Annotated in this window: 109 protein-coding genes (1 of these 109 running past the window's edge); 48 read left to right on the top strand and 61 right to left on the bottom strand. The window is 32.2% G+C overall.

Translation table 11 applies throughout. The features are described from left to right. The first annotated feature begins 134 nt into the window (after positions 1 to 134). The 10 genes from AX016_RS03320 (at position 135) to AX016_RS03360 (ending at position 8,332) form a co-directional block, all read left to right on the top strand. Positions 135 to 701, top strand: coding sequence for a hypothetical protein (locus AX016_RS03320; protein ID WP_157811076.1), 567 nt, complete (start codon positions 135 to 137; stop codon positions 699 to 701). A 215-nt stretch (positions 702 to 916) separates the two neighbouring features. Beyond that, positions 917 to 1,510 carry a hypothetical protein gene (locus AX016_RS03325; protein WP_100894261.1) on the top strand — a complete coding sequence of 198 codons (594 nt, stop codon included), beginning with the start codon at positions 917 to 919 and terminating at the stop codon, positions 1,508 to 1,510. A 155-nt stretch (positions 1,511 to 1,665) separates the two neighbouring features. Beyond that, a complete protein-coding gene (locus AX016_RS03330; protein WP_100894262.1) occupies positions 1,666 to 2,403 on the top strand; it encodes a hypothetical protein in 738 nt (245 codons plus the stop codon). Between the two features lie 318 nt (positions 2,404 to 2,721). Then, the gene (locus AX016_RS03335; RefSeq protein ID WP_232732590.1) at positions 2,722 to 3,129 is read left to right on the top strand and encodes a hypothetical protein; all 408 of its coding nucleotides are present in this window, start codon (positions 2,722 to 2,724) and stop codon (positions 3,127 to 3,129) included. 149 nt (positions 3,130 to 3,278) lie between these two features. Continuing rightward, a complete protein-coding gene (locus AX016_RS03340; protein WP_100896791.1) occupies positions 3,279 to 3,851 on the top strand; it encodes a CHAP domain-containing protein in 573 nt (190 codons plus the stop codon). Between the two features lie 181 nt (positions 3,852 to 4,032). Further along, positions 4,033 to 4,299 (top strand): hypothetical protein, encoded by a 267-nt coding sequence (locus AX016_RS03345; RefSeq protein ID WP_232732591.1) that lies wholly within the window; start codon positions 4,033 to 4,035, stop codon positions 4,297 to 4,299. Beyond that, entirely contained in the window at positions 4,283 to 4,426 is a 144-nt protein-coding gene (locus AX016_RS17330; RefSeq protein WP_232732592.1) for a DUF4844 domain-containing protein, read from the top strand. Before AX016_RS03345 ends, AX016_RS17330 begins: the two co-directional genes overlap by 17 nt. A 431-nt stretch (positions 4,427 to 4,857) precedes the next feature. Beyond that, complete coding sequence (locus AX016_RS03350; protein ID WP_232732593.1) at positions 4,858 to 5,679, top strand: helix-turn-helix domain-containing protein; 822 nt, start codon at positions 4,858 to 4,860, stop codon at positions 5,677 to 5,679. 107 nt (positions 5,680 to 5,786) lie between these two features. After that, a complete protein-coding gene (locus AX016_RS03355) occupies positions 5,787 to 7,424 on the top strand; it encodes a serine hydrolase domain-containing protein (RefSeq protein ID WP_100894265.1) in 1,638 nt (545 codons plus the stop codon). Between the two features lie 266 nt (positions 7,425 to 7,690). Continuing rightward, the gene (locus AX016_RS03360; RefSeq protein WP_100894266.1) at positions 7,691 to 8,332 is read left to right on the top strand and encodes a DUF2306 domain-containing protein; all 642 of its coding nucleotides are present in this window, start codon (positions 7,691 to 7,693) and stop codon (positions 8,330 to 8,332) included. A gap of 159 nt (positions 8,333 to 8,491) precedes the next feature. Here the strand turns inward: AX016_RS03360 and AX016_RS03365 are convergent, their stop codons facing one another. Beyond that, positions 8,492 to 9,091, bottom strand: a complete 600-nt coding sequence (locus AX016_RS03365; protein ID WP_100894267.1) for a leucine-rich repeat domain-containing protein — start codon at positions 9,089 to 9,091, stop codon at positions 8,492 to 8,494. A 195-nt stretch (positions 9,092 to 9,286) separates the two neighbouring features. Between AX016_RS03365 and AX016_RS03370 the strand changes: the two genes are divergently transcribed. The 6 genes from AX016_RS03370 (at position 9,287) to AX016_RS03395 (ending at position 15,852) form a co-directional block, all read left to right on the top strand. After that, positions 9,287 to 10,171, top strand: coding sequence for a DUF2608 domain-containing protein (locus tag AX016_RS03370; RefSeq protein WP_100894268.1), 885 nt, complete (start codon positions 9,287 to 9,289; stop codon positions 10,169 to 10,171). 134 nt (positions 10,172 to 10,305) lie between these two features. After that, positions 10,306 to 12,696, top strand: a complete 2,391-nt coding sequence (locus AX016_RS03375) for a T9SS type B sorting domain-containing protein (RefSeq protein ID WP_100894269.1) — start codon at positions 10,306 to 10,308, stop codon at positions 12,694 to 12,696. A gap of 106 nt (positions 12,697 to 12,802) precedes the next feature. Beyond that, positions 12,803 to 13,234 (top strand): hypothetical protein, encoded by a 432-nt coding sequence (locus AX016_RS03380; RefSeq protein ID WP_100894270.1) that lies wholly within the window; start codon positions 12,803 to 12,805, stop codon positions 13,232 to 13,234. A gap of 141 nt (positions 13,235 to 13,375) precedes the next feature. Then, entirely contained in the window at positions 13,376 to 14,470 is a 1,095-nt protein-coding gene (locus tag AX016_RS03385) for a DUF695 domain-containing protein (protein ID WP_100894271.1), read from the top strand. A gap of 77 nt (positions 14,471 to 14,547) precedes the next feature. Continuing rightward, entirely contained in the window at positions 14,548 to 15,153 is a 606-nt protein-coding gene (locus tag AX016_RS03390; RefSeq protein ID WP_100894272.1) for a MarC family protein, read from the top strand. Positions 15,154 to 15,198: 45 nt separating this feature from the next. Beyond that, positions 15,199 to 15,852, top strand: a complete 654-nt coding sequence (locus tag AX016_RS03395) for a sterol desaturase family protein (protein ID WP_100894273.1) — start codon at positions 15,199 to 15,201, stop codon at positions 15,850 to 15,852. Here AX016_RS03395 and AX016_RS03400 read toward each other — a convergent pair. Next, on the bottom strand, positions 15,849 to 16,226 hold the full coding sequence (locus AX016_RS03400; RefSeq protein ID WP_100894274.1) for a Fur family transcriptional regulator: 378 nt from the start codon (positions 16,224 to 16,226) through the stop codon (positions 15,849 to 15,851). The genes AX016_RS03395 and AX016_RS03400 overlap by 4 nt on opposite strands. Before the next feature lie 106 nt (positions 16,227 to 16,332). Between AX016_RS03400 and AX016_RS03405 the strand changes: the two genes are divergently transcribed. The 3 genes from AX016_RS03405 to AX016_RS03415 all read left to right on the top strand — a co-directional run bounded on the left by AX016_RS03405 (position 16,333) and on the right by AX016_RS03415 (position 18,848). After that, positions 16,333 to 17,334, top strand: a complete 1,002-nt coding sequence (locus tag AX016_RS03405) for an NAD(P)/FAD-dependent oxidoreductase (protein WP_330400295.1) — start codon at positions 16,333 to 16,335, stop codon at positions 17,332 to 17,334. A 130-nt stretch (positions 17,335 to 17,464) separates the two neighbouring features. Continuing rightward, positions 17,465 to 18,277 carry a VanW family protein gene (locus AX016_RS03410; protein ID WP_100894275.1) on the top strand — a complete coding sequence of 271 codons (813 nt, stop codon included), beginning with the start codon at positions 17,465 to 17,467 and terminating at the stop codon, positions 18,275 to 18,277. A 64-nt stretch (positions 18,278 to 18,341) separates the two neighbouring features. Next, a complete protein-coding gene (locus tag AX016_RS03415; RefSeq protein ID WP_100894276.1) occupies positions 18,342 to 18,848 on the top strand; it encodes a GNAT family N-acetyltransferase in 507 nt (168 codons plus the stop codon). 11 nt (positions 18,849 to 18,859) lie between these two features. Here AX016_RS03415 and AX016_RS03420 read toward each other — a convergent pair whose 3' ends face one another. The 5 genes from AX016_RS03420 to AX016_RS03440 form a co-directional block, all read right to left on the bottom strand. Then, positions 18,860 to 19,615 carry a LytR/AlgR family response regulator transcription factor gene (locus AX016_RS03420; protein WP_100894277.1) on the bottom strand — a complete coding sequence of 252 codons (756 nt, stop codon included), beginning with the start codon at positions 19,613 to 19,615 and terminating at the stop codon, positions 18,860 to 18,862. 85 nt (positions 19,616 to 19,700) lie between these two features. Further along, positions 19,701 to 21,017, bottom strand: coding sequence for a RagB/SusD family nutrient uptake outer membrane protein (locus AX016_RS03425; protein WP_100894278.1), 1,317 nt, complete (start codon positions 21,015 to 21,017; stop codon positions 19,701 to 19,703). Between the two features lie 11 nt (positions 21,018 to 21,028). Further along, on the bottom strand, positions 21,029 to 24,370 hold the full coding sequence (locus AX016_RS03430; protein ID WP_100894279.1) for a SusC/RagA family TonB-linked outer membrane protein: 3,342 nt from the start codon (positions 24,368 to 24,370) through the stop codon (positions 21,029 to 21,031). 27 nt (positions 24,371 to 24,397) lie between these two features. Beyond that, positions 24,398 to 26,971 (bottom strand): zinc-dependent metalloprotease, encoded by a 2,574-nt coding sequence (locus AX016_RS03435; RefSeq protein WP_100894280.1) that lies wholly within the window; start codon positions 26,969 to 26,971, stop codon positions 24,398 to 24,400. Positions 26,972 to 27,062: 91 nt separating this feature from the next. Further along, on the bottom strand, positions 27,063 to 28,634 hold the full coding sequence (locus AX016_RS03440; RefSeq protein WP_100894281.1) for a histidine kinase: 1,572 nt from the start codon (positions 28,632 to 28,634) through the stop codon (positions 27,063 to 27,065). 216 nt (positions 28,635 to 28,850) lie between these two features. Here AX016_RS03440 and AX016_RS03445 point away from each other — a divergent pair, with 216 nt between their 5' ends. The 6 genes from AX016_RS03445 (at position 28,851) to AX016_RS03475 (ending at position 34,394) form a co-directional block, all read left to right on the top strand. After that, entirely contained in the window at positions 28,851 to 30,593 is a 1,743-nt protein-coding gene (locus tag AX016_RS03445) for a hypothetical protein (protein ID WP_100894282.1), read from the top strand. A 191-nt stretch (positions 30,594 to 30,784) separates the two neighbouring features. Next, positions 30,785 to 31,504: a 3-ketoacyl-ACP reductase gene (locus AX016_RS03450; RefSeq protein ID WP_100894283.1), complete on the top strand. Its 720-nt coding sequence runs from the start codon at positions 30,785 to 30,787 to the stop codon at positions 31,502 to 31,504. 83 nt (positions 31,505 to 31,587) lie between these two features. After that, the gene (locus AX016_RS03455) at positions 31,588 to 31,959 is read left to right on the top strand and encodes a hypothetical protein (protein WP_100894284.1); all 372 of its coding nucleotides are present in this window, start codon (positions 31,588 to 31,590) and stop codon (positions 31,957 to 31,959) included. 3 nt (positions 31,960 to 31,962) lie between these two features. Then, positions 31,963 to 32,355 (top strand): VOC family protein, encoded by a 393-nt coding sequence (locus AX016_RS03460; protein WP_100894285.1) that lies wholly within the window; start codon positions 31,963 to 31,965, stop codon positions 32,353 to 32,355. Between the two features lie 150 nt (positions 32,356 to 32,505). Further along, entirely contained in the window at positions 32,506 to 33,390 is an 885-nt protein-coding gene (locus AX016_RS03470; RefSeq protein ID WP_100894286.1) for a LysR family transcriptional regulator, read from the top strand. Positions 33,391 to 33,467: 77 nt separating this feature from the next. Continuing rightward, the gene (locus tag AX016_RS03475) at positions 33,468 to 34,394 is read left to right on the top strand and encodes a YeiH family protein (protein WP_100894287.1); all 927 of its coding nucleotides are present in this window, start codon (positions 33,468 to 33,470) and stop codon (positions 34,392 to 34,394) included. A 23-nt stretch (positions 34,395 to 34,417) separates the two neighbouring features. On the opposite strand, the gene AX016_RS03480 is transcribed toward AX016_RS03475, so the two are convergent. After that, positions 34,418 to 35,314, bottom strand: coding sequence for a LysR family transcriptional regulator (locus tag AX016_RS03480; RefSeq protein WP_100894288.1), 897 nt, complete (start codon positions 35,312 to 35,314; stop codon positions 34,418 to 34,420). Positions 35,315 to 35,414: 100 nt separating this feature from the next. Here AX016_RS03480 and AX016_RS03485 point away from each other — a divergent pair, with 100 nt between their 5' ends. The 4 genes from AX016_RS03485 (at position 35,415) to AX016_RS03500 (ending at position 37,853) form a co-directional block, all read left to right on the top strand. Beyond that, positions 35,415 to 36,008 carry an NAD(P)H-dependent oxidoreductase gene (locus AX016_RS03485; protein WP_100894289.1) on the top strand — a complete coding sequence of 198 codons (594 nt, stop codon included), beginning with the start codon at positions 35,415 to 35,417 and terminating at the stop codon, positions 36,006 to 36,008. Between the two features lie 4 nt (positions 36,009 to 36,012). Further along, positions 36,013 to 36,300: a putative quinol monooxygenase gene (locus AX016_RS03490; protein WP_100894290.1), complete on the top strand. Its 288-nt coding sequence runs from the start codon at positions 36,013 to 36,015 to the stop codon at positions 36,298 to 36,300. A gap of 82 nt (positions 36,301 to 36,382) precedes the next feature. After that, positions 36,383 to 36,934, top strand: coding sequence for a TetR/AcrR family transcriptional regulator (locus AX016_RS03495; RefSeq protein ID WP_100894291.1), 552 nt, complete (start codon positions 36,383 to 36,385; stop codon positions 36,932 to 36,934). A 58-nt stretch (positions 36,935 to 36,992) separates the two neighbouring features. Then, a complete protein-coding gene (locus tag AX016_RS03500; RefSeq protein ID WP_100894292.1) occupies positions 36,993 to 37,853 on the top strand; it encodes an SDR family oxidoreductase in 861 nt (286 codons plus the stop codon). 111 nt (positions 37,854 to 37,964) lie between these two features. Here AX016_RS03500 and AX016_RS03505 read toward each other — a convergent pair whose 3' ends face one another. Both AX016_RS03505 and AX016_RS03510 read right to left on the bottom strand, forming a co-directional pair. Beyond that, complete coding sequence (locus AX016_RS03505) at positions 37,965 to 38,474, bottom strand: acyl-CoA thioesterase (protein WP_100894293.1); 510 nt, start codon at positions 38,472 to 38,474, stop codon at positions 37,965 to 37,967. 60 nt (positions 38,475 to 38,534) lie between these two features. Then, positions 38,535 to 39,482: an SPOR domain-containing protein gene (locus AX016_RS03510; RefSeq protein ID WP_100894294.1), complete on the bottom strand. Its 948-nt coding sequence runs from the start codon at positions 39,480 to 39,482 to the stop codon at positions 38,535 to 38,537. A 104-nt stretch (positions 39,483 to 39,586) separates the two neighbouring features. On the opposite strand from AX016_RS03510, the gene dprA reads away from it, so the two are divergent. Both dprA and AX016_RS03520 read left to right on the top strand, forming a co-directional pair. After that, positions 39,587 to 40,690, top strand: a complete 1,104-nt coding sequence (dprA, locus tag AX016_RS03515; RefSeq protein ID WP_100894295.1) for a DNA-processing protein DprA — start codon at positions 39,587 to 39,589, stop codon at positions 40,688 to 40,690. A 275-nt stretch (positions 40,691 to 40,965) separates the two neighbouring features. Next, the gene (locus AX016_RS03520) at positions 40,966 to 41,718 is read left to right on the top strand and encodes an FKBP-type peptidyl-prolyl cis-trans isomerase (protein WP_100894296.1); all 753 of its coding nucleotides are present in this window, start codon (positions 40,966 to 40,968) and stop codon (positions 41,716 to 41,718) included. Between the two features lie 28 nt (positions 41,719 to 41,746). Here the strand turns inward: AX016_RS03520 and trpS are convergent, their stop codons facing one another. Next, positions 41,747 to 42,715 (bottom strand): tryptophan--tRNA ligase, encoded by a 969-nt coding sequence (gene trpS, locus AX016_RS03525; RefSeq protein WP_100894297.1) that lies wholly within the window; start codon positions 42,713 to 42,715, stop codon positions 41,747 to 41,749. 144 nt (positions 42,716 to 42,859) lie between these two features. On the opposite strand from trpS, the gene AX016_RS03530 reads away from it, so the two are divergent. Then, positions 42,860 to 43,618 (top strand): lysophospholipid acyltransferase family protein, encoded by a 759-nt coding sequence (locus tag AX016_RS03530; protein ID WP_100894298.1) that lies wholly within the window; start codon positions 42,860 to 42,862, stop codon positions 43,616 to 43,618. Here AX016_RS03530 and AX016_RS03535 read toward each other — a convergent pair. The 4 genes from AX016_RS03535 to recA form a co-directional block, all read right to left on the bottom strand. Beyond that, positions 43,615 to 45,105, bottom strand: coding sequence for an outer membrane beta-barrel protein (locus tag AX016_RS03535; RefSeq protein WP_100894299.1), 1,491 nt, complete (start codon positions 45,103 to 45,105; stop codon positions 43,615 to 43,617). The two genes, AX016_RS03530 and AX016_RS03535, sit on opposite strands and share 4 nt — an antisense overlap. Positions 45,106 to 45,130: 25 nt before the next feature. Then, positions 45,131 to 45,697: an RNA polymerase sigma factor gene (locus AX016_RS03540; protein WP_100894300.1), complete on the bottom strand. Its 567-nt coding sequence runs from the start codon at positions 45,695 to 45,697 to the stop codon at positions 45,131 to 45,133. A 29-nt stretch (positions 45,698 to 45,726) separates the two neighbouring features. After that, positions 45,727 to 46,152 carry a hypothetical protein gene (locus tag AX016_RS03545; protein ID WP_100894301.1) on the bottom strand — a complete coding sequence of 142 codons (426 nt, stop codon included), beginning with the start codon at positions 46,150 to 46,152 and terminating at the stop codon, positions 45,727 to 45,729. Between the two features lie 139 nt (positions 46,153 to 46,291). Then, positions 46,292 to 47,299 carry a recombinase RecA gene (recA, locus tag AX016_RS03550; RefSeq protein ID WP_100896793.1) on the bottom strand — a complete coding sequence of 336 codons (1,008 nt, stop codon included), beginning with the start codon at positions 47,297 to 47,299 and terminating at the stop codon, positions 46,292 to 46,294. A gap of 292 nt (positions 47,300 to 47,591) precedes the next feature. Between recA and trhO the strand changes: the two genes are divergently transcribed. The 8 genes from trhO to AX016_RS03590 all read left to right on the top strand — a co-directional run bounded on the left by trhO (position 47,592) and on the right by AX016_RS03590 (position 55,857). Then, positions 47,592 to 48,623 (top strand): oxygen-dependent tRNA uridine(34) hydroxylase TrhO, encoded by a 1,032-nt coding sequence (gene trhO, locus AX016_RS03555; protein WP_100894302.1) that lies wholly within the window; start codon positions 47,592 to 47,594, stop codon positions 48,621 to 48,623. A gap of 247 nt (positions 48,624 to 48,870) precedes the next feature. After that, positions 48,871 to 50,250 carry a PSP1 domain-containing protein gene (locus AX016_RS03560; protein WP_100894303.1) on the top strand — a complete coding sequence of 460 codons (1,380 nt, stop codon included), beginning with the start codon at positions 48,871 to 48,873 and terminating at the stop codon, positions 50,248 to 50,250. Continuing rightward, positions 50,237 to 50,722, top strand: coding sequence for a gliding motility lipoprotein GldH (locus AX016_RS03565; protein ID WP_100896794.1), 486 nt, complete (start codon positions 50,237 to 50,239; stop codon positions 50,720 to 50,722). The genes AX016_RS03560 and AX016_RS03565 overlap by 14 nt, the downstream gene beginning before the upstream one ends. A gap of 2 nt (positions 50,723 to 50,724) precedes the next feature. Next, positions 50,725 to 53,070 carry a penicillin-binding protein 1A gene (locus AX016_RS03570; RefSeq protein WP_100894304.1) on the top strand — a complete coding sequence of 782 codons (2,346 nt, stop codon included), beginning with the start codon at positions 50,725 to 50,727 and terminating at the stop codon, positions 53,068 to 53,070. A 16-nt stretch (positions 53,071 to 53,086) separates the two neighbouring features. Next, positions 53,087 to 53,788, top strand: coding sequence for a CoA transferase subunit A (locus tag AX016_RS03575; RefSeq protein WP_100894305.1), 702 nt, complete (start codon positions 53,087 to 53,089; stop codon positions 53,786 to 53,788). 14 nt (positions 53,789 to 53,802) lie between these two features. Further along, positions 53,803 to 54,141, top strand: a complete 339-nt coding sequence (locus AX016_RS03580) for a hypothetical protein (RefSeq protein ID WP_100894306.1) — start codon at positions 53,803 to 53,805, stop codon at positions 54,139 to 54,141. A gap of 40 nt (positions 54,142 to 54,181) precedes the next feature. Then, positions 54,182 to 54,835 (top strand): 3-oxoacid CoA-transferase subunit B, encoded by a 654-nt coding sequence (locus AX016_RS03585; RefSeq protein WP_100894307.1) that lies wholly within the window; start codon positions 54,182 to 54,184, stop codon positions 54,833 to 54,835. 479 nt (positions 54,836 to 55,314) lie between these two features. Next, a complete protein-coding gene (locus AX016_RS03590; RefSeq protein WP_100894308.1) occupies positions 55,315 to 55,857 on the top strand; it encodes a thioredoxin family protein in 543 nt (180 codons plus the stop codon). Positions 55,858 to 55,944: 87 nt separating this feature from the next. Here the strand turns inward: AX016_RS03590 and AX016_RS03595 are convergent, their stop codons facing one another. The 3 genes from AX016_RS03595 to AX016_RS03605 are packed head-to-tail and all read right to left on the bottom strand — an operon-like array spanning position 55,945 to position 59,409. Further along, on the bottom strand, positions 55,945 to 56,691 hold the full coding sequence (locus tag AX016_RS03595; RefSeq protein WP_100894309.1) for a succinate dehydrogenase/fumarate reductase iron-sulfur subunit: 747 nt from the start codon (positions 56,689 to 56,691) through the stop codon (positions 55,945 to 55,947). A 10-nt stretch (positions 56,692 to 56,701) separates the two neighbouring features. Then, the gene (locus AX016_RS03600) at positions 56,702 to 58,717 is read right to left on the bottom strand and encodes a fumarate reductase/succinate dehydrogenase flavoprotein subunit (RefSeq protein ID WP_100894310.1); all 2,016 of its coding nucleotides are present in this window, start codon (positions 58,715 to 58,717) and stop codon (positions 56,702 to 56,704) included. A 14-nt stretch (positions 58,718 to 58,731) separates the two neighbouring features. After that, complete coding sequence (locus AX016_RS03605) at positions 58,732 to 59,409, bottom strand: succinate dehydrogenase cytochrome b subunit (protein ID WP_100894311.1); 678 nt, start codon at positions 59,407 to 59,409, stop codon at positions 58,732 to 58,734. 166 nt (positions 59,410 to 59,575) lie between these two features. On the opposite strand from AX016_RS03605, the gene AX016_RS03610 reads away from it, so the two are divergent. The 4 genes from AX016_RS03610 to AX016_RS03625 all read left to right on the top strand — a co-directional run bounded on the left by AX016_RS03610 (position 59,576) and on the right by AX016_RS03625 (position 65,257). Further along, positions 59,576 to 60,466: a RimK family alpha-L-glutamate ligase gene (locus AX016_RS03610; RefSeq protein WP_100894312.1), complete on the top strand. Its 891-nt coding sequence runs from the start codon at positions 59,576 to 59,578 to the stop codon at positions 60,464 to 60,466. After that, positions 60,444 to 61,415 carry a succinylglutamate desuccinylase/aspartoacylase family protein gene (locus AX016_RS03615; RefSeq protein WP_100894313.1) on the top strand — a complete coding sequence of 324 codons (972 nt, stop codon included), beginning with the start codon at positions 60,444 to 60,446 and terminating at the stop codon, positions 61,413 to 61,415. The genes AX016_RS03610 and AX016_RS03615 overlap by 23 nt, the downstream gene beginning before the upstream one ends. Before the next feature lie 365 nt (positions 61,416 to 61,780). Beyond that, on the top strand, positions 61,781 to 63,355 hold the full coding sequence (locus tag AX016_RS03620; RefSeq protein ID WP_100894314.1) for a hypothetical protein: 1,575 nt from the start codon (positions 61,781 to 61,783) through the stop codon (positions 63,353 to 63,355). A gap of 75 nt (positions 63,356 to 63,430) precedes the next feature. Next, positions 63,431 to 65,257: a cytochrome-c peroxidase gene (locus tag AX016_RS03625; RefSeq protein ID WP_100894315.1), complete on the top strand. Its 1,827-nt coding sequence runs from the start codon at positions 63,431 to 63,433 to the stop codon at positions 65,255 to 65,257. Positions 65,258 to 65,276: 19 nt separating this feature from the next. Here the strand turns inward: AX016_RS03625 and AX016_RS03630 are convergent, their stop codons facing one another. Both AX016_RS03630 and AX016_RS03635 read right to left on the bottom strand, forming a co-directional pair. Next, positions 65,277 to 66,122: a hypothetical protein gene (locus tag AX016_RS03630; protein WP_100894316.1), complete on the bottom strand. Its 846-nt coding sequence runs from the start codon at positions 66,120 to 66,122 to the stop codon at positions 65,277 to 65,279. 138 nt (positions 66,123 to 66,260) lie between these two features. Then, the gene (locus tag AX016_RS03635) at positions 66,261 to 69,113 is read right to left on the bottom strand and encodes a VPS10 domain-containing protein (protein WP_100894317.1); all 2,853 of its coding nucleotides are present in this window, start codon (positions 69,111 to 69,113) and stop codon (positions 66,261 to 66,263) included. A gap of 277 nt (positions 69,114 to 69,390) precedes the next feature. On the opposite strand from AX016_RS03635, the gene AX016_RS03640 reads away from it, so the two are divergent. Then, entirely contained in the window at positions 69,391 to 70,686 is a 1,296-nt protein-coding gene (locus AX016_RS03640) for an aminopeptidase P family protein (protein WP_100894318.1), read from the top strand. Between the two features lie 60 nt (positions 70,687 to 70,746). Here the strand turns inward: AX016_RS03640 and AX016_RS03645 are convergent, their stop codons facing one another. From AX016_RS03645 to AX016_RS03745, 21 genes are all read right to left on the bottom strand, one after another. Further along, complete coding sequence (locus AX016_RS03645) at positions 70,747 to 71,865, bottom strand: OmpA family protein (RefSeq protein WP_100894319.1); 1,119 nt, start codon at positions 71,863 to 71,865, stop codon at positions 70,747 to 70,749. A 198-nt stretch (positions 71,866 to 72,063) separates the two neighbouring features. Then, positions 72,064 to 73,080, bottom strand: a complete 1,017-nt coding sequence (locus tag AX016_RS03650) for a sugar phosphate nucleotidyltransferase (RefSeq protein ID WP_100894320.1) — start codon at positions 73,078 to 73,080, stop codon at positions 72,064 to 72,066. Positions 73,081 to 73,152: 72 nt separating this feature from the next. Then, the gene (gene dut, locus AX016_RS03655) at positions 73,153 to 73,587 is read right to left on the bottom strand and encodes a dUTP diphosphatase (RefSeq protein WP_100894321.1); all 435 of its coding nucleotides are present in this window, start codon (positions 73,585 to 73,587) and stop codon (positions 73,153 to 73,155) included. Next, on the bottom strand, positions 73,584 to 75,044 hold the full coding sequence (locus AX016_RS03660) for an oligosaccharide flippase family protein (RefSeq protein ID WP_100894322.1): 1,461 nt from the start codon (positions 75,042 to 75,044) through the stop codon (positions 73,584 to 73,586). The genes dut and AX016_RS03660 overlap by 4 nt, the downstream gene beginning before the upstream one ends. 53 nt (positions 75,045 to 75,097) lie before the next feature. Beyond that, positions 75,098 to 75,601 carry a hypothetical protein gene (locus AX016_RS03665; protein ID WP_100894323.1) on the bottom strand — a complete coding sequence of 168 codons (504 nt, stop codon included), beginning with the start codon at positions 75,599 to 75,601 and terminating at the stop codon, positions 75,098 to 75,100. 193 nt (positions 75,602 to 75,794) lie between these two features. After that, positions 75,795 to 76,664, bottom strand: coding sequence for an ATP synthase F1 subunit gamma (atpG, locus tag AX016_RS03670; protein WP_100896795.1), 870 nt, complete (start codon positions 76,662 to 76,664; stop codon positions 75,795 to 75,797). A gap of 92 nt (positions 76,665 to 76,756) precedes the next feature. Then, the gene (gene atpA / locus AX016_RS03675; protein ID WP_100894324.1) at positions 76,757 to 78,337 is read right to left on the bottom strand and encodes a F0F1 ATP synthase subunit alpha; all 1,581 of its coding nucleotides are present in this window, start codon (positions 78,335 to 78,337) and stop codon (positions 76,757 to 76,759) included. A gap of 45 nt (positions 78,338 to 78,382) precedes the next feature. Continuing rightward, a complete protein-coding gene (gene atpH / locus AX016_RS03680) occupies positions 78,383 to 78,922 on the bottom strand; it encodes an ATP synthase F1 subunit delta (protein WP_100894325.1) in 540 nt (179 codons plus the stop codon). A gap of 9 nt (positions 78,923 to 78,931) precedes the next feature. Continuing rightward, entirely contained in the window at positions 78,932 to 79,432 is a 501-nt protein-coding gene (locus AX016_RS03685) for a F0F1 ATP synthase subunit B (RefSeq protein ID WP_100894326.1), read from the bottom strand. Between the two features lie 95 nt (positions 79,433 to 79,527). After that, positions 79,528 to 79,719, bottom strand: coding sequence for an ATP synthase F0 subunit C (gene atpE, locus AX016_RS03690; RefSeq protein ID WP_013620961.1), 192 nt, complete (start codon positions 79,717 to 79,719; stop codon positions 79,528 to 79,530). 49 nt (positions 79,720 to 79,768) lie between these two features. Beyond that, positions 79,769 to 80,884, bottom strand: a complete 1,116-nt coding sequence (gene atpB, locus AX016_RS03695) for a F0F1 ATP synthase subunit A (protein ID WP_100894327.1) — start codon at positions 80,882 to 80,884, stop codon at positions 79,769 to 79,771. 119 nt (positions 80,885 to 81,003) lie between these two features. Continuing rightward, on the bottom strand, positions 81,004 to 81,396 hold the full coding sequence (locus AX016_RS03700; protein ID WP_100894328.1) for a DUF6168 family protein: 393 nt from the start codon (positions 81,394 to 81,396) through the stop codon (positions 81,004 to 81,006). Beyond that, positions 81,396 to 81,632 (bottom strand): AtpZ/AtpI family protein, encoded by a 237-nt coding sequence (locus AX016_RS03705; protein ID WP_232732594.1) that lies wholly within the window; start codon positions 81,630 to 81,632, stop codon positions 81,396 to 81,398. The genes AX016_RS03700 and AX016_RS03705 overlap by 1 nt, the downstream gene beginning before the upstream one ends. Next, entirely contained in the window at positions 81,610 to 82,029 is a 420-nt protein-coding gene (locus AX016_RS03710; protein WP_100894329.1) for a bactofilin family protein, read from the bottom strand. The genes AX016_RS03705 and AX016_RS03710 overlap by 23 nt, the downstream gene beginning before the upstream one ends. 7 nt (positions 82,030 to 82,036) lie before the next feature. Then, entirely contained in the window at positions 82,037 to 84,580 is a 2,544-nt protein-coding gene (gene porW / locus AX016_RS03715; RefSeq protein ID WP_100894330.1) for a type IX secretion system periplasmic lipoprotein PorW/SprE, read from the bottom strand. 190 nt (positions 84,581 to 84,770) lie between these two features. Beyond that, complete coding sequence (locus AX016_RS03720) at positions 84,771 to 85,511, bottom strand: ABC transporter ATP-binding protein (protein ID WP_100894331.1); 741 nt, start codon at positions 85,509 to 85,511, stop codon at positions 84,771 to 84,773. A gap of 44 nt (positions 85,512 to 85,555) precedes the next feature. Beyond that, entirely contained in the window at positions 85,556 to 87,028 is a 1,473-nt protein-coding gene (locus AX016_RS03725) for a DUF5687 family protein (protein ID WP_100894332.1), read from the bottom strand. A 61-nt stretch (positions 87,029 to 87,089) separates the two neighbouring features. Next, complete coding sequence (locus AX016_RS03730) at positions 87,090 to 87,788, bottom strand: hypothetical protein (RefSeq protein ID WP_100894333.1); 699 nt, start codon at positions 87,786 to 87,788, stop codon at positions 87,090 to 87,092. Positions 87,789 to 87,790: 2 nt separating this feature from the next. After that, on the bottom strand, positions 87,791 to 88,480 hold the full coding sequence (locus tag AX016_RS03735; protein ID WP_100894334.1) for a hypothetical protein: 690 nt from the start codon (positions 88,478 to 88,480) through the stop codon (positions 87,791 to 87,793). Position 88,481: 1 nt separating this feature from the next. After that, positions 88,482 to 89,114, bottom strand: coding sequence for a hypothetical protein (locus AX016_RS03740; protein WP_100894335.1), 633 nt, complete (start codon positions 89,112 to 89,114; stop codon positions 88,482 to 88,484). Positions 89,115 to 89,118: 4 nt separating this feature from the next. Further along, positions 89,119 to 89,457: a PadR family transcriptional regulator gene (locus AX016_RS03745; protein ID WP_038505492.1), complete on the bottom strand. Its 339-nt coding sequence runs from the start codon at positions 89,455 to 89,457 to the stop codon at positions 89,119 to 89,121. A 188-nt stretch (positions 89,458 to 89,645) separates the two neighbouring features. Here AX016_RS03745 and AX016_RS03750 point away from each other — a divergent pair, with 188 nt between their 5' ends. After that, positions 89,646 to 90,701, top strand: a complete 1,056-nt coding sequence (locus AX016_RS03750; RefSeq protein WP_100894336.1) for a ferredoxin--NADP reductase — start codon at positions 89,646 to 89,648, stop codon at positions 90,699 to 90,701. 55 nt (positions 90,702 to 90,756) lie between these two features. Here AX016_RS03750 and AX016_RS03755 read toward each other — a convergent pair whose 3' ends face one another. The 6 genes from AX016_RS03755 to AX016_RS03780 form a co-directional block, all read right to left on the bottom strand. Further along, positions 90,757 to 91,545 carry a patatin-like phospholipase family protein gene (locus tag AX016_RS03755; protein WP_100894337.1) on the bottom strand — a complete coding sequence of 263 codons (789 nt, stop codon included), beginning with the start codon at positions 91,543 to 91,545 and terminating at the stop codon, positions 90,757 to 90,759. 231 nt (positions 91,546 to 91,776) lie between these two features. Continuing rightward, positions 91,777 to 92,763 carry a phosphotransferase gene (locus AX016_RS03760; RefSeq protein ID WP_100894338.1) on the bottom strand — a complete coding sequence of 329 codons (987 nt, stop codon included), beginning with the start codon at positions 92,761 to 92,763 and terminating at the stop codon, positions 91,777 to 91,779. Between the two features lie 4 nt (positions 92,764 to 92,767). After that, complete coding sequence (locus tag AX016_RS03765) at positions 92,768 to 93,835, bottom strand: nucleoside hydrolase (protein WP_100894339.1); 1,068 nt, start codon at positions 93,833 to 93,835, stop codon at positions 92,768 to 92,770. A gap of 10 nt (positions 93,836 to 93,845) precedes the next feature. After that, positions 93,846 to 95,294, bottom strand: coding sequence for a SusD/RagB family nutrient-binding outer membrane lipoprotein (locus AX016_RS03770; protein ID WP_100894340.1), 1,449 nt, complete (start codon positions 95,292 to 95,294; stop codon positions 93,846 to 93,848). A gap of 12 nt (positions 95,295 to 95,306) precedes the next feature. Further along, entirely contained in the window at positions 95,307 to 98,525 is a 3,219-nt protein-coding gene (locus tag AX016_RS03775; RefSeq protein ID WP_100894341.1) for a SusC/RagA family TonB-linked outer membrane protein, read from the bottom strand. 98 nt (positions 98,526 to 98,623) lie between these two features. Further along, a complete protein-coding gene (locus AX016_RS03780; RefSeq protein ID WP_100894342.1) occupies positions 98,624 to 99,322 on the bottom strand; it encodes a TIGR04282 family arsenosugar biosynthesis glycosyltransferase in 699 nt (232 codons plus the stop codon). A 321-nt stretch (positions 99,323 to 99,643) separates the two neighbouring features. On the opposite strand from AX016_RS03780, the gene AX016_RS03785 reads away from it, so the two are divergent. Continuing rightward, on the top strand, positions 99,644 to 100,252 hold the full coding sequence (locus AX016_RS03785; protein WP_100894343.1) for a TetR/AcrR family transcriptional regulator: 609 nt from the start codon (positions 99,644 to 99,646) through the stop codon (positions 100,250 to 100,252). A gap of 4 nt (positions 100,253 to 100,256) precedes the next feature. Here AX016_RS03785 and AX016_RS03790 read toward each other — a convergent pair whose 3' ends face one another. The 4 genes from AX016_RS03790 to AX016_RS17335 all read right to left on the bottom strand — a co-directional run bounded on the left by AX016_RS03790 (position 100,257) and on the right by AX016_RS17335 (position 103,311). Beyond that, positions 100,257 to 100,805 carry a CPBP family intramembrane glutamic endopeptidase gene (locus tag AX016_RS03790; protein WP_157811077.1) on the bottom strand — a complete coding sequence of 183 codons (549 nt, stop codon included), beginning with the start codon at positions 100,803 to 100,805 and terminating at the stop codon, positions 100,257 to 100,259. Positions 100,806 to 101,087: 282 nt separating this feature from the next. Then, positions 101,088 to 102,083: a glycosyltransferase family 9 protein gene (locus AX016_RS03795; RefSeq protein WP_100894345.1), complete on the bottom strand. Its 996-nt coding sequence runs from the start codon at positions 102,081 to 102,083 to the stop codon at positions 101,088 to 101,090. A 37-nt stretch (positions 102,084 to 102,120) separates the two neighbouring features. Then, a complete protein-coding gene (locus AX016_RS03800; RefSeq protein WP_100894346.1) occupies positions 102,121 to 102,720 on the bottom strand; it encodes a DUF4254 domain-containing protein in 600 nt (199 codons plus the stop codon). 30 nt (positions 102,721 to 102,750) lie between these two features. Continuing rightward, positions 102,751 to 103,311 (bottom strand): hypothetical protein, encoded by a 561-nt coding sequence (locus tag AX016_RS17335; protein ID WP_232732595.1) that lies wholly within the window; start codon positions 103,309 to 103,311, stop codon positions 102,751 to 102,753. A 419-nt stretch (positions 103,312 to 103,730) separates the two neighbouring features. Here AX016_RS17335 and AX016_RS03810 point away from each other — a divergent pair, with 419 nt between their 5' ends. Continuing rightward, positions 103,731 to 103,964, top strand: coding sequence for a DUF6341 family protein (locus tag AX016_RS03810; RefSeq protein ID WP_100894348.1), 234 nt, complete (start codon positions 103,731 to 103,733; stop codon positions 103,962 to 103,964). Between the two features lie 110 nt (positions 103,965 to 104,074). Here the strand turns inward: AX016_RS03810 and purD are convergent, their stop codons facing one another. The 10 genes from purD to AX016_RS03860 form a co-directional block, all read right to left on the bottom strand. Beyond that, positions 104,075 to 105,346: a phosphoribosylamine--glycine ligase gene (gene purD / locus AX016_RS03815; RefSeq protein WP_100894349.1), complete on the bottom strand. Its 1,272-nt coding sequence runs from the start codon at positions 105,344 to 105,346 to the stop codon at positions 104,075 to 104,077. 153 nt (positions 105,347 to 105,499) lie between these two features. Further along, complete coding sequence (locus AX016_RS03820; protein WP_100894350.1) at positions 105,500 to 106,474, bottom strand: UDP-glucuronic acid decarboxylase family protein; 975 nt, start codon at positions 106,472 to 106,474, stop codon at positions 105,500 to 105,502. An 8-nt stretch (positions 106,475 to 106,482) separates the two neighbouring features. Then, positions 106,483 to 107,835 carry an undecaprenyl-phosphate glucose phosphotransferase gene (locus AX016_RS03825; protein WP_100894351.1) on the bottom strand — a complete coding sequence of 451 codons (1,353 nt, stop codon included), beginning with the start codon at positions 107,833 to 107,835 and terminating at the stop codon, positions 106,483 to 106,485. A 30-nt stretch (positions 107,836 to 107,865) separates the two neighbouring features. Then, positions 107,866 to 108,954 carry a DUF1972 domain-containing protein gene (locus AX016_RS03830; RefSeq protein WP_100894352.1) on the bottom strand — a complete coding sequence of 363 codons (1,089 nt, stop codon included), beginning with the start codon at positions 108,952 to 108,954 and terminating at the stop codon, positions 107,866 to 107,868. After that, complete coding sequence (locus AX016_RS03835) at positions 108,929 to 110,671, bottom strand: O-antigen ligase family protein (protein WP_100894353.1); 1,743 nt, start codon at positions 110,669 to 110,671, stop codon at positions 108,929 to 108,931. Before AX016_RS03835 ends, AX016_RS03830 begins: the two co-directional genes overlap by 26 nt. Before the next feature lie 23 nt (positions 110,672 to 110,694). Further along, on the bottom strand, positions 110,695 to 111,381 hold the full coding sequence (locus AX016_RS03840; protein WP_100894354.1) for an acyltransferase: 687 nt from the start codon (positions 111,379 to 111,381) through the stop codon (positions 110,695 to 110,697). Next, positions 111,371 to 112,468: a glycosyltransferase family 4 protein gene (locus AX016_RS03845; RefSeq protein ID WP_100894355.1), complete on the bottom strand. Its 1,098-nt coding sequence runs from the start codon at positions 112,466 to 112,468 to the stop codon at positions 111,371 to 111,373. Before AX016_RS03845 ends, AX016_RS03840 begins: the two co-directional genes overlap by 11 nt. Position 112,469: 1 nt before the next feature. Then, on the bottom strand, positions 112,470 to 113,855 hold the full coding sequence (locus AX016_RS03850; protein WP_157811078.1) for an O-antigen ligase family protein: 1,386 nt from the start codon (positions 113,853 to 113,855) through the stop codon (positions 112,470 to 112,472). Between the two features lie 5 nt (positions 113,856 to 113,860). Then, positions 113,861 to 115,207 carry a hypothetical protein gene (locus AX016_RS03855; protein WP_100894357.1) on the bottom strand — a complete coding sequence of 449 codons (1,347 nt, stop codon included), beginning with the start codon at positions 115,205 to 115,207 and terminating at the stop codon, positions 113,861 to 113,863. 24 nt (positions 115,208 to 115,231) lie between these two features. Continuing rightward, positions 115,232 to 115,343 carry the 3' end of a hypothetical protein gene (locus AX016_RS03860; RefSeq protein ID WP_157811079.1) on the bottom strand. Its footprint extends 1,124 nt past the window's final position, so only the last 112 of its 1,236 coding nucleotides appear in the window; its start codon lies beyond the right edge, outside the window; its stop codon occupies positions 115,232 to 115,234.

Genomic DNA, 115,343 nt, shown 5'->3' on the forward strand with positions numbered 1-115,343 from the left:
TTGACGTTTATTGAAATAAAAATTAAAAGTAAAAATGTTTGTTTTGGCTTGGTGGTAAACCGAAAGTGAAGTACTTTAAACCTGACCTACTGTCCATATACAGAACGTTACAAGCAAGCTCAAAAAAAATAAGAATGAACGAAAGTATTTTATTTGATATTTTAAAAAAGTCAAAAGAGAACAAAGAAATTATCGGGATTTGGAAATATAATGATGATGACGGATTTTGGGCAGGTTATGTAAAAAATTATAATGAGGAATTAGTAACTATTCAACACTTCACTAAATACGGAAAATCCGATGGAATCATAATTGAAAGGATTGAAAACATAAAAAGTGTGGACTTTGATGATGACTACGCAAAAGCAATGCAATGCTTAATTGATTACTCATCTGAATTAGATAAAGATGAAGGTTTCGAGATTGAGTTAAATGACAATGAAGAGTGGCAATTAGGAGTTTTAAAACAATTAGAAGGCTCTAAACGAATTGCAAGATTGGAAATTAACGCAACGGACTATTTTTCGGGATTTATCACCAAACTATCTGAAACGGACCTAATTCTGCATTGTGTAGGGAAAATGGGAGAAGATGAAGGAACTGTATTTTATAGAATTGAAGACGTTACTACAGTTAGAGTCAATGACATTGAAAATCGAAAACGAGTTATGCTATTTAACTGGAGAAAAGCCAGCTTGTAACAATGCCTATAATTAATACGGATTTCGGTCTTTACGCCAAGGTCTGTATAAATTTATGAGGTCGCAAAATCTTTGGGATTTTGCTTCGTGCAAGAAAAAAACAAAACAAAACCCAAAGCTGTTGCTTAGCGCGTAGCTGGAAATTCGCTTAATTTCTGCGCCGCACTAATCATAGCCGAACCGTTGCCCACAATTAACGAAAAACCCGAATTGAATTGAAAAACCTGAACTTTGAAACGATATTAAAAGATGCGGAAAAATTTATCCTAACTGAAAACGACTCTTATATCCAAACTTATACAGAATTCATAAAATATTTTGACAAAATAAACGCTGGAGATATAAATGAACATAATTTGGTAATCGCAAGTCATTTCGTTTATGGTTGGATGCCAACAATAATCCACCTGAATTTGGAACAAAAAGACAAAGTTTTGTTTTTATTAAATGCTGTAAAAAGCGGACACATTTTGACTGAAAACGAAATCGGAATTTTAAAAAAATCAATAAACAATTCTTTGGTTGGACTTTCTAAACTATTGCATTTTATCAATCCGAGAGATTATGCGATTTGGGACAGTCGAATTTTTAGATATTTAACAGAAAAGAAAAGTAGTTACGGAATTGATAGACCACAACTCTACCTTGACTATCTAAACGGAATTAAAAATATTGCGGAAAATAAAGATTACGGAAAGTTGCACGATTTGATTTCTCGAAATTTTGAATATGACATTTATCCAACAAGAGCAATTGAAATCACAATGTTTGAGACTGACCGAAATAGACAAAGCCGAATAAAAAAATAACTGGTGGTAACACCATATATAATTTATTGCTGGCTCTAGCCTACTTGCGAAAATTCCTTCGGAATTTTCACGGGTTCGTTAAAGTTTGCTAAATTAGTTGCTTAACCACGCAACTAACCATACACAAGACCGTTGTAGCACATTTGACCAAATCAATGAACAAAGTACTAATCACAATAATCACATTTATATTTTTAATCAGTTGTAACAAAAAATCGTTTCAGGTAGAATCAAAATTTGATAATGGAAATTCTGAAATAATATATCTTACTCTTTCAGAAACAACGATTTACGGAAAAAATTATAGCAGAAAATTTAAGGTAAAGTTTAACGAAAAAGAAGACACTTTACGCAAAGGAATTTACATTAATAAAATGGCTTTAGGAGAACATTTGTTTTACGAAAACAATAAGATAATTTGTAAACGGAATTACATTATTCCAAACCCTTTTTTTATTGATAACAAAAATGAAACGGTTGATTTTAGTGCATTCAAAATTCGACCAGATTCTACCTATTTGAATACTGCCATTTTTTTTGACATAAACGGAGATTCAATTATTGAAAAAAGCCACTTTTACAAAACCAATTTTCATAAGAATAAATGGAATGTAAATGACTCTTTAAAAGTAGATTTTGAGTTTTACTATCCTGATTACGAAGTTGTAAAATCGGACTTATATTTTATGGTTCCACAAGACACATCAATGATTACATTAGCCTTCGACGCTGATAAGGACTATACGTTTAAAAGAAAGATTTTTGACAAAAAGCACAACCAAATTAAAGGACTAGTTGAATTTATTGCGTTTGACAAAAACAAAAAAGCAGAAGATTCGACTGCATATGCAAAAAGAATAATGTTTATCAATGAAAAATTTAGAACGGAATAAAAACGTGCTACAACAATGTATAAAAATAATGCTAAATTAGGTGCTTAATCAAAGGTTAGTGCATTTTTGTTACGTCTGATTTTCCTGCGGAAAATCCTCGCACACAAAACCGCACTATTCTTATACGAGACCGTTAGCCACAAGCTGAAAAAAACCCATATTGAAAAATAAAAAGGAATATCCGTCTTTATAGTTTCGTTACTTGTCATCGGAATTACAATTCTGACTGTTTATCTGACTGGCGAAAATTATAACCGAAATGTAACGTCGAATTTATATTTATCGTTATCCATAATTGGAACAGCACTTTTCTTGTTTATGACTTATGGCCTTTACAAAGGAATTGGATTAAAAGACAATTTTCCTAAATTTAGAGAATTTAAGACTGGAGATTTTATTGCACAATCTGGAACTGCACCTGATTTGCCAAGTATAGAAGTTGGAGACGGAATTGGTGGATTAATAATGTCGATTCTACTCTGGATTGGAATGACTATTATAATCTTCCTTCTTCTGATTTTGCTGGAGGCATTTTTTTGGATTTCGATTTTTATAATTTTAGCAATGCTTTATTGGGTGTTTTTTCGAGCTTTAAAATTTGTGTTTTCAAAATCAACAGAAACGAAAGGAGATATCGGAATTTCTGCAATTTATTCGTTGACTTATACTATATTGTATTTAGGTTGGATATTTGGAATTGTTTATCTGACTGAAATATTCAGATGAAAAGCCTGATGGCTAACAATGCATATATTTTATTGCTTGGTTCTAGCCTGCTTACGAAAGTCCTCGCGGACTTTCTATCTGTGTTTTATTTGCTAGCTTTAGTGCTTAATACACGCAACGAAATCATACACAAAAACACTACTAACGAATTGAAAAAACGATTTTTACTAATACTCGGAGTCCTGATTATACTAGTTATTGGGTTTTTCCTATCTAAAAAAATCAATCTGAATCCGAATTATGAAGTCGGACAAAAAATTGATAGTCTGAACGGAGTTGCTGTTTATTATAATGGCGGAGTTGGAAATGTGGACGGAAGAGCCTTAGCAGAAGATGGTTATAATATTGGACTGAAATACCAATGTGTAGAATTCGTAAAAAGATATTATTACGAGGAACTAAATCACAAAATGCCTGACAGTTATGGACACGCAAAAGACTTTTTCAACTCACGAATTAAGGACGGAGAATTAAACAAACAGCGCAATTTAAAGCAGTATACAAATCCAAGTAAATCCAAACCGAAAAAAAATGATTTAATAATTTACTCAGGAACTGCTCTGAACAAATATGGACACGTTTCTATAGTATCTAAAGTAACCGAAAACGAAATTGAGATTATTCAACAAAATCCAGGACCATTCGGAAAATCAAGAGAAGCATATGGCTTGATAAATGAGGACGGAGAATGGAAAATAAAAAATGACCGGATTTTAGGTTGATTAAGAAAATAAGGAAAAGTGCTATTTACAACTACATATATAATTTATTCCTAGTTCTAGCTTATTTACGAATCCCCAAGCGTCGGGACTAGCGGACTTTCTATCTGTGATTTATTTGCTAACTTTAGTGCATTAAACACACAACTATTCTTATACAAAAACGTTAGCACACATTTAAGAAATGATGAAATACATCAAAATATTAGTTCTGCTTTTAACTTTATCTGTTTATGGACAAAATGCAACCGAAATAAAAACACCTGAAAATGCGAATGAGAAGTTTATAGAATTTATTGTAAAGAAAAAATTCTATGCGGAAAATCATTCACCAAATATATCTGATGAAAAATTGAGACCAATATTGACCGAAAAAATCAACCGACAAGAAATATCAAGAAGCAATAAGAATTGGACTTTTAAAATTTCCGGAAATGGAATTAGGATATGATTCTGAAGACAGAGAAAGGATTTTACTTTATTTTCAGGAAATAATGGACATAGTTGGACTTCAAAGTTCGAAAGGAAAGTTAAATAACTTTTATTATGGATTTGAACTAAATGAATTGAAAAAATAAAACTGCTATACAGTCTAATACATTAGAAAATTACTGAACACATAAAATAGATTGACTTTACCACTAAAATTTATGCCAACAATAAATAGCCTTATAATAGGAGTATAAAATCTATGTGTGAATTTAACTTAACCTTTTTTAACTTTATTATAATAGTATCTGTATTCATAGGTACTACGTTTGGGCTGTTATTAATATTTACAAAACGGATAAATAGAAAAGCGAACGTATTACTTGGTTTGGCAATGTTTATTATTATTTTTTGGAATGTTTGGGTATTGAGTTTAGATTTTGAAATAAGTAATTATTTCCCGTACTTTTATTTAATACCATTAAATTATTCTTTGGCGCTTGGTCCTTTATTATATTTTTATGTCAAAAAAATAACTAATTCAAGCTATCGTATTACTAAGAAAGATAGTATTCACTTTTTGCCATTATTATTTGAGCTAATTATACATTCCATCATAAGTAGAGAAGCACTTGCAAATAATATTATTAGTGTTGAAACAGGTTCTTTTATAAAATTAATACCTATAGTTCAGTTTTTAGCAATTATTTCTATCATAACTTATAGTATTTATGCATTAAAATCAATAAAAAAATATCACTCTTGGTTAAACAAAAATTATAGTAATAGTGATGCATATAGCTTAAGGTGGTTATATAGGTTACTTGTACTATTTGCCATACTTTGGTTTTTATGGACACCTTACACAATTATAGATTATTTAGTATTTAATTTTCAATTAGGCATAAGTGATTATTACCCAATTTATATATTACTGTCTATTGTAACTATTTGGATTAGTGCAGAGGCTTTTTTAAGACCAGAAATTATATTTCTTGAATCTAACAAACAAGAAAAAGGTAATCTTGAAAAAGAAGCCCAACCTGAAGAGATTATTGAAAAAGCACTTTGGTTAAAAGAACAAATGAAGACTAATCTTTTTTATATTAATTCAGAATTAACATTAAAATCTCTGGCAGATAATCTTAACATTCATCCAAATGTTTTGTCTAAAATAATAAACAATGGTTTGGGTAAAAACTTTTCCGATTTTGTAAATGAGTACCGTGTAAATGCTTTTATTGATAAATTAAATAGCGGCAATTATGATAATATAACACTATTGGGTATCTCTTTTGAATGTGGCTTTAATTCAAAAACAACTTTTAACCGAGTTTTTAAGAACATTAAGGGTATAACTCCTTTAGACTACAAAAAGTCAATAAAAAACACCTCTGCATAGCTTAAAATAAGTCCCATATTATAATATGGGGCTTTTGATACTTTTCTTTAGTAGTATTTTTGTTGAATCATTCAATCAAACATTCAATCAAACATACAATCAAATTTATGAAATCAAATTATTACCTAATGCTTTTTGCTTGCTTAATACTATCTTGTAAGAATATAAAAAGCACAACATCTAAAAATTATCAAGTAAAAGAAATCGAGAGCTTGTATTTTTCAAAAATTGATGTTGAAAAAATTAAACTTACACCAGATAATTATACAAATAACTTTACATTAAATAAAGATGAATTTCTAAGCATTCATTTTGCTCTAGACAAGCCTCTAATTAAAAGTCTACAATTACTAGCACCAAACCTTACACAAGAACAATTATTAGATATAGGAAATTTTCAATTTTCATTTCTAATTGATGGGGAAATAATTTATGTAGAAAACCTAAATAAAGGAGCAGGGTTAAAAGCCTCTAAAACCGAAAAGCTAAACCATACAATACGTCTTGCTGCACCAAAACAACTAGATTATTGGGGTTGGTTTATGTGGATAAAATTTATGAAACTAAATGGTGCAGAAGATTTGCTTAGTAAAAACAGTAATACTTTAAGTATAGAAGTGAGACCCTATATTAAACAGGATGACTTAAAAATAGGACCTATTTTGGCTAAGGGTAGTATTAATATAAATGCTGCTAAGGTACCAATAGATAAAAGTCTAATTTCAGTACAAAAAATACAACCTAATAGTGGCTGGGAATTATCAAAAGACAATTTTAATAATACAAAAATTAAAGATTTAAATAGAAAAATAGCTGAAGGCCGTTTTGAGAATATTAATGGTATTGTAGTTATAAAAGAAAATAAACTTTTAATTGAAGAATATTTTAATGGTGAAACCAGAAATAGTTTGCATGATCCAAGATCTGTGGGCAAAACTATTGCTTCAACAATGATGGGAATTGCAATTGAAGAGGGTTTTATAAAAAACGAACACGTATTATTAAAAGACTTTTACAACTTAACATCATTTAAAAATTATAGTCCAAAAAAAGATTTTATAACTTTAAAATCCTTGTTAACAATGAGTTCTGGGCTTCTTGGTGATGATGATGATTACAGCAATCCTGGAAATGAAGAAAATATGTACCCAACAAAAAACTGGGTAAAGTTTACACTAGATTTACCTATGCAAAAAAGTAGATCTATAGGAAAAGACTACATTTATTTTACAGCTGGTGTAGTAATATTAGGAGATGTTATTCATAAATCTGTTCCTAATGGTTTAGTCTCTTATGCTGATGAAAAGTTATTTGCCCCTCTTGGTATTACTGATTACAAGTGGCAATATACACCGCAAAAAGTTGGTAATACTGCTGGTGGCATACAATTAAGAGCTATTGATTTTGCCAAATACGGACAATTATATAAGAATAAAGGGCTTTGGAATGGAAAGCAAGTTTTGAGTGAACAATGGGTTAAAAAAAGTTTAGATAAACAAGTAAAACGACCAACTGAAAATGGTTACTATGGCTATTTATTTTGGAATAAAGTTTATAAATACAACAATAAAGAATATGAAGTCTCTTATTGTAGCGGTCGTGGAGGAAATAAAATTTTTATTTTTAAAGACATTCCTTTTGTTATTGTAATTACTTCTTCTGCATACAATAGTCCTAGAGCACACGCTAATATTGATAAAATGATGAATGAATATATACTACCTGCCATCATTAAGAAAAAATAAAGTCACTAACTAACACCGTTTATAATTTCTGCTTAATTAGCAATAATTTACCAATACCAAAATTTAGGTATTGGTAAATTGTAACCTAAACCAACAATTAACATATAAAAAATTATATATCAGACTATTATACATCTTACATCTCTCTTACTATAGTAATTTAATAAACATTTTATTTTAATTGAAAATGACCATAAGCTTAAAATGTTAATTTAACTGTAACATTTTTATACCAATACAGTCTACCTAAAAAACAACATTATTTTATGAAAAAGGTTTTTTGGGTTATTATAGGAATTTTATCTACCCTTATTGGTTTATATCCAGTAATTTACTTTTTAATTGACAGAAGATTTGGATTATTAGCTTCTAAGACTACCGAGCTATTAAATGATATTTTATGGAACATCGCTTTTTACGGGCATATAACACTTGGAGGAATAGCTTTATTAATAGGATGGCTACAATTTAGCCATAGGTTACGTTTAAAAAAGAAGAATTTACATAAATTACTAGGTAAAGTTTATATAATTTCTGTTTTCATAAGTGGATTTTGTGGACTTTACATTGCTCTTTACGCAACTGGAGGTATTAGCAGCATACTCGGCTTTTTTTCATTAGGTCTAGTTTGGCTAACCACCACTTTTATGGGATTTAAAGCAATAAAAAAAGGCAATCTTAATTTACATACAAGGTTTATGGTGTTAAGCTACGCTGCTTGCTTTGCTGCTGTAACATTAAGGATTTGGCTTCCTATATTAACCATTGCTATGGGAGATTTTGTAAGTGCATATAAAATTGTAGCTTGGCTATGTTGGGTTCCTAATATAATGGTTGCACTAATTATTATAAAAAATAAAAACACAGAGCCAAATATTATTTTACAACAAAGCATTAACAAAGCTTAATTTATAAACTATTGCTGCAACTAATTTTATATGGCATTAAACAGTGATTTAAAACTATAGTTATACTTATCAAACTTTCTAATATTAAAAACTTACTTTATAAAAGCAAGTTTTTAATATCAGCTAGATACCCAAATAAAGCAAAGTAGTAAGTCTTTTCTAAATTATAGTAAACTCTATATTCTCCATGTCGCACTTATAAAATATACTGTCTATATAATTCTCAAATTTTGATGGTAACGTAACTTTTTTAAGCTTTTTATTACTTGCAAAACTTTGTTTTGGTATTTCTGTAATGTGCTCTGGTATAATTAGTTCTTCAAAATTATTTTCTGCAAAGCAATCGTTACTTATATTTTTTACAGATTTAGGTAAATTTAAACTAGTTAAAGCATTACCTACAAAACAAAACATTGGTAAAAATTCAACATTAGACTCAATTACAAGTTTTTCAATATTGTTACGTCCAAAGGCGCCACCACCTATTTTGTTTACTTTACTTGGTATTATTACCTCTTTTATTTCATTATCATAAAAAGCATCTTCCCCTATATATTCTAATAAGCTAGGCAATGTAACTGCTTCAATTCCTTTTTCGCAAAAAGCCTCTTTATAAATATAAAGTACAGGCTTATCATTAATATAATCTGGTATACTAATGTTTTTAGCTTCTCCTACATAATTTAAAATAGCTATACCATTGCTAAACTGTCTAAAAGCGTAATCCTCATTAACTAAATCTACAACTGATTCTTCCATAATTATTTTTTTGTAATTTTTACTTTTAATTAAAATATAGAGCCGTTAAAAATCTAACAGTTCTATTAATAATTATTAAATGTAATTGGTTCTGCAAAAATCTTTTTAAAGCAGTTTGTTTTCGTAGTTATTCTTTTTGTATTCGTTAATTAACTCAAAATATGTAATTTTATCCCCAGTAAAAACTACGCTATTATGATTAAAAAGAAGTCTGTAACTCTTATGGTATTAACGCTACTCATAAGTATAAATATTAAGGCACAAACATTAAAAGACAGCACTATTTTTAGTTTTAAAGATGTAAACAACCTTGTAGCTAAAAAAACTAAAGAATACGGCGTAGAAAATGTACTTGTTATTGTAGATATAGACAATACCCTTTTAACCAGCAATGTAGACCTTGGCGGAGACATTTGGTACAATTGGCAAAGAGGTAAAATTAAAAATGCCATACCAACAAAAAAACAGAAAATTAAAAACTGTTTTTATGAAGATGTTATTGGCTTGTTGTACGAGCTTGGCACAATGAAACTAACAGACTCTTTAATACCCAAATACCTTAGCAACTGGCAAAATAATGGCACAACCGTATTTGCACTAACGTCTAGGAGCCCTAGATACAGAACCGCTACAGAAAGAGAACTACTAAAAAATGGCATAAATTTATCTAAATATCCTATAACACAAATTGATGGCTCTAAAGCAGTTTACAATTATACATTAGATAGAGAAATGAGCTACAGAGACGGGCTTATGATGACCACAGGTATGAATAAGGGAGATATGATAGCGCATATATTGAGTAGAACAGGCAGGACATACAAGGCTATAATTTTTGTTGATGACTCTGAAAAAAATATAAAAGACGTTAAGAGTAAGTTTAAAGACAATACAGCTATAGATTTTACTGTTTTTTATTTTGATAAAATAGTTAGAGACAGAAAAATAGCAAACGGCGGTATACTTATTACAAAAAAGCAAGCAAAAAAAATGACTTCAGATTGGGAGAAGTTATCAAAAACATTAAACGATATTTTTCCTGGAAGAAATATTAAAAACAAATGCGTTAGTCCTAACTAAGGTATTTTTTTAGTTTCATCAAGTTTAATTTTATAATTTAGGAACTTTATTACACTAAAATTTACCATACAAGTACTTTGTATGTAATTTCATGTAAAAATAAAGCCAAAACCAAATTTTAGAATTAACCACTAATGATTAACTACAGTAGAACTACCTACCTTTTATTTTTTACTTTCATATTATTTTCAGTTCATATTTATGCACAAACTGTACAGTGGCAAAACACTATTGGTGGCTCTAGTAATGAGTGGCTCTTCTCTACAGAGTTAGCTAATGATGGAGATTATATATTAGGAGGCTATTCTTATTCTGATACCTCTGGCGATAAAACTGAGAATATAAAAGGAAATAATGATTATTGGATTCTTAAACTAGACGATGCAACTGGTGCAATTATATGGCAAAAAACTATTGGAGGTAATGATACAGAGTACGCAACCTCTACCAAACAAACTAAAGATGGTGGCTATATTATTGGTGGTTATAGCGCATCTAACACATCTGGCGACAAAACAGAAAACTCTAGAGGTGGAGATGATTACTGGGTTGTAAGACTAGATGCCGCTAGAAATATTGTTTGGGACAAAACATTTGGCGGTTCTGGTACAGATAAGCTTTGGAGCATAATTGAAACCCAAGACGGCGGATTTTTAATGGGAGGAGAATCAGATTCTAGTATATCTGGCGATAAGACGGAAAACGCTAGGGGTTTAAGAGATATGTGGGTAATAAAAATAGCACCAGACGGAACAGAAGAGTGGCAAAAAACTTATGGTGGTAGTGATATAGATATTTTAAAATCTATAGTTAGTTCTAATGATGGTAATTTTATATTAACAGGATTTTCTTCCTCAAATATATCAGGAGAAAAAACTGAAAATTCTAGAGGGCTACAAGATTATTGGATTTTAAAAATTGACCCTACTGGCAGTATTATTTGGCAAAAAACATACGGAGGTAATAACGGTGATAGCGCATATTTTATACAAACAACGTCAGACGGTAATTTTGTAATTGGAGGAGAATCTGCTTCAAATATCTCCGGAGAAAAAACTGAAAACTCTTTTTGTAATTCTACAGATGTTTGGGTTATAAAAATAGATACCAACGGACAACTAATTTGGGATAAAACAATAGGGGGTAATAGCACTGAATTTTTTGGAAATATTAGAGAAACAAGTGATAATGGTTTTATTTTGGGTATGGCTTCTTTTTCTGAAAACACTGGCTATAAAACGGAAGCATCTTACGGCAATAGAGATTATTGGGTTGTAAAACTTAATGAAACTGGTAACCTTGAGTGGGACAAATCTTTTGGTGGTAATAACATAGACAATTTAACAACAGTGTTACAAACTAATGACGGTAGTTATACTGTTGGTGGTTGGTCTGCATCTAATGCATCTGGCAACAAAACAGAAAATAGCAATGGTTTATGGGATTACTGGATGCTTAAATTCCAGATGGATGTTAACGACTATAATCCTCCTACCAGCACAACTACAACTGTATGTTCTGGCAGCAACTTAGAGTTAACTGCAACAACTGGTGTATACTACAACTGGACAGGCCCAAATGGATTTACAAGTACTGTACAAAACCCTGTTATAAGCAATGTATCTTCAATAAATGCGGGGACTTATAATGTTACCATTTCGGACAATTCTAATTGCTCAGAAACAAAAATTATTAATGTAACCGTAACCGCTACTACAACTATAACTCCAATAAGCGACATAACTATTTGCGATGATGATGAAGATGGCTTTGCTATTTTTAATTTAACTCCAATAAAATCTAATCTTTTACTTGACCCAAATAACACAAGTATTGATTTTTACGATGAAAACGGAGATAGAATTCTGGATACAGAACTACCGGCATACAAAAACAAAATTAGCAACCAAGAAGTTATTAAAGTAGAAGTTAATAATGCTAGTTCCTCTTGCTCTAAAAAAACAACATTTAAGCTAATTGTATCTACCATTATTGCCAATGCTACACTAGATATAATTGGGTGCGATACAGACACCAATAACATATCTGAATTTTTTGATACCTCTACAGTAGAAACAACTGTTTTAGCCGGCCAAACAAATGTAACGGTTACTTACACTAATAATAATGGTGACATATTACCTAGCCCACTACCAAACCCTTACACAAACAAATACCCAAATGAAGAAATAATTGTAAGAGTAAGTAGTAATACTGACCCTAGTTGTTATAAAGAAACTTCTTTTAAATTAATTACTAATCCTTGTACAGATCTTAGCCTAGATTACCCACCATTTTTTACACCAAATAATGATGGTATAAACGATTTTTGGCCAAGGAAAATAAGCGCAGAGTCTATATCAATTTATAACCGTTATGGCAAACTATTAAAAGTGTTATACCCAGGGTCTCCAAAATGGAACGGAACATATAATGGCAAAAAATTGCCTTCTACAGATTATTGGTTTCTTGCTGTTTTTGCTAATGAAAAACCAATTAAAGGTCATTTTTCTTTAAAAAGATAAAAACAAATGCGTTAGTCCTAACTAGTATCTATAAACCTTATTCACAAACAACATAACCTCTTTTCTAGCGTTAATTGTGTTTAACCAATTAAACTATAATTACAATATGAAAAAATTATTTTTCACGCTACTATTTACCACACTACTATTTTCTTGTTCTTCTGACGACGACAATTCTCCAAAAAGCTTAGAAGAAACTGTTTTAGAGGGCTCTTGGCTTTTTCAAAGATTAGGAGAAACCTGTGATAATGATTACGATTTAGAAGTAGGAGATCCTTATGCGTTTAAGTTTTTAGAAAATAACACAATAGAGTTTGAAGATCCTGGTTACCTATCTAGCTCTATGTACACTATAGATGGTAATAATTTAACATTAGAGACTATTTACACCTTACCTTCTGGAAGTAAGCGAAAATTTGTAGGTAACTATACTTTTTCTGAAGATACAGGTAACTTTACAGGCACAAATACGTTTACAGCTTATAATGATACAGAAACGCAATGGACTTGCCAAGGCACAACTAGTATCTCTAGATAATAACATTAAACATATATAAATTAGCTATTCATTTGTAAAACAAAGCATATGGATAGCTAATTTTTTATAGCAAAATTTTTAGGAAATAACCACCTGTTTAAAATTCTTATATTTACTACAAGCAATAAAATACTAAAATATATGAGCTTTTTAAAATCACTATTTAAATCAAAAGAAGGTCCTATAAACTCTTATGAAGATTTTTGGAAATGGTTTACTCAAAACCAACAGGATTTTTACAATGTTATAAAAGATAATGGAAATGTAAATAAAGATTTTTTCGAAAAACTTACACCAAAACTAGAAGAGGTTAAAGATGGTTTTTGGTTTTTAGCAGGAATGTTTGATGATAACACGGCAGAATTAATTTTAACAGCAGATGGTGTTATAAAAAACATAGTATTTGTTGAAGAGTTGGTAGCTGCAGCTCCTAAAATGAAAAACTGGAAAATAACGGCTCTTAAACAGCCGTCTGATCTAGGACAGTTTGGAATTAAAATGGAAGACTATGAGTTTAATAATGAAAAAATGAACTTTTATGCTACTGAACACCAATATATGCCCGATGAAATAGATATTACTATTACCCATAAAGATTTTAACGAGGAAGATAGACCTGTAATTACAAATGGTGTATACCTTGCTTTAGATCATTCATTAGGCGAATTAAACTCTATTACCAAAATAGACAACGTAACTATTATTGACCCTAAAGATGCAGAATCTGATTTAGTTCCTTTAGAAAAGCTTAAAGACTTTTTAATATGGAGAGAAAAAGAATTTGTAGAAAAATACAAAGGCTTAAGGCATAATACAGATAACGATAGCTACTCTAGTTTAGAGGCTACTTTAAAAAACGGATTACCATTAATTGCTGTTATAAATACAGATTTACTTGCTTGGGATAGCAAAGCGTCTCATCCTTGGATTTCCGTAATGGAAATAAAATACGATGGTGATAATAATAACGGTATGCCAGACAGTGACACCTACCAATTGTTAAATGAAATTGAAGATAAAATAACAGCAGATTTAAAGGATTCTGATGGTTTTTTAAACGTAGGTAGACAAACAGCAGAATCCACCAGAGAAGTATATTTTGCTTGTATAGACTTTAGAAAACCATCTAAAATTTTACATAAAATAAAAAAAGAATATGAAAATGTAATTGACCTAGATTTTGATATTTACAAAGACAAATACTGGCAATCTTTTAATAGGTTTATGCCTAATTAAACACTTATATTTATATAAATAGTAGATATAATTATTTTAAACAAAAAAAATTCGAAATTACAACCAAATAAAATGCTATGCCAGACCTAGTTACCTTTGCTTTAAGCGTTTTTATGGGCTTTTTTGCAATTATGAATCCTATTGCTAACACGCCTATTTTTTTGAGCCTTACGGAGGAAAAAAGTAAAGAGAATAAAAAGAAAATTGCTAAAACAGCTACTATTACTGCATTTATAATTGTAACTGCATTTATTATAGCAGGTAAATATATTTTTGAGTTATTTGGCATTACAATTCCTGCTTTTAAAATAACTGGCGGTATTCTTATTTTTTATGTTGGCTTTGAAATGCTAATGTCAAAAAAATCTAAAATACACAGCAACAACACAGAAGAAGACAACAATGTAGGTATTTCCCCTTTGGCAATACCAATACTTGCTGGCCCAGGAACTATTGTAACAGCAATGAACAATGTTACCAATGCTAGTTATACCCATATAGGAATAGTAATTCTTATATTTGGTTTAATGATTATGCTTACTTATTTAGCCTTTACTTTAAGTGATGTAATTGTAAAAAAAGTAGGCGATAATTTAATTTCGGTAATAGGTAAGTTAATGGGCTTAATACTTGCCATAATCGGTACAGGTATGGTTACAGAGGGTATTAAATTATCAATATAAATAATAGTATATTTAATAAAGATAATCCACTTCTAAAATTAGTAAATGGACCTTAAAGACTTTACAACATTTTTTTCTTTACTAATTGGCTTAAACATTGCTGGATATCTTTTAAATATTGGCATAAGCCTGTTGTGGAACAAAGTATACAAACACCAATCTACCATTACAAAAAAAGAAGTCTTATCATCTATCCTAACCCTATTTATTAATATTTTAATTGCTATTCCTGGATATGTTTTGTGGATAAAAGGCTTTATTGTATTTACTGATGATAACCCTTGGCTTAGTTTTTTAATTCTGTTTCTATTTTTAGATGTTCTAATGTATGCTTTACATTGGGCATCACATAATATTAGCTTTATAAAAACAATTCACTTGCAGCATCATGAGCATACAGAGCGTTTTAATATTGTAAGCCTGTATTATATGTCTCCTTGGGAATCTATACTATTTGGCTTATTGTTAACGGTAGTTGCTTTGTTGTTTACATTAAATATTTATGGGTTTATAGCTTTTCTAATTTTTAATTGGTTTTACGGTGTTATAACTCATTTAAACACCAAATTAAGCAAGCCTTACTTTTTAATATTTACTACCAATTACTTTCACAAAAATCATCACAAATTGTTTCGTAAAAACTATGGATTTTACACTATTTTATGGGATAAGCTGTTTAAAACAGATAAATTAACTTAGGTACAATCTTTACAAACACCGGTTACAATACAATTAACACCCTCTACAGCATAACCAGTAGGAGCCGTAAAATTTACAGCAATATGCAAACATTCAATAGTATCACATTTGGTACATTTAAAATGAAAATGCTGTTCTTGTAACAACTTTTCTTCACAGTTTAGACAAATTGCAAAGTACTGCTTACCATCTTCTGCTACTACTTTGTGTAAAACTCCGTCTTCACAAAATCTATTTAAAACTCTATAAACCGTTGCTCTATTTATATCAATAGAAATTTTTTGCTCAATAGCATCTCTACTTAATGCTTTGCCTGCATTTTCTAACACTTTTAAAACAGCATCCTTTGTCTCTGTATTTCTGCGTTTCTTCATTAAACAAAACTAACCAAAATTAATTAGTGCGACAAACTTGCAATAACTAATGCGACATAGTTGCATTAGTTTCTAATTATATTATATTTGTAAAAATTTTTCGGATATGAAAAGAAGAGAAAGTATTAAATTAAGTGCTTTGGCTTTAACAGCTATAGCAATTCCACTATCTGTATCTGCAATTACTAAACTAAATCCTATGAGACAAAAACAAATATTTGATGTAATAATAATTGGCGGTAGTTACTCTGGTTTATCTGCCGCAATGACTTTGGGTCGCTCTCTTAGAAATGTAATAATTATAGATGCAGGCAAACCTTGCAACAGAGATACACCACATTCTCAGAATTTTATAACACAAGACGGGGAAAAACCAAACATAATTTCTGAAAAAGCTAAGAAACAGGTATTAGCTTATAACAGCGTTAAGCTAGTTTCTGATACTGCTATAAATGCTAAAAAAGTAACAGATGGTTTTAGAGTAAACACGCAATCTGGTACCACCTACAATGCAAAAAAAATAATTGTTGCTACTGGCGTAAAAGACATATTACCAGAAATTAAAGGCCTTAAAGAGACTTGGGCAAAATCTGTTATTCATTGCCCTTATTGCCATGGCTATGAATTTAAAAACAAAAAAACAGCTATTTTATCTAACGGAGATAAAGCCTATCACCTAATACCATTAGTACATAATTTAAGTAAGCAGCTTACAATTATTACACAAGGCAAGCATAACTTTAGCGCAGAACAATTAAAAAACATAAAAAAGAATAACATTTCTATTATTGAAAAAGAAATAATAGAGATAGAACACCAAAACGGCGCAGTTAAAAGTGTAATTTATAACGATAATAGTAAACAAGATTTTGATGCCATTTATGTTCAAATAGACTTTAAACAACATACAAACATACCACAAGAAATAGGTTGTGTACTTACAGACCAAGGTTATATACAAGTAGATGATATGCAAAAAACAAATATACACGGAGTTTATGCTTGCGGAGATAATACTACAAGATTTAGGTCTGTTGCAAACGCGGTACGTTCTGGTAATGTTGCTGGTTCTATGTTAAATATGGAGCTTTCTCACGAAGAATTTTAGTTAATCCCCATACATTAACACCTATATGCTACTATCTAAAGCCCCAGAAATATCTGGGGCTTTATTGTTTAAAAAAAGTTTCTCTATATTTATAACTTAGTCACTTGTACAAAATTTAGTTTGTCTTTAAATGAATGAAATACAGAAACCCATAAACAGAAGCAGGTTAAGGCAACTATTAGGTAAAGAATATTTTATTTTAAAGAGAAAATATCATTGGTTGTCATCTAATAAAAAGTGGGCAACTACCAAAAGTACTACTCTATTTAACAATTCAGTTTTTAAACATCAATCTATGATTCTACGTCCGTTAAAAGATGTAGATATGTATTTGCAAGAAAACAAGAGAAAGAATTTAGAAATTGCAATTAGCCACATAAATACTGTTATTATTAAACCAAATGAAACATTTTCTATTTGGAAATTAGTGGGAAGACCAACAAAGCGCAAAGGATATTTAGAAGGTTTAATTCTAAGTCAAGGGCAAATTGCCAAAGACACAGGAGGTGGTTTATGTCAGCTTGGGAACTTATTGTTTTGGGTATTTGCACACTCCCCTCTTACAGTTACAGAAAGGTACAGACACGGTTTTGATGTTTTCCCGGATATTAACCGTAAAGTACCCTTTGGAGCCGGCGCAACATTGTCTTATAATTATATAGATTTACAGGTGAAAAATGAAACTGAAAATAATTTTCAGATACACCTATGGTTAGATGATACTCATTTGCACGGAGAATTAGTTTCTAAAGAAAAAATTAATGCTAATTATACTATTGAAGAGCGCAATCACATTATAAAACAACAATTTTGGGGTGGTTATTCTCGTCATAATCAAATTGTACAAATTGAAGATATAAACGGAGAGCAAACTGAAAAATTACTAGTTACTAACAATGCTATTATGATGTACAATCCGTTTTTAACTGAACAAAAAGAGTAGAAAATTTAAGTCACCCTCTACAAATAAACGTTATAGTTTAAAAATAAAGTTGTATTTTACTAGAATGTTACAAAGTCAAAGAATACAATTTACGCCCTTAAGTACAACCTACAAAAAACCCCTAGAAGACTTGTTTTGCAAAAACCCACTTGTAATGCAAAACACTTTAAAAGGTCGTGTTTTAACAGCTAACGAGCTTCAAAAAATAGTTGAAGATGATTTTATTACCACAACAGACGAAACTGTTGGTTTCTGGTGTTTAACCAATAAAGAAGACAATGCTTTTATTGGTGTCTCGGGTTTATTAAAATGTAATTATCTTGGTAAAGAAAGTTATGAGTTTGGTTTTATATTAGACGATAATTTTTGGGGAAAAGGTATTGCTACAGAAATAGGTGAATTTTGGATAGATTACGCAAAAAATGAGCTTAATTTAAACGAAATTTTAGCCACTGCAAGCCCAGAGAATCACGCTTCCAGGAGAGTTTTAGAAAAGCTAGATTTACAAATGGTACGCCAGTTTACCTCTAAAGAGCGTGGGGCAAGGTTATTATTTAGCAAAAAACTTTAGACACCAAATAGCTACTTATCTAACCAAATTTTAAAGTTTTTAACCTCAAACTTGCTTACTAAAATAGGTTTTGTGCTTGCGTGTGTAACTTTTAAATGTAATTCTATTTTTTGTGGACTATGCTTTACAATTTCTTTTATCGCATTTATATGTATAATATAATTTCTGTTTACCTTAAAAAAGACTTCAGGGTTTAGTTTTTCTGATATATCTCGTAACGTGTCTTTATACAAGTAATTTTCAGATGTGGTTGTAAATAAGAAGAGGTTTTTTCCTTCGCTATAAAAAAAGGCAACCTCAGCACTTTCTATAGATTTTAGTTGATGACCAGACTGCACTAAAAAGCGCTCTTGTTGTGTTTTACTATCTAAGGCCTCTAAGGATTTTGCAGTGTTGTAGAATGAAAAATTTTCTTTTATCTGCGTATACTTTTGTAATGCCTTGTACACATCTTTAGCTTCAAAAGGCTTAAGCAAATAGTCTATTGTAAAGTGTTTAAATACGCGTATGGCATAATCATCATAAGCAGTGGTAAAAACTATAGGAGCAATAATATTTGTTTGTGTAAAAGCCTCTAAACTTTTACCATCACCCAAATGAATATCCATAAAAACTAAGTCTGGCTGTGCACTATTAAAAAAAGACACCATTTCTTGCACAGAACCCAAATGTATTATTTTAGTTACAGGCACAACACTTTGCGCTTTTAGCAAACCAATTAAATAATCTGCTGCCAAATCTTCATCTTCTACTACAACTATAAGCATATTATTTTTTGCATAAAAATAAAAAAACCCGATAAAATTATCGGGTTTAGTTGAACAATAATTGCTCGCTGACTAACTCGTAATATTATAATTCCGGGTTATTTAATCTTGCATCCGCAGGGAATGGTAAAATATATCGTGGGTCATTTTCACTTAACTGAAAATCTTCTCCACTTAAACTATGTGTAATTGCTTTTTGGTTACTTCTTCTTAAATCAAACCAACGGTGACCTTCAAGTGCTAATTCTCTCCAACGCTCTGTATACAATTCTTGCATAAACTCATTAGCAGACATTGCATTTATACCTGTTGTTAAACTAGTCATATGAGCACTTTGGTAACGGTTTTGCATAAATGCTAACAAGGTTGCCTTTGCTTCATCTAAAGCACCTAATTTAGCTTGTGCTTCTGCCTTTAACAACACTAAATCTGATACTCTAAACGAGCACTTAAACTTTTGATCTCCACCTTTAGCTGCTTTGTAACTACTACCATCTACATTAAAGTACAATCCAAATCTTAAATCGTTTGTTGTGTCATAAATAGCTACTAAGTCATCAGAAATAAATGAACTATTTCTTACGCTAGAATCAAAAACATCTTCTAAAGCCATAATAGACTCTACAGATGTAAACGTGTTTGGCAATTCTGGAGTATCATTTAAATTAACAAGTTCTTTGTTTAATGATAAAGCTGCATTTACAGCTGTTAAAGCTGCATCACTATTATTCATATAGGTATGCACCCTAGTCTCTAAGGCTAAAATTGCTGTTTTTGTAAACCTATAATTTAAGCCTGCATCAAACTTTGTAACGTTTAAAAGAGATTTTGATGTTGCTATGTCTTTTAAAACTTGACTATAAACCGCCTGTACAGATACGGGTGTAAATACCTGTTCTAGATCTATTTCTAGTGCCAACGGTACTCCTGTATCAGAACTAGCCGTGGTAGCATTATAAGGTTTACCATAAAGATTAACCAAGTCAAAATGTGCATAAGCTCTAAGCGCATAAGCTTCACCTAGCAATTGGTTTTTTTCTTCTGAATCTTCAATTTTATCTTTACCATCTTCTATTACGTGATTGGCGTAGAAAATAGAATTATACATTTGTATGTATGGATAAGGAGCAGTTTGCGGATCAGGATTTGCATCTTTCCAAGTATAAACATCTTTGTAAGATGGAAAATCGAAACTATTTTCATCTAAAACCAATTCATCTGTCCTGTAAGCTACTCTAGATTTTTGCTCTGGAAAAATATCATAGCCTTTAGTTAAAACTGCTCTAAATTCCTCTAAACTTTCTGGTATAACTTTTCCTTCTGGCTGTATTTCCAAATAATCATCACAACTTACCATAAAAAAGGTAAGTATTGCTAGTGTGTATATATGTATTTGTTTCATAATTTAATTTTTTAAAAAGTTACATTTAAACCTAAAGCAATAGTTTTTGAAATAGGTTGCGCATAGATATTTCCGTAAGTCTCAGGATCAAAATAACCATCATAATTAGACCCAAATACCAATAAATTTTTTCCTTCTAGGTTTAAACGGAAGCTACTTATATTTAACTTCGTGGTTAAGGATTTAGGAAAACTATAGCCTACGCGCATACTATTAATTCTTATATAACTCATTTCTTTTACCCAAGTATCTAATAGTGGCATAGTTTCTATTGGGTTTATACCACTAAACCACTTGTAAGCCATCCAGGAGCCATCTGCTCCAGATGTTTCCCCTACAATACCAGGTAAATTACTAGTTGTGTTTGTTGGTGACCACGCATTTAAAACTCTAGCAGAGTAATTTTGACCACGATCTATTTGTGTACCGTTATATGGCTGACGTTCTACCACAGTCTGCTTTAAATTAAAGTTAGCAGCAACTGTAAAATCTAAGTTTTTGTATTTAAAAGTGTTTATGATACCACCACTATATTTAGGATCCTGATCACCAACGTAACTAAATAAATCTCTAAACTCTTCATTAGTTAAACCAGACTCTGTTATAAATCCAGGGAAAAAATCTGCCCAAGGGTCTGTTAACTTAAACAACTCTACCGCAGATACAACCTCATCTCCACGTTTAAATAATGGGTAACCACTTTCATCTATACCAGCAGTTTTTAAAGCAAATACTGCATTTACTGGTAAACCTTCTCTAGATGGTAAAAAGCTATTATCTCTAACCTGTATTTTGTCTACATTACTTTTGTTGTGAGATATATTAATGTTTGTTGTCCAAGAAAAATCTTTGGTTACAATGTTTCTGGTAGACAAACTAATCTCATACCCTTTATTAGTAACCTCTGCCCAGTTTAAATTTGTAAACTCAAATCCATTTTCTAAAGGCACAGAACGTAAGCCAATTAAATCTGTACTGTTACGTTTATATACGTCTGCGGCAATACTAATTCTTCCATTAAACAAGCCTAAGTCCATACCTACATTGGTATTAGTTGTTTTTTCCCAACGTAACTTAGCGTTTGGTGGAGACGTTACCACAATTGTTTCTTCAGAAGTTCCTGGCAAAATACTTGTTTTGTTATACTCACCTATAACAAAAGGAGATGTGTTACGGTCTATATTACCTTGCAAACCATAAGATCCTCTAAAACGAAGATTAGATATAACGTCACTTGTTTTTAAAAAGTCCTCTTCACTAGCCAACCAAGATCCAGAAACAGACCATAATGGTAAATATTTGTATTTAGGATCTACGCCAAATAAGTTAGACCCATCATAACGTACGCTACCAAAAAATGTGTATTTACGATCATAAGTATAAGAACCTGTAGCGTAAAAAGACGCGTATGCATTCTCCGCTGTAGTTTTATCATAAGTCTGATAAGAACTTTCATTAGCAGTATCTTCATTAGGGAAAATTATAGGTGTAGTAGTAAGAGTGTTTTTGTTATACCCAAAACCACGACTCATAATGTTGGTAAACTTAGATCGTCTAAACTCAGACCCCAACAAACCTTCTATTTCATGTTTACCAAAACTAGTATCATACGTCAATAAAGATTTCCAGTTGTACTGAAAAAAGTCTTCGTTCCAGTTTTGTATAATGCCCCCTTCTGGCAAAAAGTAATAATAATAATCGCTTATGCTAGAGTCATAACGCCTACTTTTTTCACGTTCTTTTCTAGAAAAATAAGTCTCCTCTGCTGCATATTTCTCCGTACTAGTTTTATCAAACTGTAAACCTAATTGTGTAGAAAAAGTAAGATCGTTTGTAATTTTATAAGCACCATCAAAAATTGCTTTTACAGCCTGATTTTTTAAATTGTATGCAGTGTTTTCTCTTTCTTCTAAAAAGTTAAAAGGCACGTATCTACCATCTGTACCCTCTATATCTTGATCGTAATTGTAAGACCCATCTGCCGCGTAAGGAGTAAAATACGGGTTTACGTTTCTGCTATAATTTGCAGGGTTTGTAAAAGCATCTGTACCTGTTAAGTATGATTCTTTTTTAGACTGAGAAAGAAAAACAGAAGCACCAGCACTTAAACGGTCGCTAATATCAAAATTATTTTTAAGAGTGATGTTGTAACGCTCTAAACCAGTACCAATAGTAGTACCTTCTTCATCATAATAGCCTAATGAAAAATAGTAGTCTGATGTATCTGTACCACCAGAAATACCTAAACTATACTGTGTGTTTACACTAGTTTGATATAGCAAATCTCCCCAGTTAGCATTGTTATTTTTTAATGCATTTATTTGAGATTGTGTAGCCGTACTTAATGAAGAAAAACCATTAGTTTGGTACGTTCCTAACTCTCCAGAATTACTTAAAATACGTGTAACCTCACCTTTATTAGTTCTAAAATCTAAATCTGTACGTGCCGCTAAACCAAGTTCAAAATCTACTTTTTGTTGCGAGTTCATAAGGTTTAACTCATCAAAATTAGGCTTTGCAGAAAAAAACGTGTTTGCAGAAAAGTTAACTCTCATTTTTCCGCTTTTACCTCTTCTTGTAGTTACTACAATAACACCATTTGCCGCTCTAGCACCATAAATAGCAGTGGCAGCAGCATCTTTTAAAATGGTAATATCTTCTATATCACTAGGGTTTAAACCAGCAATAGCATAATTACGTAATTGGTCTATATTATCTTTATCACTAAAATCTGGCACATCATTACCATCTAATGGCAAACCGTCTACAACCCACAATGGATCTTGTGGACCAGATAAAGAAGCTGTACCTCTAATTCTAATTTTTGCTGGTGCACCAGGAGCTCCGGTTTGCGTAGTAGCAACTACACCTGCAACTTGTCCCTGTAGCAATTGGTCTACGCTAGAAACACCAATCTGCTCAATGTCATCCATCTTAACCTTAGCAACAGAAGAAGTTAGTTTTCTTTTTTCTACCTTTTGGTATCCTGTTAAAATAACCTCATCTAAACTATCTACATTTTCTTTTAAAGAAATAGTATAGCTACTAGATGCTGTTAGGTTAATTGTTTTGGTTTGATAGCCTAAGTAAGAAACTGTAATCTGAGTTACTCCTATTGGTAGTTTTAATGAAAACTTACCATTAAAATCTACAACAACGCCAATAGATGTATTTTCTATGACACCAGCAACGCCAGTTTCATTGGCAATCATGTTTTTAGAGACGTAAACCGATGCTCCAGGCAAAGGCATACCATCTTCTGCTCCTATTACCTCTCCGGTAATTGTTCTCGTATCCTGTGCCCACGCTGCGGTAACAGCAACAAAGAATAACGTAAAAAGGAATTTATTCATAAAAAAATTGGTATTTAGGGTTTAAAGTTAAAATTTTAGAGTGTTTTTAATACGATAAATCAAATCATTATAATGTGCCTGCGTATTAGCATCACCCTTACGTTTCTTTTTTTGTAATAATTGTAGTACGTTTTGCAACTCTTGTCTTTTGTATGATGTTATCTCTGATGTACGCTTCATAGAGGTATAATTAATATTACGTGCCTTATTTTTTTCGTTTAAAGCAACCGAACAAAAACTACCATCTAAATGAAAATCTAACGTAGCGTTACTTTTAACTGTGGTTTTTTCCATGATCTTTTGTGTTCCAACAAGCAATACATCTACATAATTTTTTTGCACCATACGATCTACCAACTCAAGCGACTTACCCTTTTTTGTATTTCTAAAAATATGTGAACGCAAGTCTGTAAATAAGTTTTGTACAGAGTAGCGTGGTGCTTTTTCTGGGTTATATAAATTAGCTTCTACCAAACGCAACAAACGTTCGTCTTGTAAAAGATTATATAAGGCATCATACTGTAATGCTCTTGCTAAAGTATATGGTGTTTGCTCAAACGGACCAAAAGGAGAGTCTTTTATAGCATAAGTATGTTTTAAAACCGGATTAAAAAACAACCACTCTGGTAATGTAAATACGTTTTTATTTAAGTAGGCAACGGCATCTTTTTGTAATTGATAAGAAACCGGCTGGTAACTCTCTTTACCATCTCCGTGTTGTATAGTATTTAAATATACACCGCCTACATTATTTGTTACGTGCGCATTGTACATATTCCACTGTCCTATAACTCCCAAATATAGTTTGCCTGTTTTGTAATAGTCTTCACCTTCTTGGTAAGTCCACTTTTCAAGATTATTAGCTACACGTTTTAAATTTTTTAATCCGTATGTACTTGCAAGCATTGCGTTGTCACCTAAATCTTCAGACTGTGACCTAGGATCTACCGTATTTTTATAAGATTGTTGTTCGCCGTAAAAATAAAGCGGATCGTTATTATGACCATTTACTAGTTTTTGAAGTTCGCGTTTTTCATCAGTCTTATTTTTAAACCATTTGTATCCCCATTGAATTGCGTATGTATCATAAACTCCAATTTTTGGTGTAATTGACGTAATATTATCCTCTGGTTGCGCTACGTAGTTGTAACGAGCGTAGTCCATAATTGATGGTGCTGTACCACCCATTTTATCTGTAAACGTTTTAGAACGTAGTGAATCTACCGGAAAACTATGCGAAGCACCCATATTGTGTTTTAATCCAAATGTATGCCCTACCTCATGAGAAGATACAAACCTAATTGCTTCTCCCATATGTGCATCATTAAAAACATTACCTCTAGACTTGCTATCTATTGGTCCTGTTTGTATACGCATCCAACTTTGTAAAGATGTCATTACATTATGCCACCAAATAATATCTGCTTCAATAATTTCTCCACTTCTTGGATCTACAACAGATGGCCCCATAGCATTTGCTTGTGGTGATGCTGCATAAGTAATTACAGAATAACGTACATCATCTATATCAAAATCTTTATCATTAGCATCTGGTTCTTTTGCTATAATTGCATTTTTAAAACCTGCTTTTTCAAAAGCTACCTGCCAATCTTTTACACCTTGTATTATATAACTTCTCCACTGTTTAGGTGTAGCTGGGTCTATATAATATACTATTGGCTTTTTAGGCTCTACCAACTCACCGTTTGTATATTTCTCTACATCTTCAGCTTTAGGCTCTAAACGCCATCTGGTAATAAACTCTTGCTTTTGCATTGCTTGTTGCTTGTCATTAAAAGACCAATGCTTTTCTGTAAAAAAACCAACACGTTTATCTAATTCTCTTGCTTGCATTGGTGTTTTTGGCAACAATACTATATTGCTAGTTACCCCTAATGTAACGTACATAGCTGGCCCACCTTCATTAACCGTTGTGGTTAACTGAGACTTAACTACAACATTTTCTGGAAACGACTTTATTTTTTGAATGTATGATAAATCGCTTTTAACGCTACCGCCTAAACCAACATTATTAAGTACATCATTAAAGCTTTTTTCTTTACCATTAAAAACCTTATTTACCTTAATTAAAGGCGCATTTGTTTTAGGATTGTAGCTTTCAATATCAAACTTTTCTATAATAGATTCTGCAAAATTATCTTTTACAGACAATGTAATAGCGTCATCTTTTGGAGAAGAAACCATTGGGTTACTAGTTTTAACCCAAATTGTTTTGGACAGACTGTCTTTATGAAAAGTAATTAGTTTGTTTTCATAATTCATTCCTTTGTTTAAACCGTGCTCATTTATTGCTAAAGGAACCTGAGATATTTTATTTACAATTAAAAATTGTCTTGTAAAAAGGCTATCAGGAATTTCAAAATAATAATCGCTATCAGTTTTTATAACAGAGAATAAGCCTTTAGTTAAAGTCGCTTTTTCTATAAGCTTAGCATAATCTTTATACCCTTTATTTAAGCTATCTTTAGATTGTTCTTTGTCTTTTTTATTGTTTTTTTGAGCAGAAACACTAATTGTACTTCCTAAAAAAAGAATAAACAGCATTATTTTTACTATAAATGCAAACTGATTTTTACGCATAATTATGTGATAATTTTGCCTAAAAATCTAGGTTTTACTAAATACTCACAAAAAAAGAGGAGTGAGTGGATATTATTAAGGAGTGAATGGATTATTTAAAAATAATGTAAGGCAAATGACAAATGTATTGCGAATTTTTCTGATAATTTGTGAAATTATTTACATTATAATAAGCATAAATGTTTTTTAGATAGTCTATACCAAAGTGGTTACTTTCTTGAGGAGTTGCTATTGGTTGGTAGTTATTTACAACCTCAATTTCATCTATCCCTAAGTTAATAGTTATTGTAAGTGGTTTAACTTTAGTTGCTGTGTTATGTTTAATTGCATTTTCTACAAGTGTTTGCAATGCTAAAAACGGAATGTAATGATCCTTTGCTAAACTAGCATCACCCAAAATAGTAACAAGCAAGCTCTTACCAAAACGCGTTTGTTGCAAATAAATATACTCGTCTAAAAGTTCTAACTCATTTTTAACCAAAGTAATATTATTTGCTGGTGGCGAAATAAAGTAACGATATAGCTTTGATAGTTTTAACGCAAAAATCTTAGACTTCTCTTTATTTACATCTATTAACATATATAAAGAGTTAAGCGCATTAAATAAAAAGTGCGGGTTTATTTGTTCTTTTAATTGCTGTAATTGTAAAAAAGAACTCTCTTTTTCTGCTATCTCTTTTTGCACAACTAGCCTATTTTTTTCTTTTAACAATCGCTCTTTTTCTATGTATTGTTTTTTTATAAGCTGATTAAAAAAGTAAAAAACAAAGAGAAGTAGCATTGTAGAAATGCCATAAATTAAAAAAGTATACTGTCTAATTTTTGTAACGTTTTCTTCACTAATATTTTTAGGAGAACTAACAGCAATATACCAAGAGGTTTCTTTTAACTTTAAAGGTTGCAAGTATCGTATAACATCTAACTGCAGGTATTCAGATTTTACAACGCTTGGCACTTGTTTATCTGTTGTTAAGCCCAATGTATCTTTAGGGCCAATAGAGTTAAATAAAAACACGCTTTTACCAAGTAAATTTTCATCTGGGTGTAATAAAATTAAACCTTCTTTATTAAAAACATAAGCGTAGTTTATTGACTTAGAATCTACATTGGCAAAATACTTTTGTAGGTTAACCAAAGGAATATCATACCCTAAAAACAATGAGTCTTTTGCAGCATTTAGCACTGTAAGTTTATTACGCCAAACATATCCTTTATTAACTGGTACAATAACACTTTGCTTTTTTATAACTGATAAAGGCTTGTTTGCTTTTGCTACAGAAAAAACAGTGTCTTGCAGTATTGCTATAGATGTTTCTGAAGCAGATTTTTGAGTAAATGAAACTTGCTGCCAGGAAATAAGAGAGTCTAATTCTTCGGGCTGAAAAGAAACCCAAGTATTAAAATTGTTTTGAAGCTCTGTTACAGATTTAGAATTTTCTACAATTGTTTCTATTCGTCCTAAAAAGTTCTCAAAACGAGTTAATTCTGAGTATACATCATCATACTTTTCTCTAAAATTACGCTTAGCAATATCTTCACTAACAATTGTAATTTCATTGGTAATTAAATAACTCAATGCCAAAGTACTAATTACGGTTATAATAACCATAACAAGGACCAAAGTAGTGTACTTAATTTTAGAAAAAAAGGCAATAAAGTTCATAAATAAAAGTAGGTGGCAATGCTTAGAGTTGCAAATAAACAAAATTGAATTTTAGAAGAGAAGCGTAAACAATCTACTCTTTAAAAAAAACAGTTAACATTCTGTTAAAAATAGAGGTAAAATTCTTACATTGCTTTACTTGTAAGTATTATTTAAATTAAATAATTGCAACCTAGACAATTAAAAATAACCAACATTTAAAAGATCTATTAAATTATGAGATTCTTCATTTTATTCTCTCTTTTTTCAACATTAGCATTTGCCCAATCAACAAGAGACAAGACTATTACAATAGCAAAGCAAAAGCCAGCATTGGTTAAACAATTAAATGATCCAAAAGGATTTTACGCTACAGTCTTTTCGCAAGACAAAGAGTTAAATACTAAAGAGTACATTTCCAGTCAAAATTTTGGTGCTTACGACTTAAGATTAAGTGATTCTATAATTACATTAAACAACTCATATCCTGATTATATATCAGAATTAGAACTACACTACAATTATCCTATTATAAAAATTAAAGATATAAAGGACGACAAAGGTAACATCAAACATAATGTTTATATCACGTCTAAAATATCGGCTAGCCAGTTTATAACTGAAAGAGGAAAAGGCATAATATACGAAAGACCTATTTATTTAAGAGTAACTTCAAATTTAAATGTTGCAATGGATAATGTAACACGATATGATTACTCTAATAAAGTAGATACAAAAGCTAGTACTTTGGTTATAGAAAACACTACTCCTTACAATTTATCACAAATAACAAGCTTAGACAACAAAGGAAATAGAATAATTAGTCAAGAGTATGTAGATAAAGTGAACAAAGTTCAAATACATAAGCTAAAAAGAAATGCTGTCAATTTTTTAAGCAAAGCTTTTAAGGTAATAGACATTGAAGAAAATTACTATTTTTATTATCTTAAAAAATGGAAAGAAAATGACAAAAAAGTAGAAAATTACAATACTATTTTAAAAGATTTTGAATCAGCAATAGTTGTAAAGAATTACAGTAAAGCAAAAGCATCTATTGCAAAGTGGGAAGAATTTAATTCTACTTTAGATAAAAAAGAAAGAAAACAGAGAAACTTATATTTATATACTTTGTCTAACATAGCTAAAGGATATTATATGGCTAATAATTTTGATAAATCTCTGACAGCTATTAAAGAGCTTCAAGCTGGTAGAAAAGACAAGAATTTTTTAATTGGAATTGAAAGAGAAATTAAAAATAAGAAGTCAACAAAGAATGATAAAGTACTACATAAACCTTTGTATCCACAATTAAAGATTACAAAATACTATGAAACTAAAAGCATTAACAGAGTTGACAAAATAAACAGTTTTATTAATAAATATGTAGACGGATTCATTGATATAAACACAGTTTATGAACTAACAAAAACACCATACAATAATAACACTCCAATTTACCAATCAAAGAAAACATATTATGCTATAAAAAACATATATGTTCCTAAATTTTACAGTAAAGAAAATAAAGGGTCTAAGGATAAGTTTAAGGAATATAATACTTTTATGAAGGGGCTAAATATTCAAACCCCTGAAAGAGATTTTTTTAGTAAATATTCTTTTAAAGATATTAACACGAGTATTATAAAACCTGACATCAATTTACTTAAAGAAACATATCATTTAACAGATTTAGAGAGTAATCTATTTTCAAGTTTAATGAAAAGATATGTAATGCTAATTTTAGCAAGAGAAACGAATCCTGACACAGACTTGAGCAAGTTTGAAATAGAAAACGATGAACTTAGGAAACTAATTGAAGATCATATACATATTGAAAAAAAGGACAAGGAATTGACTACAGAAGTGCTACTATCATTAAAACTTATAAAAACAATAGAGAATGCAAAAACAATAAGTAGTACTGAGTTTGAAAATGCCCTTCAAAATATAAAAAGCTATTGTAAATACCTTTCTATATAAAGGTTAAATATAACAAAACATCAAATGCCTTATTCATTTTGTAAAATGAATAAGGCATTTTTATTTAATAAAAACCTTAACAAAAAACCAACATTATTCCTTACTTAAAAACTTAATTGTTCTATATTTTTGTAATACAATTAAAGTGAAATAATACACTTTACACATTTCAACCTAACACATAATAAACAATGGAAAATATAAAAGGACAAAAGGCCCTTATTACTGGTGGCAGTAGAGGCCTTGGTAAAGCAACTGCTTTGGCTTTAGCAAAAGAAGGTGTTGCAATTGCAATAACAGGAAGAAATAAAGAAACGCTAGAAGCAACAGTTGCAGAAATTAAGGCTTTAGGTGTAGATGCAACATATGCTGTTTTTGATGTTGGTAACCAAGCTGAAGTAAAAAAAGGAATTACATCTATTTTTAATGAGTTTAAAAGCATAGATATTCTAATAAACAACGCTGGCATTGCTGCTTTTGGATCTTTTAATGATATGGAAGCAGACCAATGGGCTCAAATTATGCAAACCAACGTAATGGGAGTTTACTATGTAACCAAAGAGGTTTTACCACATTTAATAGAAAAAAACTCTGGTGACATTATTAACATTTCTTCTACAGCAGGTTTAAACGGTAATGCAAATACATCTGCATACTCAGCTTCTAAATTTGCCGTAATTGGTATGTCTGAGTCTTTAATGAAAGAAGTTCGTAAAAACAATATTAGAGTAAACACACTTACACCTAGTACAATTGCTTCTGATATGTCTATAGAGCTAGGCATTGCAGACAGTGATTCTAAAGATAGTGTTTTGCAACCAGAAGACTTTGCAGAGCTTATTGTTGCTGGCTTAAAACTACCTAGAAGAGCTATGCTTAAAAACGCATCATTATGGTCTACTAATCCATAAATGACTTAAGGTATGGCGCTCCTAATATGTAGCGCTATACTTTTTTTTCAGGTTTATACCATTAATAATCTAATGACCACCAAATGCCTTTAGAGAAAAAACCAAATAAACTTGAGTCTAAAAAGAGTTTTTATAAAACTATTGAAAACCATTACAAACCAATAGTTAATGATAAAATACCAAAAAGTATATTGTCTGATTTATGCCTGTACTTAGCACGCTCACTACACAAATCATACAAGATATTAAGAAAAAAACACCCAAAGTCTAAAGACCGATATTCTACATTTAAAACAAAAGATCTACAATACCCATTTACACAATACATTATTACAGATTTTTTAAAAGAAAAAGATGCTGTAAATTACCGTTCGTATTCAAAAATTATTTTTCAAATGACAGAAAATGAATTTAAAGATTACGAAAAACAAAAACACGCATACGAAACCAAATAAACTATGAAACACGCTGTAAAGAATGCTACTTTATTAGTTCTTAATTATGATGATGCAATAACATTTTACACTAAAAAGTTAAATTTTATTTTGGTTGAAGATGTACAACTTGGTGATGGAAAAAGGTGGGTTACAATACAAGCTAAAAACCAGGCTAATTTTGGTTTGGTACTTTCTCTTGCTAGTTCTGAGCTACAAAAAGCAACTGTTGGCAAGCAAGCTGGTGATGGTGTTGCATTTTTTATGCAGACTGATGACGCCCTAAGAGACTACAACTCTTTTTGTAAAAACGGAGTTGAATTTTTACAAGAACCCATAAAACAACCTTATGGTACAGTTGCCATTTTTAAAGATTTGTATGGCAATAAGTGGGATTTAATTCAGCCTACTGAATAATGTAATTAGGCTTTCTTTTCTTTGTAAAATAGGTAAATCCAAATAATTCTAGAATACCTATAATTAAACGTATTTAAAAGTAGTGCAAAAAATATTACTCCAAAAAAAGTTATCAGTAATTTTGTAACTCTAAGCTGCTAAATTTCATCTATGAAAAATAAACTTCACATATTTAAAAGCGTTGCACAACACGCAAGTTTTACTAAAGCAGCAGAACAGTTATTTATATCACAACCAGCAGTTTCTAAAGCAATAAGAAATTTAGAGGACGATTATAAATGTGCCTTTTTTATTAGAAAAAGAAATTCTATAGAGCTTACCGCAGATGGCAAAGCTTTTTTGGTTTACGTAAACCAAATTTTAGATATCTACGCAAAAATAGATCAGCAATTTTTATATAAAGAAAAAACATACCCAGATAAAATTAGTTTTGGAGCAAGTACTACAATTGCAAACTATATTTTACCAAAGGTAATAGCTAAATTTAAAATCCAGTTTCCTAATACAAGTATTAAAATTGATAGTGAAAACTCTGATGAAATTGAAGAGTTAATTTTAAATCAGCAAATAGATTTTGGAATTACAGAAGGCAAAAACACCAATCCAAAACTACATTTTAACAAGTTTATTAAAGATGAAATTGTACTGGTAACCAACAATAAAAATAGCAATCATAAGAAAGGTGTAATTAACTTAAATGAGTTGAAAAACTTACCCATAATAGAACGAGAAATAGGTTCTGGCACAAAAAAAATTATTCAGCAATTTCTACAAAAAAATAACATAAAAAAACTAAATACGGTTGTTACCTTAAATAGTACCGAAGCCATAAAAAACTACCTATACTACTCTAACAGCTACGCCTTACTTTCTATAAATGCAGTTACAGAAGATTTACTACACAATAAATTAAAAGTAATAGATATTAAAGATTTTACCATAGAACGCTGGTTTTACTTTGTTTCTAGAACTGGGTACCAAAATGCTACTATGAGTAACTTTGAAAAATACATTCGCTCTAACTATAACCTTTAGTTATACAACATAGCTTTAATGTTTGCTAAACAGTTATAGGTTAGCTGTAGTTTTGTATCAGATTAATATAGTTTGATATGAAAATCTTAATTACAAAAATTATATACTTCAGCATTGTTTTAGCGGCAATAAGCGGATTAATAAATAGTGCAACTGCTCTAAGTGTAGGTTTTATTTTTACTCTCATTTTTAAAAACCCTTTTAAAACGCATAGCCACAAAGCTATTCACTATTTCTTAAAAATATCTGTTATTGGTTTGGGTTTTGGAATGTTTTTAAAAGAAACCATACAAACGGGCAAGGATGGTTTAAGCCTTACTTTTTTTTCTATTGTGCTAACCGTAAGTTTGGGGTTAATTTTAGCCAAATTTTTAAAGATGGATCTAAAGCTAGGTCATTTAATAACTTCAGGAACTTCTATTTGTGGTGGTAGCGCCATTGCTGCAATTGCTCCTGTTATAAAGGCTAATGGTAAAATAATAAGTATTTCCCTAGGCGTAGTGTTTTTACTTAACTCTGTTGCCCTATTTTTATTTCCTGCTCTAGGTCACTGGCTTGGTCTTAGTCAGTCACAATTTGGACTCTGGTGCGCTATTGCCATACACGATACAAGCTCTGTTGTTGGTGCAGCTTTAGATTACGGAGACCAAGCTCTTAAAATTGCAACAACCGTAAAATTATCTAGAACATTGTGGATTATTCCTTTGTCTGTCTTATCTATGTTTATCTTTAAAACTAAAGGAGAAAAAATAAAAATTCCTTATTTTATTATACTTTTTATCTGTGCTATACTTATAAATAGTTACCATATTCTACCCACTTTTGCTACAACAAACATTGTTTTATACTCTAAACGTTTATTAGTACTTACATTGTTTATTGTGGGTACAACCATATCTATAAAAGATTTAAAAACAACAGGGTCAAAACCTATTATTTTAGCCTTTGCATTATGGGTTTTTATATCTGTTTTTTCATTAGTTTATATTTTGCATATGAGTTAAATAACAATTGGTATATAAACATATTATCCAATAACTTTTCTAAAAAGCCCCTTAATTAAATCAATTTCTGCGTTATATGATGTTTTAGTTCTGCTAGCAAAGTATAATGTATTAGTAAGCTCTTTATGACCCTTCCAAAGTAATTTAACTTTACCCTCTTCAATTTCTTTTTTGCATAAAAAATCTGGAATTACAGCTAAACCTTTTGCACTACTTAAACACCTAAGTATAGAGTTTAAGTTAGGAACAATATAGTTAGGCCTAAAATCTGGCCGATGACCAAAATTATATTGCCAAAATCGAAACAAATGCTCCATATCACCAGTAGTACCATACCATTTTTCCTGCTTTAAGCAATGTTCTGCTTTAGCATATTGCTCGGTTTTAATTAATTCCTGAAAAAGCGTATCATCTACCTCACTACCACCAACCAAAATTATAGTTTCATTAGAAAATGGCTCGTAAGTAATGTTTGAAGCGTTACCCTTATGCGGAGAAATTATTAAATCTAAAATGCCTTTGTCTAAATTTTGTAGCATTTCTTGGTACTCACCAAACCTGATAATAACATTAAAAGGTAACGTAGAAATGTATTGCTCTAAAGTAATCTGAAAAGTCTCAAAACACATTCCTATACTAATTGTTGGCGTATGTTTCTCTGTGCTTTGCTTATAATTCTTTTCAGCTTCCTCTAAAATATGTAATCCTTCAGAAATTACATTGTATAATATCTTACCACGCTCTGTTGGTATCATTTTTCTTCCTGTTCTATCAAACAATTTATAACCAACATAACTTTCTAAAGAACTTAAATGTAAACTTACTCCTGGCTGAGAAATATACAATGTATTAGCTGCTTTAGTAAGTGTTCCTGTTTTATAGATTTCTTTAAAAGTTCTGTACCATTCCAAATTTACCACGAGACAAGTATTAGTATTATAATACAAATGTATAATTTATACTATTTTAATTATAGTTAAGCAAGATATAACTTTGCCATTTAATTAAAAAAAATATAAAATGAAGCATATCTTTATCATAAATGCAGGACAAAATTTTGGTCATTCTAGCGGACAATTTAATAAAACAATAACTAATGCAACTGAAGCTTTTTTTAGCAAGATGCCCAGTACAATGGTAAAAACAACTCATATTGCCAATGGTTATAACGCTAAAGAAGAAGTAAAAAAATATGTTTGGGCAGATATTATTATTTACCACACACCTATATGGTGGTTTCAAGTACCACATAATTTTAAAAAATACATAGATGTTGTTTTTACAGAAGGACACAACAATGGTATTTACAGTAGTGACGGAAGACGATCTACAAATCCGAATATAAATTACGGAACGGGTGGACTTATGCACAACAAAAAGTATATGGTTACAAGTAGTTGGAATGCGCCTAGAACAGCCTTTACTATGCCTGGTGAATTCTTTAATGAAACTAGTGTTGATGACGGACCATTATTTGGCTTTCATAAAATGAATGCTTTTACTGGAATGACTCCTATTAAAAGTTTTCACTTTCATGATGTAGAAAAAAATGCAGATATAAATAGAGATATGGTAATTTATTCGCAACATTTGCAACAGCAATTTAAAGACTAGATTTATGAAAATTTATGTAACCGCAATAATTAAGAGTAAGCCAGAATTTACTGAAGAGGTTAAAGCTGCTTTACAAAATATGGTAGTAGAAACCTTAAAAGAAGAAGCCTGTATAAAATATGACTTACAGCAAAGCTTAACAGATAACAATACATTTATTTTTCATGAGATATGGAAGAATGAAGCTGGTTTAGATTTACACGGGCAACAACCTCACATTGCTAAATTTAAGGTTTTAGCCGCTACAAAGCTCAATGAAAAACCAGTTGTTATTAGAACAAAACTGATTTAAATAAGCCACCATTTAAACTTTTAACAGAAATTTAAAATTAAGGCTTTTGGAATACTTGTTCCAAAAGCTTTACCTTTGCCGTATGAATAAAAAAGAAACCATATTAAAAGCTGCCTTGGAGTTATTAGTAGAAAACGGTATACACGCTACACCAATGTCTGCAATAGCAAAAAAAGCAAATACTGGTATGGGAACTATTTATAATTATTTTGAAAACAAGGAAGCTTTAATTAATGCTATTTATGTAGCTATTAAAGAAGAAGAAAAACAGGTCTTAGATACTGTATTTAATAAAGATTTACCTGTTAAAATTCAGTTTGAGATGTATTATGGTATTGTACTTGACTTTTTTACTAAAAACAGACTATACTTTGGTTTTATGGACCAATTGCAAGCATCTCCAATTATTACAGCAGAAAGCAAAAATGTTGGCTACAACGCCATAGAAGGTGCTATATCTCTTCTATTAAAAGGAAAAAAAGAGCATATTATTAAAAATATAGAAAATGACGAGTTGCTACAATTTATAGGTGGCTCAATACTATCTTATTTAAGATGGATTAATTTACCTAATAACAATAATAAATCCCTTAAAAACCAAATTGACTTGGTTTGGGATGCGATTAAAGAGTAAAAAAATTTGTTTAACAATTGGAATGAATATTCAGTCCATAAAATAAAATTACACAAAAATGAAAAAAAACGTATTAATTACAGGAACATCAACAGGAGTAGGATTAGAATCTGCAATACTGTTTGCTAAAAACGGATACAAAGTATACGCTACAATGCGCAACCTTGAAAAAAGTAATGCACTAAAAGAAAGCATAAAAAAAGACGATCTAGATATAGATATTTTAGAGTTAGATGTAACTAAGCAAGAAACAATAACTAAAGCTGTAGAAACAATTATTAGCAAAGATGGTAAGTTAGATGTATTACTAAACAATGCAGGAGCAGGTTTTGGAAAAACAATTGAACAAGCAACAGAAAAAGAGATAGAATGGGTAACAAACGTAAACTATTTAGGTGTTGTTTACACAACTAAAACAGTATTGCCATATATGAGAAAGCAAAAAAGTGGCCATATAATTACTCTAAGTTCTGTAGGTGGTTTGGTTGGCCAGCCATTTAACGAATTATATTGTGGTGCTAAATTTGCGGTAGAAGGCTTTATAGAGTCCTTAGCAACCTATGTTAGCCCCAGCTTTAACATTAACTTCTCTATTATAGAACCAGGAGGAATTTCTACAGAATTTATGACTTCTGCCATAAAAAATACGGCTGTTAAAGGTGAATTTGCAACTGGAGAATATGCTCCTATTTTTCAAAAATATATGGAAGGCAACCAACAAAGAGCTAATGAAACTTCAGAAAGTACATACCAAACTCCATTACAAGTAGCAGAAGTAATTGCAGAGATATCAAACAACGAGCAGCCTCCTTTACGAGTAAGAACATCTGCATGGGCAGAAGATTTTACCAAATTAAAGACTGCGTTAGATCCAGATGGATTGAAACAAGTACAACAAATAACAAAAACATTTTTATAGTAAAACAAAAAACGGCTTGGATTAATTTCCAAGCCGTTCTTACATATACTCATCAGTATAAAAAATATAAATAATTTATTTTAAACTATTTACAATAAAATATACTAGTTGTTATTTTTCTACAAAAATTGCTTTAAGCTCAGTTGCATCCGCTGGCTTCAATTTTCCTGCTAACACTAAACTTAATTGTTTTCTACGCAAGGCAGCTTCAAAACGCTCAACTTCTAAATCAGTTTCAGGAATTAATGCAGGTACTTCAGTTGGTTTTCCGGTATCATCAACAGCAACAAAAGTATAAATAGCTTCGTTTGCTTTTGTTTTTTCACCACTAAACCTATCCTCTATCCAAACATCAATAAAAATCTCCATAGAAGTCTTAAAAGCTCTAGAAACAGCAGCTTCTACTGTTACAACACTGCCAACAGGAACAGATCTATTAAAAGCAACATGGTTAACAGATGCCGTTACAACTATACGTCTACTATGTCTACGTGCAGCAATACTAGCAGCTCTATCCATACGAGCTAACAGTTCTCCTCCAAACAAGTTATTTAGCGGATTGGTCTCACTAGGGAGTACCAAATCTGTCATAACTGTTCTACTATCTTTAGGTGTATGCATTTTCTATTTTTTAAATTTTGCGCAAAGATACTGCGCTTTTACTTTAAAAAAGAAAATATTTTACTTTACTGAGAGCAACCAAGCGTCTGAAGATACGCTAGATTTTATTTTATTTAGGTAGTTTATACCCTCGTTAGCATCACTAAAACTAGCATAAGCAACTTGGTGTAAACCATACTTATTAACACCAACATACAATGCGTTGTAGCCTTGTTCTTTTAGCTCTTCTATTTTTCTGTTTGCATTTTTTTGCACTCTAAATGCACCTGCAATAACATAATGCTCTTGTGATGCTGGTTTAGCAATAATATCTAAAGATAAAGAAGGCAATTCTAATGGTGTAGCATCAAAAAATGTAGCTTCCTGTATACTTCTAGATATTTGCTCATTGGCATCTTGCTGTGCAACTTCTTGCATAGCAACGGTAGTATTGTAATAACGTAAACCTGTTAATCCTGTAGAAACTGCCAACAAAGCAATTGCTGCATATTTTAAATAAGGTCTAAACGCACTAGTTTTTCTCTTTTCTGGAGTAATGATAAAAGGCACCTCTTCTTCTAAAGCAACTACTTCCTCTTTTAAAACTTCTCTTGTAATTGGTGATGCTACTACGGTAGACAAACCAAAAGATGTAGTTAGGTAATTTACTTGGTTAGCTGGTATAAACTGAATTTTTTCATCTTCGTTTAAAAACAACTCACCAACAGAAGCAAACTTAATTCTTTGCCCTAATTTTAACATTCTCTTCCAATGCTCAACTTCTTTTGTCAACGCTTCTAAAGCTACTTCGTAGGTAGATTTTTCAGCCGTTGCAATATATGTTATTAACAAGCCATCGTTAGACTTTACTTGTTGGTTAAACGAAACTATCTTAGTAGGTGGCGTAAAGGTATTAGTAGCCTCATCTAATTCAGCAGACTTTTTTTGCGTTAAAAAAGCTCCAAACTCAGGTATTACAACACAGTTGTACCTATATAATAATTCTTCAATATATTGTTCTGTTCGCATTGTGGCAAATATTGTAAAAAATCATCTTGCTTTTAACATTTCACTCAACTTTTTATTAACATTTTAATTGTTGTATTTTGTGCTCAATTATAGAAAGCCTCTAAATGACTACAACAGAATTAATTGCGAATTTAAGATTGCAAAGCATTCCGAATATTGGAAGTGTTACAGCCAAAAAATTAATTGCTCATTGTGGCAGTGCTTCTAAAATTTTTAGTAGCACAAAAGCAGAACTTTTAAAAATTGATGGCATTGGCACCTTAAAATTGAAGAATATTTTTGATACAGCTCATTTAGATGCTGCAGAAGAAGAACTTCAATTTATAGAGAAAAATAATATTGAAACCTTATATTTTACAGATGCAGCGTATCCAGATTACCTAAAACACGCTATAGATGCTCCTATTTTATTATTTAAACGAGGTAATATCGATTTAAAAAACAGAAAAATTATTAGTGTTGTGGGTACTCGTAAAATAACAAGTTACGGCACTGCTTTTTGCGAAAAATTTATAGCAGACATAGCTCCTTTAAATCCAGTTATTGTAAGTGGCTTTGCATACGGAGTAGACATTTGTATACAAAAAGAAGCTGTAAAACACGGGTTACAAACTATTGGCTGTTTGGCACACGGCCTAAACCAAATTTACCCAAAAGTGCACAGCAAATACACAGCTGACATAGAAAAAAACGGTGGCTTTTTAACCGAATTTTGGAGCACTAGTACACCAGAACGCGAGAATTTTTTAAAACGAAATAGAATTATTGCCGGTTTAAGTGAAGCCACAGTGGTTATAGAATCTGCAGAAAAAGGCGGAAGCCTAGTTACCGCAGACATTGCGCATAGCTACAATAGAGATGTTTTTGCAGTACCAGGCAGAACCGAGGACAAGTACAGCTTAGGCTGCAACAATCTAATTAAGCAGCAAAAAGCACATATGATAACTTCTGCGGCAGATGTTGTTTATTTATTAGATTGGGAAACTCAAAAAAATAAAAATCAGAATATACAAAAACAGTTGTTTGTAGAGTTAAGCAATTTGGAGCAACAAATACACTCTTATTTACAAACTGAAGGCAAACAATTGCTAGACACTATTGCTTTAGCATGCAACATTCCTGTTTTTAAAACCTCATCTACGCTATTAAATATGGAAATGAAAGGTGCAATTAGACCACTACCCGGAAAACTGTTTGAAGCCATATAAAAATTAGAAAAACACAAAGCAATTTAAATTTACTTACCTCATTAAAAAAAGACTATTTAGTTTAACACTACATAAATTAAACATATAAAAACCCAAAACAAAGTAGTTTACCTCTTAAAATACTCATTAAAACTACAAAGTAAGGCATTGGGTAATGAGCTCTACTCTAGAGTAGAAACTAATTAGTTTGTTTTTAGTTTTTTCTAAATAGAAATAAACCAGTGAAGAAATACTACTGATTTTGGTTATTTTCGTACAAAAATATAAATCATAAAATGAAAAAATTAGTAATTGCAGCAATAGCTCTTTTTATAAGCACAGCAAGTTTTGCTCAAAAAAAGAAAGACTTAATAAAGGAAGTAGCCGCTTTAAAATCTGAAGCCTCTACCCTAAAAAACGAGTTAAATCAGCTTAAAAAAGCTAAAGAAGTAAACCTAAACGACAGTATACACAAGTTTAGTTATGCATTTGGTGTAGAAATAGGAAGTAGCTTAAAATCTGTAGGAGTACAATCTATAAATTATGATGTTTTTGCGGTTGCATTAGAAGAAACTTTAAATGGCAACGAAAAAATTACTAAAGTAGATGCTAGCGATTTAATTCGTAAAAACATTTCTGAGCATAAAGAAAAAGAAGCAAAAAGACAACGTGAAGAAGGCGAAAACTTTTTAGCTAAGAACGCTAAAAGAGAAGGCATAAAAACTACAGAAAGCGGATTACAATACGAGATTTTAACTCCTGCAGATGGCCCAAAACCTACGGCAGATGATAAAGTAGAAGTACATTATGAAGGCAAACTTATAGACGGAACTATTTTTGATAGCTCTATACAACGCGGAGAATCTATTGTTTTTGGTGTATCACAAGTTATAAAAGGATGGACAGAAGCATTACAATTAATGTCTGTTGGCTCTAAATATAGAGTATACATTCCGCAAGAACTAGCTTATGGAGAAAGAGGAGCAGGAGGCCAAATACCTCCTTACGCCGCTTTAATTTTTGATGTAGAATTAATTTCTATTAAATAAAAAGAACCCAGTATAATAAGGGCAAAAGTTAATAACCAACTTTTGCTCTTACTCTACTTAATACCTCATTTGCAACCTCTGTTGCTTTTGCTGCTCCTATTGCCAAAGCAGCATCTACTTCTTCTAGGTTATTCATATAATACTCATACTTTTCACGAGCATCTGCAAACTTAGCTACAATAACCTCAAACAATTCTTGCTTTGCGTGTCCGTAACCATAGTTACCACCTTTATATTTAGCATGCATTTCTTCAACCTGTTCTGGTGTTGCTAATATTTTATACAACTCAAACACATTATCACCTTCTGGCTCTTTAGGATCTTCCATTGGTGTACTATCTGTCTGGATACCCATTATTTGCTTACGCAACTTCTTATCTGTCTGAAACAAATTAATTAAGTTTCCCTTACTCTTACTCATTTTATCGCCATCTGTACCAGGAATAAATTTAGACTCCTCTTGCACTTTACCTTGTGGCAATACAAATGTTTCTCCTAATTGCGCGTGAAACCTAGAAGCTACATCTCTTGTGATTTCTAAATGTTGCATTTGATCTTTACCCACAGGCACAATCTCAGCATCATATAACAATATATCTGCAGCCATTAACATTGGATAAGTAAATAAACCAGCGTTAACATCGTCTAACCTGTCTGCCTTATCTTTAAAAGAATGTGCTAAGGTTAATCTTTGATACGGAAAAAAACAGCTCAAATACCATGATAATTCTGTTGTTTGCGGAACATCGCTTTGTCTGTAAAAAACAGTTTTTTCAATATCTAAGCCAAAAGCAAGCCAGGTAGCAGCTACAGCATAAGTATTGTTACGCAATTCTTCTCCATTTTTTATTTGCGTTAGCGAATGCATATCTGCAATAAAAAGAAAAGATTCATTTTTTGGGTCGTTTGCCATATCTATAGCTGGCATAATTGCACCCAAAATATTACCTAAATGCGGCACTCCCGTGCTCTGTACTCCTGTTAAAACTCTTGCCATTTTATTTAAAATAATTGTAAAAATCAAAGGTAATGCAAATAGAAGAATAGACCAACATTTTGGTTTTTGGTTTTTTTAGTTTGATATTATTTAAAAAGTAAACTTTTTTAACCATAGTTTTAATTAATTGCTATTTTTGAAGCTATGTTCACTTTTATTAAAAACATAGGTCACCTAATTTACCGCATTTGGTTTTACATACTTGTGGCATTACCTATACTCTTATTTTTTCCGTTATTATTTATCTTTTGCATTAAAGAAAAATGGTATCCATACTTTTTTTGGTTAGCACGCAACCTTTGGGCAAGACCTATTTTATTAGGTATGGGTTGCCCGCAACAAATAAAAAGAGAACAAAAGATAGAAAAAGGAAAAAGCTATATGCTAGTTGCAAACCATACTAGTATGTTAGACATTATGCTAATGTTACGCGCTAGTAGAAACCCCTTTGTGTTTGTGGGCAAAAAAGAGTTGGTTAAAATTCCGCTATTTGGTTTCTTTTACAAACGTGTGTGTATTATGGTAGACCGCAGCAATACCAAAAGTAGAACTGCTGTATATATGCGTGCACAAAGAAGACTAAAACAAGGACTAAGTATTTGTATTTTTCCTGAAGGTGGCGTACCAGAAGAAGACGTTATTTTAGATGAGTTTAAAGATGGCGCTTTTAAGATGGCTATTGCTCATAAAATACCTATTGTGCCAATGACATTTTTAGACTGTAAAAAAAGATTTTCTTTTACCTTTTTTAGTGGAAGTCCGGGTTTATTGCGCGTAAAAATTCATTCCTTTTTTGAAACCAATGAGCTAGACGAAGAACATAAAGCAACATTAAGAGAAGATGTACGAAACGTTATACTTAAAGAGCTGCAAAGTAAAAAACCAACTGGTATATCTTTTTAAAACTTAAAGCTAAGACCACTATACACACCCATAGAAAAAGGCTGAAAATCTCCAGAAGTATTAGAAAATGTATTTAACTGATACTTAAACATTGGCTCTACACTTAGCTGCATATTAGGCGTAAACTTATAGTTTAATCCAAACCCAATATTGGTGCTAAAATTAAGACTGTTTATATTATTAGACTCTCCTATTTTAGTTACTAAATTTTCCGATTCTAATGAGATAGAATCATCTACCAAAAACAAAGAACTTACACCACCAATTAAATGCACACCGAAATTACCATCTATTAGCGCATAATTAAGCTCTAAAGGAACTTCTAAATACCCAAATTGTTGTACCATTTTACCTTCTCTACTTGTGCTTTTAGCGGCATAACTAACCTCTTCTAACTTAGAATTACTAGGTTCCGAAAGTACATCTCTATTAGTTTGTATAACAATACTCTCTGCACTTGCATTATAATCTATAGTATTAACCATACTATTACTTGCCGGATCAAATGCAGACTTAAAAAACACATTATTGGTATTATAGCCATAATCTACTTTATGCACACCAGAGCGGATACTCAATTTTTTACTTACCTCATAAGCCACAGTTACACCATAACTCATATTTACATTACCGGATTTTGAGTTAGATACAAAACTAGGATCTACTGGAGAACCATCTTTTAAAGAATTAAAATACACAGGTGCAACATTAGCTCCTACAGACCATTTGTCCGTTTTGGCAGACGCAACAGTTTCTTCCTTGTTCTCTTTTATGGCATCGTAAATAGATTTTTTACCAACAGTATCAATATCTACAACAGCTTTTTCTATTTGTTTAGACAAAAATTCTTCTTTTTTATCTTTTAAGACCGATAAAGACTTTGCTTCAACATTATCCACATTACCAGCCTCTAAATTCTCTTGCTTAGCATTTTTATTCTTTATTGAAGCATCTGCAACATTATTAGAATATCCATTTTTAGCTTCTAAAGAAGTATTGCCCTCTCTATTTACTCTATAGCCACTCTTTTGTGTCGCTGCAAAAGCATTAAAACTAGCATTTTTTTTATGAGCAACAGATGTATTTTTTACAACTGAAGTTTCCTTATTCTTTTTAGTACTAGTTGTACCAACAACTACTTCTTCTTCAATATTTAAATCCGACTTACTGTCATTAGATGCATCTTTCTCAATTATGTTAGCATCTTTACTAACAACCTCAACATTAGTATTAGGCAATACCTTTTCTGTATCTGTAATTACTGGCACTACTGCATTATCATTCTTAAAAAAAGGTTTTATTGCAAAAAACAATAGCGCTAAAGCAGCAGCTATTCCTCCAAGCTTCCACCAAATAGGAATTACAAGTCTATCTTTTTTCTTTTGGTCTAAAGACATATTAAGCTTCTGCCACACTTTTTCGTCTGGCACATCTCCAAAGTCCTTAAACTTATCTTGAAAAAGCTTGTCTAAATTTTCTTTACTCATTTTATATAATATAAACTACATACAATTACCATTGCAGAAGACAAAACAGCACTATTGCTACTACTATTTTTAATTTTGTTTTTTCTATTTTACCCTTTAAAATTTGTCGTGCTCTAGCCAAATTAGACTTAGATGTCCCTGCTGTTGTACCTAACAAATCTCCTATTTCCTTGTGCGTATAGCCGTCTAATACATATAAATTAAATGTTGTCCTGTATTTGTACGGCAACTCTTGTATATAACCTAGTAAAACAGACAATGAAGGTGAACTTTCGCCCACCTCTATTTCTACAGGCTCTTCTATCTCCTCTTCTTGTTTAATTGCTACATAGCTCTCTTTTCTATACTTCTGTAAAACAGTATTTACAGTAATGCGCTTTATCCAACCATCAAAAGAGCCATTAAATTTAAACTGACCAATTTTATCAAAAATGGTCATAAAACTATCGTGTAAATTATCTTCTGCCTCAACTTTGTTTTTAGAATATTTTAAACAAACACCATAAAGCATAGGTGCGTAATGGCGATAAAGTTGCTCTTGCGCAGCTCTATTACCCTTTACACAATTATGTATAGTTTCGTTTAAGTCCAATAAAGATATACTAGTTGGTTATAAATATTTTATTCGTTTACTGGTACCGCAATCTCTATGTACTGGTCTTCACCATCTGAGTTTTGTCCTGTCCAGAATTTAAATAAATAATCTTCTTTATAGATTACTTCAAAGTCAAAAGAGACCTCTACCTCTTCTGTACTTTCTTGGCAATCATTACTACCAGTTAACTCTGTACCAATTGGGTACACTTCACGCTCTGTTAATTGGTGTTTATGAATATCAAAACCCTCAAAATAAGTACAAGTATTTGGACTCGCATAAGTAACAAAAATGGTATACTTTTCTCCAAACTCAAAAGCTTCAGGAACCTCTGCACTTATTACCTCTAAATTTACATATTTAAAATTAGTATTATCATCATCATCTAAAGAACAAGCCGTAAAGGAAAAACTCGCTATCACAAGCATTAAAATACTTAAACTTTTTTTCATCTGTAATAAAATTAATAGTTACTCCTTAGATGGTCTATAAACAGTAAGGTTGCGTTAAAAACAACAAAATCCCGAAAAAATCGGGATTTTGTAGAATTTTCCTTCTAAAAGCAAAAGGAATTGTAATTTTTGTATAAAATTATTCGGCAAGAGCCTTAATAGCATCTTTAATTTTAACCTCTAACTCTTCAAGCAATTCTGGGTTATCTGCTAATATATTTTTAACAGCATCCCTACCTTGACCAAGTTTAGTATCGCCATAACTAAACCAAGACCCACTTTTCTTAATTATTTCGTACTGCACACCTAAATCTAAAATTTCTCCCACTTTAGATATACCTGCTCCATACATAATATCGAACTCAGTAGTTCTAAATGGTGGTGCAACTTTGTTTTTAACAACCTTAACACGTGTTTTGTTACCTAAAACATCACCATCTGTACTTTTAATTTGTGTAGACCTTCTAATATCTAAACGTACAGAAGCGTAAAATTTTAATGCATTACCACCAGTAGTAGTTTCTGGGTTACCAAACATAACTCCAATTTTTTCTCTTAACTGGTTAATAAATATAACAGTACAATTAGTTTTACTAATAGAACTAGTTAACTTACGTAATGCTTGTGACATAAGTCTTGCGTGTAATCCCATTTTAGAATCACCCATTTCACCTTCAATTTCACTCTTAGGCGTTAAAGCAGCAACAGAATCCACAATAACTATATCAATAGCACCAGATCTAATTAAATTATCTGCAATTTCTAAAGCCTGCTCACCATGGTCTGGCTGAGAAATAATTAAATTATCTATATCTACTCCTAATTTTTCTGCATAAAAACGATCAAAAGCGTGCTCTGCATCAATAAATGCTGCAATACCACCTGCTTTTTGCGTCTCTGCTATAGCGTGCAACGTTAATGTAGTTTTACCAGAAGATTCTGGACCGTATATTTCTACCACTCTACCACGTGGATAACCGTTTACACCTAAGGCAATATCTAAACCTAAAGATCCGGAAGAGATAACAGCTACATCCTCTACAACTTTATCACCCATTTTCATTACAGCACCTTTACCGTAAGTCTTATCTAGCTTGTCTAAAGTTAATTTTAACGCTTTTAATTTTGCTTCTTTTTCGTTGCTCATTTTTAATAGTGTTTGTACCGCTAAATTACCACTTCTTTTGTCATAATACAATGCCAACGCAACCTTTTTACCAAAGCCGCATCTACAAGGTGTGTTCACTTTCAATCCTAAAACGAAGGCGCCCTAGGATTCCGTTATTCTAAGGCAAAATTATTTTTTCTGCTTTGTTGATTAAGTAGAAAAAAGCATCTAAAAAGGACCTAACTATGTGTTAAGGTCCTTTTTTGTTGCCTAAAAGTGTAATAGTTTTTACCTTTGCCGCTATTCTTTAACTTAATAAAATTAGTATAGCATGCAACTGTACAATACATTAAGCGCCAAGGAAAGAGCAGCCCTTATTGAAGAGGCTGGTAAGGAACGCCTAACCATTTCTTTCTACAAATATGCGCACATAGGCAACACCTCTTTATTTAGAGATCACCTTTTTATTACCTGGGACCAGATGGATGTTCTTGGTCGTATTTACGTAGCCACAGAGGGTATAAATGCCCAATTATCTGTTCCTGCAGAAAATTTTAATGCCTTTAAAGAGCATTTAGATAGCATTACTTTTTTAGAAAATGTACGATTAAACATAGCTATTGAACAAGACAACATGTCCTTTTTAAAGCTAAAGGTAAAAGTGCGTAACAAAATTGTTGCAGATGGCTTAAATGATGACTCTTTTGATGTTACAAACAGAGGAGTACACGTTAATGCTGAAAAATTTAATGAGCTTATTGAAGATCCAAATACTGTTTTGGTAGATATGCGCAACCATTACGAGAGTGAAATTGGTCACTTTAAAAATGCTGTTACACCAGATGTGGACACTTTTAGAGATTCTTTAGATATTATAGAAAACGATTTAAAAGACCATAAAGAAGACAAAAAACTAGTAATGTATTGCACAGGGGGCATCCGTTGTGAAAAAGCCAGCGCATACTACAAACACAAAGGTTTTAAAAATGTATACCAACTAGATGGCGGTATTATAGAATACACTAGACAAGTAAACGATAAAAACTTAGAAAATAAGTTTATTGGCAAAAACTTTGTTTTTGACCACAGAAGAGGAGAACGCATTACTAATGATGTAATTGCAAATTGTCACCAATGTGGAGAACCTTGTGACGAGCACGTAAATTGCGCTAATGAAGCTTGCCATTTATTGTTTATACAATGTAAAAAATGCGCTGCAGAAATGGACAATTGCTGCTCCACAGAATGTAAAGATATACACGCATTACCTTTTGAAGAGCAAAAAGAATTGAGACGCGGAAAAACCGTTAGCAACAAAATATTTAAAAAAGGAAGATCTGAAGTTTTAAAATACAAAAAGTAAGACTTTTACAAACTCAAAAATACATTTTAAAGGCAGTTAAAATCAAGAGATTTTAACTGCCTTTTTTAATTAAAACTGACTCATTCTTAAGACTGAATTTTCAATTTTACATAATTAACATTATGCAATAAAGTACCTCCTTATTATTTTCAACTTAAAAATAGTATCTTTACGGTTAAGTAAATTAATATGAACCTTTTTTGACAAAAAGCAGCTTTGTTTTTTTAGTCAAATCAATATATATAATATGGGTTGTAGCAGTTGTTCAACTGGTAAAGACGGCCAACCAAAAGGATGTAAGAACAATGGTACTTGCGGAACAGATGGCTGTAATAAATTAACGGTTTTTGATTGGCTTTCTAATATGTCGTTGCCAAACGGCGCAGAGCCTTTTAATTGCGTAGAGGTACGCTTTAAAAACAGTAGAAAAGAATTTTTTAAAAATACAGATAAGTTATCTCTTGCAATAGGAGACTTAGTAGTAACCGAGGCCAAATCTGGTTATGATGTTGGTATGGTAACACTTACAGGCGAGCTTGTTAGAGTTCAAATGAAAAAGAAAAAAGTTGCTATAGATAGTGAAGATGTTTTAAAATTATACAGAAAAGCAAACCAGAAAGATGTAGACACATGGCAAAATTGCAGAGATCGTGAAGAAGCCATAAAAAAACGCGCTAGAGAAATTGCAATTGCATTAAAACTGCAAATGAAAATTTCTGATGTAGAGTTTCAAGGAGATGGCTCTAAGGCTACATTTTACTACACCGCAGAAGATAGAGTAGATTTTAGACAGCTGATAAAAGATATGGCAAAAGCATTTTCTATTCGTATAGAAATGCGTCAAATTGGATACAGACAAGAAGCACAACGCTTAGGAGGTATTGGCTCGTGTGGCAGGGAATTATGTTGCTCTACTTGGTTAACAGATTTTAGATCTGTTAGTACAGCTGCAGCTCGTTACCAACAGCTTTCTTTAAACCCACAAAAACTTGCTGGCCAATGTGGCAAGCTTAAGTGCTGTTTAAATTATGAGTTAGATGTATACCTAGATGCCTTAAAGGACTTTCCTGGTCAAGACACAAAAATATTTACAGAAAAAGGAGTTGCTTATTGTCAAAAAACCGACATTTTTAAGGAGATGCTATGGTTTTCATACAAGGATGATCCCGCTAACTGGCATATGCTTACCAAGCACCAAGTAAATGAACTTGTTGCCTTAAACAGACAAAAAGAGAGAATTACTAGTCTAGAAGATTATGCTGTAGAGGATGTAATTGAAGAAAAAGCAATGGTGTTTGAAAATGTTGTTGGCCAAGACAGCTTAACACGTTTTGACAAGCCTAAAAAACCTAACAAAAAGAGGCGCAACAATAACAATAAAAAGCGCAACAACAACAACAACAACAACAACAACAACAACAACAACAACAACAACAACAACAACAACAACAACAACAACAACCCTAAAGGTAAAAGGCCAAAACCAAAATCAAAACCTAACCCTAACAACAAGGAAAATAACGCCAAAAGCCCGGCTAAAAAAAGACCTGTTGCAAACAAAAAAAATAACAACCCAAATAGCAACAACACTAACAAAAAAAGACCCACAAAAAATGCTAAGAAATAGTTTTATCATTTTTTTACTTGTACTCTTAGGAGCTTGCAACTCTAACATTGTAGAAACCAAATACAAGGCAACCAAAAATGGTGTCTGGAATAAAGATGAACCCGTAGATTTTTCTTTTAATGCCCCAGATACAATAAACAGATATAATGTTTTTATCAATCTAAGAAATGACAACACATTTCCTTACAGTAACTTATTTTTAATATCAGAATTAAGTTTCCCAAATGGAACCATTATAAAAGATACTTTAGAGTATCAAATGGCACAACCAAACGGCGAATGGCTAGGTAAAGGCAATGGCAGCGTTAAAGAAAATAAACTATGGCTTAAAGAAAACATCGTTTTTCCAGAAAACGGCGTATATACATTACAAATATCACAAGCTATGCGTAAAAACGGAAGCGTTAATGGCGTAGCAAATTTAGAAGGCATCACAGATGTTGGGTATCAAATAGAAAAAATTAAAGAATAGCAATGGCAAAGGCTGTAAAGAAAAAAGAGAGTAAACCATTTTTAAAATTTGTAAAATGGTTTTGGATATTATTTGTAGTAGGTATAGTTTCTGCCGTACTAGTATTTCTGCTAGCATCTATGGGTGCATTTGGAGAATTACCAGATTTTGAACGTTTAGAAAACCCACAAACAAATTTAGCTAGTCAAATTATATCTTCTGACGGAGAACTTTTAGGTAAATATTATTTAGATGATAACAGAACAGATGTTGCTTATGACCAACTACCAAAACACTTGGTAGATGCCCTAGTTGCAACTGAAGATGCTCGTTATTTTGAACATTCTGGTATAGATGCACGTGGCACCTTAAGAGCATTTTTCTATTTAGGAAAAAAAGGTGGAGCTAGTACCATTTCTCAACAATTAGCTAAACAATTATTTACCGGCTTAGCTGCTAGAGGATGGCAACGTTACACTCAAAAAATTAAAGAATGGGTTATTGCAACTCGTTTAGAACGCCAATACACAAAAGAAGAAATTATAGCTATGTACTTTAACATCTATGATTTTGGTAACAATGCAGATGGTATACGTTCTGCTTCTCGTATTTACTTTGGTAAAGAACCTAAAGATTTAGATGTTAAGGAATCTGCTATGTTAGTAGGTATGTTTAAAAATTCATCTTTATACAACCCTACTCCTAAAAGAAACCCAAAGGGAACTTTAAACCGTAGAAATGTAGTTTTAGCACAAATGGCTAAATACGGCTACATTACCCAAAAAGACAAAGACTCTTTGCAACAAATACCTTTAAGCTTAAACTTTTCTCCTGAAAACCACAAAGAAGGTCTTGCCACATATTTTAGAATGTACTTGCAAGGTTTTATGAACGACTGGGCGAAGAAAAACCCTAAACCAGCTTTAAAAGGAGAAAGAGAAAAATGGAATCTGTATTTAGACGGATTAAAAATCTATACTACTATTGATTCTAGAATGCAAAAAAATGCAGAAGTAGCTGTAGAAAAACATATGACAAAACTACAGGCTGAGTTTTTTGTTCAAAACACACCTGAACGCAATAAAAATGCTCCGTTTTTAGACCTAAATAAGAGCGAAATTAATAGAATTTTAGAACGAGGCATGAAATCTTCTGACCGATGGAGAGCTATGAAAAGAAATGGCAAATCTGAAAAAGAAATGAGAGCCATTTTTGAAAAGCCAATTCCAATGAAGGTTTTTAGCTGGACAAGCAAAACAAAAAACAAAGACACAGTAATGTCTCCTTTAGACTCTGTTAGGTATCACAAATCTTTTTTAAGAACAGCAATGATGTCTATGGAACCACAAACAGGACATGTTAAAGCTTGGGTTGGCGGTATAAATTACAAGTATTTTCAGTATGACAATGTGTATAGTGGATCTAGACAAGCAGGTTCTACATTTAAACCATTTGTTTATGCTGCCGCTATAGACCAATTACGTTTATCTCCTTGTGATTCTATTATGGATACACAACATTGTATTGCTGCTGGTAAGCACGGCAATACAGATGCTTGGTGCCCTAAAAATTCAGACGGTAAGTATTCAGGAAAAATGATGACACTTAAACAGGCATTAGCAAATTCCGTAAATTCTGTCACAGCAAAACTAATAGATGAAGTTGGCCCTGTTCCTGTAGTCCAAATGGCAAAAAAATTAGGCATTTCTAAAGAGTTGCCAGAAGTACCATCTATTGCTTTAGGTACTGCAGATATGAGTGTATATGAAATGGTTGGTGCGTATGGTGCATTTGCAAACCAAGGTGTTTATGTAAAACCAGTAATGGTTACAAGAATTGAAGATAAAAACGGCACTGTTTTATATGAATACACCCCACAAACAAAAGACGTTATGAGTAAAGATGTTGCTTATGCCGTTGTAAACCTGATGGAAGGTGTAACACAAGGTGGTTCTGGAACAAGGCTAAGACACAAATACCAAGCAAATAGAAGAGATTATAAAGAAATTATGACTGGCTATCCTTACGAACTTAGCAATCCAATTGCTGGTAAAACAGGAACTACACAAAACCAAAGTGATGGTTGGTTTATGGGCATGGTACCAAACCTAGTTACTGGAGTTTGGGTTGGTGGTGAAGACAGAGCAACACACTTTAAAAGTATCACATACGGGCAAGGAGCAGCAATGGCATTACCTATTTGGGGTATGTATATGAAGGCAAATTATGCAAATAAAGATTTAGGGATATCTGATAAGGCATTTACCAAACCCAAAAACCTATCTATTAACGTAGATTGCGCTAAGGTTAGAAAAGAAATGCAACAAGACAACAAAGTTGAAGACGATATAGACGATCTTGATTTTTAATTAATTCTTATTTAAAATGATTAGAAAAACAGTAGCAAACGTTAAAGAAGCACTTAAAGGCGTAAAAGACAATATGACTTTTATGGTTGGTGGTTTTGGCTTATGCGGCATTCCAGAAAACGCAATATCAGAATTGGTTGACCTGAATGTTACAGGCATAACTTGTATATCTAACAATGCAGGTGTAGATGATTTTGGTCTTGGTTTATTACTTCAAAAACGCCAAGTAAAAAAAATGGTATCCTCATATGTAGGTGAAAATGATGAGTTTGAAAGACAAATGCTAAGCGGTGAGTTAGAAGTAGAATTAACACCACAAGGCACCTTAGCAGAAAAATGCAGAGCTGCGCAATCTGGTTTCCCTGCATTTTATACTCCTGCTGGGTACGGTACAGAAGTAGCAGAAGGGAAAGAAACAAGAGAGTTTAACGGCAAAATGTATGTTTTAGAGGAAGCCGCAAAAGCAGACTTTGCTTTTGTAAAAGCTTGGAAAGGTGATGAAGCTGGCAACCTTATATTTAAAGGAACTGCTCGTAACTTTAATGCAGTAATGTGTGGCGCAGCTACAATAACTGTTGCAGAGGTTGAAGAGTTACTACCCGCAGGAAGTTTAGATCCTAATGAAATTCACGTTCCCGGTATATTTGTGCAACGAATTTTTCAAGGAAAAGACTATCAAAAAAGAATAGAACAACGTACCGTTAGAGCTAGAGGGTAATACAAAAATTGTTTATGAAACTATCGTATAGATGTCCTTCTTGCAAAGCAACAAATTACTACACACCAGTAATAGCAACCAGAGGAGATCTGCATATGAAAATTGGTGATAATTTTGACACCAATTGTAAAAATTGTAACTCTAAGGAAAAAGTACACATTAATAAAATTACAGCAGTACAAGACAAAAGGTTAATAGTTATAGGAGCTATAATTGGTCTTATAACCGCAATAATTTTATGGTCTATTTTTGGAGCTATTGGAACAGTTGCATTTGGAATTCCCATAATTTTTATGTCTGTAGAAAGTAGCGCAACTAACACCTTTAACAAATATATGATAAGACGCAGGTAGCTTATCAACTTAAATAATATTCAATTTTATAGTAACTATTATGCTAGATAAAAACGGAATAGCTAAACGTATAGCAAAGGAAGTACAAGACGGGTTTTATGTAAATCTTGGTATTGGTATACCAACGTTAGTAGCCAATTTTGTAAATAATGATATTAGTGTTGAGTTCCAGAGTGAAAATGGCGTATTAGGTATGGGTCCTTTTCCTTTTGAAGGCGAGGAAGATGCTGATATTATTAACGCCGGCAAACAAACCATTACAACGCTTCCTGGAGCTTCTTTTTTTGATTCTGCCACTAGTTTTGGAATGATAAGAGGACAACACGTAGACCTTACCATTTTAGGCGCTATGGAAGTTTCTGAAAACGGAGATATTGCCAACTGGAAAATTCCAGGTAAAATGGTAAAAGGCATGGGGGGCGCTATGGATTTAGTTGCTTCTGCCGAAAATATTATTGTTGCAATGATGCACACCAACCGCGCTGGCGAATCTAAATTACTAGACAAATGTACATTACCATTAACAGGCGTTGGTTGTGTAAAAAAGATAGTAACCAACCTTGCCGTTTTAGAGGTTACAAAAGACGGTTTTTTACTTTTAGAACGCGCACCAGGGGTATCTGTAGAGGAAATTAAAAAAGCCACAAAAGGAACATTAATTATTAATGGCGATGTTCCTGAGATGGATATTTAAACAAAAAACTAGGCGCTTGCAACAAAAAAAAGCCATTTTACAACAATTGTTTTACAATTTTAAAGTATGCACATATATTTACATTGTATAAAAGCTTAACCTTAAATTACAACTTTAAACAATATAACTATGAGCACCCAAATTTATCCTACAACACAGAAAGTAATTTACAAGAAGAACTTTTTTTCTGGAATTATTAGCCTAACAAAAAAACTATTTATGATATCATAAATGAGTTTAAAGCAAAGACATTAAAAGGAGCTGCATTTAAAATGCCGCTCCTTTTCTATTTTAAAACAGTTTTTAATAACAGATTTTTTACACTAAAAAGACAATACACCCTTTTACTACCTTCAATATAAAGAGAAATAAGAATTACCTACCTTTACTACACACAAACTTCATTACATCATAAAATAGCCTTAAAACGCTTGATTATGTTACCTAGAGGATATAACTTAGTATAAAATTCAGTTAAAATGAAAAAAATCACACACACAACACTAATACTAGCACTTCTCTTATTTGTTACATCTGTTTCTGCACAAATTCCAAAAGACCATAACAACAGAGAGCGCTTACTAGGCAAGATTAGCAAGTCTGATTTAACACAAAACTCATTTGCAAATTGGTTTACACCTAATTATAATGACTACAAGGTAGACACAAAAACACTAAACACAATAAAAGAAGATTTAAAAAAATACAAAATAGTTGCTTTTATGGGCACTTGGTGCGGAGATAGCAAAAGAGAAACACCTCCTTTTTATAAAATACTAGAAGCCGCTAACTTTCCAATGGAAAATTTTAGCATAGTGGCTGTAGACAATGCAAAAAATAACTACAAAAAAAGTCCTGGAGGAGAAGAAAAAGGATTAAACATTACACACGTTCCCACGTTTATTTTATACAAAAATAATAAGGAAGTTAACCGAATAGTAGAATCGCCCGTAATAAGCCTAGAAAAGGATTTAAAAGCTATTGTAACAGGCAGTACTTACATTCCAAATTACGCCGATTAAAAAGCAAAACATAAAAAATCCCAAGCTGTACATACAACTTGGGATTTTTAATTTTATGTAAATAGTTACGCTGTAACTTATTTTAGCTTATCCTTTAATGTTTGCAGATAAAAATTCACGGTTCATACGTGCAATGTTCTCTAAAGAAATTCCTTTAGGACATTCTACCTCACAAGCACCTGTGTTAGTACAGTTACCAAAACCTTCTAGATCCATTTGAGCAACCATATTTTTAACACGGTCTGTTGCTTCTACTTGTCCTTGTGGCAATAAAGCATACTGAGATACTTTAGCTCCCACAAACAACATAGCCGAAGAGTTTTTACAACTTGCAACACAAGCACCACACCCAATACAAGTTGCAGCATCCATAGCTTCATCTGCAGCGTGCTTAGAAATAGGAATTGCGTTAGCATCTTGTGTATTACCAGAAGTGTTTACAGATATATAACCACCTGCGTGTTGTATACGATCAAAAGCACCTCTATCTACAACTAAATCCTTTAATACAGGAAATGCAGCTGCTCTAAATGGCTCTATTGTAATAGTATCACCATCTTTAAACATACGCATGTGCAATTGACATGTAGTTACCCCTCTATCTGGCCCGTGAGCTTCACCATTAATATACATAGAGCACATACCGCAAATACCTTCGCGACAATCATGATCAAAAGCTACTGGCTCCTCACCAGAGTTAATTAACTGTTCGTTTAAAACATCCATCATTTCTAAGAAAGACATATGTTCTGAGATCTCAGTCACTTTATAATCGACCATCTGACCTTTAGATTGAGCATCTTTTTGACGCCAAATTTTAAGTGTTAAATTCATAATGTCTATCTTATTTATATGAACGTTGTTTTAATTCAATTTCGTTAAACTCAAGGTCTTCTTTGTGTAAAATAGCATCTCCAGGTTCTCCTTTATATTCCCAAGCAGAAACAAAAGCAAACTCCTTATCATTACGCTTAGCTTCACCCTTTTGCTCACCATCTAACTCTACAGACTCTTCTCTAAAGTGACCACCACAAGACTCTTCTCTTTCCAAAGCATCTTTTGCAAACAACTCTCCTAGCTCTAAGAAATCTGCTACACGACCAGCCTTCTCTAATTCGCTATTTAATTCATTTGCATTACCTGGAACACTAACGTTTTTGTAAAAATCTTCACGTAATTCTTTAATCTCTACCATTGCCTCTCTTAACCCTTGTGCGTTACGAGACATACCACATTTCTCCCACATAATATTACCTAATTTCTTATGGTAATAATCTACAGAATGAGATCCTTTATTATTTACAAAGAAGTTAATTTTATCTGTCACTTCCTTTTCAGCAGCATCAAACTCTGGTGTATCAGTAGGAATTTTACCTGTTCTAATTTCGTGAGAAAGATAATCTCCAATTGTATAAGGCAAAACAAAATAACCATCTGCTAAACCTTGCATTAAAGCAGAAGCTCCTAATCTGTTTGCACCGTGATCAGAGAAGTTTGCTTCACCAATACAGTATAAACCGTCTACAGTAGTCATTAAGTTATAATCTACCCATACACCACCCATTGTATAATGTACCGCTGGGTATATCATCATTGGAGTTTTATAAGGATCTTGATCTACAATTTTCTCGTACATCTGAAAAAGGTTACCATATTTAGCCTTAACTATTGCAGCACCTAATTCATATATCTTATCTGCAGAAGCATTAGCTATATTATGAATTTTAGCCTGCTCTTTACCATATCTTTCAATAGCAGAGGCAAAATCTAAATAAACAGCTTCACCAGTTGCATTAACACCGTAACCAGCATCACAACGTTCTTTTGCTGCTCTAGATGCAACATCACGCGGTACTAAGTTACCAAATGCAGGGTATCTTCTTTCTAAGTAATAATCTCTTTCATCTTCAGACAAATCGGTCGGCTTTTTCTTGCCTTCACGAATTGCTAAAACATCATCCATATTTTTAGGAACCCAAATACGACCATCATTACGCAAAGATTCTGACATCAATGTTAATTTAGATTGATAGTCTCCTGAACGCGGAATACACGTTGGGTGAATTTGAGTATAACAAGGGTTTGCAAAAAATGCTCCCTTTTTATGTATTTTCCAAGCAGCAGTTGCATTAGAACCCATTGCATTTGTAGACAAGAAATAAACGTTACCATAACCACCAGAAGCAATTACAACTGCGTGTGCAGAATGACGTTCTATTTCTCCTGTAACTAAGTTACGAGCAATAATACCACGCGCTTTACCATCTATTTTTACAACATCTAACATTTCATGACGATTGAACGGTGTAATTTTACCACGTGCAATTTGTCTGTTCATTGCAGAATATGCTCCTAATAATAACTGTTGTCCTGTTTGCCCTTTAGCATAAAAAGTTCTAGAAACTAATACTCCTCCAAAAGAACGGTTATCTAATAATCCGCCGTAATCACGAGCAAAAGGAACCCCTTGTGCTACACACTGATCTATAATATTGGCAGAAACCTCAGCCAAACGATAAACGTTTGCCTCACGAGAACGGTAATCTCCTCCTTTAACCGTGTCATAAAACAAACGGTAAGTAGAATCTCCATCTCCTTGATAATTTTTTGCTGCATTTATACCACCTTGTGCCGCAATAGAGTGTGCTCTACGCGGAGAATCTTGGTAGCAAAATGTTTTTACATTGTAACCTAACTCTGCTAATGTAGCAGCAGCAGAACCACCTGCCAAACCAGTACCAACAACAATAACATCTATGTTACGTTTGTTAGCCGGGTTAACTAAATCTATATGGTTTTTATAATCGGTCCACTTAGTTTTAAGAGGGCCTTTAGGTACTTTAGAATCTAATACAGACATATGATACTATATTATTAATGATTAAAATAATGAAAAAGGGCTATAAAAATAAATCCTAAAGGAAGTATTATAGCATAAGCCTTACCAAAAGCCTGAAGCTTTTGTTTTCTCATAGAGCTAACTCCAGAAGATTGAAACGCAGAACTAAATCCGTGCATAAGGTGTAAAGATAAAAACACAAATGCCAAAACATAAGCGCCAACTCTTAATGGGTTAACAAACTTGTGCGTTAGCTCTTCGTAATAACGAAAGCCTTCCCCATCTGCTAATAATCCAGACATATCGCCTTGGATGTATTTTGTGTCTATTTCTGGTAACCAGAAATCAATAAAGTGAAGCACCAAGAAACCTAGTATAGCCAAACCGCTATAAATCATATTCCTACTCATCCAGCTAGAATTAGCTGCTCCATTATTTTTAGCATATTTTACTACTCTTGCTTGTCTATTTTTAAATTCAAGAATAAAGCCCATTATAAAATGATACATTACTCCAAAAATTAAAATCGGCTGTAATAAATACTGCACAGCCCAAAAAGTACCCATAAAATGAGAAGCCTCATTAAATGCGTTTGGACTAAATACCGATAAAATGTTAATAGCAAAGTGCTGAAGTAGAAAAAACATTAAAAATAAAGCAGAAAGTGCCATTGCATACTTTCTACCAATTGAAGATTTAAAAAATCCGCTCATTTGTTGTTAGTTTTTGTTCTACAAATTTACGACGCAATTAAGTTATCAACAAACTTTGCCCTGATTATGTAGCATATTTAGAATTAATTTAAAGAAAGTTAGAGTAACAATTCTCTTAATTATTATTTTTGACCGATATTCATAGAAAATTATTAAGATCTAAAAGATGGACATTGGGCTACTTTCTGTTAGTATGGCAGTATATTCTACCCGTAGAATTGCACAAGAAGCAGAAAAAAGAGGGCATTACATAGAGTTAATAGACCACACTAAGTGCTCTGTTAAACTTGGTGCAGATACACCCAAAGTATATCTTAATGAAGAAGACATTACAAATGAGTTTGATGCTATAATTCCTAGAATAGGAAACAAGGTAACAAGACACGGTGCTGCTGTTGTTAGAGAGTTTGAGCTAAATGGTGTTTTTACTACTGTAAAATCTTTAAGCATTATAAAAGCCCGTAATAAAGTAAAAACATTACAAATTATGTCTAGATGTGGTGTTCCTATTCCAGAAACATTGTTTTCTATAAATCCAAATAACATAGAATCTCAAATAGCATTACTTGGCGGAACACCCGTAATTATTAAACTGCAAGAAGGCACACAAGGTCTTGGCGTAATATTAGCAGAGACTAAAAAATCTGCCAAGTCTATTATAGATACGTTTTACAAGATGGATACGAGTATTCTAATTCAGAAGTTTATAGCAGAATCTAACGGAGAAGATATTCGCATTTTTGTTGTAGGCAACAAAATTGTTGCTAGTATGAAAAGAACTAGCGAAGCAGGTGAGTTTAGGTCTAATGTACACAGAGGTGCAACTGCACAAATGATAGAGCCAACAGCTTTTGAATGCAAAATAGCACTTAGAGCAGTTAAACAATTAGATTTAGGAGTTGCTGGCGTAGACTTAATACGATCTAAAAACGGTCCTTTGTTAATAGAGGTAAATGCATCACCTGGCTTAGAAGGTATAGAAAGTGCCACAGGAATTAACGTTGCAGAGAAAATTATAGAATACGTAGAGAAAAATGCATTTAAAAGAAGAAAATAAAACCATTACTATTGGCACAGAAAGTGTTAAACCTGGACAAGAGAAACTGGTAAGCATAAAGATAGATAGACTACCAACAGGTACAATTATAGATATTCCTATTTACGTATTTAACTCTAAAAATCCGGGACCAACTTTATTGGTGCAAGCTGGTTTACATGGCGACGAAATTAACGGCATAGAAATAGTACGCAGAATGCTAGACAAAAAGTATTTTAATGTTGACAAAGGGAGCATTATTGCTGTACCAATTTTAAATATTTTTGGATTTATACATTTTTCTAGAGAGCTACCAGACGGTAAAGATGTAAACAGAAGTTTTCCTGGCTCAAAATCGGGCTCATTAGCAAGCAGAATTGCGTATCATTTTTCTAGAGAAATTTTTCCTCAGATAGATTTTGGTGTGGATTTACACACAGGTGGTGGCAGAAGGTCTAATTATCCCCAAACAAGATATACCGCAGCAGATACAAACAGTAAAAAGTTAGCCACTATTTTTAATGCTCCTTTTACATTTTCATCAGACCTTATACCTAAATCTTTTAGAAAAACGGCTTTTACAAAAGGGATACCAACTATTGTATATGAAGCCGGTGAAAGTATGCGTATAGATGAATATTCTATTGAACAAGGTGTACAAGGTATTTTAAATATTCTGCATCACTTTAATATGCTAAATAAACCAGAAGCATTAATAGCAGAAAAAGAAGAAACAGTTTATTTAACCAACAGAAAGTGGTTACGTGCACCAACAGCCGGAATGTTTTTACCAAAAATTAAAAATGGCAGCGACATAAAAAAAGGAGCTGTTATTGGCATTGTTACCGATGCTTTTTCTAAACGAAATAAAGAAATAAAAGCACCATTTACTGGTTGTGTTTTTTGTATTAATCACCAAGCTGTAGTTAACCAAGGGGAAGCCCTTTTTCACATAGGAGAATTAGCTTAATTAGGGCTAATTCTTCAATTTTAACGCCAACATCTTCAATTTTTAATTTCGTTTTTACAAACTAATCAGTCTGCTTATGCAATTAATTCAAGCTTCATCAATTTAAAACGTGTATTTTATCGATCTTAAACTGCATTCCCACAGGTTATATCTCCTCAGTCAAAATATATCAAAACAACAAACAAACTAGTTGGTTTGTTAACGAACATCTGTTATTAAGAATAATTACAATTAATAACCTTTACTTAAAGTGTTAACGTAAAGACAAAATTAAGGTAATACAAACACCATAATGATTTAACAATATTGGTTACGTTGTATAATAGTTTTGCCCTCGAGAAATAATAACCAACAACACTTTAAAAATGTACAAAAAATTATTAGTCAGGGCATTTGCATTTTCCTTGATAGGAGCAAGTATTATTAGCTGCGATCCTGAAGACGGAATTGACGGAACAAACGGAAAAGATGGTATTGACGGAATTAACGGCCAGGACGGAAAAGATGGTGAAGACTTTACACCTACTGCATCTATATTTGAAAACAAATCTAATATGAAGCCATTAATTGCCCTAGATGGACAATTTAACTTTGTAGAAGCATACTCCTTAGTAAGCTCTAGTGATGTGCTAAGTTTTAACGGAACAGACTTTAGAATTGGTGGGGGCGCAGATGGTGCCGGACTAATTAAAAACGGAGAAGGATATGAGTATGTTGTAAATTTTGAAGATCATTTTGCTGTTGCAAGACTATCTTTAGATAAACAGTTTAATATTACAGATGCTACATATTTACTAAACTCTAGCGTTGCAGATTTTGCTCGCCAGTGTTCTGGCACAATGTGGGAAAAGGAAATTCACGGAGGCTCAAAAGATTTGTTTTTATCTGCTTCCGAAGCTTTTAATTTTGATGTAAAAGGAATAGACCCACTAATAGAAACTCCTACACCAACTGCTGATTTTGGCTTAGATGCATTGGGTGAATTTGCTTGGGAAAATGCTACACCATTACCACAAGGCGCATACGCAGGCCAAACTGTAATAGTTGGTGGTGATGATGATTCTTCTGGCTCTGAAGGGCAAGTTATAATGTACCACTCTACTGCCGGTGATGCAGACTTAACTGGAGGTAAAATATATGTTTTACGCTTAAAGCAAGTGTCAGATGGCGCTGGTGCCGTTATGGATGTAACAGCAAATACGCAATACAACGAGGGCAACCTAGATTTTCAAGAAACGTATGATGTAGAATTTGTTGAAATAGTAAACGGCTCTAGCTTAACTATTGATGAAATGGAAACAGCTTGTAATGACGTTTTTGCATCTCAGTTTATGAGAGTTGAAGACGTAGATTACCAAAAAGGGAGTGATGCAAATGCTAGAAACGTATATTTTGCAGTTACAGGCCGTGGACCAGGAAGAGGCACATATAACGATTGGGGCACAGTTTACAAGTTAGAACTAGACCCTACTAACCCATTAGAAGGTAAATTAACGCAAGTTATAAGTGGTAATACAGATACAAATAATATGGATGGTAATTTAGCAATGCTACAAAGTCCAGACAACATTTGTGTAACAGAAAACTATATTTACACGCAAGAAGACCCTAACTCTTTTAGCAGAGGACACGCTGCTTATATTTATCAGTCAGATTTAGAAGGAAACAACTCTAAAAAAGTACTAGAATTAGTTGTTAGAAACGACTTAGCTATTGATAAAACTACTGGCTTAAGTGGCGAATTTGGTTCTTTAATAGATATCTCTGATAAAATAGGCGAACCAGATACATTTATGCTAGCCTTACAGCCTCACTACTGGAAAAGTAATGATTTTGCTGGTGTAGACGGCGGAACTCAATCTTTACAACACCCTTGGTTAGGAGACACACCTTACCTAGAAGGATCTCAAATTGTAATAATAAAGGGGTTACCTAGATAAAAACAACACATATTTTTACTAAAAAGATCCCTGTATCATCTGGTACAGGGACTTTTTACTATAAAACCACAACAAATGCTTAAACACAGTTTTAAAATTATAGCTGTTCTATTTTTACTAATCTCCTCTTGCAAGCAGAAACAAAGTTATACCAAAACCACAACACCGGAAGATGTGAACTGGCAGCCGGCCCAAGAATATTACTTGGAGCAAATGACATTAGCCACAAATTTAATAGACTCTTTAAACACATTAAAGATTGATGACTCAATTGCAAAGCCTTTATTTTTTAAACTACGATTAGCTTTTAAAAAAGCAGAACCCTACGCAGGTGTTTTAAATTCGTCTGTAACACATAAAGCCAATGGCCCTGCTTTACCAATTTATAATGATGATAGTGGCAGAATAGTTGCCCCTATTGGCTTACAAAAAATTGAAGAATCTTTATTTACAGAAGAAGGCAACCAAAAAGACTTTTTAAGAGAACTCTATTACCAAAAAGGCTTTTTAAATAACTTAAAAGAAAATATTAAAAAAAGAGAATTAACACCTAAACGTTTTTTTATTGGCACACACCAACAATTAATGCGTATTGTTAGTTTGGCATTAGCAGGTTTTGACACTCCCGTTACAGGGCAAAGCATAACAGAGACTGCAGTTTCTTTAAAAAGCTTACATAAAGTATATCAATTATCATTGCAAGACTTAATTATATCTAACAATGAGCAGCTAGATCGTGATTTTTCAAAAAACATACAAAGGGCGGTAAAATATATTAATAAAAATACTGACTTTGCCTTATTTGATAGATACACGTTTATAAGGGACTATCTTAATCCAATTACTAGAAACTGGGTAGAAATAAGAAAAACATCAGAACTTTGGGATGGAAAAACAAATGCTTATCCTTTTAATTTTGATGCTCCAACTTTTTTTGAAGAAGACAGCTTCAATACCAATTACTTTTTAGATGTGAATGATAGAAATCCGTCTGAAGAAAAAATTGCACTAGGTAAAAAGTTATTTTTTGATAAAAACTTATCTAATAATCAAACAATGTCATGTGCTACCTGCCACCTACCAAGCAAAGGTTATGCAGATGGCTTATCTTTAGGCAATGACAACAACAAAGCTTTATTACAAAGAAACACCCCTACTTTATTAAACAGTATATATCAAAAAGCTTTTTTTTGGGACGGTAGAGCAAATACAATAGATGACCAAATTAGCGCTGTTTTTAAAAACGACAAAGAGTTTAATACAGATGTGCATCGTTTTTCTGGAAACATACTAAAAGACACCACTTACTCTAAATTATTTAAAAATGTTTTTGGCGTTGTACCCAATAGTAATCGAGAAACAGTAAGAGCAATATCTGTTTATGTATCTACACTAATTGGTTTTAATTCTAGGTTTGATAAAGATATGCGTGGCGAAACAAGCAATTTTACCACTCAAGAAAAAAATGGTTTTAATTTATTTATGGGAAAAGCTTTATGCGCAACTTGCCATTTTGTACCACTAACAAACGGCACAGTACCGCCTTTTTATAAAGAAACCGAAAAAGAAGTTATTGGCGTACCAAAAACAAGCAAAAACAAAGCTTTAGATAACGACAGAGGATTTTATTGGGTATTTGAAGAAGACATACATGACAAAATGTTTAAAACACCAACTATTAGAAACATTACACTAACAGCACCATATATGCACAATGGTATTTACAATACTTTAGATGAAGTTGTAAATTTCTACAATTTAGGAGGAGGAGCAGGTTTAGGTTTTTCTTTAGAGCACCAAACACTACCTTTTGATGAGCTTAATTTATTAGAAAGCGAGCAAAAAGACTTAATTGCATTTATGCATACACTAACCGACAATTCAGTTGCAGAAAAGAATTAAAAAAAAACCAAAAACTAAATTAGTTTTTGGTTTTTTGCTTTTTATTTAAGTTTATGTAGCCACCAAAAACAATGTTCCATTGTGAAAAGCCAAAACTTTGTTTTCCTCGGTCAGAATCATTAGGTGTTGTTACAATACTAGGCAAATTTATATAACCACCTTTTAGCTCAGATTGAATAAAGAATACATCAAAAAAAGTAAGGTTTAAACCAGCTGTTGCACCAAGTCCATAACCAGACAAATGAAATTCATCGTTTCTTCCTCTGTTTAAAAAATTAGAGTTTGTTTTTGGTATTACAACACCTGCATTAACACCTACAAGCATATTAAGATCTATAATACCTCCTAAATTTGCAATAGCATCGTTTCTTCTTAAAGCTACATTTACATAATTTAAACCATCTGTGTGCTCAAGACTTAAAAAACTCTCACCATCTATCACAATATCATCATTATCATAGACACCATCATAAGCAGTTCCTGTGTTTTCTATATAGCCAGATATTTTCACTGTTTGCAAATCTCTAACAATATATTTCATATGGTCTGTACCAATAGAAACATCCCAATGGTCATTTAAAAAATACCCTACCCTAAAATTAAATTGAGGAATAGTTAACCTACTTGGGTTTAAGTGCTTGCCAACATTCCATTCCAAATCTTCGTCCTTGGCTTTTACGTTATTTAAAACAAAATTATGATCACTTCCTTTAAATTCGATGTCAGAAGATGTGTACTCCGACTTATTCCAACCCCAATATAAATACAGTTTTCCTTTTTTAGAATCTGAGCTTATGGCAACAGCCTCTTGACCATGTGAAGCAACTGAACTTACAATGAAGAATAGTAAAAAAAATATACGCATTTTCTGTTATAAAGTTAATAAAATAAAGAGGTGCAAAATTAATGCTTTAAAAAATTACACCTCTCATTTTACACCTTTTTTAACATAAAAAAGCCAAGAAATTTATCTTGGCTTTTTAAAAATATAACAATTGGTATTTTATTTTATTTCAAAAGAAGTAGATGCCGATCCGCCATTACCAGATAATTCAATTTTGTAGGTTCCTTTTGGCAAATACGTTTTACCGTCTTTAGCCTGTGTTAATTGTGCTTTATTCTTTTTTAAATAGTTTGATTTTCCCGTCTTAGAAAAAGCAACATCGTAAGAAAGCACATTAAATCCTTTTTCACCATCTACAGTAACAGCACTAACTTCTATGTTATTCATTGTTAAAATACGAGCTTTAAAACTACCGCTTTTAGCTGCGTAAAAATTAACATCTACCCCTGGCGTATTTGGCCTAAACCTTGTTGAAGGAGCATTACCCCATCTGCTTGAAAACTTAATACTTTCTGGTTTAAACAAGTGCAATTTATTAGACAACATTGCAGGAGTCATTTTTTGCAACTTAGCAATATTTGCCTTGTAAATACTTCTACCGTGCGTACCTACCAATAAATCTTTAGCTGTAGACTGTATTACCAAATCATGCACCGCAACTGCCGGCATACCATTAGTAAACAATTCCCATGTTTCTCCCATATTAAAAGTAACATACAAACCGTTATCTGTACCAACAAACAATAAGTTTTCATTTACAGGATCTTCAATAATTACATTTACAGGAGATGCTGGTATGTTTTTACCAATGTTCTTCCAACTTTTTCCATAATCATTACTTAGGTAAACATACGGCGTATAATCATCCCACCTATACCCATTTAAAGTTACATATACACGCTCTTGTTTGTGTGCAGAAGCTACAACTCTAGAAACCCAAAGCTCATCATTATTAAGGTTATCACTTATTTTTTCCCAAGATGCTCCTCCATTTTTAGTAAGTTGTATTGCACCATCATCACTACCAGTATATAATACTCCAAACTTAAAAGGAGATTCTGATATTGTAGTTAACGTACCATAAGCAACATTTCCTTTTTTACCACCATTAGTTAAGTCACTAGAAATAGTTTCCCAGTTATCTCCTTTATTAAATGAACGGTGTAACTTATTACCTCCTAAATACAAAATATCCTGATTATGAGAAGATAGTAAAATTGGTGTTTGCCAGTTAAAGCGATATGGGCTTTCACCTAAATTATGCTTAGGCTGAATGTATTTTTGCGAATCGTTTTCCCTATCTATTCTAAAATAGTTTCCAAATTGAAAACCTGTATACACAATATTTGCATTTCTGCTATCTACTTGTACCTGCATACCATCGCCACCCATTAAACTTTTCCAAGGGTAATGACCTGTTTGGTGCCACCTAACACTTTCTCTGGCGTTATTTGCTCCAACCCAAACACCATTATCTTGCAAACCACCATACACATTGTATGGTTTTTCATCATCTACGTTTATAGCGTAAAACTGACCAACAGCTGGTGAATTATTTTTAATCCAGCTTTTACCATCATCGTAAGATATGTTTATACCACCATCATTACCATTAATTAAATGTCCTTTTAAGTCTGGGTTAATCCATAATGCATGATGATCTGAGTGCACATTAGGACCGTCTATATTATCAAAAGTTTTACCACCATCATTAGACTTAATTAAAGGAACACCTGCTAAGTAGATCTCATCTTTATTTTTAGGATGAACCCTAATTTGAGCAAAATAATATCCATAGCTATAAAATAAATTATCTATATGCTCCGTATTGGTTTTCTTCCACGTTTTTCCGGCATCATCGCTTCTAAAAACTTCTGCACCAACAACAGGAGTATCAAACAACATAGAATTTGCATCTTCTAAATACTTAGCAATATCTATAGGTTTTACTGTACCAACACGCACCATTTGTTTAACATTTGGAGCTCTGTGTTTTTCATGAAAACCGTTTGTTTTTAAAAAATTATTAAGCTTAGAATCGGACAACGCCAAAAAGGCTTTGGTAGACATTGTTTTAAAATCGTCCTTAGCTAAATCATTAGATGTACTTTTCTTTTTAGCTTCTGCAGGCCTTCTAAACTGACTATCATGCACAGCATACACTGTGTTTTCATCAAAAACAGCTAGTCCAATTCTACCTACACCTTCGCCAACAGGAAAACCACTTTCTTTAGTCGATATTTTTGTCCAGCTGCTACCACCATCCGTACTTTTATAAATAGCAGAATTAGAACCGTTACCAGAAAAATTCCAAGCTTTACGATCTTTTTCCCAAGCAGCTGCGTATTGCACACTAAAGTTTGTTGGCACCATAGCAACGTCTATAATACCAGTAACATCATTTACAAAAAGTGTTTTTTTCCAAGTTTTACCACCATCTATAGTCTTGTATATTCCACGTTCTTTATTAGCAGAATACAAATGTCCTGTTGCCCCAACAACAACTTCATTACTATTTTTTGGATTAATTAAAATTCTGCCAATATGATGAGCATCTACCAAGCCCATATTTTGCCACGTTTTGCCTTTATCTGTAGACTTTAACAAACCAACACCAGCATAAGAAGATCTAGAAGAGTTATTTTCCCCTGTACCAACCCAAATTACTCCTGTTTCCCAGTCTACGGCAATATCTCCAATATTTTGAGTACTTGCACTATCCATTACAGGAGTAAAAGTTGTGCCATTATTATTTGTATACCACAAACCGCCAGAAGCATATGCAGCATAAAACTCTGTTGGCTTGTTTGGGTTTACAGAAACGTCTACAATACGCCCGCTCATAACCGTAGGACCAATATTTGTAAATGCAATGTTTTTAACTATAGAAGATTCTTGCATTTGTTTCTTTTGCTTAAGTGCACTTTCTACAACATTCTGGGGAGTTGCCGCAGGTTGCGCCCAGCTTAATGCACCAGATAGCAAAAAGCAAAAAGATAAAATTTTTTTCATTTTTTAGGTTTTAGTTCGTTAGGTTTTGTTCTCTTAATTAGTCTTTGTTTTTAACCTACGGAAGTTATAAATAAAGGGCGTTATCCCAAAATAATTTTTATCTACCTAAAAACATATGTCTTTAATTATAGTTTGATGCTTTAAATACGTTAAAAGGAGGCTAAAAAATACCTTTTTCTATGCATCAAAATAGATATTCATTACTTTTGGTTGCATCTTGTAATTTTATGCGATTTTGCCACTAAAATTTCAATATAACAACCTGAAAAATTAAGAAATGAAGTACAATCAAATCGATTCTAAATTATTCGTAAAAAACCGCAAAAAGTTTATGGCTCAAATGAAGCCAAAAAGTATTGCCGTTTTTAATTCTAATGACATTTACCCAATTGGCGCAGATAGCGCAATGCCTTTTGAGCAACATAGAAATATTTTTTACTTAACTGGTGCAGATCAAGAAGAAACTATTTTAGTTCTTTTTCCTGATGCATTAGATAAAAAACACAGAGAAATTTTATTTGTTCGTGAAACCAATGCACATATTGCCGTTTGGGAAGGTGAAAAACTCACCAAAGAACGTGCAACAGAAGTATCTGGTATAGAAACTGTTTATTGGTTAACAGACTTTGATAAGGTTTTCTTTGATATAATGACAGAAGCAGATACTGTTTATTTTGATACCAACGAACATTACAGGCAAGCTGTAGAAACAGAAACAAGAGAAGATCGTTTTATAAAAAAATGTAAAGTAGATTACCCTGCTCACCAATGGGCAAAGAGTTTTCCAATAATGCAAAGCATAAGAGGTGTTAAAGAGCCTGAAGAATTAGCATTAATGCAAGAAGCTTGTAATATAACAGAAAAAGGTTTTAGACGTTTATTAGGCTTTGTTAAGCCTGGTGTTTGGGAGTATGAAATTGAAGCAGAATTGCTACATGAATTTGTACGTAACCGTTCTAAAGGATTTGCATACACACCAATTATTGCCTCTGGCTACAACGCAAACGTATTACATTACATAGAAAACAACCAACAATGTAAAGATGGCGATGTTATTCTAATGGATGTTGCAGCAGAATATGCAAACTACTCTAGTGATTTAAGTAGAAGTATACCAGTAAGTGGTAAGTTTACTAAAAGACAAAGAGCTGTTTACGACGCTGTTTTACGTGTTAAAAATGACGCAACAAAAATGCTTGTTCCTGGAACACTTTGGGCAGAATACCATAAGGAAGTAGGTAAACTAATGACTAGTGAATTATTAGGTCTTGGCTTGTTAGATAAAGCAGACGTACAAAATGAAGATAAAAACTGGCCAGCATACAAAAAGTACTTTATGCACGGTACAAGTCACCATATTGGTTTAAATACGCATGATTACGGAGAATTAAAAACTCCTATGAAAGCAAATATGGTATTTACTGTTGAGCCTGGCATCTATATTCCTAATGAAAACTTAGGTATTAGATTAGAGGATGATGTTGTAATACAAGAAAAAGGAGAGCCTTTTAACTTAATGGCAAACATTCCTATAGAAGCAGAAGAAATTGAAGAATTAATGCAAGCTAAGTAGCATTAAAATTTGTTTTAATAGTAAAACCTCTTCCCGCTAAAGGAAGAGGTTTTTTTATACTTAATCTTTATCTTCTTCAAAAGCTGTATTTGCGTAGTTACTGTACTTGTTTTCAGAAACCACAAACTCAACCCTTCTGTTTTTTAATCTTCCTGTTTCACTATTGTTAGTTGCCAACGGAATTGCATCTCCATGTCCTTGCCACTTGATACGGTCAAAAGTTAAACCGTTATCCAATAAAAACTCACCAACGGACTTGGCCCTATTTAAAGAAAGTAACTTGTTGTACTTAGCATTCCCTTCATTATCTGAATGCCCAAATATTGTTACGTTTAATTGCGGATTTCTTTTTAAATGCCTAACTAATTCTCTTAATTGACCTTTAGCCTCTGGATTAATTATATAACTATCAGAAGTAAATAACAAGTCTTTAATCACATAAATCTCGTCTACATTTATACTTTCATACTCCTCAACAGAAACATTGTCTACATAATAATACGAAGCTTTACGCAACCTTTCATTAACAACCTTGGTCCTAGTTCTTTTGTCTCTTTTAAAATTACCTAGAGTTATAAAAGACTCTGTCCCATTTGCTATAAAAGTAATAGATACATTTGTCCATGTTCTGTTATTAACATATCCGCTAGCAGACCTTACTCTTAATAGCTTTATTTCCTCTGAGTTATTTACATAATCTATTGCTATACTTTTTTTGGTACTCCATTTTGGAGCTCTTTCTGTAAATAATATTTGAAATTCATCTACAGCTAATCCTGCCTTATCTGCTAGGCTAACCATAAATGAAACTTTATATTTTTTTCCTTTAATTAATGTTTGAGATAAAGATCCGGTAATGTACTCCCTATAATTATCTGGGCCAAGCATATAAAACCCTGCAAAAGCTTTGCCGTCATATACTTGTTGTCTTCCTATAAAGTTATGATTGGTACTCATTTCAGGACTACAATCACTATAATAATCTGTACTACCATCTGATGGTGTACGCCAGTCTGAAACGTCTTTTTGAAAATTACCTGGTCTCTTAGTACATTTTGTGGCAAATTCAAAACTTGGGTTTTTTACCAGGTTCTGCGCATTTGAGTTTATAAAAACCGTAAATAAAAATAAGTAGATAATGTTTTTGTAAGTAAGTTTTGTTTGGGGAATTGTATGCATAACTAAACATTTGGGGTTTGGTGTTCACGTGCTAATTAACACATATTTATTTGACCCTAAGCAATTTACACTACAAATTGTTGTAGAAAGCGTAATTTTTGTATGTGAATTACTAAAAAAACGAGGTGTAAAAAAACACCAAAAACCCCATAAAAAGCAATTTTACGGGGTTTAAATGCAATATTTTATATCAAAAATTTATTCTAAAACAGAGTAATCTCCTATACTAATTGTCTCGTAATTGCCATTGTATTTTACGTGATTACCAACCATTGCATTATCTAAATTTGCATTTTCGATTTTGCTATTAGTTTGTATTAGACTATTTTTTATGGTAGAATTTTCTACAACCGTATTATCCCCTACAGAAACGTATGGCCCAACAGTAGTATTTTTAAGCACTACATTTTCTCCTATGTAACAAGGTTCTATAATGTTAGCATTATCTAGTGTTACAGATTTAGAAACCAATGCTTCTCCGTCTTTTTCTAAAAAACCTAACATACGCATATTGGTTTCTACAGTAACATTTTTATTTCCACAGTCCATCCATTCATCAACCTTACCAGAAACAAACTTTTTACCTTTTTGCATCATTTGCTTAATACCATCATTAATTTGGTATTCACCACCATTAATAATATTATTATCTAAAACGTGTTGTAATTCATTTTTCAAAACAGCAACATCTTTAAAATAATAGATACCAATTACAGCTAAGTCAGACACAAATTGCTCTGGTTTTTCAACCAACTCTATAATTTCATTTTTGTCATTTAATTTAACAACACCAAAAGCTTCTGGTTTTTCCACTTGTTTTACCCAAATAACACTATCTGCAGTTTTATCTAAATCAAAATCTGCTCTAATTAATGTATCTGCATATGCAATTACAGCAGGGCCACTTAAAGAGTCTTTAGCGCACATTATAGCGTGCCCCGTACCCAAAGGTTGGTCTTGCCTGTAAATAGATGCTTTAGCGCCTAAACTCTCTGCTAAAGCAGTTAAACTAGCAATAACATCATCACCAAAAAAAGCCGGATCACCTAAAATAAAAGCAACTTCTTCAATTGGTTCATCTAAAACCTTTGCTATATCACTAACCAAGCGGTGCACAATTGGCTTACCAGCTATTGGTATTAATGGTTTTGGAACTGTTAATGTATGTGGTCTAAGACGAGAACCTCTACCCGCCATTGGAACTATAATTTTCATTTTTTTCTTTTTTTAAATCTAAGCACAAATTAATGCGCCTATATTAATAATGGTTTATGTTTATATTATTTTTTACTTAGTGCCTGTACTACCAAAGCCACCTTCGCCTCTAGCTGTTTCAGACAACTCATTTACCTCTACCCATTCTGCTCGTTCATGCTTTGCGATAACCAATTGTGCAATACGCTCACCGTTCTCAACTTTAAAATCTTCATTAGATAGGTTTACCAAAATTACACCAATTTCACCTCTATAATCTGCATCTATAGTGCCAGGTGCATTTAAAACAGTAACACCTTTTTTGGCTGCTAAACCACTTCTTGGGCGTACTTGCGCCTCATAACCAACTGGCAGCTCTATAAAAAGACCCGTTTTAATAATTGCTCTTTGTAAAGGTTTTAACGTAATAGATTCTAAAATATTGGCTCTTAAGTCCATCCCAGCAGAAGCCATAGTTTCATAACTAGGAGTTTCATGAGCCGATTTATTAATTATTTTTATTGTCATTTTTTCTTTATTATTTTTCTTAATACTTCATTCTCCATTTTATACACTAAGCCTACAAATAAGAGTAGAAAAGCACAACCCACCCAAAGGTTTCTGTCAAAAATGTAAAAAGACAAAATTGATAACACCACTGATAAACTAAAATAAAATACTATTTTACGCATATTATATGGTATTGGGTAATTTTTTTTGCCATACCAATAAGATAGCACCATCATACTACCATAAGCTAAAACTGTAGCTATAGCAGAGGCCATATAACTTAATGTGGATATAAGTGCCACATTAACAACTATAGTTACAATGGCTCCAATTACAGATATAAAAGCACCGTAACGCGTTTTATCTGTAACCTTATACCAAACAGATAAATTATGATAAATTCCTAAAAAGAAATTTGCTAACACAATTAATGGCACCACTTTCATTGCCTCCCAATACTCAGAATTGTCTACAAACATTAGTTTTAGCACATCAGCAAAAACTACTACTCCCAATAAAATTACACTGCCTAATATTACAAAGTAATTGGTAATTTGCGCATATGCTTTTTGAGGATTTTTAGAGTTAGAGTGACTAAAAAAGAAAGGTTCTATTCCCATTCTAAATGCTGTAGCAAAGAGAGTCATAAACAAAGCCAATTTGTAACAAGCAGCATATTTACCAACCTCAGATTCGGCTATGTCCTCTGGCAGAAGCCATTCCAATAAAATTTTATCAAAAACCTCATTAATTGTAAACGCTATACCAGCCAATAAAACAGGCCCTGCATACTTCATCATAGAACGCCACAATACTTTATCAAAAACATATTTGCTTTTAAGATATAAACCCAACATTAAAATTAATGTTACTCCACTAGCAATTAAGTTTGATATAAATATATATGAAATTTGAAAGTCTTCTTTATAAATTGATGTTAAGATAGAATCTGTATTACCAACAACAAGCTTAGGTAACAGCAATAAGAAAAAGAGGTTTAAGCCAAGATTGATGCAAATGTTCACAATTTTTATAATTGCATATTTCATTGGCTTTTCTGTAGCTCTAAGCCATGCGAAAGGAATAATTACTAAAGCATCTAAAACAAGAATAAAAATTGCATAAGAGATAAACTCCTCCCTAATACCAGCAAAACTTGCTAAAGGATTTTTTAATATTAATGCTATTACAAAAAAAGCTAAGGTAGAAACAGCTATAGAAATAAGCGATGTAGAAATTACCTTTTCTTTGTCTTCTGATTTATGGTAAAACCTAAAAAAAGCAGTCTCCATACCGTAAGCTAAAAACACATTAAAAATTGCAAACCAAGCAAAAATAACAGAAACCTGACCATAAATATCTGGATCCATTACGTCTGTATACACACGCACTAAAAGGAAGGACAGCATTCTAGGCAACACTGTTGCCAAACCATACACAAAGGTTTGCTTAAAAAGTTTTTTAAAAGGATTCAATAGTGTTTAATTAGAGTATAAAAGTAGTTATTTATACCCTAGCAAGCAAAGTGTTATTCTTTTGATCTAGTAGGGTAAATTAAAGCTTGTTTGTGCTTTATACCTGTTATCTTAACATAGTTTATTACATCGCCTTTATAGTAGCTTAAAACAGCTTCATCATAAGCCAACTCAAACGGAAAGTCTTTTTGTAATTCTTTTGTTGCAGGCGAGTTTCCAACTTCCTCTTTTGGATCTGCATGCATTACCATATCTTTAGGGGGCACAGCCTTTTTAGCCAACATTGTTGCTACAACAAATTTTTGACCTTCTTCATCCTGTATTTTAACATAAGATTGTTGACCTCTAAAAAAAAGCGAGTTTACTCTATAACCATCTAAATTAGCAACAGGTATTTTTACTTCTACACCTGCTCCTGACTCTTCTTTACCTCCATACCAATCTTGGCAATATGCCGTTCCTATTTCAAAAGGAGCAGAATCAACTAAATTCTTTTGAGAAGAACAACTGCTTAACATTCCTAAAACTACAAGTATACTAAAGATTGAATTTTTCATAATGGGGGTGTTTTTGATATTTATAAAGATACAATGACAAATTTAATGCCAAGTATTTCTTTTAAAAGATTTCAAAAAAACAAAAACCTCACGAGAAGTGAGGTTTTTAGTTCTATTTTTCGTCTAGATACGTAATAAATCAGACTTACACCTTAAATTTATTTTAATATCTAAGATTAAAAAATCTTAAATTTTAGTTGTTTAACGCTTCTGCACCACCAACAATTTCTAATATTTCATTAGTAATAGCTGCTTGTCTTGCTTTGTTATACGTTAATTTTAACTGGTCTCTAAGCTCTGTTGCATTATCTGTTGCTTTGTGCATAGCAGTCATACGAGCACCGTGCTCACTAGCAAAAGAATCTCTAACACCTTTATACAATTGTGTTTTTAAAGACTTTGGTATTAATTGCTCTACAATTTCTTTTTCAGAAGGATCGTAAATATAATCTGTTGCATTACTAGAAGTTTCTTTTTCTGATGCTACAGCTACAATTGGTAAAAACTGTTCTGTCATTACAATTTGCGTAGCAGCATTTTTAAACTTGTTATAAACAACCTCTATTTTATCATAAGTACCATTAACAAACAACTCCATTAAATCCTCTGCAATTGCAGAAACATTATCAAAAGTTAAATCGTCATAAACCGTACTGTGGTTTGCAATTACGTTGTAATTTCTAGAAAGAAAATCGTTAGATTTTTTTCCTATTGCAAGAAACTCAACTTCTTTACCTGCATATGTATTTTCTGCAAGAGAAACACTTTGTTTAAGAATGTTAGAGTTAAAAGCACCACATAAACCACGATTAGAAGTTATGGAAACTATTAAAACCTTTTTAATTTCTCTTTCCTCAGAAAACTTACTACCAGAATCCGCATCTAAATTAGCACTTAAGCTCTGTAAAAGCTCTGTTAATTTATCAGAATAAGGCCTCATTGCAGTAATTGCATCTTGTGCCTTCTTTAACTTAGCTGCAGATACCATTTTCATTGCGCTGGTAATCTGCATCGTTGAAGATACTGATGCTATTCTGTTACGTATTTCTTTTAAGTTTGCCATTTTTTCCTCTCCTAACCTCTCCATAGGAGAGGGATTGATTAGTCTAATTAAAATTCCCTTGTCTTATTCTCCTTAAAGAGAACCAAGAGGGATTATGCTCTATATTTTGCTGAAAGATCTTTACAAACAGCTACTAAAGTATCTGTAACCTCGTCAGTTAATTTACCAGACTTTAAAGTATCTAAAACATCTCTATGCTTAGCATTTAAAAACTCAACATATTCAGCTTCAAACTCTTTTACCTTTTCTACTGGCACGTCTTTTAACAAGTTTTTAGAACCTGCATAAATAACTGCCACCTGATCTTCTACAGTGTAAGGATCGTTTTGAGCTTGCTTTAAGATCTCTACGTTACGCTTACCTTTTTCAATCACATTTAAAGTAGATGCATCTAAATCTGAACCAAACTTAGCGAAAGCTTCTAGCTCACGGTATTGTGCTTGATCTAATTTTAAAGTACCAGATACTTTTTTCATTGACTTAATCTGTGCGTTACCACCAACACGAGATACAGAAATACCTACATTAATTGCCGGACGTACACCAGAGTTAAATAAATCTCCATCTAAGAAGATTTGCCCATCTGTAATAGAAATTACGTTTGTTGGGATATAGGCAGAAACATCACCTGCTTGAGTTTCAATAATTGGCAATGCAGTTAAAGAACCACCACCTTTTACTATTGGCTTTAAAGACTCAGGTAAGTCGTTCATATCTTTAGCAATAGCATCATCATTAATAACTTTTGCAGAACGCTCTAATAATCTAGAGTGTAGATAGAAAACATCACCAGGGTAAGCCTCACGTCCTGGAGGACGACGTAATAATAAAGATACCTCACGGTAAGCAACTGCTTGTTTAGATAAATCATCAAAAACAATTAAAGCTGGTCTACCAGTATCTCTAAAGTACTCACCTATAGAAGCACCTGTAAAAGGAGCATAAACTTGCATTGCTGCAGGGTCTGATGCATTTGCAGCTACTATTGTTGTGTAAGCTAAAGCACCTTTTTCTTCTAGTGTTTTAGCAATTAAAGCTACTGTAGAAGCCTTTTGACCAACAGCAACATATATACAATATACAGGCTTACCTGCATCGTAAAATTCTTTTTGATTTAAGATAGCATCAATACAAACTGTAGTTTTACCCGTTTGTCTATCTCCAATTACCAACTCACGCTGACCTCTACCAACTGGAATCATAGCATCAATTGCCTTAATACCTGTTTGTAATGGCTCTGTAACTGGCTCTCTATAAATAACACCAGGAGCTTTACGCTCTAAAGGCATTTCATAAGTTGTTCCTGCAATAGGACCTTTACCATCTATTGGGTTACCTAAAGTATCTACAACACGACCAACAATACCTTCACCTACTTTTACAGATGCAATACGGTTTGTACGTTTTACAGTAGAGCCTTCTTTAATCCCTATTGAACCACCTAATAATACAATACCAACGTTATCTTCTTCTAAGTTAAGTACTATACCTTCTAAACCACCTTCAAATTCTACTAATTCTCCGTATTGAGCGTTAGCTAATCCGTAAGCGCGAACAATACCATCACCTACTTGTAATACTGACCCAACTTCATCTAAAGATGCGCTAGCGTCAAATCCTGATAACTGTTGTTTTAAAATTGCTGATACTTCAGCGGCTTTTACTCCTGCCATGTTGTTTTAATTAATATTTACAAAGTCCGTAGTATATACCAAAGACTATAGACTGTTTGAAAATTCTCTTTTTAAACTATTTAATTTATTAGCTACACTTGCATTGTATTGCAAATCGCCAATTCTTAATACAAAACCACCAATAATACTTTCGTCTATAACATTTGTTATAGCTACTTTTTTACCAGTTAACTTTGTTAATTGCTCTAAAATTTTTGCTTCTAATTCTTTAGTTAAAGTTACTGCTGTGGTTACAACTGCAGTTTCTTCTCCTTTAAGCTTTTCATTTAAAACAATATAGTGCTGAGCAACTTCTTTTAAAAGTGACACTCTTTTATTATCTACAAGCAAAGAAATAAGTCCCTCAGAAATACTATGACTCCCTGCAAAAACAGCTAACAAAGCATTCTTTTTAATAGCTCCTTTAACCACAGGGCTACCCAATAGATCTTGAAGTTCCTTGCTGTCTGAAATTGTTTGTACAACAGAATGCATGTCTTTTTCAACTGCATCTGTAGCCTTAGTTTCAACCGCTTGGTTTAAAATGGCTTTTGCATATCTAATAGCTGCTCTAGACTCGTTCATTTTCCCTTATTAGTTTAGCTTAATATCGCCTACCATATCTTCAACCAACTTAAGTTGCTTGTCATTATTAGACAATTGCTCCTTAATAACTTTTTCTGCTATTTGCACAGATAAGTTAGCTACTTGGTTTTTAATATCTGCTACCGCTGCTTTCTTTTCACTATCAATAGTAGCTTTTGCTTGTGCAATTAATTTATCGCCTTCTATAATAGACTGCTCTTTTGCATCTGCAACAATTTTTTCTTTTATTTCGCGAGCTTCTTTTAACATAGCATCACGTTCTGCACGTGCTTCTTGCAATAACCTTTCGTTATCCGCATGCAAGTTCTGCATTTCTTTACGTGCATTTTCTGCCTCTTCTAAAGCACTTTTAATGCCATCTTCTCTTTCATTTAAAGAGTTCATTATTGGTTTCCATGCAAACTTAACCATTAAGAAGATAAGTACTAATAAAATTATTAGCAACATGAAAAACAAGCCAGGCGAAAAATCGTTTAATAACTGATCCATTATAAAATATAAATTATATTCTTTTTGTTTTTTTGTTTAATTACAAACACATCCTGTAACCAACCGTTACAGGAATGCGATTGTTGTTTTTGTCCTTAAGCTTTTCCTAAGATCAAAGCACCGAAAGCTAAACCTTCTAATAATGCTCCGATAATAATCATTGCTGTTTGGATTTTTCCAGCTGCCTCAGGTTGACGAGCAATACCTTCCATTGCTTTACCACCGATTTGACCTAAACCGATACCACCTCCGATAACGATTAATCCTGCTCCAATTAAATTGTACATAGTAATTGATTTATATTAAATTAAACAAACTCTTATTCTACTCTAAAAATTAATGATGATCATGCTCTTCTACAGCCATACCAATAAACAATGAAGATAACATTGTAAAAATGAAGGCTTGTAAAAACGCTACTAGAATTTCTATTAAAGAAATAAATAACGTTAAAAAGAATGACACACCTAAACTACCACCAACACCCAAAGCTTCTCTTGCCGTAAATGTTACAGCAACTAAGCCCATAACTACAGCGTGACCAGCAGTAATGTTAGCAAATAAACGAATTAATAAAGAAAATGGCTTAGTTAGCATACCCAACACTTCTATTGGAATTAAAGCTATTTTCATTAAAACTGGCACACCTGGCATCCAGAAAATATGTTTCCAATAATCTTTATTACCGCTAAATTGTACTATAAAAAATGTAAATAAGGCTAAACAAACTGTTACTGCTATTTGACCTGTAACATTAAATCCTATTGGAGTTAAGCCTAATAAGTTTAATATCCAGATAAAGAAGAATACAGTTAATAAAAAGCCCATAAACTTACGGTAATGCTTTTCTCCAATATTTGGTCTTGCAATTTCATCTCTCACGTATAACACTAAAGGCTCTAAAACACGACCAAAACCTGTTGGAATTGGACTCTTTTTATACCCTCTAGCTAAAGAGCCAAAACCCCAAAGCATTAATAAACCAGCTAGCAAAATACCTACAACAGTTTTAGTGATTGAAAAATCCCAAACCTTGTGTGCATTTGTAGCGTGGTGTTTATCGTCAAAAGAAACTGTAGCCGCTCCTTCTTCTAACTCATATATTTTACTATGAATTTTTGTAAGCTGAACTCCATCCTTGTTTACGATAACATGACCGTCATCGTTATGATGAAATTCTGAAGACATAAAAGTCTTAAGACCTTTGCTTGTCCAAACAATAACTGGTAACGGAAAACCAAAGTGCTTACGCTCCCCTGCATCATTTGTATATGAATACAAAGTGAAGTCGTGTGAATCTGCTAAGTGATGGCTAATGTAAGCCTGAATCTCTTCGCTACTATTTACTTGTGAATCATTTTCTTGTGGCTCATTGTTGTCGTTCGCAAAAGAACCCAAACTAAACACAAGTGCCGTGACTAAAATAATTTTACTAAAAAATGTATTTCGCATATTGCTTAAAAAATATCGGTCTCTAAAAATCGGTGCAAATGTACGCTTTTCTATCAAAAAGAAAAAAACCTTTTTTTGATTATTTTAACACAAGCCAAAAAGCGCAACAAATAAGTTTGTTAGTCTAAGTTTTTGAGCACTTTAGCAACAAAAAACGTCTCTACCAGTAAACATATGCTGTACGGGACAAAAAAAGAAGCAAATTCTGTTAGATTTATATTATCATCTGCATTAAATGATGGGTAAAAAAGCATAAAAAAGAAAAGAAATTTTATGGCACTACCAATAATAAAAAAAATACCTAATTGTGTTTTAAACTGATTTCTTAACAGATAAATGATTGTAAATATTACAGTTACCAACACAAAATTAATCACATAAGAAAGTACAATCTTATTATCAAACAAAGGTTTTTGCATATCATCTAACACTAATAAGTGCACACCAAAAGCTACTGCTAATGAAATAATAATTGTAGAGAAAAAGTAGATAAGCAACTTATGATTTGCCATTAGAATTTTATTTTTTTTAATTGTGTAACAACTGCAAAAATAGAAATTGCTACACCAGATAGTGTAGCAATTACAGTAAAAATTTCGTTATTTATATTATAATGTGCATCTAACCACACACCAGCCTTATGAGCTAAGTAAATAATTGCTCCCATTTGAAAAGCAATACCAGAAAGCATTGCTGCATTTTTTAAATGATTAGGCTTATTTTTATTAGGAAGCTTTGGAAGTTCCACCTGCTGCAGCTTGTTTAGCTCCTGATAAAGCACCATTTTTACCTCCCATAACACATGAAGCATTAAATGTTGCTCCAGGCTCCACAGCTAGCTTAGAAACAGAAACTGTACCCTCTATAACTGCTGAAGATTTTAATGACAATAAATCTGACACCAACAACTCTCCGTTAAAACCACCTTCTATGTCTGCATTAACACACTCTACTTTACCGTGTATGTAACCATCTTTGCCAATGACTACCTTTCCAGATGTTTTTACGTTACCATCTAACTTACCGTCTATTCTAAAATCAGCTTCTGAAACTATATCACCTTTTATTTTGGTGTTTTTTCCAATTCTGTTAGGCTGGCCGCCCATATCTACAACATCTCTAGGTTTACTCTTATCTGAAAACATATTTTTTTTACGGTTTTGGAGTTAATAGTGTGTTTTTATACTCGTTTAATTTTTTATGCACTTGTACAACTTTATAGTTGTTGGATAAAATTACAAAATTCTGATGACCAACCTTGTAATCTTTATTGTTTTTTAATAATTCTGCATACCCTAACGCAAATTCTTCTGATGCAAACCCATGCACCACAACAAATTGCTGCTCTAAATTGTAAATATCTTTAGACGCTTTATTTTTATATTTTAAATCTTCAATAGACTTTTTCACTAACTCTAATAGGTCGTTTGCAGCGGCATCATTACTTCTACTAAAAGGAAAAACAACTTTCCAAGTCCCCTTTACATTTCCAGATTGATTTACAAAATCTGAATTTTCTAATTTCGGAATCTGAAACTTAATCATTTCCTGAGCTCTTTTACCCTCTGGATTGTTTGGATAATTTAATGCCACATAGTTTAAGCCTTCCTTAAAAGCTTCAAAGCCTTCAATTCTTCCCGTAGCCATTGCTTTTAGCATCTCAAACTTAGGTGCAATTTCATCTCCTGTATACCTATTAATATTTTCTTCTGCACCTGTTATAACCTGCAAATATTGCTGATTTTGAAACATTTTATACAACTTTGTATACCTTGCATCTGGTGTATCTGTGCTACCTTCTAAAATAGCTTGCGGATTTAACAACACTTCTGCATACCTAGATCCTTTGTGGTTGGTTATAATATCTTGCTTCATTGCTGAAGCTAAATTACTACCAGACTCTTCATAAATCTTATACAAATTATATTTTGATGGTAATATTAAACGCTCTTCTGGGTTAGACTTTAAAACCGTCTCTAACTTGCCAGCAGCCAACAAATTCTCTTTAAATTTCTCTTTATATATTAGCCCTAATTGGTAATTAGCAAAATTTCTTTCTTTTTTTAAGCTATCAATTACAGTAACATCTGCAGGTAGCTTATCCATATAATAACTTACCTTGTACTCTTGCCCTTCTTCTGCTAACACATCTGTATTGGCATTAGCTACATCTGTATCTTCAGTCTGTATTACAATGTTTTTATTAGACCAACGCCAGTTATCTTCTAACTTACGAGAACCCCAAGCTGTTTTAAAATCGGTTTTACCGTAGCCTAAACTTGTAACGTTATAAAAGTAAAACTTTCCTTTGTTTTGTTTCCCTGCCTTCGTATTTGCAAAAGCCGCAATTCCTGCATTTTGACGTTCTTTTTCTTTTTTTGCAGCCACTTCTTCTTTAGCTTTTTTATCAGCAATATATTTTTCAAAATAAGCAACCTGTTTGTCTTTTGGCAAACTATAAATTGTAACCACACTGTCTGTATATTGCACTATATCCTCATATTTTACAACATCCTCTAAATTGTCTAACTTCTTTTTTATTAGCCTGTGTTTTTTACTTGTCTCTACTAAATTAGTAAGCGTGCTATCAAAATAAGCGCCTGCGGTTTTATAGTTGTTTTCATCAAAATAAAACTCCCCTAAATTCTCGTAATTAAGCGCATTTAATCTGTTATCGTTTGTGGTAGCGCGCAAAGACTTATCAAAATAAACCAAAGCCATACTATCTTGTGCTTGATTTAAAAAGAACTGTGCTTTTTGCCTGTATATTTTATCTAAAAACGGTCTGTTTTCTCTGTTCTCTTCTAAATCTGTTAAATACTCAAACATTTCTTCTTTGTTGTCTGCAGTAACAGTTGTGTTCATTATTTTTTGCAAATGCGCATTAATAAAGTACACACGAGGAGATTTTCTGTTTAAATCTATAATTTTATTAAAAGCATAATTGGCACTATCTTTTTTATTAAGCTGATTATACAATTGCCCAATAATAAAATAATACCGTCCTTTTTCTTCTTGTTTTTTTGTGTAAACAGACGCTCTTTTTAATTGCTGAATTGCAGTGTCTGGAGCATTTAAATTAATATATGCCTGTGCCATAACAGCTCTTGCATCTGCATATTCTTGGTCTGATAAATCGTCGTACTTAAAAAGTTTTTTTAAGTTTTTAATGGCAAGTTCTTCATTTTCTAAACGTACATTGGTTTTTTCTCTCCAAATACGTGCCTCGTTAAACTTGTCACTTTGTATGTAATTTTTAAGCACATAGTTAAATGCTTCTTGTGCCGGAATAAAACGCTGATCAAAATAACGGGCTTTACCTAAAAGTAAAAAAGCCTCGTCCGTTTGCGGATTACGCTCCCTGTCTTTAATTACCATACTATGTTTTTGTATGGCTTTAGTTGCTTTTTCTTCAGCAATAACAAAGTTTGGATTGTTATTTTCTGAGTCTAGTTTTACATCATCTGTAACCTCCAAACGCTCTATTGGCAATAAATCCCAGTAATTATCTTTGTAGTTGGCATTTAACTCTTCTCTGCCTTTTTCAAAAGCAATATTACCATTGTAGAGTACATTAAATTTAGTATTTAATGCATGCCACTCTCTGTTTACAAAGGCGTTCTTTTTAGTAGAACAGGCATTAAAAACTAATGCTGCTAGCGCTACTGTTCCTATAATTTTAGTTTGAAGCTTCAAAATTGTATCTATTCTTACCTAAACAAAACAGAAAAACCGCACTATTATTATGTTTAAGGTGCATAAATTTACTATTTATTTTTTATTATCTAGTTTGATGAGCTGCTGAAAGAAAAAGACCCATCAATTTATACGCAAATTGACAGGTCTCTATTTCATAAAATAACAGCTTTGTAATAACTGAAACTATTTATTCTTCGTCTTCAAAAACAGCAACTGCTGCGTCTGGTGCTTCTGCTCCAGAGAAGAAAATTTCTAGTTCTTTTAATGTAGCTGCAGATGTTTTTATATCTTTTATCAACTCACCTTTATCTAGCACCACAATACGCTCACAAACCTCTGTAACGTGACTTAGATCATGACTAGAAACCAATACTGTTGTATTTTGGTTTGCTGCTAAATTCTTAATTATACCTTTTAGTCTTATTTGCGTAGTAGGATCTAAATTTGCAAAAGGCTCATCTAAAATAACAACCTCAGGACTACCAATAAAAGAAGCTACAATACCAGCTTTTTTCTGATTCCCCTTAGATAAATCTCTTAAATACTTTTTCTGATTTAATATTTCTCCGTGAAAAAAATCTTCAAAACTATGTACTAGCGCATCTACATCTGCTTTGTTTTGCCCTCTTAACTCACCTATAAAATAGAAGTATTCTTCTGGTGTTAAGTAACCAATTAAAAAAGATTCATCTATAAATGCAGACGTAAAAGGTTTCCAGGCTTCACTAGCATCTACCTGCACATCATTATTAATAATATTACCCGTAGAAGGCTGAATAAGGTCTAGCAGCAAGCTAAAGAATGTTGTTTTACCTGCTCCATTATTACCTACTAAACCAAAACATTGGCCTTTTGGAATTTCTAAATTTTCTATATTTAAAACCGTAGCTGTGCCGTATGTTTTTGTAAGGTTCTGTGCTTTTATCATGGTTTTTATTTTTTATGGTTATACTCCTTTTACAGAGTTACTTTTTATGCTTTTTGTTTGTATGCGTGTATAGTTTTATACTTCTCTTTTTTGTAGATTTTTTCAATCTTATCAAAAACTAGATTTCTAAATGCCATTCCTAAAATACCTGCTGCTGCAACAAGTATGTAACCTGTTGTTGCATTTACTAAGTAATATCCTGCAGCAAAAATGACCATTGGCAATATTAATTTAGGAAGCGATAATAACATTGTTTTCATATTAAAAGCCTGCTTGTCTCCAAATGCTTTTTTATTAGACGTTAAGTCTATTGGCATTTTTATAAAAGCACCTCCTAACAATACTAAGTGCGAGTTTACACCTATATTATAAATAGCACCTACTAATACCGCTAAGTATGCGTTTATGCCAAAAAACAAATAAAATGAAGCCAAAACAGTACTAACTAGCGTTGCAATTACTACTAAATACCATTTTGAGGTTATGTAGTCTCTGTATTTAATATTCTGACTCATCATTAACTGGTAATAAGCACTATCCCAACTTGGCACAAACTGTCCAAATGTGAATAAAAATCCGCCTGAAACAAATATTCCACCAAATATTTGCCAAACAGGTCCGTCATAAACCTCTACTACTCCAGAGCCAAATAATAAACCATAAAACAAAAATAGAAAACTCATTAAACCAGCTGTTTTAGGTCTCTTATTTCTTTTTATAAGTTTAATATCATTCTTTAAAAATGTTCCTGTATTTCCAAACCTATCCAAGAAAGATAAATCTTCTGTTTTAGCAACGGTTTGTTTGCCCTTTAAACCTGCATCTAAATACATGTTCTTTTTAAAATAGCTAAATGCTGCAAAGTACAAACCTACCAAGGCTACCCAAGGCAAAGCAACCATCCAAGGTGTATTATATAAGCCATTAAAAAATGTTGCTGTGTAATTAGTAATATCAAAAATACCAAAGTACTGACAAGCACCTAAGGCAACAAAAATTGCAATTACAGGGTAAAAAACACTGTCTTTATTATTAACTAAAACATTAATAAAGTTACTACAATAAATAAGCGCAAAAATACCAAAGTGCCAAGCTACAACGCCAAGCGGATTATAACCCTCTATTAGCAATACAATAGAAAATGGTAAAAAGAAAAATGCGTAACCCCAATTAAAAAAGGAAGCCACAGTTTTACCTAAAGAATAATTTACAACTTGTCCTTTTTTTAATGGTAAATAAAGTAAAGGCTTAATATTAGTTACAGGCATTTTCTGTATCATATACCTAATTAGTAAATCTAACACAAAAAGGTATATCATATATTTATTTACTATCTCTAAAGGGTCTCCTATTTCTGCTTTTTCAATAAGATAATAAGAGCCAACGCCCATAAATAGAAAAGCAACTATAAAATACAGTGCAAAAAAGCCCATAAATATTTTAAGTGCCAAGTTGGTTTTAAAAGAGGCTGACCTAAAAAAGGACTTCCATTGAAGGCTTAAAAAGTGTTTTAACATAATTTAAGGTTGATTAATTATATTTTGTTAGTGGCAACAAATACTAATTTGTTACACTATTTTAAATTAAATTGTATTCCGGATACGTTTCTTCTAACAATTCTTGAGCTTTGCTAGGCATTACATAAGCTGTAATGTAAAAAGTTAAACATAACAAAGTAGCAGCAATGGCAATAAGTGCCAACCAGTAACTATGAAGCTCACTAAAATTAAAGCGCATAGCGTTTAGAATATTAAAAACATTAGTAAATGTTAACACAGAAAAACCATTTCTGGTATCGCCAATCATAGCTTCTAGCATAAATACCTTTTCTTTTTTCTGCTTTTTTGTTTTCTCTTTTTTTCTTCTTTTAAATTGATGGTAAAAATCTACAGCTACTAAAATTAGTATTGAACCCATTAATATGTACGATGCTTGCTTTAAATGAAGCACCAGAAAAAAGCCCATAAAAATTGCAATAGTGGTTAACAGCTTTGGCAACTGAAACCACTCTTTAACAAACCTAAAAAGTATTTTTCTGTAACGTTTGTTCATAGCTTTTTGGCGTTTTTCTACAACATCCATAAAACCAAAAACACCAAACTTTTTAAATTCAACTTGCAAAGCATCATCAAAAGATAGATTTGGATTTTGTTGCCATTGTTCTTCTATACCATTACTTAAATGATCTACTAGCTCGGTCTGCAAATCATAATGCATTACATAATGCTTGCGGGTAAATGCGTATAATTCTTCTATTTGTTCTTTAGTTAGTTTCATATTCACACTAATGAGTATTCAGGGTAAGTTTCTCTTAATAATTTATTTACTTTTTTAGGGATAATATATATCATTACAAAACATATAAATAGATATGTTACCGTATAAGTGGAAAGTGTATATTGAAGATATATATTTTTGAGAACACCATTAGAAGGTGTATACCAATTGTACATATAAATTGGTAAGTAAAAAAATGCTATACTGTTTCCAAACTGATAAATAATATCTTTTAACAACCATCTTTTACCCTCTTTCAACTTTTTCTTATTTGTAAATGAAGAAATCAACAACAATGCCGCTGCAAATAACAAAACTCCATTAATTATATCTAGCTTAGAACTATTAGAAAAAAAATTGAGAGAAAAATTGAATGTAAAAATGCATCCTATAATCAATAGTATTTTGGGAAACTTAAAATACTCCTTGCAAAAATGAAGAATTAGCCCAATATACTTTTTATTCATTTGCACTTTTTTACTATCTACAACATCCATAAAACCAAAAACACCAAATTTTTTAAACTCAACCCCTAAAGCATCATCAAAAGATAGATTTGGATTTTGTTGCCATTGTTCTTCTATACCATTACTTAAATGATCTACTAGCTCGGTCTGCAAATCATAATGCACTACATAATGTTTGCGGGTAAATGCGTATAATTCTTCTATTTGTTCTTTAGTTAGTTTCATATTAAACAACAGTATAATGATTGGTATATTTTTTATGAAGCTCTAGAATCATCGCAATAAACGCAGTAGATAGCCCCAGTAATAGAGCAAAAACTAACGTAAAACAGTAGTCGTTTGTAATTACAGATTTTTCATTAAAAAAAGGGTGTTGAAAAGCGTTATATAGTTGAAAAATTAAAGTAAGCATAAGTCCAGCTCTTTCAATTCCAGAGAAACGTTGCTTACGCTTTTTTAACACTACAATGTAATATACTAGTAAAGCAATTATTAAAAAACCAAATGGTATAAGTTTTACAAACTTCTTGTTCCCTAAAGGAAAAAACTGTATTAAAAGGAAAAAGCTGACCACCATAACACCTATATTTAGTGGTGCTATAAACTTTTTAAAAAGCGATTTAAGTACTATTTTATCTGTAGTTTTTTTAAACTGCATATTGTACTTTAATAAATCTTTTTTATACACAACCATATACGCCTTAAAAGCGTCATAAAACGTAAGGGTTTCTTCTTCCATTTTTTCTAATACCGCAGTAGCAACATGGTCTACCATTTCTGTTCTGACATCTGTAAACATAATATCAGAATTTTTAAGATAGGTGTCTATAAATTGTATATTTTCTTTGTTTAATTTCATACCTCTATTCTATACTCCATTTAGGGTTTACTAAATTTTGCATACTACGTATAAACTCCTCTAACTCTGCCAATCTGTTAACGGTTTCTTTTTCACCTGCTTCAGTTAGCTTGTAATATTTACGCAAACGATTATCAACTTTTGCAACCTCAACATCTAAAAGTCCTTCCGCTTCTAATTTATGTAAGGCTGGGTATAATGCACCTTCCGTAATTTTAAGTTCTCCTTTGGTTAACTCTTTTACTTTTTGTGTAATTTCATATCCATACATCTTGCCTTTTTCTTCAAGCAACTTTAAAATAATAGTATTTAAACTACCCTTGTATAATTTAGAATTTCCCATTTTTTTGTTCTCTTATTTTGCTCTTAAAACAAACATCACCTATTTATATAGCAACTTTTAGCAGTAAAATTGCTTTCACGAATATATACATAATTTTCTTATGCATAAGATTTCTATGTATTAAATTTTAGTGAACTAGGTTTTTTATCAAAAGGGCAATGTGTATTTTTGTAGAAAACATTTTTTTTATGAATCATTTTCATCCGTTAACGGTACAACATATAAAGGCTTTAACTCCTAGTTCTGTAGCAATAACATTTGCTATTCCTAAAGACTTAATTCAGACTTTTAAGTTTATATCTGGCCAATACATTACTATAAAAAAAGAAATTAAAGGTAAAGAATTACGTAGAGCGTATTCTATTAGTTCTTCTCCTAAAAAAGATTGTATTACCATTGGTGTTAAAAAGGTAGATAATGGTGGCTTCTCTGACTATGCACATTCTAAACTTAAAGAAGGTGACGTTTTAGATGTTATGGCTCCAGAAGGCAGGTTTGTTTTTAAACCTACAGATGCCGTTAAAAATGTTGCCGCTTTTGCCGCTGGTAGTGGTATTACACCTATTATTAGTATTGCTAGGTCTGTTTTAGACAGCAATCCAAATAATAAATTTGTTTTAGCATACGGTAACAAATCTTTTGAAGAAACAATGTTTCATACAGATTTAGCAAAGCTTCAACTAGAATATAATAACCGATTTTTTGTTCACTTTATATACAGCCAAGAGCAAGATGAAAACTCAATTTTTGGCAGAATAGACAGGTCTACAGTAAACTATATTACCAAAAACAAGCATAAAGATATTGCTTTTGATGATATTTACTTGTGTGGACCAGAAGCTATGATTAATACAGTTTCTGATACTTTAAAAGAAAACGAAGTTAGCGAAGACAAAATACATTTTGAGCTTTTTACAACTACAGAAATTAAAGATGAAATGCCTGTAAAAGAGGGCGGACAAACATCTGTTACTGTTACTGTTACTGTAGATGATGAAGATTTTACTTTTGAAATGGATAAAAGCACCATTGTATTAGATGCTGTTTTAAAAGAAAATATAGATGCACCATACTCTTGTCAAGGCGGCGTATGCAGTAGTTGTATTGCTCGCGTTACAGAAGGTAAAGCTGAAATGGTTAAAAACCAGATTTTAACTGATGGTGAAATTGAAGACGGACTTATTTTAACGTGCCAAGCACACGCAACAACACCGACTTTAAAAGTAGATTTTGACGATGTTTAAAAGCTAGTTAATTAAAATAGACAAAGCTGTTCTGTAAAGAGCAGCTTTTTTTGTTTTAAAGTGGTTGTTTTAGTTCTTTTTCAAAAGACCTACAAGCGGCATCATAACCAATAACAAAGGCTTTTTCTATGCCTTTACGGTCTAATAGCCCAATACGTTCTATTTCACGAGACTCTAATAATAAATTACAGGCGCTTAATTTTTTCTTTGCTGATGCGTATATCATTAAACCTGTAACCCTACCAGTAAGTTGTAGTGAGTTTTTAAGGTCTTTTTGGTCTAACCTCCCCACAATAGACACATTACTGCCAATAATATAATCGCAAGTATTCAATAATGGCTCCAAAGGAAAATTATTCATTATACCACCATCTGCATATAAATTACCGTTAATTTCTATAGGAGAAAAAACAGGAGGTAATGCTGCAGAAGCTAACATTGGTCTAATTAACTCTCCCTGACAGAAAAATTCTTCATCACCATCCTGAAGATTTGTAGCTACAATATGTAATTCTTTTTTTAAGGCCGAAAAAGCATTCTCTGGAAAGTATTTGCCAAACACATCTATATACTTTTCCGTATCTAAAAGTCCGGCTTTTGCAATGGTTAAAAAATGATAATGAAAAAGAGGTGTTTCTTTAAAAAAACGAAGCATATCATCAATAGAGTTTCCATTAGCGTACAAAGCTCCTACAAGTGCACCTACGCTACTACCAGAAACTCTGTTTGCGGTTATACCAAACTCGTTCATTGCTTTAATTAAGCCAATATGTGCCATACCACGAACACCACCACCAGAAAGCACAAGACCAATAGATTTTGATGTAGTAATTTTAGCGTCCATTTTACCTGTTTTTTATCAAATTTACTATAAAATGCCATTACAAAGCACTTCTTTTTTTAAACCGATTAGTTTGTAGACTACCTTGTAAGACTATTTAGAATATCAATTTAGTGCAATCAACCAAAAAAAGCCAACGCTTATAGACATTTTATATTGTTTGACGGCTTTATAAAATAGAAGAACCAACTACATAGTTGGTTCTTCTATTTATTTAAAAAAATTAAAAAGTACTTAGCTCACAAGAATTTCACGTGATTCATTAAGTAATTTTATTCTTTTTTCTAATCTTATTTCTAGTGGTAATTGTGCTAAACCTATAATTCTACGCAGTATTTCTATTGCCATAAATTTATAACAAAGTACATCATCTAAATCTGCCAAAGACTTATATCTTTTTACAGCTTTTTCAATAATTATTGATGATTGATTTGCCATTTTTAAATGCGCTAACATAACACCAATTTCAAACTCAGCCTTACCAAAAAAACAAAACTCAGGATCTATAATTTTTAAGCCACCAACAGTTGCCAACCAACTACCCGGAAAATAATCGCCATGCAATAAAATATCACCATCCTCCAAATACAAATCTCCTAGTTTTTTTATCTCTGCCTTTAATACATTATCTGCCTTTAAGCGGTTTGCCTCTTTTTGTAAACCGGGTAGTATATCATCTAGATTAATACCATTATTAACTGCGTATGGGTAATTAAATATATGCTCGTGATTTAACTTGCGCATTTTAGTGTTGGTAATTATATGCGTCTGGGTTTCTGTAGTAATACTTGTATGCAAACAAGCTGCAAAGTCTATGACTGCAAATAAATCTTCCTCTAAAAACTCTTTTCCTAATTGGTACAGGTATGTAAAATCAGACCCATTACCAAGATCCTCCATAACCATAACGCTATTATCCTTGTCTAAACCAATTAGAGTAGGCATCATAGCTTTTAAACTAGGTACACTTTCTATAACCTCATAAAACTCTGCCTCACGCAATACTCGTTCTGCTGGCGCAGCTACTTGCGGGTACTTTTCTACATAGTCACGACTTTGTTTTACTATAAAAGATCTTGTTTCTGTTAGTATACGCAGCGTAAAGTTCATATTTCCTTCGCCAGGCTTTTCTACAGCAACAATGGACTCGTTTTCTTTTAACCAATCTTTACTTTGTAAATACTTAGTTAAATCCTCTATGTTGTTGTTTAATTTAATCACTTTGCTAGTTTTTAAATGTTGCCATTAATTTTTGATGATATCCAGGTACTACATCATAACAATATGTTACGGATGCGCCACCTTCTTTGGTACACAATAAGTAAGATTTGTAAACCTCATTATTGTTATCTTTTACGGTATCGTCTAAATTAATCTCTAAACGCGCTTGTAAAGGCTCTGATATTATGTCTTGTGGAGCAATAATATAATGACTCGCCATAACATCAAACGGATTAAAACCGTCGGCTCCTTGATTTTTCCACTGCTCTATCCAAGGTTGAGATGCTGTTGCTAACCATTTCATACCTGGAGTCGTATTTTTTAGAGCCTCTAAATCTTCTTGCTTCACCCAAACCTTACTAGAGATTTCATACGGACAAAAAACAAGTGGCACATTGCGCTCTAATAATATACGAAAAGCAGTATTATCTAAATCAAAATTTAAATCTTTAGCTAAAACACCTTTGTTTCCTATTTTAAAATAATCTAAAGGCGTTCTGCGACCAGCAACTAAAACAACCTCAACAATTTGAGATTGTAACTCTGGGTATTTTAATAACAACAAACCAACATTAGTAGCAGGGCCAATTGCCAAAATAGTTAATGGCTGCTTTTTTAATGCTGCAGCCATTGCCTCTACTGCATCATTAGTTACCACACTGTCTAAATTTATTGCTGTACTTGCACCTTTATAAACCTTAATTTTTTGTGCTGCAAACTCCTTACTTATATAGTTGCCAATAGCAAAAGCATTTTCTACGCTATTGTTACCAAAAACAGTACTTAGACCATTAATTTTTACATTATCTGCTTGTAATAATTGTAAAACCGCATAACCATCATCTACATCAGAATAGCCAGGTTTTCCTATATTCTTTTTTCCAACAGCTAAATCTGCGTCTATCCAAACTTGTTTTACTCCGTTTATAATTCCCTTTGGCTTTGCTTTGTCTGTAGCTTCTTTTTTGGGCTCTTGCTTTACTTCAGCTACAACATCTTTAGCTTGCTCTTTACAAGCCAAAAACATTAGAAACATTAGTAAAATACCAATTAGTTTAATTTTTTGTTTCATATTTTTTATTTTATTTTTCCCACCAGCCTTTACTGTTTATATTATCTCCTCCAATACGCTCCACAGCTACTTTATAATTTTCACTATTTGTTGCTTGTTCAGATTCTGGATACAAATACCGAACGGGATATTTATCATTATTAAAGTTGTCTGGACCAACCTCTAAATTTGGAATTCCTGTTCTACGTACATTAAACCAAGCCTCGTGACCAACATTAATTAAGCTTAACCATTTTTGAGTTAGTATTTTTTCTAAATCATTTGCAGTACCATCTAATACTATTTCTGTTCTTGTAAAATAGTCTGTAGGCAGCACAGTATTATAATACTCAAAACTAGCTGTTACTGCATTTTGGTAATACATATTTGCATCTCCTGTAATATAACCCCTTGCTGCTGCTTCAGCAAGTGCAAATTGCACTTCTGAATACTGCATATATTGCGCATCTATACCATCTGCAACATCTCTAAAAATAGACCCAAATAAAGATATGTTATTTAAGTCTATACCATTTGCATTTATGGTACTACTAGATTGTCCGTTTTGCAATCCTTTGTATTCTGGCGTAGCAGAATTTTTACTTGCCTCTGTAGGCTTATAAAGCACTGCAACACGAGGATCATCCCATGCAGTTAATACAGTTTCTACAGTATTTGTCATTGTATGCTCTTGGTACAACCCTAAAGCTGCGTTAAACATAGGAAACTGGTTAGGAGCAGAGGCCAAATAAGGTACTACAGCGTTGTCTGCATTAGACTGCATTAATTTACCAGAATCTGCCAAAGTTTGTAAATCTGTAAAGTCTGTTGTTCTTTTACTAATACGTAATAAGTAACGTACTTGAAGCGAGTTTGCAAAACGCACCCACTTGTCTAAATCTCCTTGAAACATAATATCACCCTGAATAACGTTATTTGTATTTTCTAGCGTATTAACAGCTTTTTTAAGTACTGCTAATATTCCTGTTTCTGGATCTGTATAAATACTTTCTTGTGTATCATACTTAGGAGAAAAAGTACCTTCTAAAGCTGCTACTGCTTCTGTGTAAGGCACATCATTCCAAAGGTCTGTTAACTGAGAAAAAAGGTAACTCTGCATAATATCACCAACAGCCACGTAAGCATCGTTTGCCGCTGGTGAGGCTTTCATCGATTTAATATCTGATAATAATCTAAAAATAGCACTCCAGTACTCACTATTAGATCCCATTTCATAACGGTCTATACGCTCAAACTCTATACTTGCTGCAAATTGCGCTAAATAATTAGCTTGCCTAAACCCTTGTTGATACGCGCTAAGGTCTGATGATACAGAAACCACATTGGTTAACAAAAACTGTGGATCTACACTTTCTGGCGCATTAGGGTTGGTGTTTTTTTCTTCAAAATCGTTAGTACAAGCAGTAAAAACAATGCTTGCTACTGCTGTTGCTACAAATAGCTTTATATATTTTTTCATCTTTTTTACTTCTTAAAATTCGGTTTTTAAACTCACTCCAAAGCTTCTGGTAGACGGGTATGAAAAATCTTCTACTCCGTATGTAATGCTCTGTTCTTGTAATGCATTTAGCTCTGGATCAAAATGTGGGTTCTCTGTAAACAATAATAAATTACTACCTACCAAACCTATTTTTATTTTATTAAAACCTATGGCATCTACAATTTTTGCAGGAAAATTATAGTATACACTTACTTGTCTTAATTTTACATAAGAAGCACTGTAAAGCGCACTTGCCTCGTTACCACGATCAAAAAATGCATTGTTGTAAGCTTGGGCTGCTACTACTGTAGTATTTGGTGAGTATTGCGGATTATCTGCTGTACCTGTATTTACAACGCCGGCACCAATAATACCAGATTCTCTACCCTCTAATGTTTCTTTTAAAACTCCAGATGTACTACCTAAGGCCTTTGTTCTAGAAACAATGGTTCCGCCTTTACGCCAATCGAACAAAAAGGTAAAATCTAATCCTCTGTATGAAAATTTGTTATTAAAACCCATTGTAAAATCTGGATTATAATTTCCTAGTAAACGTAAGTTGGGATCTTGAACAGGAAACCCGTTAGAGTCGTGCACAATTTGCCCATCTACCTCAACAAAACCAGTACCGTACATATCACCAACACGACCATCTTTTTTTGCAATGTAAAAAACGGAGTTAGATCCGCCACCACCAGAAAAGATATTTGCCGTACCAGTTACAAACTGGTCTACACCACTTGGCAACTCCTTAACCTTACTTTTAAACGTTGAAAAGTTTACCGAACTCTGCCATTGAAAATCGGCATTTTTAATTACTGTACCACTAAGTAAAAGCTCTAAACCTGTAGTTTGTACTTTACCACCGTTTACGTTAAAACTACCAAAACCACTAGATTCTGATATTGGCCTAGATATAATTTGATCTACACTTGTATTTTGGTACGCTGCAGCATCTAATTGCAACCTACCATTAAAAAACCAGGTTTCTAAGCCAGCTTCATACGCATTAAGACGTTCTGGCTTTAGATTTGCATTTTTTAAAACCGTCTCATTAGTTACTCTAAAATTAGAACCATAGTTCTGGTTAAATAAGAAATTTTGAGTGTTTTGGTACGGGTTGGTATCATTACCAACACTAGCCGCACTAAACCTAAAATTTAAGTAAGAGATTGGCTCTGGTAATTTTAAAAGGCTACTAGCTACAAAACTTAGTCCGGCAGAATAATACCCAAACGAATTGTTATTAGATGGTAATGTACTGCTCCAGTCGTTACGGTAGGTAAGGTCTAAATACAAAGCATCTTTATAAGATAAATTACCTGTACCATAAACACTATTAATTCGTTTTTCAAACAATCTACTATCTCCTTTAAGCGGAGTTCTAGAATTTGCTAAGGTATAAATACCAGGCAATGCTAGTTGTGAGGCTTCAGCATAGCTGTATTTAATTTCTTGATCAAACCTATTTGCACCTAAAGAGACTGTATACTTTAAATCATCGTTTATAGCATCTTTATAAGACACCAAAATATCTGTATTTAATTCTCTAAAACTAATATCATCTTCTCTAAAAGAACCCTGCGGATTAGCATTTGTACTAACCGCTCTTCTAAACTCGCGTTTGTCTGCATACGTATCTAAACCAGCACGCACTGCAACATTTAGTTTATTTGTAATATCATAAACAGCAGAAACATTACCTAAAACTCTATTTTTATTAAAGCTGTTGGTGTTTTCGTTAACCGTTAAATATGGATTTGTAAGCCATAAGTAATTAATATCATAATGCTGCACTCCCTCCTGACCTGCTTGCCAGTAATTTTTTAAAGCAGAAACATCTGCCTGCCTACCTGTCCAGTTAAAACCATACAAAGGATTCTCATAACCATAACCAAGGTTTGGCCTGTTACCACTACGTGTATTTATATAATTTACAAAGGCGTTTACATTTAATTGCTCTGTTAATTTCTGATGTAGACTAAGCGAAATACCATCACGATCTAAATCGGTATTTGGCACAATACCTTCATTTCTTAAGTTACTATAAGATAATCTACTACTTCCGTTTTCGCCTGAAGAGTTAATGGCTATATTGTTTTGTTTGGTAATACCTGTTTCAAAAAAATTACGCACATTATTTGGGTTAGACACCCAAGGAGTTGCAGTTATAGGCGTAAAACTACCATCTGCATTTGTACGTGCAATAACATCACCAGCACGCACAGGATTGCCGTTAATATCTACAGAAGGACTGTTAAACTGATTTACCAACAACCCTTGATCTAATCTTGGTCCGTAGCTACTTAAGCCACCATCATTAACACCAGCTCCTTTACCGTTCTGAAAAGAATATTGACCGTTAGAACCACCACCGTATACATTTTGGTAATCTGGTAAGGTAAGTAAGGTTTCTACCGTAAGCGAATTACTTGTTGTAACACCAAAACCTTTTTTGTTTTTACCGCGTTTTGTAGTAATAACTACAACTCCGTTTGCAGCTCTTGCCCCATAAAGTGCAGCAGAACCAGCACCTTTTAATATAGATATTGATGCAATATCATCTGGAGAAATTTCAGAACCACCGTTTCCAAAATCTACTTCTTGCAAAGCACCGTTGTTTACCAGGTCACTCGTAATTTGTTCGTTGCTAATTGGCACACCGTCTACAACAAATAACGGTTGATTGCTTCCGCTTAAAGAATTTTCCCCACGGATGACAATTCTAGATGAAGAACCCACACCAGAAGAACCATTTGTAATTTGAACTCCTGCAACTTGCCCTGCTAAACTGTTTACCACATTAGTTAAAGTAACCTCTGTTAATTTATCTGATGATACTCTTGTTACAGCAGAAACAAGCGATTGTTTTTCTCTTTCTATACCCAAAGCAGTTACTACAATTTCTTTTAACTGTTCGTCTGATGGCATTAGTGTAATACTCGCCGGAAAATTACCGTTAGTAATAGTAATTTTTTTGCTTGTAAACCCTATAGACGACACTTGTATTACAAAACTAGTAGAGCTAGTTTGCAATGTAAAGTCACCATCTATGGTTGTAGTTGTGTAATTTTCTTTGCCTATTTCTTTTACCGTAGCAAAAGGTATTGGTTGGTTGTCTGTATCTAATATTTTAGAAGTATACGTATTTGATTGTGCAAATACCGTTAAGGCAAATAGCTGCACTACAGCTATTATAGCTATTTTCATATTTAAGTGTAATAAAGTTGATAAATTATTTTATAAGCAAGTACAACCAATTATAGTTACAATTGGTTTTTACTCATAAAAATGCCGATTTAAATAATTTATAAACTAGGAGGACCTCTACGTAAAAATGAAGATGTGTAAAAAGAAGAAACTATATTGTTGCTTGTTTTTATTGCTTTTTTAGATCTCTGACTTAAATAAGCAATTATAAAACTAGCTAAAACCGAATTAGGATTTGCACAGGCGTATTCTATAGCTGATACCTTTGTATTTATATCCTGAAGCGTCTCTAAAACCGTGAAAGGTACATTTTTGGCAACAGCCAAAGAATGTATTTTATTAGATAATTTAGAAGTTAACCAGGGTAGGTTTTTAAAAGCGTCTTCATTAAAAATACTTTTATGAACTCCAAACAAGTATATACCACCATCTATAGACGGCCCAAAAACTACTTTTTTAGTAGCCATTGCATCTACGGCTTGCTGTATATGACTTGCTGTTAAATTTGGTGTATCATTACCAATAGATATTACATTGGTATAGCCTTGAGTGTACAAACTTTTATAAGCGTTAGTATAACGCTCTGCAAAAGTGTTGCCGTGTTGCTGTGTTTCATCTAACCAAACAACGTCTACACTACTTTTATTTGCAACCTCTAATGTGTTCTTAATTAATAAGTCAAAAAACTGAGTAGAGACTTCTTGTTTTTTACCACCAAACAAAGGTTTCCTTTCTGCTTCTATTTTAGCGGAAAGAGAAAAAACTAATAAAACAGTTTTGTTCCGGTTTGGTTTCATTGTGGTTGCTTGGTCGTTAAAAAATAGAAACCTTAATTTCTTTTATAAAAATAACATAGAATTTTTTAATTAGACACTTTTTGTAAGACTAATACTATAATTACAACGCAAAAGCAGCTAATTTTTAGATTTATTGCATCTTTTACACAATAATAAAACAAACTAAGTAGTTTATATAGTTGTGTAAACTATATTTTTATTTTCAATACTATGTAGTTTATCGTTCCACAAACCATTTATAACCCATAAAATATATTTTGATGCAAAAAAGAGAACCTTGCAACAAACTAACTAGTCTTTTTACAACAAAAAGAAGCTAAAATGGAAAAGAACTTAAAACGCATGGCTACAATGCAAAGAATGCAGTCTGTTGGCCTAGAAATATTTTATAAAAATGGGTATTATGATACCAGTGTAGATGATGTTTTAAAAGAACTATCTTTATCTAAAGGTGCGTTTTATTATCATTTTAAATCTAAGGAAGAATTTTTTATAAGTATTCTACAGAATATTATTTTCCCTAAAGTATATAGCGAGTTAATTGCTCCTTTTGAAGGACTAGAAAACCCTGCTGTAATTTTAGACAAGTGCTTTGACAATGCTCTTGAAACGGCAGAACACAACCAATTAGACAATGGCTTTGTGTTAAGTAATTTTATGACGGAGTTTAGTGGTAAAAACGAAACAATTGTAAAGCTCCTTAAAGAAATGTTTAAGGTGTGGGAAGTAAATTTGATTACCAATTTACAAAAAGGCAAAACAGATGGCTATATAGACCGCCACGTAGATAGTGAAGCTGTTGCTAGCTTTTTAATGTCTTCCTATATGGGTGTGCGTTTATTAATGGTAGAAGGTAATGCTAAGTTACTTCGTTACAAGTACATTCAGCAATTGCGTAGTTATTTTAAAACTATTGCTGTGAAGCGGTAGAGATTCAATTATCCTTTTTTAAGGTTTTTTTTAGCATAATTGAAGAAAAAATTAAAATGATAACTGAAACTACTATTATATATGCTGATAAATCTCCATAAACATCATTAATTGGACTATTTACAGACTTAGCATTTTTAAAATTAATATAACCAGCAACAAAGCTAGCTAGGTTAGCTAAAAAATGTAGAACAATTGTATACCCAATACTTTTTGTTTTGTAATACATATACCCAAAAAATAAGCCTAGTAATAATGCATTTATTATCTGACTAGGTAATAAGTGTATAACAGCAAACAAAATTGTTGACACAATAATAGCTTTCTTAGCTGAATATTTTAACAGAAAACCTTTTAAGAATAAGCCTCTAAATAAAATCTCTTCTAAAACAGGAGCAAAAATAATTGTAGAAATAGTAAATGGTAAATTATTAAAAGGATTAGTCAACTCCTCTCCGGTCCCATTAAATAATGGTAATAAAAATGATTTGTAAATAGGTGTAGAAATTCCAAGAATATATGTAACTACAACAAGCGAAGAGAGAAACAACATTTTATAATTTTTTACACGGAAAGAGAATTTCACTGATACACCTCTTTTCTTATTGACAATATAAATTACAAGAAAAGTGCATAAAAAGCTTAGTGTAAAATTTAAGGTTATTTTAAGGTCTAAATTGTCTGTAAGTAAACCTAATACTGACACAATAACGCCGTTGATAACAAAAAATATTAAAAATACTAGTAAGGATTGTATAAGAGAATTAGGAAATAATTTTTTATTCATACTTCTTTAATTAAACCTTAAAATAATGTTTGATTATCACAACCCTGACTACCCTACAACCTCCAAAACCTTTTTTACAACATCATCTGGCAGTATAGTTTCCATAGCTTTTTCATAACCTGGTGGAAATTTATTACCATACACAGAAGTTGGTATAAGTGGGTATTTGTCTCTGTTTGCTAGCAATGCATTTGTACTTTGTTGTGCAAATGGATAAAAACCAGCAAATGGGTGTGTAACTCCCCAAAGTGTTATTGTAGGTACCGCAAACATTGCGCTTAGATGTGCGTTGCCACTATCCATAGCTAACATAACATCTAAATTAGAAATTAAAGAAAGTTCTTCTTTAAAGCTTAGTTTTTTAACAACAGAAACACAATTGCTGTAGTCTTGTTCCCATTTTTCTAAGACTTCTTTTTCTTTATCTCCTCCTCCAAAGAGAACAATTGTATAAGTGTCTTTTTCATTTAACTTATTTACCACTTTTTCCATAAGTTCTAAAGGGTACGTTTTACCCTCAAAAGCAGCAAATGGTGCAATTCCTATCCACTTTTTTGGTTCTTTTGGTAGTAATGCAATAGCAGTATCAGATAATTTTTCTTTTTCTAAAGCACAAGAATCATCTAGCTTAATGGGAAATCCTAATTTACCAAAAACAGAAACGTAACGTTGCTGCGTAGTTTGTAGTTGTTTAAAAACTTTGTTTTTACTTGCTGTTAGCGCTTTTTTATCGGCTCTGCCTTTATCAATTTGTATAAAAGGAATACCAGATAATTTAAAAAACTGTTTAAGAATATTAGAACGTAAAACGTTATGGATATCTGCAACTGCAGTAACATTCATTGCTTTTAACTCTTTAAATAATTTATAGAGTCCGTTTACACCTTTGTGCTTACCTTTTACGTCTGCTTGGTACACTTGTACGTTGGGCAATTGTGCAAACATTGGTGTAAAAAATGCCCTAGTTAAGACCGTAATTTTTAATGTAGGGTTTTGTTGCAATAGTCCTTTTACAACAGGAACAGTCATTGCAACGTCTCCCATTGCAGACAACCTAATTATTAAAATATGGTCCTGAGGCTTATTTTCCACGAAGCACTGGGTTTAGCTCGTCATCATTATACATTTTCATCTGCTTGTATACTTTCATATACTTGTTACCTGCTTCAATATCTGATATTAGTTGATCTATTGCTGTAGATAAATCTTTTTTCTGCTCTAATAAAACAGAAAGCTTAGCGCTACATTTTTGTTTATGCTCATCAGAAGCATCTGTTCTAGTTGCTTCTTCTTGCATGTGATATACTTTTAATGCAAGAATAGATAACCTGTCTATAGCCCAAGCCGGACTTTCTGTATTAATGGTTGCATTGCCTTTTACTTGTACCGATTGGTATTTGTTTAAAAAGTAACTATCAATGTATTCCACCAAATCTGTCCTATCTTGATTGCTAGCATCAATCATACGCTTTAATTTTAAAGCACTTACGGGATCTATATTTGGATCTCTAATAATGTCTTCATAATGCCATTGTACAGTGTCTATCCAATTTTTACGGTATAATAAGTGTGCTATTTCATCCTTTGGATATGGATTTTCAAAAGATTGATACACATCATCTAAAATGTGGTATTTATCTATACTTTCGTTAAATATTTTAAAGGCAAAATCACTAAACATACTGTAAAATTTTAGGCAAATATACCAATTTTACTTCAGTAAAACCTTAAATACAAATACCGTTATCGGGACTAAAATAGCTATAAAAAGGTTTAGCTCTTTAAAACGAGGTTTACGTAAAATTTCTATATAATTGGTAAGAAACACTGCTGCAGGAAAAAAGGTAATCATTATTGGAAAATAACCCAAGTTAGTCTCAAACAAAGTTATAAAAATACCTATGGTAAAAGATATTGCTACAAGTCGCATACTTGCTAAACGGCCAACACCTATTTTGCCAATTTTTATGCTGCTAATGACACCAACAATAATTACAACTATTAAATACACTATGGTTGCAGAACTTTTGCTCCACTCTTTAAACATATCTGCATCTAGTTTTAATGTAAAAATGTAATGCTCTACGATAAAGTTTAAATTACCCATAGCTGCTAATACCGCCGAAACTATTAATGAAACTGCTACAAAAGCTGATAAAGGTAAAAACCAGTTTCTTATATTTTTAGGCTCATAAATATAAATGGCTATAAATACCCAAATTAAATACAGCAAAGCCCAATCATAAAACAGGCTAGCAATAATAATCCACATTGAAGCATCAAAAATTTTATATTTAATTTCCTTTAAAGATTTTAGGCTTAAAATTTTTCTAGTTGCTAAAACAATAAAAAAACTGCAAAAAATACCGTTAGTATCTGTTAATGAAGCTGGGAAAAAGACACATAATAAGGCATAAAAAAGGACCGCAAAGGAGTTTACCTGAGTAATTTTATTGCGTTTTACTATAAAATTGACAAGAAAAATAGTAAAAAACAGTACTAAAACTACACCAACATTTATACCAATTAACTCGAGTGAAAACAAGACATTACCCCCTAAAAAACGAGCCATGCCAAAGAATACCAACAGTAAAGTAAGTACAATTATGTAATTAATAGGTTTTGTTTTGCTAAAAAAGCTTGAAATCATCTAGAGTTTTTATATTTTTGCAGGGTAAATATACATATAAGATGAAAACATTTTTTAAAGCAATAGAGGATTTATTTGTTGATGTACTTTTTGCTCCTTTAGATTTACTAAGAGCATTAGAATTAGAAAACTGGTGGGCAGCAAATACGCTTAACTGGGTTTTTATGATTATTGGAGCAATAGCAATGGTATATTGGATGTTACAACTTAAAGAGCACTCTAATAACAATGAAGAAGATAAGAGTGTAAATGCACATTCTTACATAAAAATTTAAATATTTATTTGGCTGTACCGGCTAAAACCTATTTACTTATATAAGAAAACCCAACTAGCTACTATTGTAGTTACTAGTTGGGTTTTTATTTTTTAGTTAGCTAACTTCTTTTACAAGTCGAAACCTAAGTCTTTTCTGTAGTTTATTTTATCAAAATGAAGCTTTTCTACGTTTTTGTATGATTGTGCTAAAGCATCTTTAAAATTAGTACCAAATGATGTTACTGCCATTACACGACCACCGTTAGTAACCACTTTATCACCATCTAATTTAGTACCTGCATGAAAAACAATAGAACCTTCTACTGTATCTAAACCTGTAATTTCTTTTCCTTTTTCATATGCTTCAGGATAACCACCAGAAACTGTCATAACTGTAGTTGCCGTACGCTCATCAATTTTAATATCTATAGCATCTAATGTTTGGTTACCTACAGCTTCAAAAACCTCAACTAAATCGTTTTGTAAACGTGGTAATACAACTTCTGTTTCCGGATCACCTAAACGTACATTATACTCAATTACCTTAGGCTCTTCTCCTACTTTTATCAGTCCTATAAAAATAAAACCTTTGTATGGTAAGTTATCCTTTACAAGGCCATCTATCGTTGGTTTTACAACTTGTGAGTGTATTTTACTCATAAACTCATCACTAGCAAAAGGAACAGGTGAAATAGCTCCCATACCGCCTGTATTTAAGCCTGTATCTCCTTCACCAATACGTTTGTAATCTTTAGCTGTTGGCAATACTTTAAAGTTTTTACCATCTGTAAGTACAAAAACACTAAGCTCTATACCATCTAAAAACTCTTCAATAACAACAGTTGTACTAGCGTCTCCAAATTTAGAATCTACCAACATAGAAGCAAGTTCATTTTTAGCTTCATCTAAATCTTGTAAAATTAAAACACCTTTACCTGCCGCTAAACCATCTGCCTTTAGTACATATGGAGCCTTAAGGGTTTCTAAAAACGCTTGTCCGTCTGCCAATGTATCTGCTGTAAAACTTTTATATGCCGCAGTAGGAATGTTATGACGCATCATAAATTCTTTAGCAAAATCTTTACTACCCTCTAAAGTTGCAGCTGCCTTTTGTGGTCCTATAACAGGAATATTTTTTAGGTCGATGTCGTTTAAAAAGAAATCATGTACACCATTAACCAAAGGGTCTTCTGGACCAACTACAACCATATTTATTTGCTCTGCAAGAACTACTTCTTTTATAGCTTTAAAATCGTTTACACCAATTGGTATATTTTTTGCAATTGAAGCAGTACCGGCATTACCAGGTGCCACAAAAAGTTTATTTAGCTTTTTACTTTGATTAAGTTTCCAAGCAATAGTGTGTTCTCTACCGCCAGAACCAAGGATAAGAATGTTCATATTGTAAAAGTTTGCCCAAAAATACAGTATGACGATTTAATATCCTTTAAAAAAAAGAAAAAAGAAGTGAGAGTATAGATCGCTGCGCTGTTAGAAACAAGTTCCAAGACAAAATTCTTTCCTCTATTCTCTAGGTTCTTTTCTCTTGACTCTTTATTTAGAAAAATCTCTATGTTCTTTATCTTGTAATTCTTCTGGAGATAACGACTTAAAGTAGTCGAAAACAATTTTTAGTCCTTCTTCTCTAGAAACTTTAGGCTCCCAACCCAACAATTCCTTTGCTTTAGTAATATCTGGTTGTCTTTGCATTGGGTCATCTGTTGGTAAAGGCTTGTAAATTACCTTTTGCTCTGTACCAGTAAGTTTAATAATTTCTTCTGCAAATTCGCCTATAGTGGTTTCATGCGGATTACCAATATTAACTGGGTAACTATAATTACTCATTAGAAGCCTGTAAATGCCCTCTACTTGATCATCTATGTAACAGAAAGACCTTGTTTGCTTTCCGTCACCAAAGACCGTTAAATCTTCTCCTCGTAAAGCCTGACCCATAAACGCGGGTACAACACGACCATCGTTTAGTCGCATTCTTGGTCCGTAGGTATTAAAAATCCTAACAATACGCGTATCTAGTCCGTGAAAACGGTGGTACGCCATAGTAATAGACTCCATAAAACGTTTAGCCTCATCGTATACACCACGTGGTCCAACCGGACTTACATTACCGTAATATTCTTCGTTTTGCGGATGCACTAATGGATCTCCGTACACCTCTGAGGTAGAAGCAACCAAAATTATAGCGTTTTTTTCTTTTGCTACTCCAAGCAAATTATGAGTTCCTAACGCGCCAACCTTTAATGTCTCAATAGGAATTTTTAAATAATCTATAGGGCTTGCTGGTGATGCAAAATGTAATATATAATCTAGTTTACCTGGAATATGAATAAACTTAGACACATCATGATGTTGAAACTCAAAATTCTCTAAAGGAAAAAGGTGCTCAATATTTTTTAAATCTCCCGTAATTAAATTATCCATTGCAATTACGTAGAAACCTTCTTTAATAAACCTGTCGCATAAATGAGATCCTAAAAATCCTGCCGCTCCAGTAATAAGTACTTTTTTCATTCTATATTTTAATATGCTTTTTCTTCTCCAGAAACAGCGTTAAGTACGGTTTGTACTATAATTTTCAAATCTAAAAATAAAGACCAGTTTTCAATATAAAAAATATCAAACTTTGTTCTATTTAAAATGTCTTCGTCTTTTTCTATTTCTCCTCTATAGCCTCTTACCTGTGCTAAACCAGTAATACCAGGTTTAACAAAATGTCTTACCATATATTTATTTACTTTATTAGCATACTCACTAGTATGCTTAACCATATGTGGTCTTGGACCAACAACAGACATAGAACCAAATAATACATTGTAAAACTGCGGCAACTCATCTATACTGGTTTTACGTATAAACTTTCCTACTTTGGTAATACGCATATCGTTTTTAGTTGCCATATAATTATCTGCATCCTTGTTAGGAGCCATAGATCTAAATTTATAACAATAAAACTCTTCATTATCTATACCGTTTCTTTTTTGTCTAAAGAAGACAGGTCCTTTAGACTCTAAAGTTATTATAATAGCCATTAAAGGTATAAGCCATGATAATAGAAAAACAATAACCACTAACGAAAAAACAACATCAAACAAACGTTTAACAAATGCGTTTATACCTTCATGTAACGGAATTTCACGTAAAGAAAGCACAGGTATATAATCATAATATTCAAACTTTAGCTTCTTTGAAAAAATGTTTTTATTGTCAGGTATAAATTTTAGTGTCTTTAAATTGTTATCTGCAAAATTGATAAGACTAATAATTTGCTTGTTTGAAAGTTCTGTAACAGAACAATATATTTCATCAATATTATTCTTTGATATGTAATCAAAACTATTTTCCAATTTAAAATTATCATCCTTTGTTGAAAACTGCTTTAGAAACTGATATCCATACTCTACTCGCTCTTGAAAAACATTTACAAGTTGATCTGCTTTTTTATTTTTACCAATAACAACAACATTTCTTAGGTTACCTTTAATTCGCTTTCTATAGCTCATTAAAAGGTAATAATTTAAAAACTTGACAATAGATATTACCAGACCTACATACAAAAAGTACTTACCTAACTCTAGCCTACTTATATTGGGCTGTTTAAAAAAGCCAATAAAAGCATAGAGTATTAAAAAGAAAAACACAAACTGTGTAAAAAGTAATATTAGTATTCTAGTTGCCTTACTATACCTATAAACTTCATAAAAATTACTTTTTAGTGATAGTATAACCCAAGCACAAGATAGGTAACAATGAAACACTAATGCATTCTCAAAATTAATAGGCATATAATAGGCAAATAGATTTATTATAAGTAAATCTAGCCCATATGATAATGGCACTAATAAGGAAGAAAATCTGTGTTGGTTAGATAGCATTTAGTGTGTTGATGTAAAAAGTCAAAGGCATTAATTTTCAGAAATTTTGTCTAAAAATTCTCTGTATACATTATTAATAATATCCCAATTATATTTTTCATTGATCTTTTTCTCATTATTAATGATTTTTTTCTTATTGTCCTTTTTAAAATATTCCAATGACTCTTTAACATCTATTGCGGACTCAAAATAATATGCATCGTTTCCTAATATACTTTCATTAAAAATATTTCTATTTGCAACTATCAATGTATTAGAGGCCATTGCTTCTAACAGTGAAGGATTAGTTCCGCCTACAGAGTGCCCATGAAAGTATAAATTAGAAAAATACCTAAGGTTATTTAGCATATTAAAATCATAAATACCTCCTAAAAATCTAATGCCAACTTCTTCTTTATATTTATCTTTTAAATATTCGCCAAATTTTGTTTCGTGCTTTCCAACTACTAAAAAAGGCATATTTTTAGATGACAAAACGTAACCATCTAATATTGTCTCAATATTATTTTCTGGCTCTAATCTTGCTATTAGCATATTGTAATTATAGCTAGTCACATTATATTTTAATATTTTATGTTCTTTTGGGTTATCAAAAACAAAAGCTCCGTATGCTATAAATTTAGACTCAATTTTATATTTTTCCTTTAAGTATTCTTGTATTCCTATGGAATCTGCAATATGAAAGTCGCTATATTTTACAGCCCATTTTTCTGCTTTTAAGAGAAATTTTTGTACTGTAGGAGAGTATTTACTACGTTTCCATTCTAATCCATCCATGTTGGTTACTATAATAACTTTTTTTGGAAAAAGCCAAGACCAAATAGAACTGGACGTATAACCTAATTGCAAAATAATATCAAAATTTCTTTTTCTAATATCCCGAATACAATTTAAATCATATAGAAACTGTCCTGCAGTACCTAACTTATATTCTGGATCAAAACAATGCACAATTTTAACGCCTTTAAAATCACTTTGCTTATAGGGATGATTATGAGAATTATAAACGTAGATATCATACCCATTACTTGCCATATAAACAGAAAAAAACTCCGCAAATTGCTCAAAACCTCCGTGATAATTTGGTACTCCTCTAGTTCCTAGTATTGCTATTTTCATTAAGTTTGTTTGTATTCATTAGTAATAAAATTACCGTAGTAAAAAAATATATTCCATTTACCCTTCCAAATATAGATTCAGAACACATTACTGCTAACATAAATAATGAGAACTGCATTAATAATTTATCCTTTCGTTTTATTCCAATAACCAAGCTGTAAACCGGAATCAAAATTAACAATAATAATCCTATAATACCTGTTCGCCAAAAAGTATCGACATATTGGTTATGCGGATTAAAGCCTATATGGTTTTTTAGCCCTAAATCAATCAAGTGTTTATTTAGATGCTTATTGGTTTCTTTTGTAACTCCTTTTCCAAAAACATAATCTAAACCATTCATAGTGGAAAGAGTTTCTCGCCATAATATTAAACGTAAAGTTAAACCATTAATTCTTGAATCATTAGGGTTTTTAATATGACTTTCATTTAGGACACTAAGATCATCTTGATTTATTATTTCGGAAAATCGATGCTTTAGTGGTGAAAATATAATGACAATTAACGCTAAGGGTATAATTAAAAGTACTGTTTTTTTATTCTTAAGTAAGTTCATAAAAACAACTATTAAAGAAAATAAAAATACCATTTTAGAGCCACAAAAAATTAGAAACACAAATAAAATAAACTCTAAAATATACTTGTATTTACCACTATAATGTAAATCGATGTAACATATTGAAAAAAAAATGAGATATGAAAAATATACTGGATGCAAATATTTTGCAAAAAAATCAAAAGATAAAAACACAAAATTCTGATGGATAAATACATCAAAAATCGATGTTAATAAAAACCCAAATCCAAGCACAAATGCTGATATAGGAAATAAGGACAAATATTTTCTGTTCGCTATGGAAGGTAGAACAACACTTAAAACAAGAAAAGGTAGAAAACGCTCAAGGATAGATAATTCATTAAATCCTTCTTCAGAAATAAAAAAATTATTAAAAGCGTAAACCATAAAAAAGCCTAAAATTATAAGGTTGCCTTTTTGTGATGTTATATCTTCCCATGATAGTCTTTTTATATTTAACAAAGCCATTAATATTAATGCTACATTATACGCAGGTGCAGGTAAAAAAATACTTAAAACAAATAGGTAAATTGCTACTATAGGTACAGGAAGTGATTTAATTTGAATTGGATTGAAAGTTTTTATTGTTATACCAAGAAGAATTAAAACAATGACTAAAGGTAAAATTAGTTGAAGAATGTTATTAAAGTCAGAAGAGTATACATAAACATTTGGCAACTCGATATACCCATTCTTTATAAGCACTTCAAGTTCTATTTCGTTTGATTGAACACTACAATTAATTCCCTCTCGTTTTTTGAATTTTAGTAGAGGAATGTTGACAACTTTAGTTTCTGTTTTAAGGTTAATCTCTTTAATGGAGACCGTTCTGTTGGGGTGGGGAAAGTAAAGTCTTATTCTACGTAGTTTTTTAGTCCCATCAAGCCGGCATTGATAAGTTAAGTTTCCAGTGTCTTTAAATTTATAAACTGTTTTGAAGTTAATTTCAGACTCATTGTCACTGGAAATATAGACAATTGGGATATCTTCTTTACCGACTTCATTGGTAAAAATGAGATTAACTGAAGTAATAGGGTTTTGTAATACCTCATATTTAACAAATACATATAGGCACAGTGATATAATTACAAGTATTAGAGAAAATATAAAATAATGAACTGTTTTAAGTTTTCTAAACATTATCTGAGACGTACTGCTTTAAGTTATATTTTCTTAATTAATTTGGCAGGAATACCGCCAATAAGTGAATTTCCTTCAAAACTCTGATTCACAACACTTCCTGCAGCAACTACTGTCCTCTTTTTTAGAACCACTCCATCTAATATGGTTGCTCCAGAACCAATCCAGCAGTCGTTCTCTATTCTCACACCCAAACGGGTTACTCCCTGATTTTTTATAATAGTTGCCCCATCTGAAAAATTATGGTTTTCGGAAAATATTTTTACTTGAGGTCCAATGATAACATTATCCCCAATCTCAATTCCTCCTTGACCTCCAAGATAACAATAAGAATTTATCCCAGTATCATTACCAATAGTAATGCCAACCCCTTTATGAGAAATCACTCCAGTACAGATCAAGGTACAGTTTCTTGAAATTGTCACATTATCTCCAAAGCGAATGCCTTTTTCTGAAAGTGCATTTATAAACACATTATTGTCTAAAATAAGGTTTTTACCAGAAGTAAATAAAGATCTATGCTTGACTGTTACGCTTTGACCTTTAAAGCAAAGTCCTTTGGTTTTTAATAAAAAGAATTTGGCAATGAATCCTCTAAGTACTTGAAATCCTCTTTCGTATAATATCACAAACCATTCTCTAGAAGAATATCTACTCCGAATATTGTAAGAACTATCGCCTTTTAGTTTAGAAATAATTTTAGTTATCATTGGTTGCTTTAATAATTTTCATTAGGTTTTCAGCCGATTTCCCCCAAGAGAATTTTTTAGACTGAACAACTCCCTTAGCTGCAAAGGTATTAATGATTTCCTTTGAAGCTAATAAAGTGTTTATTTTTTTAGCTATATCTGATGGATCATCAGGGTTTACATACAATGCGGCATCTTCACATACCTCTGGCAGACTAGTCCTATCCGAAACAACAACTGGCGTGCCACTAGCCATTGCTTCTAAAGGAGGCAAGCCAAAACCTTCTGCATAAGAAGGAAAGCAGAAAAGGGTTGCCAACGCATACGCTAAAGGCAATTCGAACTCTTCAATATAACCTGTAAAAAATATTTTATCATTAAGGCCTAAGACGTCAATAGTTGAAGATAAGTTTTCATTTTTATGATCCTTTTCTCCAACAATCACTAAAGGAGTGTCAATAAACTGCATCGCAGAAATTAAGTTTGCTATGTTTTTTCTAATATTTAACCTCCCTAGGTACAAAATAAACTCATTTGGTAAATTATACTTTTCCTTAAATGCTTGTATATTCAACTTATTATGCCCTTCTAAAGGTTTGAATTTAGAATCTACACCATGGTAAACAAATTGAACATTATTATTTCCTAATTTATGCTTTATAATACGCCTCTTCTCCGCCTCTGATATAGTAACAATCTTATTGGCTCTTTTTGCAAGTGGCTTTAAAAAACTTAAATATAACCTTTCTTTATATGAATAAAATTGTGGGTAATCCAAGTATAATAAATCATGTATATATAAAACGCTATTAATTTTTGAGAATGAGCCAAAATTTTGGAGCAATACCACATCCAATTCAAACTTTTTGAAATGTCTTGGTAAAATGAAAACATTTGTAATTAAGTTATTATGCGTAGTAACATAAACTAGTTTTATATTCTTATTTTGATAAGGAAATTTCAGATCTTTCTCCTTTTTTTTTAAAAAAACATAGAACTCAAAGGTTCTGTAATTATCACTTAGTAATTCTTTTAATAACTGCTTAATAACAACCTTACCGCTCGGAGGGCCGCTGAAAAACCATTTAGCATCAATTCCTATTTTCATATTAAGTAGAGATTTTAGGTAAATTATCTATTAAGATTTTTTTTTGACTTAATCCATAATATATTATAATGATAACAAAGTAATAAAACCCTTGTTTTGGAATATCAGTTCCAATAAGGTTGATCATTAACCCTACAAGAAAAAATAATGACACTCTATTTCTTTTGGAATAAAAGATTTCAATTAAAGATAATAAAAACAAAATAAAACCTATAATACCTTTTTCTGCCAAAGATAGTGCCAAATACGCATCCCCTACCTTATGATAAAACACTTTATCTGGTTTTTCCTTATGCCTGTTTGTATAGCCGGCAAATATTACCACATCAGCTTTCGACGAGGATAAGGCTCCAATACCAGCTCCAAAAGGTTGTTCACTAAATCTGTTAAGCGCATAGTTTATAAAAATACCGCGCTGAGAAATTGCATTGTCCTTTGCAAATGGGTTAAATGTTTTTACAAATTTTTGAATATTTTTATTATTCAACCCATAAAAAATTCCCATTACCATTAAAACAAAAAAACACACTGTTAATATAATAAGCTTTTTTGTTAGTCTTATTTTTGTTGGAGCATAAACTCCAATTAACAATAATATTAGAATAAGCAATGGCCCTCTTGAAAACGTTATTAACCCAACCAAACAAAGTAGTACGACATCCCAATAATTATCTCTCTTTTTCAAATAATGTAAAATAATTAAATAAATACAAGCTAATTGCCCCATAATTCTGAAATCAAAGACAAAACCAGTATTACGAGGTATAGATCTAAATACTCTTAATGCAATATCAGAAACCTTTTTTTTAAAAATTATTCCATCCGCAAATAATAAATACATCTGATCATAAAAATGTGGACTTAAATAAACCACTAAACACGCTAAAAAAGTGTACCTAAAAAAATTCAATAGATACTCATATTTTATAGACTGTTCACTATTAGTAATTATTACAATAAAAAATAAAGATAATGGCAAAATTTCTTCTGTAAAAACAGATAAAGAATATGATACGTTAAAAAGGCCAAAAAAATAAAGAAACACTATAAAAAGCAGTGTCCATTTTAACGACCACAGTTTTTTTACATTTAATGTTTTTAAACTAATTAAATTAAATCCTAAAATAATGACAATAGGTATATAATTACATAGTATATTGAGTATATTGAACGATAAGTTATTGTTAATAATAAAAGGCCCCATAATAAGTCTAGCAGAAAGCATTAAAATTAAGACTGTAGTAATATCTCTTTTAACAATAATTCTATAATAAGATATAGATAAAATAGGTATAATAAATAGAAACGCAAATGAAGGAGCCTTAAATACAATAAGTATTAATAAAAAAATTAAGAGTAAATAATAATCAACTTTAAAACGTTTCAACATACTTATTTAATAACTATTAAAAATGCAGTACTTAGTAATTTAATATTATCCTGATGCATACACCTTGGGTCTCCAAATGAATCTGACATAATGCCCTTAAACGAATTTTTTAAAAGCCAACTCGAAAATTCATTAACACCTAAAGTCTGTTGATCCTTATTAATTAAGGACTCTAAAGATTTATTTTTAAAATCTTTCCAAGACACCTCTAAGCAACCGTTCATCCCGTTAAAAAACACAGGCGCAAATGTAAAGGCTTTCTTACCCTTTAAAGCTGCTTCATAAGCAATGGTACCAGAAACTGTAAATACAGCAGCACATTTATCTAAAAGGTCATAAGAATCGGTCTTATTATTGATAAGGTAGGTATTGCGTAATTTTTGAACGCTTTTATAAAAACTGAAGTTCCTATCCCCAATAGCATTAGAATGCTCTTTTACTATTAATATATAATTTTCAGGAAGAACGCGCCATATATTGGTAATTAACTCTAATTGATTTTCATAATACCGTCCAATAACATCAATGGAAGCCTCTGGCTGCTTATGTAGTGTAAAAAGCAGCATTTTTTTGTTTTGTGGTAAATTTTGAATTAAAATTTCAGAAACAAATCTTTTAAATATAAACCGATTAAATATTTCAGCAAATCTAATTTTAAATTGGGTCAACGCGCTACTATACAAGGTCGGATCATTAGGATCTTGATTGGTCCTAAATATAAAATTTTTAATTAAAACCAAATTATATTTTAAGGTCCCTTTTTTTGCTATTAACTTATCATTGATTCCAAGGTATGATGGTTTCTCCAATTGAATTGAATCAGTATTTAAATCGGAACTAGGGTAAACTTCTTTAATTTTAGATTGAAACTCATCTGTAAAAAAAGCAAATCGACCATTAGGAATGCGGATTGTATGTGGATTTAAATATTGACATTTAAGTTCTTTGGCGGCTAAAGTTAATCTATGCACTACCAACTCATGCGCCCAAGTGACTTCTCCAAAAATAAACTGAATGCTATTGTTTTTTATAAATTTATAAACTAACTCTTGTAGTTTTAATAAATAATCAAAAGTCCAAGTTTCTGACTCTTCTCTTAAAACCCGATCCCCAAAAACTAATTCATTAATTTTTAAATCTATGTTACTTTCATTATTTTTATGAGCCAGCACCTCTTTTTTACCAATATATAACAATTGATTATTTGGAAACATAGTTTTTAGTGTTTCATACTGCTTTCTGTTAGGTATGATCCAAAAGGATTTTACATGATCGGCCTTTAATACTTTTGCAATTTCTACAAAAACATCTGTTTTGTAATAGTTCGCAATAAAACATATGTTTTTCATATTATTTTTAAATAAAAATTAACTCTAAGCCAATTTATAATTTCTTTTATAAAGTACAAAGATACTTAATAACAAAGAGGTTAATGTACTCACAAACATCGCAATTGAGAATCGCTCCAAAAAACTCATATTTAAC

This window comes from Cellulophaga sp. RHA19 (genome assembly GCF_002813425.1).
Lineage (GTDB): Bacteria > Bacteroidota > Bacteroidia > Flavobacteriales > Flavobacteriaceae > Cellulophaga.

Excerpts from the sequence above, each read along its gene's own strand:
- AX016_RS03490 (WP_100894290.1), top strand. The coding sequence starts at position 36,013 with ATGAAAATTTATGTAACCGCAATAATTAAGAGTAAGCCAGAATTTACT.
- AX016_RS17330 (WP_232732592.1), top strand. The coding sequence starts at position 4,283 with ATGGAATTAGGATATGATTCTGAAGACAGAGAAAGGATTTTACTTTAT.
- AX016_RS03650 (WP_100894320.1), bottom strand. The coding sequence starts at position 73,080 with ATGAAAATTATAGTTCCAATGGCGGGTAGAGGTTCTCGTCTTAGACCA.
- AX016_RS03595 (WP_100894309.1), bottom strand. The coding sequence starts at position 56,691 with ATGAATTTAACACTTAAAATTTGGCGTCAAAAAGATGCTCAATCTAAA.
- trhO (WP_100894302.1), top strand. The coding sequence starts at position 47,592 with ATGCAACTGTACAATACATTAAGCGCCAAGGAAAGAGCAGCCCTTATT.
- AX016_RS03375 (WP_100894269.1), top strand. The coding sequence starts at position 10,306 with ATGATTAACTACAGTAGAACTACCTACCTTTTATTTTTTACTTTCATA.
- AX016_RS03565 (WP_100896794.1), top strand. The coding sequence starts at position 50,237 with ATGCTAAGAAATAGTTTTATCATTTTTTTACTTGTACTCTTAGGAGCT.
- AX016_RS03635 (WP_100894317.1), bottom strand. The coding sequence starts at position 69,113 with ATGAAAAAAATTTTATCTTTTTGCTTTTTGCTATCTGGTGCATTAAGC.
- AX016_RS03785 (WP_100894343.1), top strand. The coding sequence starts at position 99,644 with ATGGAAAAGAACTTAAAACGCATGGCTACAATGCAAAGAATGCAGTCT.
- AX016_RS17335 (WP_232732595.1), bottom strand. The coding sequence starts at position 103,311 with ATGTGGATTATTATTGCTAGCCTGTTTTATGATTGGGCTTTGCTGTAT.
- AX016_RS03455 (WP_100894284.1), top strand. The coding sequence starts at position 31,588 with ATGCCTTTAGAGAAAAAACCAAATAAACTTGAGTCTAAAAAGAGTTTT.
- AX016_RS03560 (WP_100894303.1), top strand. The coding sequence starts at position 48,871 with ATGGGTTGTAGCAGTTGTTCAACTGGTAAAGACGGCCAACCAAAAGGA.
- AX016_RS03470 (WP_100894286.1), top strand. The coding sequence starts at position 32,506 with ATGAAAAATAAACTTCACATATTTAAAAGCGTTGCACAACACGCAAGT.
- AX016_RS03380 (WP_100894270.1), top strand. The coding sequence starts at position 12,803 with ATGAAAAAATTATTTTTCACGCTACTATTTACCACACTACTATTTTCT.
- dut (WP_100894321.1), bottom strand. The coding sequence starts at position 73,587 with ATGACAATAAAAATAATTAATAAATCGGCTCATGAAACTCCTAGTTAT.
- dprA (WP_100894295.1), top strand. The coding sequence starts at position 39,587 with ATGACTACAACAGAATTAATTGCGAATTTAAGATTGCAAAGCATTCCG.
- AX016_RS03665 (WP_100894323.1), bottom strand. The coding sequence starts at position 75,601 with ATGAAAAATTCAATCTTTAGTATACTTGTAGTTTTAGGAATGTTAAGC.
- AX016_RS03700 (WP_100894328.1), bottom strand. The coding sequence starts at position 81,396 with ATGGCAAATCATAAGTTGCTTATCTACTTTTTCTCTACAATTATTATT.
- AX016_RS03390 (WP_100894272.1), top strand. The coding sequence starts at position 14,548 with ATGCCAGACCTAGTTACCTTTGCTTTAAGCGTTTTTATGGGCTTTTTT.
- AX016_RS03620 (WP_100894314.1), top strand. The coding sequence starts at position 61,781 with ATGTACAAAAAATTATTAGTCAGGGCATTTGCATTTTCCTTGATAGGA.
- AX016_RS03770 (WP_100894340.1), bottom strand. The coding sequence starts at position 95,294 with ATGAAAAAATATATAAAGCTATTTGTAGCAACAGCAGTAGCAAGCATT.
- AX016_RS03500 (WP_100894292.1), top strand. The coding sequence starts at position 36,993 with ATGAAAAAAAACGTATTAATTACAGGAACATCAACAGGAGTAGGATTA.
- atpA (WP_100894324.1), bottom strand. The coding sequence starts at position 78,337 with ATGGCAGGAGTAAAAGCCGCTGAAGTATCAGCAATTTTAAAACAACAG.
- atpB (WP_100894327.1), bottom strand. The coding sequence starts at position 80,884 with ATGCGAAATACATTTTTTAGTAAAATTATTTTAGTCACGGCACTTGTG.
- AX016_RS03590 (WP_100894308.1), top strand. The coding sequence starts at position 55,315 with ATGAAAAAAATCACACACACAACACTAATACTAGCACTTCTCTTATTT.
- AX016_RS03820 (WP_100894350.1), bottom strand. The coding sequence starts at position 106,474 with ATGAAAAAAGTACTTATTACTGGAGCGGCAGGATTTTTAGGATCTCAT.
- atpG (WP_100896795.1), bottom strand. The coding sequence starts at position 76,664 with ATGGCAAACTTAAAAGAAATACGTAACAGAATAGCATCAGTATCTTCA.
- AX016_RS03370 (WP_100894268.1), top strand. The coding sequence starts at position 9,287 with ATGATTAAAAAGAAGTCTGTAACTCTTATGGTATTAACGCTACTCATA.
- AX016_RS03575 (WP_100894305.1), top strand. The coding sequence starts at position 53,087 with ATGATTAGAAAAACAGTAGCAAACGTTAAAGAAGCACTTAAAGGCGTA.
- AX016_RS03630 (WP_100894316.1), bottom strand. The coding sequence starts at position 66,122 with ATGCGTATATTTTTTTTACTATTCTTCATTGTAAGTTCAGTTGCTTCA.
- AX016_RS03535 (WP_100894299.1), bottom strand. The coding sequence starts at position 45,105 with ATGAGTAAAGAAAATTTAGACAAGCTTTTTCAAGATAAGTTTAAGGAC.
- AX016_RS03570 (WP_100894304.1), top strand. The coding sequence starts at position 50,725 with ATGGCAAAGGCTGTAAAGAAAAAAGAGAGTAAACCATTTTTAAAATTT.
- AX016_RS03420 (WP_100894277.1), bottom strand. The coding sequence starts at position 19,615 with ATGCTTATAGTTGTAGTAGAAGATGAAGATTTGGCAGCAGATTATTTA.
- AX016_RS03625 (WP_100894315.1), top strand. The coding sequence starts at position 63,431 with ATGCTTAAACACAGTTTTAAAATTATAGCTGTTCTATTTTTACTAATC.
- AX016_RS03530 (WP_100894298.1), top strand. The coding sequence starts at position 42,860 with ATGTTCACTTTTATTAAAAACATAGGTCACCTAATTTACCGCATTTGG.
- AX016_RS03730 (WP_100894333.1), bottom strand. The coding sequence starts at position 87,788 with ATGAAACTAACTAAAGAACAAATAGAAGAATTATACGCATTTACCCGC.
- AX016_RS03835 (WP_100894353.1), bottom strand. The coding sequence starts at position 110,671 with ATGTTTAGAAAACTTAAAACAGTTCATTATTTTATATTTTCTCTAATA.
- AX016_RS03365 (WP_100894267.1), bottom strand. The coding sequence starts at position 9,091 with ATGGAAGAATCAGTTGTAGATTTAGTTAATGAGGATTACGCTTTTAGA.
- AX016_RS03395 (WP_100894273.1), top strand. The coding sequence starts at position 15,199 with ATGGACCTTAAAGACTTTACAACATTTTTTTCTTTACTAATTGGCTTA.
- AX016_RS03385 (WP_100894271.1), top strand. The coding sequence starts at position 13,376 with ATGAGCTTTTTAAAATCACTATTTAAATCAAAAGAAGGTCCTATAAAC.
- AX016_RS03410 (WP_100894275.1), top strand. The coding sequence starts at position 17,465 with ATGAATGAAATACAGAAACCCATAAACAGAAGCAGGTTAAGGCAACTA.
- AX016_RS03345 (WP_232732591.1), top strand. The coding sequence starts at position 4,033 with ATGATGAAATACATCAAAATATTAGTTCTGCTTTTAACTTTATCTGTT.
- AX016_RS03640 (WP_100894318.1), top strand. The coding sequence starts at position 69,391 with ATGAAGTACAATCAAATCGATTCTAAATTATTCGTAAAAAACCGCAAA.
- AX016_RS03430 (WP_100894279.1), bottom strand. The coding sequence starts at position 24,370 with ATGAATAAATTCCTTTTTACGTTATTCTTTGTTGCTGTTACCGCAGCG.
- AX016_RS03725 (WP_100894332.1), bottom strand. The coding sequence starts at position 87,028 with ATGTTAAAACACTTTTTAAGCCTTCAATGGAAGTCCTTTTTTAGGTCA.
- AX016_RS03405 (WP_330400295.1), top strand. The coding sequence starts at position 16,333 with ATGAAAAGAAGAGAAAGTATTAAATTAAGTGCTTTGGCTTTAACAGCT.
- AX016_RS03475 (WP_100894287.1), top strand. The coding sequence starts at position 33,468 with ATGAAAATCTTAATTACAAAAATTATATACTTCAGCATTGTTTTAGCG.
- AX016_RS03485 (WP_100894289.1), top strand. The coding sequence starts at position 35,415 with ATGAAGCATATCTTTATCATAAATGCAGGACAAAATTTTGGTCATTCT.
- recA (WP_100896793.1), bottom strand. The coding sequence starts at position 47,299 with ATGAGCAACGAAAAAGAAGCAAAATTAAAAGCGTTAAAATTAACTTTA.
- AX016_RS03765 (WP_100894339.1), bottom strand. The coding sequence starts at position 93,835 with ATGAAACAAAAAATTAAACTAATTGGTATTTTACTAATGTTTCTAATG.
- AX016_RS03780 (WP_100894342.1), bottom strand. The coding sequence starts at position 99,322 with ATGAAACCAAACCGGAACAAAACTGTTTTATTAGTTTTTTCTCTTTCC.
- AX016_RS03320 (WP_157811076.1), top strand. The coding sequence starts at position 135 with ATGAACGAAAGTATTTTATTTGATATTTTAAAAAAGTCAAAAGAGAAC.
- AX016_RS03855 (WP_100894357.1), bottom strand. The coding sequence starts at position 115,207 with ATGAAAAACATATGTTTTATTGCGAACTATTACAAAACAGATGTTTTT.
- AX016_RS03580 (WP_100894306.1), top strand. The coding sequence starts at position 53,803 with ATGAAACTATCGTATAGATGTCCTTCTTGCAAAGCAACAAATTACTAC.
- AX016_RS03720 (WP_100894331.1), bottom strand. The coding sequence starts at position 85,511 with ATGATAAAAGCACAGAACCTTACAAAAACATACGGCACAGCTACGGTT.
- AX016_RS03610 (WP_100894312.1), top strand. The coding sequence starts at position 59,576 with ATGGACATTGGGCTACTTTCTGTTAGTATGGCAGTATATTCTACCCGT.
- trpS (WP_100894297.1), bottom strand. The coding sequence starts at position 42,715 with ATGGCAAGAGTTTTAACAGGAGTACAGAGCACGGGAGTGCCGCATTTA.
- purD (WP_100894349.1), bottom strand. The coding sequence starts at position 105,346 with ATGAACATTCTTATCCTTGGTTCTGGCGGTAGAGAACACACTATTGCT.
- AX016_RS03810 (WP_100894348.1), top strand. The coding sequence starts at position 103,731 with ATGAAAACATTTTTTAAAGCAATAGAGGATTTATTTGTTGATGTACTT.
- AX016_RS03510 (WP_100894294.1), bottom strand. The coding sequence starts at position 39,482 with ATGCGAACAGAACAATATATTGAAGAATTATTATATAGGTACAACTGT.
- AX016_RS03445 (WP_100894282.1), top strand. The coding sequence starts at position 28,851 with ATGAGATTCTTCATTTTATTCTCTCTTTTTTCAACATTAGCATTTGCC.
- AX016_RS03505 (WP_100894293.1), bottom strand. The coding sequence starts at position 38,474 with ATGCATACACCTAAAGATAGTAGAACAGTTATGACAGATTTGGTACTC.
- AX016_RS03750 (WP_100894336.1), top strand. The coding sequence starts at position 89,646 with ATGAATCATTTTCATCCGTTAACGGTACAACATATAAAGGCTTTAACT.
- AX016_RS03360 (WP_100894266.1), top strand. The coding sequence starts at position 7,691 with ATGAAAAAGGTTTTTTGGGTTATTATAGGAATTTTATCTACCCTTATT.
- AX016_RS03425 (WP_100894278.1), bottom strand. The coding sequence starts at position 21,017 with ATGAAACAAATACATATATACACACTAGCAATACTTACCTTTTTTATG.
- AX016_RS03450 (WP_100894283.1), top strand. The coding sequence starts at position 30,785 with ATGGAAAATATAAAAGGACAAAAGGCCCTTATTACTGGTGGCAGTAGA.
- AX016_RS03605 (WP_100894311.1), bottom strand. The coding sequence starts at position 59,409 with ATGAGCGGATTTTTTAAATCTTCAATTGGTAGAAAGTATGCAATGGCA.
- AX016_RS03830 (WP_100894352.1), bottom strand. The coding sequence starts at position 108,954 with ATGAAAATAGCAATACTAGGAACTAGAGGAGTACCAAATTATCACGGA.
- AX016_RS03775 (WP_100894341.1), bottom strand. The coding sequence starts at position 98,525 with ATGAAAATAGCTATAATAGCTGTAGTGCAGCTATTTGCCTTAACGGTA.
- AX016_RS03735 (WP_100894334.1), bottom strand. The coding sequence starts at position 88,480 with ATGAAACTAACTAAAGAACAAATAGAAGAATTATACGCATTTACCCGC.
- AX016_RS03800 (WP_100894346.1), bottom strand. The coding sequence starts at position 102,720 with ATGTTTAGTGATTTTGCCTTTAAAATATTTAACGAAAGTATAGATAAA.
- AX016_RS03795 (WP_100894345.1), bottom strand. The coding sequence starts at position 102,083 with ATGGGAGACGTTGCAATGACTGTTCCTGTTGTAAAAGGACTATTGCAA.
- AX016_RS03330 (WP_100894262.1), top strand. The coding sequence starts at position 1,666 with ATGAACAAAGTACTAATCACAATAATCACATTTATATTTTTAATCAGT.
- AX016_RS03495 (WP_100894291.1), top strand. The coding sequence starts at position 36,383 with ATGAATAAAAAAGAAACCATATTAAAAGCTGCCTTGGAGTTATTAGTA.
- AX016_RS03400 (WP_100894274.1), bottom strand. The coding sequence starts at position 16,226 with ATGAAGAAACGCAGAAATACAGAGACAAAGGATGCTGTTTTAAAAGTG.
- AX016_RS03710 (WP_100894329.1), bottom strand. The coding sequence starts at position 82,029 with ATGTTTTCAGATAAGAGTAAACCTAGAGATGTTGTAGATATGGGCGGC.
- AX016_RS03440 (WP_100894281.1), bottom strand. The coding sequence starts at position 28,634 with ATGAACTTTATTGCCTTTTTTTCTAAAATTAAGTACACTACTTTGGTC.
- AX016_RS03845 (WP_100894355.1), bottom strand. The coding sequence starts at position 112,468 with ATGAAAATAGGAATTGATGCTAAATGGTTTTTCAGCGGCCCTCCGAGC.
- AX016_RS03755 (WP_100894337.1), bottom strand. The coding sequence starts at position 91,545 with ATGGACGCTAAAATTACTACATCAAAATCTATTGGTCTTGTGCTTTCT.
- AX016_RS03355 (WP_100894265.1), top strand. The coding sequence starts at position 5,787 with ATGAAATCAAATTATTACCTAATGCTTTTTGCTTGCTTAATACTATCT.
- AX016_RS03600 (WP_100894310.1), bottom strand. The coding sequence starts at position 58,717 with ATGTCTGTATTAGATTCTAAAGTACCTAAAGGCCCTCTTAAAACTAAG.
- AX016_RS03615 (WP_100894313.1), top strand. The coding sequence starts at position 60,444 with ATGCATTTAAAAGAAGAAAATAAAACCATTACTATTGGCACAGAAAGT.
- AX016_RS03685 (WP_100894326.1), bottom strand. The coding sequence starts at position 79,432 with ATGGATCAGTTATTAAACGATTTTTCGCCTGGCTTGTTTTTCATGTTG.
- AX016_RS03745 (WP_038505492.1), bottom strand. The coding sequence starts at position 89,457 with ATGGGAAATTCTAAATTATACAAGGGTAGTTTAAATACTATTATTTTA.
- atpH (WP_100894325.1), bottom strand. The coding sequence starts at position 78,922 with ATGAACGAGTCTAGAGCAGCTATTAGATATGCAAAAGCCATTTTAAAC.
- AX016_RS03790 (WP_157811077.1), bottom strand. The coding sequence starts at position 100,805 with ATGTTGTTTCTCTCTTCGCTTGTTGTAGTTACATATATTCTTGGAATT.
- AX016_RS03545 (WP_100894301.1), bottom strand. The coding sequence starts at position 46,152 with ATGAAAAAAAGTTTAAGTATTTTAATGCTTGTGATAGCGAGTTTTTCC.
- AX016_RS03435 (WP_100894280.1), bottom strand. The coding sequence starts at position 26,971 with ATGCGTAAAAATCAGTTTGCATTTATAGTAAAAATAATGCTGTTTATT.
- AX016_RS03335 (WP_232732590.1), top strand. The coding sequence starts at position 2,722 with ATGACTTATGGCCTTTACAAAGGAATTGGATTAAAAGACAATTTTCCT.
- atpE (WP_013620961.1), bottom strand. The coding sequence starts at position 79,719 with ATGTACAATTTAATTGGAGCAGGATTAATCGTTATCGGAGGTGGTATC.
- AX016_RS03585 (WP_100894307.1), top strand. The coding sequence starts at position 54,182 with ATGCTAGATAAAAACGGAATAGCTAAACGTATAGCAAAGGAAGTACAA.
- AX016_RS03415 (WP_100894276.1), top strand. The coding sequence starts at position 18,342 with ATGTTACAAAGTCAAAGAATACAATTTACGCCCTTAAGTACAACCTAC.
- AX016_RS03520 (WP_100894296.1), top strand. The coding sequence starts at position 40,966 with ATGAAAAAATTAGTAATTGCAGCAATAGCTCTTTTTATAAGCACAGCA.
- AX016_RS03460 (WP_100894285.1), top strand. The coding sequence starts at position 31,963 with ATGAAACACGCTGTAAAGAATGCTACTTTATTAGTTCTTAATTATGAT.
- AX016_RS03740 (WP_100894335.1), bottom strand. The coding sequence starts at position 89,114 with ATGAAATTAAACAAAGAAAATATACAATTTATAGACACCTATCTTAAA.
- AX016_RS03840 (WP_100894354.1), bottom strand. The coding sequence starts at position 111,381 with ATGATAACTAAAATTATTTCTAAACTAAAAGGCGATAGTTCTTACAAT.
- AX016_RS03825 (WP_100894351.1), bottom strand. The coding sequence starts at position 107,835 with ATGCTATCTAACCAACACAGATTTTCTTCCTTATTAGTGCCATTATCA.
- AX016_RS03645 (WP_100894319.1), bottom strand. The coding sequence starts at position 71,865 with ATGCATACAATTCCCCAAACAAAACTTACTTACAAAAACATTATCTAC.